Source organism: Caulobacter sp. DWP3-1-3b2 (genome assembly GCF_049896325.1).
Taxonomy (GTDB): Bacteria; Pseudomonadota; Alphaproteobacteria; order Caulobacterales; family Caulobacteraceae; genus Caulobacter.
Genome location: NZ_JAFCUB010000003.1, coordinates 1 through 112,383, shown reverse-complemented (window position 1 = coordinate 112,383; position 112,383 = coordinate 1). Strand labels below are relative to the sequence as shown.

The window sequence follows — 112,383 nt, the reverse complement described above, 5'->3', positions numbered from 1 at the left end:
GATCGCCCTCTCCCGAGGTCGGCAGTGAGCCGATCTGGCGTAGATCCTTGGGCGCCAGGCGCGGGGCGGCCAGGGCCTGAGCAGTGAAGTCGTTAATCAGCCTGGCCGAGCGGAAGCCGCCGGCGCGGCGCAGGCTGTCTTCCGACAGCTTCCAGTCGCTGTTGGTGAAGCGCACCGTGCCGTGCTCGATCGGACCGGCCACGGCCACCACCGCCTGGTCGGCGTGCTTGACGCCCATCTTGGCCAGATAGTGCTCGATGGCGTCCTCGGCCGTGCCGTAGTCCTCGCCCTTGTACGAGGTGGGCTCGATCAGCTGGGGATCAGCGCCGTCGAAATCGACCAGGGCGAACCGCGCGTTGGTGCCGCCAATGTCGCCAACAAGGCCCAGTCCGATGGAGTTCAAGCCGCTCATATCCGTCTCTTCCTAAGCAAACAGCACGGAGGCGCCGTGGTCGGACGCGCCGACCCCCGATCGCAACAGGCCGAAGAGTTCCCGCCCATAGCCCGGCTTGGACGCCGGGACGCTCGCCGGCGTACGGGCGCGCAAGGTCGCCTCGTCCACCAGGATTTTAAGGTCGCCCGTGTGGGCGTTGAGAGAAATGACGTCGCCGTCCTGGACATAGGCCAGAGGTCCGCCCTTGGCCGCTTCCGGCGTCAGGTGGATGGCCGCCGGGGTCTTGCCCGAGGCGCCCGACATCCGGCCGTCGGTGACCAGGGCCACCTTGAAGCCGCGGTCCAGCAGCACAGAGATCGACGGCGACAGGTTGTGCAGTTCGGGCATGCCATTGGCCGACGGGCCCTGGAATCGCACCACCACCACCACGTCGCGGTCCAGCTCGCCGCGCTTGAAGGCGGCGATGAAGTCTTCCTGTTCCTGGAACACGGCGGCCGGAGCGGTAATCACCTGGTGCTCGGGCTTGACGGCCGAGATCTTGATCACCCCGCGCCCGAGGTTACCCTGCAGCAAACGCAGGCCGCCTTCGGGGCTGAATGGCTCGGAGGCCGGACGCAGGATGTTGAGGTCCAGCGACTCGTCAGCGCCCTCACGCCAGGTCAGCACGCCATCGACCAGGATCGGCTCCTGGGTGTAGCGCGAGAGGCCCGGGCCAGCGACGGTCAGCACGTCCTCGTGGGCCAAGCCCGCCTTCAGCAGTTCCTTGACCACGAAGTGGATGCCGCCCGCAGCGTGGAACTGGTTCACGTCGGCCGAGCCGTTGGGATAGACCTTGGCCAGCAGCGGCGTGGCCTTGGAGATGTCGTCCATGTCCTCGAGGGTCAGGATGATCCCTGCGGCATGGGCCATGGCGACCAGGTGCAGGGCCAGGTTGGTCGAACCGCCGGTGGCCATCAGGCCGACCACGCCATTGACCACGGCCTTTTCGTCGATCACCCGGCCGATCGGTATCCAGTCATTACCCTTGTGGGTGATGGCTGCGACGCGCTTGGCGGCCTCTTTCACCAGGGCGGTGCGCAGCGGCGTATGCGGATGCACGAAGGCCGAGCCCGGCAGGTGCAGGCCCATCAGCTCCATCAGCATCTGGTTGGTGTTGGCGGTGCCGTAGAAGGTGCAGGTGCCGGGGCCGTGGTAGCTGGCGCTCTCGGCTGCCAGCAGTTCCTCGCGCCCGACCTTGCCCTCGGCATAGAGGGCGCGGATACGGGCCTTTTCCGAATTGGGGAGACCCGAGGTCATCGGTCCGGCCGGCACGAACATCGCTGGCAGGTGGCTGAAGGTCAGGGCGCCGATCATCAGGCCCGGCACGATCTTGTCGCAAACGCCGAGGTACAGCGCCCCGTCGAAGGCGTCGTGGGTCAGGGCGATGCCGGTGGCCATGGCGATCACGTCGCGCGAGAACAGCGAAAGCTCCATGCCCGGCCGGCCCTGGGTGACCCCGTCGCACATGGCCGGCACGCCGCCGGCGAACTGGGCGGTGGCCCCGACCTCGCGCGCGGCCTCCTTGATCAGGGCCGGATATTCCTCCAGCGGTTGGTGGGCCGACAGCATGTCATTATAGGCCGAGACGATGCCGAGGTTGGGGGCGTTCGGGTCGAGGGCGCGGACCTTGTCGACGCCCGGCGAGGCCGCGAAGGCATGGGCCCAGTTGGCGCAGGATAGCTTGGCGCGACCCGGCTGGGCGGCGGCCGCAGCGTCGAGATTGGCCAGATAGGTGGCGCGGCTGCTCCGGCTGCGTGCGATGATCCGGGCGGTGACTTCCGCGATGACGGGGTTCATGGACATGGTACTACTCCGCCCACAGGATACGGACCGGGGCGTGGTCCTGGTTCAAGATGGCGGCGATCGGCAGGCTGGGATCGACCGGCCCTTCAAGCAACATCCGCTTGGCCTCGCCAGTGACCAGCAAGACGATCAACGACGACTGGATCAACGCCTGGAAAGTCAGGCTGATCCGAGGCAGGTCCGGCGCGGGCGCGCCGGGCGGCACGGCGATCACCGTCCGCTCGGACGTGGGATCCAGGCCGGCCTCCAGCACCAGATTGCCCGGGAACAGCGAGGCGAAGTGGCCATCTGGGCCGACGCCTAGCAAAACGGCCCCGAACGGCAAGGCCTGGGCCACGCCCGCCTCGGCCTTTTCAGCCGCCTCATCCTGGGCCAGGTCCGCGAAATATAGCGGCGCGAACGCCGCCTTGGCCGCCTTGTCCACAAGCAGGTGACGACGGACCAGGCCCTCATTGCTGCTGGCGTCCGACGGTGGCACGCAGCGCTCGTCGGTCAGGGTGACGGTGACCTTGTCCCAAGGCGCGGTCAGCTTGGCCAGGCGGTCATAGACTGGGGCCGGCGTCGAGCCGCCGGTGGCGGCGAAGCCCGCCGCGCCGTGCAGGGCGACGGCGTCGGTCAGGGCCGAGACCAGCACCGAGGCGGCGGCGTCATACAGCGCCTCGCGCGACGGGAAGGTTTCGATCTCGGGGAGGGTCACGGCCACCCTACTCGTTCCAGGCCCGGCCTTGCGGCGCGATCAGCGCCGAGGCGCCGTGCGGACCCCAGGTGCCCGCCGCATAGGGCGCCGCCTCGGTGCCGGCCTCAGCCCAGGCAGCCGAGACGCCGTCGACGAACTTCCAGGCCTGCTCGACTTCGTCACGCCGAACGAACAGGGTGCGATCGCCCCGGAACACGTCTAGCAGCAGCTTCTCATAGGCGATCCGGCGGCGGCTGCCGGCCGAACTCATCGCGAGGGACAACGGGAGCGACTGCAGGCGCATGCCCTCTTCCGACAGCCCCGGGCGCTTGGTCATCACGGTCAGCGAGATGTCCTCGTCCGGCTGCAGATCGATGACCAGGCGATTGGCTCGTGTCTCGCCCTGGGCGGCGTTGCTGAAGATGTTGTGCGGCACGGGCTTGAACTGCACGACGATCTGGGTGCGGCGGTCGGGTAGGTTCTTGCCTGTGCGCAGGAAGAACGGCACGCCGGACCAGCGCCAGTTGTCGATATCGACCTTCAGGGCGACAAAGGTCTCCGTCTTCGAGGCTTTGCCGACCTCTTCCAGATAGCCTTTGCGCGCCGTGCCATCGACGACGCCCGCCACATATTGGCCGCGCACGGTGTCATGAGCGACATTGGCCTTGGTAAAGGGGCGAAGGGACCGGAGCACCTTGACCTTCTCGTCGCGCACGGCGTCAGGGTCGAAGCCCGAGGGCGCTTCCATGGCGACAAGGCACAGCAGTTGCAGCAGGTGGTTCTGCACCATATCGCGCAGGGCGCCGTACTCGTCGTAATAGGGCCACCGCTCGCCGACCTTCTCGGTCTCGGCGATGGTGATCTGCACGTGGTCGATGTGCTTGTTGTCCCACAGGGGCTCGAACAGCACGTTGGCGAAGCGCAGGGCGGTCAGGTTCTGGACCGTCTCCTTGCCCAGATAGTGGTCGATGCGGAAAATCTGGCTTTCATCAACGACCACGCCCACCGCGCCGTTGATGGCGCGCGAGCTCTCGAGGTCGCGGCCGATCGGCTTTTCCAGCACCAGGCGGGTTTGCGGACCCGTGAGCTCAGCGGCTTGCAAAGCCTGACAGACCGAGCCGTACAGGCTCGGCGACAGGGCGAAGTAGATCACCAGTTCGCCGTGTTTGCCGATCTTGTCAGCCAGCGCCTTGGCGCCCTCTTCCTTGGTGATGTCGACCGAGATGTAATCCAGGCGCGCGGCGAGACGGCTCCACGCCCCCTCCTCCACGTCGGCGCGCTTGCCGAGTTGCTCGCGCACCAGCGCGCGGTAACCGTCGGCGTCATGATCATGACGCGCCAAACCGATGATTCGCAGATCTTGCGGCAGCAGGCGATCGACTTCGAGGAAATAGAGCGACGGCAACAGCATCCGCAGGGCCAGGTCGCCCGCGCCACCTAGCAGGACCAGCACTTCTCGACCCGCTTCAGCGGTGTTCGTCTCTTCTGCCAATGTTTCCACCCTATGACAACGTTGTCATTACACGCCCCTCGGCGCAATGCAAGAGGCCGCCTGTCAAGCTCCCGACAGGACGGCGCGTGCGGCGCTTAACTAAGGGGTTTGCGCGATCGCCGCCATAAGACCAATCGCTTTTCCACGGCGATGGGGTCTGGGCGGGCGAGGCAGAGGCGAACGCCGCGAAACCAATGGGCAGGCAGGCAATTGGAAATCGCAAATTGCGACGATGAGGGCAGCCAGCCTACCCGGCCGCCTGCGCCCGGAAGCGGTCCTTCATCTTCGCCACCCAGCCGTTGAAGGCCTCGTTGTCGGCGGTGACCCGGCTGAAGTCGTCGCCGGACAGCGCCGCCGGATCAGCGCCCGCCAGGGCGACCCGCAGGCCGTCCGGATTGCGCGCACCGTCGATGAAGCCGCTGTAGTGCTGGCGCAGGCGCCCCAGACCCGCGTCGTCGTCGGCCAGACTAAAGGCCACACCGGCGCGGAGAAGCTTGGCTTCCTCGTTGGTGGTCAGGGTTCCCGGCGTTTTCCAGCGATCGCCCAAGGCGCGTTCGTACATCGCGCCGGCCAAGGGCCAGGTGTGCTGCTTCCAGGCGATCTCGGCGCGGATATCCTCGGCATCGCCGACCTTGTCGCTTTCGATGACTTCCAGCGCCGCGTCGTAGCGGCCCAGACCCATCAAGGCGCGGGCGGTGGCCAGGCGGCGCTCGGCGTTGAGGGCCGGCGGCAAGACCGTGGAGCGCGTGCTGTTGATGGTGTTCAACGCGCTCTCAGGTTTGCGGTCCATCAGGTAAATCCAGGCCAGATCAGTGGCCACCTGGGCTTTGGGCACGCCGTTCAGGCGATTGTCTACCTGGTACTTGAGCAGCTTGGCGGCTTCGTCGAGCAGGTCGACATCGACCAGGCGGCGGACCAAATTGCGGACCATCTGGTCGCCGTCGGCGCCGATCGGGGTCAGGTCCTGGAAGTCGTAGAACAGGCCCACCGCCTGGATCGGCTGCATGCCGTCGGCAAGGCCGTCAAGAAACAGGGCGCGGAAAGCCTGGTTGAGGTCGTTGCGCAACGCTACCGCCTGCGGCAGGTCGGGCAGATTGTTGCCTGCCGAGTGCAGCACCTCCAGGGCTTCGCGATAGCGGCCTTGCCTGATCTGCAATTGGCCCAAGGCCCGGATGGTGTCGAGCTCGGCGCCGTCGCCGCGCCAGCGGAAGCGCAGTTGATCCAGACCCTTCGCCGCGACGTCGGCGCTGATCTGGTTCTTGGCCAGGCGAAGTTGGATGGCGCGCAGGGTGGCGGGCGCGGCCAGACGGTCGATCCCGCACCGGGCGATGGCCTGGAACACCGGCAAGGCGCGGCTGTCGCCCTTGGCCTCGAAGGCCTTGGCCAGGGTTAAACGGAGCTCAAGCTGGTCCTCGACCGGGATGTTGGGCAGCTTCAGGGCCTGGTTGATCAGGCGGATAGCGGTCTCAGGCGCGCCGCCGCCGACGGCCGCCTCGGCCTGGGCGCCGAGGAACCGGGCCTGCCACAGGGCTGGAAACATGTTCAAGGCGCGAGCGCCGTCGACGAACTTGGCGTTGGCGTCAACCCATTGGCCGGACTTGCTGGCGACATAGCCACGCCACAGGGCCGCGGAGGGATCATCGGCCAGGACGGGCGAGGCGAAGTCGGCCTCTGCCTCGGTGTAGCGGCGGGCCATCACCTTGGCCACACCACGCAGGCCGCGGAATTCGGCGTCGCCCATCAGGGTCTGGTGAGCGCGACCAGCGGCATTGAGCACGCCGATCGCTTCGTACGACAGGTTCGAGCCGATGAGGAACCGAGCCAGGGCCATGCGGGGCGCGGTGTCGTCACCCTTGCCCGAACCGTCGCTGGCCGCCGGAATGGCGCTGAGCAGGGCGTCGTAGCGGGCCATGAAGCCGCCCGAGCCGGTCTTGGCCCAGTGTTCGGGGTCGATCAGGGCGGGCATGGCCATGGCCTGGGGCGCTCCGACCATGTTGTCGGACTGTTGACCGCTGGCGGCTGACGACAGGAGCAGACCCTTTGGGCGGCCGATGCGGACGATGTCGCCTTCGGCGCTCATCTGCAGGTCACCGGAATAGCTTTCGACAGCCAAGCCGGTAGCCGATTGCAGCAAGGCCATCTCGACATAGTCGCGGCGCGACGGCAGGCCCTTGGACGGCGCCAGGGCGGTGGCGACGGCGATGTTATCGCCAACGGCCGGGTCGGCCACCCATAGGGTCTTGGTCGTGCCCGCGACATTGGCGGTAAGGGTCGCGGGGGCGGCGTTGTCGTCGCGAGCCACGCGGACCAGGTCGGGCGCATCCTGGACGCCCGCGCCCAAGGCGATCGTCCATCCGCCGCCCACGCCGTCGGCGTAGAACGGCGTCCCTTGCGGGGTGCTGATGCGCAGGGCGGTGTAGTCGGGTCCCTTGAACGCCTGGATGCTGCGGTACTGCGGCGTGCCGGAAGGCAGCTTGCCGATGTCGAGCCGGGCCGGCGTGTCGAACACCACCCACACCGCCTCGCCCCTGCGGAAGACGGCGGCGCCGGCGGGATTGGCCCATTCGAAACTCAGCTGGATCTGACCGCCGGCCTTGGAGAACTTGACCGGCACAACGCCGCCCGCAGGCATCGGGCTGGGGCGGCGCGCGGCGGCCGCGGCGGTCTCGGCCGCCGGCGCCGGCGCATTGGCGGCCTGCTGGCGAGCGAACAGATTGACGAAGTCGTCGCCGTCCGCGTTTCCGGCCCGGAAGTCGGCGTCGTCGCTGAGGGTGATAGCGATCTCGACCACGCCGCCGACGTGGCGGGCCTCGGCCGAGCGCACCCAGCGCGGCGGCGAAACTTTCAGGACGGTGAGGTTGGGATTGGCGTCTCGCCGGAAGCGCAGCACCAAGGTCGCACCTTCGCGATGGGCCTGCATGCCGCGCGAGCCGGGGAACTCCAGTCGCGTGAAGTCGGGCGCTTGGGCGACGCGAACCTCAAGACCCCGCGAAGACGTCGAGGCGGACGCCTCGAGCGGCGGGGGGTTGGGGGCACGACGCGGCGCGGCGGAGATCGACACCGACGGGGTCACGACCCCGAAAATGCAGATCGCCGCAACGCTCGATCTTAGCAATGCCCCCAGCCTCATTCCTGGCCTTAGCCGGTTTTCTTTGGCGCGGCCGGAGCGGCGCCGGCCAGCGGCGCGGCGGCCGCCTGGGAAGCTGGGGCGGCGGCGGCGGGCGGCGCATTGACGGCGGCCAGGGCGGCGCGACCCTTGGCGATGGCGTCGGCCGACATCCGGTTGGCGAGGCGCTCAGTCAGGATTTTGGCTTCATTCGGCGACATGTTGGCCAGGATCATGCTGAGCGTCCGCTCCTTCATCTTGGCGGCGATCGGCAGGCGCACGGAGTCGTCCAGCAGGGCCATCCGCGCGCCGGCATCCTTGGGCTTCATGGCCGAATAGACCAGCACCAGGCGGCCGGCCTCGGCCTCCTTCTGGGCGTCGGCCTGGCCGAGCAGGCCCTGGATCTCGCCCTTCATGCCGTTCAGGGCCTTCATCTTGGTGTCGAGCTTGGCCTCTGCGGCGGCCAGCAATTGCAGTTGGACGTCGATATCCTGTTCGCGCTGATCTAGTTGGCCACGACGGGTCCCCAGGCTTTGCAGCACACGCAGCTCGGCGGGCGACAGGCCCGCTTCCTTGGCCAGGTCGTTAGCCGAGGGCGCGCAGACGCGGGGCGGCAAGGCTTGGGCGGCCGCGTCCTTCCCCACGTCGGCGGCCGATGGGGCCTTGTCGCTCTCCGGCTTGACCACGCCCTCGGCGAAGGCCTTGGCTCCGCTCAGCATGTTAGGCAGCGACTTGGCCCCGGCCAGGGCGTTGACGGCCAGCACGCCGACCACGGCGATCCCGACGATGGGCAGGATGCGCGGAACGTTTTTCATCGGCGGCCTCTAAAACTCGAACCCGGTCGCGGAGACTCTTCCGGACCATCGAACAGATCATCATCGATCCGCGCGCGTGAACGCGGGGTTTCCTTTGGCCCAGATGAGCGGGCGGCGGCAGGTGGCGGAGCGTCGCGGGGGATGCGGGCCTCGCGGTCCAGCAGCTTTTCGAAGTCCTCGGCCTTCAGCCGGCGGGCGGCTTCGGGCGAGGTCGCGGGCTCCGGCGCCCGCACCGGACGCGGGGGCGCGGCGGGACGCGGGGTGGAACGCTCGGACATCGCGCCGGGCGGCGGCGTGACCATCGGACGGTTCAGGCGCTCATCCAGCTGGGCGGCCAGGGCCTTGGCCTGGGTAATGCGGTCGCCCAGGGTATCGGCTGCCTCGTCGGTGGCGGCGCGCAGGTCGGCCAAGCCCTGTTCAGCCCGCATCGCGGCGCGGTCAAGATCGGCCACGGCCTTGGCGAAGCCTTCGTGGCTGTCGCGCAGATTCTTGAGGCGACGCTCCAGGCGCACGCCGAATATCAGCGCGAGCAGCAGCAGCACAGCCAGGAGACCGTTGAGGGCGATGGCCGTCATGCTCATTTCAGTTTCTGCACCGCTTTCCGGGCCGACGAGGTCAGGGGGGCCTCGGCCCGCACGGCGATCGAGTGGTTGCGGCGACCCATGCGGCCGCGGGTCAATGGGATCGAACCGGCGCGCAGCTCTATCAAGCTATCGGTCGTGGCGTTGAGCATCAGGGTGTCACCGACCTTCAGGTCCAGAACCCTGCTCAGGGGCAGTTGCTGTTCGTCTAGCACGGCGCGCACCTCCATCTGGGTGGTCCAGAGTTCGGTGGCCAAGTGGCCTTCCCAGATGTTGTCGCGGCCGAACTTCTCGCCCATGAACTGCTGGAGCAGCATCTTGCGGATGGGTTCGAGGGTCGCATAGGGCAGCAGAAGCTCGATTCGACCGCCCCGGTCTTCCATGTCGATGCGAAGCTTGACCAGAATCGCGGCGTTGGCCGGGCGGGCGATGGCGGCGAAGCGTGGATTGGTCTCCAGGCGGTCAAGCGTAAAGCTGACGGGATGCAGCGGTTCGAACGCCGCCTTGGCGTCGTGCAGCACCACCTCGACCATCCGCTGCACCAGCACCCGTTCGATGGTGGTGTAGGGACGCCCCTCGATGCGCATGGCCGCAGTGCCGCGACGGCCGCCCAGCAACACATCGACGATCGAGTAGATCAGGTTGGAATCGACCGTCAGCAGGCCATAATTGTCCAGCTCCTCGGCCCGGAACACGGCCAGGATGGCCGGCAGCGGGATGGAGTTTAGATAGTCGCCGAAGCGGATCGAGCTGATGTTGTCGAGGCTGACCTCGACATTGTCGGAGGTGAAGTTGCGCAAGCTGGTCGTCATCAACCGCACCAGGCGGTCGAAGACGATTTCAAGCATCGGCAGGCGCTCGTACGACACCAGCGCCGAGTTGATGATGGCGCGAATGCCGGTGCGGTCGTCATTGCCGTCGCCGGACATATCGAAGCCCAGCAGGCTGTCGATCTCGTCCTGGTTCAGGATACGCTCGGCGCCCATGGCGTCGCCGCCGCCGTCGTCCCAGCCGCCCATGCCGCCGCTGAAGTCGCCAAACTGGTTGCCGCCGCCGCCGCCGGCGCCGCCGGGCGGGTTCTCCTCGGCCCACTGGGCCATCGCGGCCTGATCGTCGATTTCGTCAGCCATATGGTTCGCCCCAACCAGCCCGCAGGCTAGTTGATCAGCATCTCCTCGATCAGGACTGCATTCACCTTGGAGGGTGCGGCGACTAGGTTCACGCGACGCAGCAGCTCGGCCCGCAGCTGGTAGCTGCCCTGGCTGCCGTTGAGATCTTCGGGGCGCAGTTCGCGCAGGAAGGTCTGGAACATGTCCTGCAGGCGCGGGAGGTTCGGCGTCAGGTTCTCGGCCGTCTCCTCGTCGGGCAGCTCGAAGGTCAGCTTCAGCTTCAGGAAGGTCGAGCGGCCGTCGGCCGCCTGCATGTTCACCACGATGTCGGGCAGGGTGTAGAACACCACGCCGTCGGGCCCCTCTTTGATCACCGGCGCGCCCGCAGCCGGAGCTGCGGCTTCGCCGCCGCCATGGCCACCCTTCTTCTCTTCCTTCTTTTCTTTCTTCTTCGGCTTTTCGTGGCCCTTCTCGGCGTGCGCCTCGGGCTTGGGCTTCAGCAGCAGGAACGTCGTGACGCCACCGCCGATCAGCACGACGGCCGCTGCGGCCGCGATGATGATCATCATCGGCGGCTTCTTCTTGGCAGGAGCTTCGCCCTCGACGGCGCCCTCTTCGCCTTCGGGGGCGGGAGCTTCCTGGGGAGGTTTCTTGGCCACGCGCGCGGTTCCTTGGAATCTATGGATCTAGTCATGCGTGGAGCATGGTTAACGATCCCTTTTGAACGCCATTTCGCCGCAGGCTGAATCTGCCCGGCAGACTCTGGCCGCAGCCCGTCGTTAACCTTCTTTTTTGTTGAAATCGTTGATTTTTCTGAGTTGGCACAAGGGTTGCTTGTGAGGACGCAGCGCATTTGTCGCGCTAGCCGTCTCGGTAACCGGTCATGGACAACGCACTGTATGTGGGACTTTCGCGGCAGATGACTCTGCGCCGCGAGCTCGACGTCGTCGCCAACAACATCGCCAACGCCAATACGACCGGTTTCAAGGTCGAGCAGCTGATGGTGCGCACCGAACCCGCCAGGCCGGCCCGCACCGCCGGCGGTTCATACCCAGTGAAATTCGTGCTCGACGACGGCGTGGCCCGCGATTTCGGCCAGGGCGCGCTGAGCAAGACCGACGGCGACTTCGACCTAGCCATCGAGGGCAACGGGTTTTTCAAGGTTTCGACCGGCAGCGGCGAGCGCTACACGCGCGACGGCCGCTTCACCATGGGCGCCGACGGCAAGCTGCTAGCCCAGAACGGCAATGCCGTTCTGGACGACGGCGGCGGCGAGATCCTGCTGGATCCGCTCAAGGGCCCCGTCACCATCGCCAAGGACGGCACGGTCAGCCAGGGCGCCGAGCGCGCCGGCAAGATCGCCGTTGTGCGGATGGCCGACCTCGCCTCGCTGCGCAAGGACGGCGACAACCTCTATCGCAACATTTCCAACGACACGCCCCAGGCGGCCACGGATGCCGTGATCCACCAGGGCATGCTGGAAGCCTCCAACGTCCAGTCGCTCAAGCAGATCGTCAAGCTCATCGAAGTGAACCGCGCCTACGAGAGCGTGGCCAAGATGATGGACCAAACCGCCGAGCTTTCCCGATCCGCCGTCGAGCGGATGGGCAAGGTCCAGTAAGGGATAACTGAAGATGCAAGCGCTCCGCACCGCCGCTACGGGCATGGCCGCCCAGCAGCTGAACGTCGAGGTCATCTCGAACAACATCGCCAACATGAACACCATCGGCTTCAAGCGTGGCCGGGCCGAGTTCCAGGATCTGATCTATCAGACCATCGAGCGGGCCGGCGCGCAGTCGTCCAGCAGTGGCAACGTGGTGCCCACCGGGGTCCAGGTCGGCGGCGGCGTCAAGGCCGGCTCGGTCTATCGGATCCACGAGCAGGGCACCCCGACCATGACCAACAACGAGTTCGACGTGGCCATCCAGGGCAAGGGCTTTCTGCAGATCCTGCTGCCCTCGGGCGAAACCGCCTACACCCGGGCCGGCAATTTCGCGACCAATGACCAAGGCCAGATCGTCACCGAGGACGGCTACACCGTCCAGCCCGGCATCACGATCCCTCAGAACGCCGTGGCCACGACCATCAGCAAGACCGGCCTTGTGCAGGTGACGATGCAAGGCAATCCCGTTCCGCAGACCGTGGGTCAGCTGGAACTGGCCAACTTCATGAACGAAGGCGGCCTCGAGGCGGTCGGCGACAACATGTACATGGAGACCGCCGCCTCGGGCGCGGCCAATATCGCCGCCCCCGGCCAGCCGGGCTTTGGCACCCTGCTGCAGAACTACACCGAGGCGTCGAACGTCGACTCGGTCAGCGAAATCACCTCGCTGATCGTCGCCCAGCGCGCCTACGAGATGAACTCCAAGGTCATCACCACCGCAGACCAGATGCTGCAGACCACCTCGAACCTGAGGTCCTAAGCTGATGAAAGCGCTCGTCCTTTCCCTCGCGGCTTTCTTGGCCGCCACGCCCGCCCTGGCCGGGAACGCCGTCTCGTTGCGATCGGACACCACCGACGCCGACGGTCGGGTCACGCTGGGCGAACTGTTCGACGGCGCGGGCGCTGCTTCGGGCATGGTCGTGGCCACCCGCGTGGGCCCGACCGCCGTGCTCGACGCCTCTCAAGTGCAGATGGCCGCCCGACGGGCGGGACTCGACTGGTCCAATCCCGCAGGCATCCGCCGGATCATCGTCCGCGGGGGCGCCGAGGGCGGGTCCAGCGGCGGCCCGACCGGCGCCCCGCGGGGCAATGTGGAAGTTCTTGCCTATGCTCGCAGCCTGGCGACCGGCGAAATCGTCCAGCCGGAAGACCTGGTCTGGGTCAAGGTCGCCGCCGCGCCCAACGACGCGCCGCGCGACGCCGACGACGTGATCGGCATGAGCGCCAAGCGACCTTTGCGCGAAGGCGCCGCCGCCAGCCTCCGAGATGTTTCCACCCCAACGGTGATCAAGGCGGGCGATATTGTCGCGGTGACCTACGAGGACGCCGGCGTGGCGTTAACCTTGCAAGGCAAGGCCATGGCGGCTGGGGCCGTGGGCGACAGCCTGATGGTCCAGAACACCGCCAGCAAGAAGATCATCGAGACCGTGGTCACCGGCCCGGGCTCCACCGCCGTCGGTCCCCAGGCCCAGCGCTTGAGGGCCTCTCGCAACACCCTGCGCTACGCCGCTCGCTAGAGCATTTCCCGACCTGACTGCGTCAGGCCGTGAGCTCTAATCTTTTGTTTTGACGCATTTTTCTTCACGCGAACCGGAACCACTTCGCTCGAAAAATGCTCTAGAAGGTCCTGCTCATGCGCCCCGCCCTCGTCGTTCTCGCCCTCGCCCTGTTGCCGCTCGCCGCCTGCTCCACCGTCACCGAGGCGGTGAAGGGTCCTGAACTGGCCCCCGTGGGTTACCCCGCGCAACTGGCGCCAATGACCCAGCAGATCATGAACCCGCCTCCGGCCGCCTCGTCCAACTCGCTATGGCGCACCGGCGCCCGCGCCTTCTTCAACGACCAGCGCGCCAGCAAGGTCGGCGACATCCTGACCGTCAATATCGACATCGATGACAGCGCCACGACCAAGAACCAGACCTCGTCGTCGCGCACCTCCAACAGTTCGCTGGGCGTGCCTAACTTCCTGGGCCTGGAGTCAAGCCTCGGGAAGATCCTGCCGGGCGGCTTCGATCCCGCCAACATGGTCAACACCAAGTCGGGCAATTCCAACGCCGGGGCCGGGGCGGTGAACCGTTCGGAAAAGATCAGCCTGACCATCGCCGCCGTTGTCTCGGGCGTGCTGCCCAACGGCAACCTGGTGATCCAGGGCACGCAAGAGGTGCGCACCAATACCGAATTGCGCCAACTGACCGTGGCCGGCATCGTGCGGCCTGAAGACATCTCCTCGGCCAACACCATCAAGCACACCCAGATCGCAGAAGCCCGCATCAGCTACGGCGGCCGCGGCGACATCAGCCGCGTGCAGAAGACCCCGGCCGGCCAGTCGCTGGTCGAGAAATTCTCGCCCTTCTAAAGGTTTGGTCCTGCACACTTGATCGGGCGGATGCGCGGGACCACCTTGCCTGGTGTCACAGCGTTCGCCCGAACTCGCCGGGCTCTGACTTCGGAGCCGGTCCTCATGCGCACCCCCCTCACTGCCTTGGTCGGCGCCGCCCTGCTGGCGACCGCCCTGCCCCTCGCCGCCCAGGCCCAGCCCTTCAACGGCCCGATGGGCGTGGCCGGACGTTGGGCAATCGACCTGCCCCGTTCCAATTTCAACACCGCCCTGACCGGCCCCGCGCCCTTGAGCGGCGAACTGGATGTCACCATCGACGACGGCAAGACCCTCGCCTGGACCCTGGTCGAGGAAGACGAGGCGGGCGTCGCCGCCCTGCAGTTCGCCGACGCCCGCCTGGACGGCACGCCGACCAAGGCCGTGGTCAATCTCACCCGTGTGACCATCAGCGTCGATCGCGTCGGCCAGAGCGCGGTGACCGTGACCACCCACGGCGATGGCGGCGCACGTCATCAGTCGATGAAGGTGACCCGGACCAATCCCGATACGCTGCTCGTCGAACAGGACATCGACGGCAAGCCGGGCCCGCCGGACCAGACGCTGACCCTCAAGCGGGTGAAGTAGAATCTACCTTCTCCCGCATGGGAGAAGGAATTATCGGTAGCTCAAGCTCCAGCTGACCGTTAGCGGCGCCGAAACCGTGGCCGCTCCGCTTGAGCATTCGGTCAGGCTGGCGAACGCCCCGGTCGGGGTGCGGTAGGCCTTCTCATTCTTCAGAGGGCGGGACTTGCAGGTCAAACCCCTCACCTTGAAGCCTCGCACATCGCCCTTTCCGAACGTCGTCGCCCCGCCCTTGCTGGCTGGCGCCGACGAAAACGACCCGAACGCCAGGTCCACGGCGCTCACCGCCCGCGACCCCTTGGGCGTAAACACGTCCGTGCGGCTGATTTTGCCGGGCTCCAGCACGTATGTGGTCCTGACGCTGAACCGGTCATCGGCGATCGGCACGTCGGTTCCCAACTTGTCGAGTTGGGACTGATCGTAGGTGACGATGGTCTTGGCACCCTTCTCCACGACCTCAACGTGGCTCGCGTAGGCCAGCGGGGTCAGGCGCGCGCCATCCGCCAGGGTGATGCGCGGCAGAAGTTGCGGGAACTCTCCATCCGCGACCCCGGCCAGCAGGCCGGGCGAAAACGGGATGGGATAATAGGGAGAGTTCTCGTGCTGGCTCTTGCCGCCATTGATGATCGGCAGGGCGATGACCCGCTTGCCGTCGCGCAGGGTGACGACCAGCCGATCGTGCTCGCCCCTGGCGAACCAGGTGAGGGTGCGCTTGGGCAAGGTGTCGAGCCAGGCCGCGTAGCCCGCGTCGGGCGCCTGCTCCTTGAAGCCCAACTCGTTCCAGATGGCGTTTGTGTAGATGTGCTGCCGCGCCAGGCTGAGGTTCTCGCCCAGGATCCGATGCTTGCCGCGATAGTCGTCGGTGCGCCGACCATGCTCCCACAGGTTCACGGAACCCATCTTCGGATCGAACCAAAAGTCCATATAGCGGGCCGTGACGCGCGAGGAAAAGGCGTAGGCCATGGTCTTTTCCTCCGGGGTCAGCACGTCCAGCTTGGCCGCCGCAGTCAGCACCTCCAGGAATGCGGTTTCGCCGTAGGTCCCGATACTGCGGCCATACTCGAAACCCTCGCCGCGTTCGTTGAGGCGGGGCAGCATCAGATCGACCGACTTGCGCAGCCAAGCCTTGACCTCCGGCGTGGCGGGCATGCCCGCCTCGATCAGGCGGTGGCTGATCTCGCCGATCAGCAGCACGCTGTAGCGGTCGAACCGCCCTTCCCCGTCGGTCTCGTCGGCGAAGCCGTATTCGCCGGAATATTTGCGATAGTGGTCGAGCGTCCGGCCCAGCAGCGCCTCGCTGGCCGAGGCGTCTTCCCAACCCAACTGGTAGCGCAGCCGCGCCACGCTGAAGGCCACGCCATAATAGTTGTTGGGCAGGTCGATGAGGGCCAGGTCGTCAGCGCCAACGAACCGCCGCCAGTCCAGCTTGACCTTCAGCTTGGCCAGAGTCTGCGGCGACACCGCCTGCTCCAGCAGGCCGGCCTCTTGCAGCATGTGCAGGGCCTGGCAGTAGTAGTAGACACCCCAGGTGTTGTTGCTGTCGTCCACCGTCATCTCGGCGATCTGGCGATAACCCTTGAGGTAGAGCTTGAATTTCGGATCATCGCGCGGTGTGTCAATCAACAGATAGGCCAGGCCGATCGCCACCTTGCCTGGCAGGAATTTGTCATCGGCGTCGAACACTTTGACGCCGTCCAGCGTCATTTCGCGTTTTTCGACCATCAGCTTGTCGAGAAGAACCGCCATCTGCGGAAGTAAGCGGGTCTCGACCGTGCGGTTCATCGGCGGCGCGGTGACGTAGACTTGGCCACGCGCGTCGGCAGGCGCCCCGGTCGCGGCCAAGACAGGAGACGCGATGACAGCCATGACGGCCGCCGTCAAAGTCAGACGTTTCGCGTTAGGTATGAGCAAGCGCAACGGCAGGATGGAGCCGACCATAGGCGGTGGCGCCGATACACGCGGCGCGAACTTGATTGGCATGGTTTCCCCACGCCGCCTTGGTCGGGGCGCTTCCTATTATTGGCTCGACCATTTGCAGCGATAAAGGTGGTTATTGTCAAGCCAATTTCAGAATTCAGGCACCTCGGGTCAGGCCAGTGAAGCCTGATTCCCTTGGCTACCAGTTGAACATGGTCCCGTCCTCCAGCCGATTTACTGGCAGGTAGGCGCGCTTGTAGGGATATTTTTCCGCCAAGGTCTCGTCGATATCCACGCCGAGGCCGGGTCGCTCGCCGGGGTGCAACATGCCGTCCTTGAAGCTGTAGGCATGGGGGAAGACCGCGTCGGTTTCTGGCGTATGGCGCATATATTCTTGCAGGCCGAAATTGCTGACCGACAGGTCGAAATGCAAGGCGGCGGCCATGGTGATCGGCGACAGGTCCGTGGCGCCGTGGCAGCCCGTGCGCACATGGTGCAGGTCGGCGAAGGCGGCGATCTTGCGCAGATTGGTAATACCGCCTGCATGCAACACCGTGGCGCGCAGATAGTCTATCAGTTGCTCCTCGATCAGCGTCTTGCAGTCCCAGACATGACTGAAGATCTCGCCCACCGCGAGTGGCGTGGTGGTGTGCTGGCGGATCAAACGGAACCCGGCCTGGTTCTCGGCGGGCACCGCGTCTTCCAGCCAGAACAGACGGTACGGCTCCAGGTCCTTGCCAAGACGGCCAGCTTCGATCGGCGTCAGGCGATGGTGGACGTCATGCAGCAGATGGATGTCGTCGCCCAGCGCCTCGCGCGCCGCCTCGAACAGCTTGGGGGCGTGCTTGATATACCGGGCCGTTGACCAGAGGTTCTCGGTGGGCAAGGCGCCGTCGGCCGGCTCGTAGTACATCTTGTCGCCCGACACGCCATAGGTGCTGGCGAGACCCGGTACGCCCGTCTGCAGGCGAATGGCCTTGTAGCCCAAGGCCTTGTATTTTTGGGCTTCGGCGATTGTGTCCTCGATCGTCTCGCCATTGGCGTGGCCATAGACCGTGACGCCCTCGCGGCAGGCGCCGCCGAGAAGTTGGTACAGCGGCAAGCCGGCGACCTTGGCCTTGATGTCCCATAGCGCCATGTCCACCGCCGCCAGGGCGGTCATCGCCACCGGGCCACCGCGCCAATAGGAACCGCGATAGAAGAACTGCCAGATATCCTCGATCCGGTGTGCGTCCCTGCCGATCAGGCAGGGAATCATGTGATCGCGCAAAAAGCTGACCACGGCCATTTCACGGCCGTTGAGGGTCGCGTCGCCCACGCCATAGACGCCTTCGGACGTGGTGATCTTCAAGGTGATGAAGTTACGCCCTGGGCAGGTGACGATAACCTTGGCGTCTAGAATCTTGAGCATGGAACCGCTATGTCTGCGCTGTCGAAGTGGTCTGACCAATCCATAGCGACGATAATACAATTGCGCCAGTGCGAAGCGGCGTGGCGTCTCGTGCGACCTTGCTCTACCTTGGCGCTGGCCCCGCGATGCGCGCTGGGCGGGAAAGTCGCATGACCACGTCGACCGCAGAAACCCGTAAGCTCTACCAGCAGGTCGCCAACGCGATCGCCGCCTCGATCCGCGACGGGGCCTTCCAGCCCGGTCACCGGCTACCGTCGGAGCGTGATCTGGCGGAAGACTACAAGGTCAGCCGCCCCACCGTGCGCGAAGCGATGATCGCCCTGGAGATCCGAGGCCTGGTCGAGGCCCGCCACGGGTCGGGCGTGTATGTCACCGAGGCCGCGCCGGTCGAAGCCCCCGCCCCCGAGCTCGACATCGGCGCGTTCGAACTGACCGAAGCCCGCCGGCTGATCGAGGGCGAGTCCTGCGCCCTGGCGGCCACCACCATCACAGACCAGGAACTGATCGACCTGGAAAAGATCGTCGACGACATGGTCGAGGAGAACGAGCACGACGTGCGCGGCGATCTCGCCGACCGTCGTTTTCACGTCACCATTGCCCGGGCCACCCGCAACAGCGCCCTCGTCACCGTGGTCGAGAACCTCTGGGACCTGCGCTACAAGTCACCGCTGTGCCGGGCCATGCTGGAACGCGCTCGCCAGGTGGGCGTCCGCCCGCTGATCGATGACCACCAGGAAATCCTCACCGCCCTGCAGGGGCGCGACCCCAAGGCGGCGCGCAATGCGATGCGCGAGCACCTGGGCCGCGTCATCGACAACCTGCTGACCGCCACCGAAATCGACGCCATGCAGCAGGCCCGTAACGAGGTTGCCGCCCGTCGCAACGAGCTGGCGCGTCGCTCGCTGATCTAGCCGCTTTCGGAAGATAGGATGGGCGACTGGGGGGAAGGACCCAGCCGCCCGTCGCCGGCCGACCCCGGGAGGAGGTGCGGTGAAGGACAAGTCCACCGCGCGGGCCGACGAGGTTCTGTGGATCAGCATATCCATGTTCCCTTGTCGTGCAAGATAATTGGCCTGACCGTATTTGGTGGGCTCGCGGATTGGCCAGGGCGCCTTGCTAGGCGGCGTATGGCTGTCTTCCCCTTGACCGGCCATCAAACAGACCTAGCACTAGTGACAGACGTGGCCGCATAAGCCATGCGACCCTGGGGAAATCGACACATGCGCGCGAGCCTGACCATCGCCCTTGCCGCCTTGGCCCTCATCGCCGGCGGCGCGGCCCAAGCCAAGCCGGCCTCGCCCGTCCCAGCAACGGATCGGGTCACGGCGCACCAGGCGCTGGCCTTGGGCCGCCAGGTCGCCGACTGGCAGCTGTCGCACATGGACAGCTTTGACTACACACGCGCCCACCTGGCCAAGACAGTCGATCCGAAAGGCTGGATCCAAGGTGCGCTGTTCGTGGGCCTGTCCGCCTTCGCCGAGCGTACCGGCGACTCGCGCTACGCCCAGGCCGTGCGCGCCCACGGGGTTTCGCAGAACTGGGGACTAGGCCGCCGCCCCTTGCACGCCGACGACCATGTAATCGGCCAGTCCTGGCTATGGGTCTATTCCAAGGACCACGACCCCGCCCAGATCGCGGCCCTGCGCGCTCGCTTCGACGCAATTCTGGCCGCACCGCCACAGCAGGCCGACTTGACCTTCATCGAAGGCACGGAAGACCAACCTTGCCAGCTTCGCTGGTGCTGGAGCGACGCGCTGTTCATGGGACCCGCTGGCTGGACCGGCCTGTCCCAGGCTACCGGCGACCCGCGCTATGCGGCCTATGGCGACACGGAGTTCTGGGCCGCCACCGACTGGCTGTTCGACGAGAAGGAGCATCTCTACTACCGCGATAGCCGCTACTTCGATCGCCGAGACGACAAGGGCCGCAAGATCTTCTGGAGCCGGGGGAATGGCTGGGTCTATGCCGGCGTCGTCGACATCCTCAAGACCCTCCCCGCCGACTATCCCTCGCGCCCACGCTACGAGGCGCTGTTTCGGAAAATGTCGGCGCGGCTCATCACCCTGCAGAAAGCGGACGGCTATTGGGCCCCGTCCCTACTGGCCCCTGAGCACGCCCCGCCAGAGACCAGCGGCACCGGCTTCTTCGTCTATGGCCTGGCCTATGGCGTGAACCATGGCCTGTTGAAGGGTCCTGAATACAAGGCGGCCGTGGCCAAGGGCTGGACGGCTCTGGTCGGGGCCGTCCAGTCCGACGGCAAGCTGGGTTGGGTGCAGCAGGTCGGTTACGCGCCGGACGAGGTCCGCGCCGACGACACCCAGCTCTACGGCGTCGGGGCCTTCCTGCTGGCCGCCTCTGAGGTCGGAGCGCGCTAGAGCATTTTTCGAGCGAACTGGTTCCGGTTCGCGCGAAGAAAAATGCGTAAAAACAGAAGATTAGAGCTCACGGCCTGACGCAGTCAGGTCGGGAAATGCTCTAGAACCGGCCCCCGCGTCTTCCCATCTGAAGGGGGCCGAACGCGCTCAAGGATCGCCATGATCAAGACCGTCAACATCGTCTGCCCGCATTGCGACGCCACCAATCGCCTGCCTGCGGCGCGCGACGCCAAGGCCGCGAAATGCGGCCGCTGCACCAAGCCGTTGTTCGAGGGGCAGCCGGTCAATCTGACCACCGCGCGCTTCCGCAAGCACTTGTCAGCCAGCCAGATCCCCATCGTCGCCGATTTCTGGGCCGCCTGGTGCGGGCCCTGCAAGGCTGTCGCCCCGATCTTCGCCAAGGCCGCCGTTGATCTGGAGCCCCGCGCCCGGTTCGTGAAGATCGATGTCGATGCGGAGCCCGCCCTCTCCGAGGCCCACGGCGTGCGCGGCATTCCATCGCTGTTCCTGTTCAAGGACGGTAAGGTCGCCGCGCACCAGGCGGGCCTGCCCGATCCCGGTGTCTTCCGCCGCTGGCTCGACGAGCACGCCCCCGCCTGACGGACCGGACCTAGTGGCTCGGCTTCGCGTTTAGTTTCCAGACAACATAGAGGGAGAAAGACCGCCATGACCAAGGCCCTGTCCAAGACTTATCGCGCCGCGCTGATCGGCGCCCCGGCGGTGCTTCTGCTGTCGGCATGCGGCGGCGGGCCGGCCTTGCCGACCGACCAGGGTTACGGCGCCAATCCCACATTGCCCGCAGCCAAGAAGCAGGCGTTTCCGGTCATGAAGATCGCCCCCGCTGTCGGCTGGGCCAATGGCCAGACGCCCGACGCAGCCCCCGGCTTCGTGGTCACCGCCCTGGTCCGCGACCTCGACCACCCGAGGTGGCTGTACGTCCTTCCCAATGGCGATGTGCTGATCGCCGAGACCAACGCCCCGCCCAAGCCCGAGGACGGCAAGGGCATCCGGGGTTTCGTCCAGAAGATCGTCATGGGCCGAGCTGGCGCCACCGTGCCCTCGGCCAATCGCATCACCCTGGTGCGCGACGCCAATAATGACGGCACGCCCGAGGTTCGCACGGTCTTCCTGGCCAATCTCAGCTCGCCGTTCGGCATGGCCCTGGTCGGCGACACCTTCTATGTCGCCGACAGCGACGCCTTGCTGGCCTTCCCCTACCAGGCCGGCCAGACCCAGATCACCACCGCCCCGCGCAAGGTCGTCGACCTGCCCGCCGGCCCGATCAACCACCACTGGACCAAGAACGTCATCGCCAGCCCGGACGGGTCCAAGCTGTATGTGACCGTCGGCTCCAACAGCAATGTCGGCGAGAACGGCATGGCCGCCGAGGAGCGGCGGGCGGGCATCCTGGAGATCGACCCGGCCACGGGCGCCAGCCGGGTATTCGCCTCGGGCCTCCGCAATCCCAACGGCATGGCCTGGCAACCGCAAAGCGGCAAGCTATGGACTAGCGTCAATGAGCGCGACGAGATCGGCAACGACCTCGTTCCCGACTACATGACCTCGGTCCAGGACGGCGGCTTCTATGGCTGGCCCTACAGCTATTACGGTCAGACGGTGGACGCCCGCGTCAAGCCGCGCCGTCCTGACCTGGTGGCCAGGGCGATCAAGCCCGACTACGCGCTGGGGGCCCATACCGCCTCGTTGGGACTGACCTTCTACGACGCCAGCGCCTTCCCGGCGCGCTATAAGGGTGGTGCGTTCATCGGCCAGCACGGCTCGTGGAACCGCAAGCCGGTCAATGGGTACAAGGTGACCTTCGTGCCCTTCGCCAATGGCATGCCGTCGGGAAAGCCGGAAGACTTCTTGACCGGCTTCCTCAACGCCCAGGGTGAAGCCCTCGGCCGTCCTGTGGGCGTGGCTATCGAAAAGAGCGGAGCCCTGTTGGTAGCCGATGATGTCGGCAATGTGATCTGGCGGGTCACCGCGACGAAGAACACGCCCGGCGCCAAGCCCGCGCCCTGATCGTCTTGGCCGAACCGGTAGGCGCCCCGGCGTCGGCGTGTCACATGGCGGCCATGCCGCCATGGCGCTAGGAAGGGACAGTCGCAGCTTTCAGCTTTCCGGGGACCCTATGAGCCTGACCTTTCTGATCGGCGCCTGTATCGGCTCAGGCGTTTTCATCGTGCTTGGGCGCGGTCCAGCCCAGAAGCTGGTTGAGGCCTTGCAGACCGTGATCGGCAAGCCGCGCTAGCTTTCGGCCAAAAGCATCACACCGTCGCCAAGGTTTTCGTGCCGACAAACACGCAAGCGTTCCGGAACGAAGTCTAGGCGTAGGCCTTTATTTTGCATCGGCGCGCGGTTCGCACGCCCAACGATGCCAAGGAGGCGTTCATGTCTATTCTAGCGTGGGTCGTGCTGGGTCTCGTGGCCGGTTTCATCGCCAGCAAGCTTGTCAGCCGCAGTGGCGGCAGCTTGGTCGTGGATCTGGTGCTGGGGATCATCGGCGCCGTCGTCGGCGGCTTTCTGTTCAATCAGTTCGGCGCCGCTGGCGTCTCGGGACTGAACCTCTACAGCCTGCTGGTCGCGGTGATCGGCGCGGTTGTTGTCCTAGCGATCTATCACGCCTTCACCGGTCGCCGAGCGGTCTAACGTCGCTCATTGACACCGATACGGAACAGCGCCTTCGGCCACTGCCGGAGGCGCTTTTTCATGCGCGTCGCACTGTCGCCGGGCGACCCGAATGGCAAGAAATAGCCCGGACGCTGTGGACGCCCGGGCTAGGCCTTGCTTGGCTGGATAGACCTAGTGGCCGCCGGCGACAACGTCCTCCTGGATGGCGTGGATCGGAGCCGACTTGGCCACGAACGAGAACCACAGAACATACAGGTAGCAGGCGAGCGGTGCGATGAAGGCCAGCGACTTCGAACCAGTCATTTCCTCGATCTTGGCGAAAATCAGAGGCAGGAACGCCCCACCCACAATGGCCATGCACAACAGGCCCGATGTGGCCGAGGTCGGCGCCGAGGACCGTTGCAAGGTTAGGGTAAAGATCGTCGGGAACATGATCGAGTTGAAGAGACCAATCAGCAGGGCGGCGAAAGCCGGGATCAGACCGCTGGTCAGCGGCACGCTGGCCAACAGCAGGTTCAGCGTTCCCGTGTGCGCCGTCGGTGTCATGTCCTTAGTAAGGATCACGACCACGCACAGCGCAATGGCGCCCACGGCGACGAGCGTCAGCAGCACATAGTCCTTTACCGCCTTCAGCAGGGCCGAGCCGGCGAAACGCCCGATCATGGCGAAGACCATGTAGAAGGTCGTCAGCTTGCCGGCCTGTTCGGCGGGGATGTTTAGAACGTGGCTCTGCTCAATGAACAGCAGCAGATTTAGCGAGATCGCCACCTCTGCCCCGACATAGAGAAAGATGCCGATCGCGCCGAGATTGGCCCACTTCGACCCCAAGGCGGAAAATGGGCTGACCAGATGGCCGGTCTTGGGCGCGGCTTCGGTGATCTTGTGCCGGACCAGATAGATGGCCACGATGAAGAGGGCCAGACCTACGCCGATCGCCAGATAGACGTTGGAGACGAAACCCAGCGCCTGTTCGCGCAGGGCGTCGGTGATCACCGCGTCCTTGGCGAAGATGTCACCCTTGAGCAGGAAGTTGGCGCCGAACCACAGGCCGCAAGCCGCGCCCAGTGAGTTGAAGGCTTGCGAAAGGTTAAGGCGGAAGGACGAGTCTTCCGGCTTGCCCATCGAGGCGATCAGCGGATTGGCGGCCACCTGCAGCAGGGTGACGCCGGACGCCATGACGAACAGGCCGATGAGGAATATGCCGAAGGTGTGCAGCTTGGCCGCGAGGATGGCGATGAAGCAGCCAGCGACAATGCCGCCTAGGCCGATCATCACCGACTTGGCATAGCCGATCTTGGACAGGAACGCCGCCGAGGGCAGCGACATCACGCCATAGGCGATGAAAAAGGCGAAACCGGTGAGGCTCGCCTCGACCGGGGTCAGGGTGAAAACCGTCTTCATGGTCTTCAGCAGGGGGTCGAGCAGGTTGGTGACCAGCGCCCAGATAAAGAACAGGGCTGTGACGTAGACGATCGCCAGGACCAAACCGCCCCCTGACTTGCCCCCTGTATTCGCGGCGCCGCTCACTGGCGCGCCTGCACCCATACCTGCCATTTGATTTCACTCCCTGTCCGACGTTGCGGGACGGGACATCCACTCCAACGGTGACAACGTTGTCAAGCAGAGAGGGCAAAAACGCGCCGACCAGATGTCCCGGATGGAACCGGTCGCACGATTCGGCGACTGATCAGAAAACGCCAAACGTCCGGGGAAGGTCGTGCCTGTCAATCTCCACCTCGGGGTTCGAGCCTGTTGACTGGTCACGTTTATCGGCGTCGTTGACGCCATCAATCCCCTGCACCGCGGCGTGGCGCACTCACTGAACCAGCGGGACGCGCGCGCCGGGTGTCCTAGGCGGCCTTTTGGGTCAGCGCCGGAACCGTTGGCCCTCCCCACGCATCATGGCACGGCTCGCCGGCCAGGATGTTGTCGGCGATGAGCAGGCCGCTGAGCGTCGCCAGGTCTCGCCCGCCGGCCTTGTGCAGACCGTTGCGGCCCGCCAGATACAGACCCGGGAAATGCATCTTCAGGTCCAGCCGGATCATTTTCAGATGCTCGGCGCAGTCCTCGTCCTCGATTGGCAGGGCCTTTCGCCGGCGGATGACTTGGGCGCCGCGCAGAGCTTCGGGGTCCATCAGACCCATGGCGGCGGCCTCTTGCCGGGCCAAGGCGACAAGAGCCTCATCGCTGGCGGTCCACAGATCGTCGCCCTCGAAGCAGTAATATTCGAGGCCAAGGCAGCTGGCGTCACCCTCGGGCGCCATGGCCGGCGACCAGGCGCTGTAGTTCTGAACGCGACCGACCTTGAGCCCGGCGTCGTGGACCTCGATCGCGGTCTCGCGCAGCGGCGTGCGGGTTGGGCCCACCAAGGCAACGGTGATCTGGTCGCGGTACATCAGCTCGCCAGCATGGAACAGGCTGATCGGCGTCGAACGCAAAGTATTCATCAGGTCGCGCAATGGCGCGGTCGAGACGACATGGTCGGCGGTGTGGATCTCGTGGGCGCCATCGGCGCGTCGGACCGTCGCCGTCCATAGCTTGCTGTCTGTGTCGAAGCGAAGGTCCTCGACCTTCCGCCCCAGGCGAACCTTGCCCCCCGAGGCCGCGATCTGGCTCGCGGCGGCCTCCCAGACAGCGCCGGCGCCGTCACGGGGGTAGCGAAAACTGGCCAACGGCCGGGTCCCGCCTGTCCAGCCGAGCGGCATCTGGTCGCAGGCCAGGCCCGACACCTTCTCGGCGTACGGTTTGAACAGCGTCGAGGATAGTTTTTCGCCAAAGCGGTTTCGAACCTCGTCGCGGAACGTCTTGGGCGCTTTGATTGGGCGGATCCTGGCCAGGCCCAGTGAGGCCAGGCACGCCGCGCCACGGCGGAGCCCCAGGTGGGCCAGGGCCTCCAGCGTCTTCAGCGGATAGGCGTAGAAGCGGTCGCGATGATAGAGTCGCGAAGTCCGAGGCTGTTCGACGAAGCCGCCCGGCAGGATGCTGGACCACAGGTCAGTCACTCGCGGCGAGGCGGAGTCGAAGGCCTCCCCGCTCAGATCAATGCGAAAACCATCGTGGACGATCGTGCGGCTTGCGCCGCCGACCTGATCATCCATCTCCAGGACGGTGACCTCGCGGCCCGCCTTGGCCAGGACGTAGGCGGCGGTCAGGCCGGCCGGACCGGCCCCGATCACCAAGGTTTCGACGTGACACCCCATCGACTTCGCTCCCCATTCGCGAAGCATCGTCGCGAAATAGGGTTAAAATCGCGCGGTCGGACGTGGTGAACCCGGCCTAAACTTCACCATTGAGGCGTTGTGTCGCGGCGAGGCCGATCAGGCTCGCTCGCCACCGCCCTAGGCCTTGACTTGATCACGGTCCGCACGACCCCCTCTACTCAATCGACTATCGTCTGGGTGCGGTTCTCCAGACGGTTTTGTCTGCGGGGAGATTCTTCGTAGACTGGCGCATTGTTCCCACCGTGGGCAGCAGGATCGCCCACCTGACGCCGATGCAGGATTTTCTGCGCGGAGACCGGTGGAGCGATTACTTTGTTCTTGGTGACCCATATTTGACGTTCCGGTCTCGACGACTCAGACGATCAGGGGCGCTATTGTCGATCTCGGCGCCTCGCGCTGGGTTTCGACCGTCCGTTGGGCGCGGCCAAGAGCATCGTGATCACCTGGATCGTCACTTTGCCCGCGGCCGGCTTGGTCGCGGCGGCGTTGTCTTACCTAGGGTTCTGGATGAAGTGACCAATCAGGCGGAGAGCAAGCAAGGCGGGGGCAAGTCCGGACAGCGACGCCGCCAGGTGGCCGCCCTGCCCTGGCGCGCCTCGGCCGCCGGACTTGAGATCCTGCTGGTGTCATCCCGCGAGACCCGCCGCTGGGTGATCCCCAAGGGCTGGCCGATGAAGGGCAAGCTCGATCACCAGGCGGCCGCCCAGGAGGCCTATGAGGAAGCCGGCCTAGACGGTTGCATCGTCGAGCAATCCGTCGGCGACTATCCCTATCTCAAGCGCCTGAAGAGCGGTGTGGCCCGCGCGGTGACGGTCGATGTCTTTCCGCTCGAGGTCACCGGCGAGCACGCGACCTGGCCGGAAAAAGGCCAACGCACCCTGAAATGGATGAGCCCCGTCGAGGCCGCCCTGGCGGTGCAGGAGCCGGAACTGCGCGACCTGATCGCCCGCTTCGCCGGCGTGGAGCTTCCGGCCGAGGAACGCCCCGAGCTCGCTCCGGCCCCCACGCCGGTGCAGGTGGCCATTCAACGCCTGCGCCGCCGAGTCACGGCGCTGTGGGGCCGCCCTCGGCGTTGAGCCTGGGGATAACTCGACAAACCCGCCAAGAGACACTAGGTTCTTGTTCTGTTCCGAACGAGAATCAGCATGCAGCTTTCCCTCGACCTCGCGACCTCGCCGCTCGAAACCCTGCGCGACGGTTTGCTGAAAACCTTCGGCCCCCAGCGGCCGACGAAACGGCTCGATCCGGTGTCGCAACTGGTGCGGTCGATGATTGGCGGGCGCAGCCCCGATGCCGCGTCCTGGGCCGCCTATCACCGTCTGAGGGACCGCTTCGCGACCTGGGAAGACTTGGTCGAGGCGCCCGAAGGCGTCGTGCTTGAGCTGATCAAGGACGTCACCTACCCCGAGGAAAAGGCGCGTCATCTGCCACACGCCCTGCGCCTGATCCAGGTGCGCAGCGGCTGGAAGCTGTCGCTCGATCATCTCAGCGAACTGGAGCTCGACAGCGCCCGCTGGTGGCTGCAGGGCCTGCCGGGGGTGGGCGTCAAGGTCGCCGCCTCGGTTTTGAACTTCAGCCCGCTCAACATGCGGGCCCTGGTGATCGACACCCACGTGCACCGCGTGGCTAGCCGCTATGGGCTGATCCCCGCCAGTTATGACACCGCCCACGCCTATCGCGCGCTGATGGATCTCGTGCCAGATCGCTGGACCCCCGAGGACCTGTACGAGCTGCACTGGCTGATGAAGGGGCTGGGACAGCTGCTATGCGCCCAGCACGCGCCGCGCTGTGGAGCTTGCGCGCTGAACGGAGGCTGCGCGCGGGCGGGCGTGGCGCGCAGCGCGGACATCCTGGCCTGGAAGCCGCGCCGCTAGAGCATTTCCCGACCTGACTGCGTCAGGCCGTGAGCTCTAATCTGTTGTTTTGACGCATTTTTCTTCACGCGAACCGGAACCACTTCGCTCGAAAAATGCTCTAGGCGGCCTCGACGCCCGCGAACTTTCGGTTCGCCGTGAAGGCTCCGAAAACGATCACCCATGAGCGGCGCTTGGTCGATGTGGCGGAGCCGCTGGCCACGTTCCTTGGGGAATGCGGCGCGCTGGGTGACCGGCTCGGACCGCTGCTGATCCAATTGCCGCCGAGTCTCAAGTTCGACCCCGAGCCCGTCGAGCGCTTTCTAAGCGTATGGCGAGAGGCGACGACGGCGGCGAGTGTCCTGGAACCGCGTCACGACAGCTGGTTTTTGCCCCAAGCTGACGCCCTGCTGGACGCCTTCCGGGTGGCCCGGGTCGCCGCCGATCCCGCCGTGATTCCAGACGCAGCCTCGCCAGGGGGTTGGCCTGGTTTGACCTATCGCCGCCTGCGCGGCTCGCAAACGATCTACAAGACCTCTTACGATGACGGGCGGTTGGAAGCGCTGGCCAGCCAGATGGCCGAAGAGCAGTCGCCCGAGGCTTGGGTGATCTTTGACAATACCCAACGGAGCGCGGCGACCACGGACGCCCTGAAGCTGATGGCGTCTAATTCGCCTGCGCCAGCGCGCTGAAGGTCTTCGTCCCGATGCCGTAACTGCGCCATTCCCTGAAGTCGAAATGCCACCATTCCTCGGGATAGACCTCGAAGCCCTGATCAACCATCGCCTCGCGGAGGGTGGCGCGCAGGGCCCGCTGTTTCGTGGCGCCGCCAATGAAGTCGGCATAGGAGCGGCCCGACATCTCGTCATAGCGGCTGGGCATCTCGACCGGCTTGCCGGTCTTCAGGTCGTAGAGCGTCAGGTCCACGGCGCAGCCCCGGTTGTGGCGCGAACCCTTGGCGGGATCGGCCACGAACATGTGGTCTTCGGGCGGCGTGGCTTCCCAGAACATCCAGGTGACGAACCAGGGGCGATAGGCGTCGTGGATCAGCAGGCCGTAACCCCGGGCTTCCAGCGCCTTGGCGGCGCGGGCCAAGGCCTCGGCCGCCGGACGCTGCAGGTAAGCCGCCGGGCGTTCGTACAGGGGCAGCCCCATGAAATTGTCATGGCCGGCATAGCGAATGTCGAAACGGATCGCGGGGTCGAGGGTCGCCAGATCGACCAGGTCGGCAGGCCGATGTTCGGCCATCTCGACCGGCGGCGTCGCGGCCAAGGCCCTGGCCCGCAGAGCCTCCGGATCGGCCCGCACGGCCTTGCGGATCCCGGCCTCGACCTCGGCGCCAAAATCGTGGCGAGCCAGGCGCGCGCCGTCCAGCCGCACGGCGACAGGTTCCAGCATCAGTTCGCCGCCGTCCTCGACGCCGTAGCGACCTCGCCCGAGCGGCGTCAGTTTCGCGTCGGCATGGCCTTGACCATCGATGCGCAGAACGCCGTCGCGCTCGAACACCGTCAGCGGCGCACCGGGTTCGCCATACTGGCCGACCGCCACCATCTCGGCGGCGTCCAGCGACTGGGCAAAGGCGGTGCTGGTCAGGATCAGCCCCATGAGGCCGGCGGCGATGACATTGAAGACTCGAACCATTCCACGCATCGCCCGTGCCCCCTTGACCTACTTCATCGTCGGAATGACGAAGGCCGAGTCCTCGATCTCGCCCTCAGGCCAACGCGCGGTGATGGTCTTGACCTTGGTGTAGAACTTCACGCCTTCAACGCCGTGCTGGTTGGTGTCGCCAAATGCGCTGCGCTTCCAGCCGCCGAACGTGTGATAGGCCACAGGCACCGGGATCGGCACATTGATGCCGACCATACCCACATTGACCCGGGATGCGAACTCGCGCGCAGCGCGGCCGTTGCGCGTGAAGATCGCCACCCCATTCCCATACTGGTGCTCAGAGGGCAGGGCCAAGGCTTCCTCGAAGGTCTCGGCGCGGACGATCTGCAGCACGGGGCCGAAGATCTCTTCCTGATAGGTCTTCATGCCCTTCTTGACACCGTCGAACAGCGACGGCCCGATGAAGAAACCTTTTTCAAAGCCCTGCAGCGCGAAGTCGCGGCCATCGACCACCAGTTCCGCGCCCTCATCGACGCCGATCTGGATGTAGTCGACAATCTTGGCGCGGTGCTGGGCGCTGACCACGGGGCCGTAGTGGGCGTCCAGATCGTTGGAGACGCCGACCTTCAGGGTCTGGATCTCGGCGACCATTCGCTCGCGCAGCTCGTCAGCCGTCGCCTTGCCCACCGGCACCACCACCGGCAGGGCCATGCAACGCTCGCCGGCCGAGCCGAAGGCCGCGCCCGACAGGTCCTTGACGACCTGATCCATGTCGGCGTCGGGAAGCACGACGCCGTGGTTCTTGGCGCCGCCCATCGCCTGGACGCGTTTTCCATGCGCCGTGCCCGTCTGGTAGACATAGTGGGCGATGTCGGAACTGCCGACGAAGCTGATGGCGCGGATCAGCGGGTGGGTCAGGATGGCGTCAACGCAGGTCTTGTCGCCGTGGACCACATTCAGGACGCCGGCGGGCGCGCCGGCCTCCATCATCAGCTCGGCCAGCTTGACCGGCACGGTCGGGTCCTTCTCCGACGGCTTGAGGATGAAGGTGTTGCCCACGGCGATCGAGATGCCGAACATCCACATCGGGATCATGGCCGGGAAGTTGAACGGGGTGATCCCCGCGCAGACACCCAGAGGCTGGCGCATCGAATAGACGTCGATGCCGGGACCCGCGCCCTCGGTATAGTCGCCCTTCAGAATGTGAGGTATGCCGCAGGCGAACTCGATGACTTCAAGGCCGCGCTGGATGTCGCCCTTGCTGTCGGCGATGACCTTGCCGTGCTCGGACGACAGGATCTCGGCCAGGCTGTTCATGTCGCGCTCGATCAAGCGCTTGAACTCGAACATCACCCGGGCGCGGCGTTGCGGATTGGTGGCAGCCCAGCCGATCTGGGCGGCGGCCGCGGCCTGCACGGCGGCGTCGAGTTCCGCGTCGGTGGCCAGCGGCACACGGGCCTGGACCTCGCCGGTGTTGGGATTGAAGACGTCGCCGAACCGGCCCGAGGCGCCCGCGAGGGCCTGTCCGTTCACGAAATGGGCGATGCTACGCATGAAGCGCTCCCTAGATCTTGTTTTGCGCGTCAATAGCATCCGGAATTCCCGCCGTATCGCGCGAAATCTGCCCGCTACGCGGCGTCGACGTGCACCCGGCGGAACCGGCCCTGCAGATAGACCAGTGGCTCGTGGTCGGGATCGTAGCGCAGCTTCACGACCCGCCCGACATAGACACGGTGGTCGCCAGCGTCGAAGACGTGGTGGGTGACGCATTCGAAATTGGCCATGCAGCCCGGCAGGATCGGGGCCCCGGTGATCCAGGTTTCGGTGTCGATGCCGGCGAAGCGGTCGCCGTCCTTCTGCACGAACTGCCGGGCGATGGCCTGCTGGTCGGCGTGCAGGACATTGACGGTGAACAGGCCCGCGGCGTCGAGCGCCGACAGGCTGCGCGAGTTCAGGTCGACGCAGACCAAGGCCAGGGGCGGGTCGAGCGACACCGAGGTGAAGCTATTGGCCGTCAAGCCGACGCGGCGGCCGCCCTCCCCTGTGGTGGTGATCACCGTCACACCGGTGGTGAAGCAGCCAAAGGCGCTTCTTAACGCCCGCGCGTCATGTGCCGCGCCCTCGCCTAGTTCAATCGTGACCGCCTGACTCATCCACGCACAAGTGGCGCAAAGTCTGCGTCGGGGCAAGGGTTTGAACAGTCCTCCCCCCGTGGGGGAGGTGTCGGCAAAGCCGACGGAGGTGGAGTGATCGGCAGGCGGCCGGGTCCCTCATCAACGACCAGTTAACTCCCCCACCGATCGCTGCGCGATCGCTTGCCCCACAGGGGGTGGACTTGTTAAACCCGCTCCACCAAAAACCCCGGTCGCGCTGCATCCAGCCCGAACGTCACCGGCAGGTGGCGCACGTGCGGGGTCTGCAGGTTCAGCGCCTTGGCGCCGCGCGCCACGGCCAGCTTGCCCAGGGCCATCGGACCAAAACCGTTCTGGATTCGGGGCCGCGCCCCTAGCCGCCGACGCAGCACGCCGTTGGCGTAGATGACATTGGCGCGCATCAGGGCCGGCGGAGTCATGAATTCGATCGAGATCGAGACGTTGAGCATCGGCCCGTTCTCGATCCGATGCGGCGCGTTCTGCTTCCAGGTGACAATCGTCCCAGGGACCATGTCGACGCACTGGGCGCCGGCGTCCCAGGCGGGTTCGAAGGCGAACTGCTCGGCGGTTTCCTTGAGCACGATCTTCTCCAGCGCCAGCTCGCCGACATAGGGGTCGGCCACCGGATAGACCCAGACCTTCTTCTGTCCCCGGATCTGCCACAGCGACACCAGCGGCACGTCGAGATGGTAGAACACCTGGGCGTTGGCGCTGCTGATCAGCATGCCCAGATCCCGCTTGAAAGTGCGCAGGCCCGGCACGCGGGCCTCCTTCTCGGCGAAGATCTCGTCGCAGAGGGCTGCGTATTCCGCCACAAAGTCGTTGGTGTGGCGCAGGTTCAGCCAGATGCGGCCGGTCTTGGCCGCCTCCAGAAGTTGGTCGCCGCTCAGATTGCCCGCCGCGCCCTTGCGCCAGGTGGTCCAGGCCTTGGGGTCCTCGCCCATGGTGAAGACGCCCAGTTGGTCGCGCGGATACTGGTCCAGCAGCCGCGCCAAACCCTCGTCGTCGAACATCGGCCGCTCGTGCAGGTCGTGCTGGAAGACCAGGTTCTCCCGGCCGAAGGCCGTCGCCTTGGCTTCGGTCCAGTCGCTTATGATGCTCATGACGCGGTCCTTCCGTAGAACTGGATCTTGAAGGGTCCCCACCACAGGGTCTTGCCTAGGCCGCGCGCGGCGCGGTCGAGCCATTCGGCGCGGTCGTGGGCCTGGGTCGGCCATTTCAAGCCCGCCATCGCGCCAAACAGCACGGCCTGGACGACGCCTACCGCCATCCAGCGGGCAACGCCGAGCCAATCGGGCGGGCTCGCGGCGGCGCAGTGCGAGGTCGGACCCTGGCCATAGGCGAAGGCGCGGGCGATCGTGTAGCCTAGGGTCAGGCGGCCGGGCACGGGGTCTTCCCAGACCCAGGCGGCCGGCTCCCAGGCGAAGATCGCGCCGCGGGCCTGCATTTGGCCAAACAGCATGTCGTCCTCGCCGCCGATGTGGTTGCGTTCGATCGCGAAGGGCGCGACGGGGTCGGGTAAGGCGGCGCGGCGCAGGAGGCTGTCGCCGCAGCCGTAATAGTGGTCGATGACGCCGGCCTCGGCCTGTCCCTCGCGCGAGAAGAACCGCTCCAGATAGTCGCGATGCGACACCACGCTGAGCGGCGCGCGAGCCCGGACCGGGCCGAAGACGACATCGGCCTCATAGCGGAGCTGGGCCGCCAGCAGGGCCGACAGCCAGCCGGCTGGCGCCTCTTCGTCGTCGTCGAGGAAGGCGATCAGATCGCCGCTCGCCTTGGCCATGCCGGCGTTGCGGGCGTAGGCCACGCCGGGGCGTGCCTCATGGACATAATGAATCGGGAACGGCGCCTCGATCGCCAGCTTGACGGCCGTGGCCTGGGCCGATGGCGCCTGGTCGTTGTCGACGATCACCAGCTCCAGATCGCCGCTCAAGACGCCGGCCTGGGCGAACACCGAGCGCGCCGCGACGGCGAGGCCGCCGAGGCGCCGCTGAGTAGGGATCATGACCGTAACGCGCATGCGGGCTCCAGACTTTCCCGCAGTGTTACCCGGCTTGCCTTTGCGCTTGGTTAGCGAAGGCGTGGGCCAGGCCCCGCACCCGCCCGCCAAGGGTCAGCTCGACGCTGGCGATGGCGTCCATGCGCCGACGCAGCTTGCCGACAGGGCCGGGACCCTTCCCGCCTGCCAGGTCCCAGACACTGTCCAGCGAGCTGGCGACGCGGCCAGCCATGCTGGAGGCGGTGGCCGTGCCTTCGCCGATCTGGATCTGATTGAGCGCATAGGCGCCCTTGTAGTGGTCATGCCCAGGACCCAGGTCGTAGCGGGTCAGGCCCAGGCCCGGCATGGCGGCGATCGCTCGCATGAAGAAGATCTGGCCCGGCGACCATTCCGCATAGGCCGGATTGGTCGAGGCGATCCACGGATGATAAACGCCGCCGGCCCGCACGCCGAAATGACCGCTGACCAACTCACCGCCAGCGTACAGGTTGATCATCAGCCCCTGCAGCGGACCGTCTTGCTTGGCGAACAGGTCCAGCATCAGGTTTCGCGTCCAGTCTGGACGCAAGAAATCGTGAACGCCGGTGCGTTCGAGCTGCTCGCGCTTCCAGGCGATCAACTGGTCGAAGGCGACGGGCGATCGATCGGCGCCGATCAGCGTGATCGTCCCCATCTCGCGCTCGAGCTTGTTGTCGAGACGGCGCCAATTCTTGATCTTCTTCGGGCTGGCCGCGCGCACGGCCTCCAGATAGGTTTCGGCGTCGGTATCGGCCAAGGCGATGACGTGCGCCGTCTTCTGCTGGGCCTTGCCGAACACGCCGTAGGGGTCGATCAGGCCGGTGTAGCGAAGCGAGGTCAGATCGGCGGCGCGCAGCACCTCGGGTCCGGTCAGGCCGGCGTCCCGTCGCGAGACGAGGCCGTGATAGTCCGATAAAGGCGAGCCGATCGGGCGAGCCACCGCGCCGGGACGGCGATGATAGGCCAGGTAACCCAAGGTCTCGCCGCGACCACGAAGCACCGCCACCCGGGCGTCGTCGCGAACGGCGCCCACGGCCAGGGCGAAGTCGGGCCCCATCAACGGGCTGCTGAACGCCGGCTCGGCCGCCGCCATGTCACGCCACATCTGCAGATCAGCCGAAGCCAACGCGCGAGGGTGAAGAGTTTCAACGTCCAGCATCGCCATATGTCCTAATCCGATCCGGTTAGGGAAAGATGCAGGTTGGATTGCAACCCCTGGGCCAGCACCCTCGGCTGGGCCACGTCTAGGCGAAGGTCGCCTTGAGAATAGCCTCGATGCCCCGCTGATCGACAAGGTCAAAAGCAGCGGGCTTATCGGAGTCGACGTCGAACACCGCCAGCAGGGTTCCATTCGCATTGAACACCGGCACGACGATCTCGCTTTCCGAGCGGCTGTCGCAGGCGATGTGACCGGGGAAGGCATGGACATTCTCGACCAACTGGGTCTGGCCGGTTTCCGCCGCCGCGCCGCAGACGCCGCGGCCATAGGCGATGCGCAGGCAGCCCAACGTGCCCTGATAGGGGCCTACCACCAACTCGCGATCCTTCAGCGGATCAACCACGTAGAAACCGGTCCAGAAATAGTGGTCGAAGCTGCCGGCCAGCATCGAGGCCACCGTGGCCATGCGCGCGGTGAGGTTGGTCTCGCCGTCCAGCACCGAGGCGATCTCGTCGGCTACCTCGGCGTAGCGGGCCGACTTGTCGCCGGCTAGGATCTTGTCATTGAAAGCTTCGGCCATGGCGGGGATATAGCGCGTTCCCCGCCCCGCGCCAAAGGCGGGCTATTTGAACGGGTGCTCGCCCCAGGCCGGCCAGATGTCGGGGAGGTCGGCGGAGATCTTGTCCGGATAAGCCGGCTGGCGCTTTTCGAGGAACGAGCTGACGCCTTCCTTGGCGTCGCCGGCCGCGCCGCGCGACTGGATGGCCCGGCTATCGGCCTTGTGGGCTTCCATCGGATGATCGGCGCCGGCCATGCGCCAGAGCAGTTGCCGCGACAGGGCGACGGAGACCGGAGCGGTGTTATCAGCGATCTCGCGGGCCAAGGCGCGGGCGGCCGAAAGCAGGTCCTCCGGTGCGTGCAGCGAGCGGACCAAACCGCGATCAAGGGCCTCTTGGGCGCTGAACACCCGACCGGTGAAGCACCATTCCAGCGCCGTCTGCATGCCGACCAGACGCGGCAAGAACCAAGATGAGCAGGCCTCCGGTGTGATGCCCCGCCGCGCGAAGACGAAGCCGAACTTGGCGTCGGTCGAGGCCAGGCGGATATCCATCGGCAGTTGCATCGTCACCCCCACGCCCACGGCGGCGCCGTTGACGGCGGCGATGATCGGCTTGAGGCTTTCGTACATCCGCAGCACCACCCGGCCGCCGCCGTCGCGATAGATGTCGCCGACCTTGCCCTCCTCGCGCTCCAGGGCCTGGGGCGAGGTGCGGTCGAAGGTGGCGCCACCGCCCGACAGGTCGGCGCCCGCGCAGAACGCCCGGCCGGCCCCGGTGACGATCACCACCCGCACCGCGTCGTCGCCGTCGGTCAGGTCGAAGACGTCGATCAGTTCTTTCATCATCCGGGCGGTGAAGGCGTTGAGCTTCTCAGGGCGGTTCAGGGTGATGGTCGCGATCCCGTCCTCGACGGCATAGAGCAGGGTCTCGAAGCTGGGGGCGGCCATGGGTGTTTTTCCTCCTGATTTCAGCGCTACTCAAACACGCGTATGAACCAGCGGCAACTACCGCATACCTGCTTCCGTGACGACACCCTTGGACTTCCCGTCAGACCTGCGCATTGTCTGGTGAACGCCGATCACGCAGAAACACGCGGGACGGATCAAGGGAAGAAACAGGGAGGATCCGATGACATCGATCATCGAGGCCGACTACATCGTGGTGGGCGCCGGCTCAGCCGGTTGCGTGGTGGCGGCGCGGCTGTCGGAGGACGGCCGGCACAAGGTGCTGTTGCTGGAAGCTGGCGGCGACGACCGGCCGACCAAGAACCTTTCGCAGTTCATGTCCAACCTGATGATCCACATCCCGGTCGGCTATGCGACGACCCTGAAGGATCCCAAGGTCAACTGGCTATATGAGACCGAGCCGGACCCCGGCACCGGCGGTCGCTCGCACGTCTGGCCGCGCGGCAAGGTGCTGGGCGGCTCGTCCTCGATCAACGCCATGCTCTATGTGCGCGGCCAGCGGGCCGACTATGACGGCTGGCGGCAGATGGGCGCGGCGGGCTGGGGGTGGGACGACGTCCTGCCCTATTTCCGCAAGTCCCAGCACCAGGAACGCGGCGACTCTGACCTGCACGCCACTGGCGGTCCGCTGAACGTCGCCGACATGCGCGACAACCACGCGGTTTCGCAACGGCTGATCGACGCCTGTCATCAGGCCGGCATCCCCAGCATCGTCGACCTGAACGGCGAGGAGCAGGAGGGCGCGACCTGGTTCCAGGTCACCCAGAAGAACGGCGCGCGCTGCTCGGCGGCGGTGGCCTATCTGCATCCGGCCATGAGCAGGCGCAACCTACGGGTCGAGACCAACGCCTTGGCCAGCCGGGTGCTGTTCGAGGGCAAGCGCGCCGTCGGCGTCCAGTTCCGCCAGAACGGCGTCAATGTCACCGCCAAGGCGCGCGCCGAAGTGATCCTGGCGGGCGGGGCGGTCAATTCCCCCCAACTTCTTCAACTCTCCGGGATCGGCCCGGGCGCCTTGCTGGCCGAGCATGGGATCGCGGTGATCCGCGACCTGCCCGGCGTTGGCGAGAACCTGCAGGACCACTATGTCACCGGCGCGCGCTTTCGCCTGAAGGCCGGGACGATCTCGGTCAATGAGCAGAGCAAGGGCGCGCGGCTGGCTGGGGAAGCGCTGAAATACCTGTTCACCCGCAAGGGCCTGCTAACCCTTTCGGCGGCCCATGTGGCGGCCTTCTGCAAGTCTCGGCCGGACTTGGCCGGCCCCGACATCCAGTTCCACATCCTGCCGGCCACCATGGATCTGGAAAAGCTGTTCAACGAGCAGAAGATGGAGCTGGAGAGCGCGCCAGGCCTGACCATCGCGCCCTGTCAGCTACGCCCCGAGAGCCGGGGCCACATCCGCATCAAGTCAGCCGACCCGGCGGCCCATCCGGCGATCTTCGCCAACTACCTGTCCGACCCGCTGGATCAGGAGGTGACGGTGGCCGGCCTGCGCTGGGCCCGCAAGATCGCGGCCCAGCCGGCCATAGCTCCGCTGATTGATCATGAGATGAACCCTGGACCCGAGTTCGAGAGCGACGAGATGCTGCTGGCCTATGCGCGCGCCTCGGGTTCGACGATCTATCACCCGGTCGGCAGCTGCCAGATGGGGTCCGGACCGATGGCGGTGGTCGATGAGCGGCTGCGCGTGCGCGGCGTCACCGGCCTTCGGGTCATAGACGCCTCGATCATGCCACGCCTGGTCTCGGGCAACACCAACGCACCGACCATCATGATCGGCGAGAAGGGCGCGGCGATGATCCTGCAGGACGCCACCGCGATGGTCGCCGCCTGATGGTCCTAGGCGCGGGCGTCGATCAGATCAGTCCGCGAAAAGTCGTCGCCGACGAAAAGCAGCGGCGCGCCTCGGGTCTTGGCCAGGGCGTAGGTGAAGGTGTCGCCGAAGTTCAGTTGGGCGGGATGGCCGGAGCCCTTGCCATAGGCGATACGGGCGCGGATCGCTTCGCGGCCTTGGGTCTCGTCGACGGGGATCAGGGCGATATCGAGTTGGCCAAGCAGGTCGTCGATGCGGGCGTGGGTTACGCCACGAGGTGTGAGGACCGTCGCGGCTTCGACATAGCTGGCCATCGACAGCTCCCGCGCCGTTGTGCTCATGAGACAGGTCAGCAAAACCGTTGCGATAGGCTCGTCCAGCGCGATGGCGACAATCACCGACGTATCGACGACGATCACGTTCGCGCCGCTCGCTCAGCCGCCAGCATGGTCAGATCCAGGTCGTCTCCACCCGCCTCAATCCACTCTTCCTCAGTGACTGGGCTTCGATCAACGTCGCTCCAACTGGACACGAGGTTCCTGATCCGCGCGACGAACGCTTCCGGCGTCTCGGTTCGTGCCGACGTCTCGCGCTCAAGCCGCTCCTTCAACGCAACCGTCACGGCCTGCGTCATGGTCTCGCCGGTGAGCTTGGCTAGGTCTCGCGCCAGTTGGTCGGCCTCTCGCGTCTTGATGCTGAGCGCCATGTTCGGCTCCGTTTCTAGAAAGCCAATCTAGACCTATTTTCCGTCAAAGTCACCGAGACGCCAAGATGCACCCTTCGATCCACGCCCAGACCCAGCCCGACAAGCCTGCCTACGTGATGGCCAGCTCTGGCGAAACGGTGACCTACGGCCAGCTAGACGCCCGATCGAACCAGGGGGCGCAGTTGTTCCGGTCGCTGGGCCTGAACCCGGGCGACGTCATCGCCCTGCTGATGGACAATACTCCGCGCTTCTTCGAAATCGCCTGGGCGGCGCAGCGCGCGGGGCTCTACTACACCTGTGTCTCCACCAAGCTGACGCCCAGCGAGGTCGAGTACATCGTCAAGGATTGCGGGGCCCGGGTGCTGATCATCAGCCCTGGCCTCGACGCCATCGCCGAAGCGGTCGCGCCATTGATCGTCGGCGTGCGGCTGTTTCGGGTCGGCGGCGCGCGCGACGCCTTCGAGGATTTCGAGGGGGCGCAGGACGCCATGCCCTCGACGCCGATCCCCGACGAAACGGCGGGGTCGGACATGCTCTACTCGTCAGGCACCACTGGACGGCCCAAGGGTGTCAAGCCGGCCTTGAGCGGCGGGCCGATCGACGCGCCCAACGCCCTGCAGATGATGGCCCAGGGCCTGTTCGGCTTCACCGCCGACAGCGTCTATCTGTCCCCCGCCCCACTCTACCACGCCGCTCCGCTACGCTGGTGCATGACCGTGCACAAGCTGGGCGGCACGGTGGTGGTGATGGAAAGGTTCGACCCCGAGGACGCGCTGGCCCTGATCGAGCGGCACCAGGTCAGTTGCGGCCAGTTCGTGCCGACCCACTTCGTGCGAATGCTGAAATTGCCCGAGGCGGTGCGGACACGGTACGATGTCTCGTCGATGCGCTCGGCGATCCACGCCGCCGCCCCCTGCCCCGTGCCGGTCAAGGAACAGATGATCGCCTGGTGGGGGCCGGTGATCTTCGAATATTACGCAGGCACCGAGGGCAACGGGTTCTGCTGGATCAATTCGCAGAACTGGCTAGCTCACAAGGGTTCGGTCGGTCAGGCTGTGCTGGGCGAACTGCGGATCTGCGACGAAGACGGCGAGGCGCTGCCGCCGCGTGTCGAGGGCGCGGTCTATTTCGCCAACGGCCCTGCGGTGAACTACCACAACGCCCCGGAGAAGACGGCCGAGAGCTACAACCAGCATGGCTGGACGACGCTGGGCGACGTGGGCTGGGTCGACGAGGAGGGCTATCTCTACCTGACCGACCGCAAGAGCTTCATGATCATCTCTGGCGGGGTGAACGTTTATCCGCAAGAGATCGAGAACCTGCTGATCACCCATCCCAAGGTCGCCGACGCCGCCGTGGTCGGCGCCCCGCACGAGGAAATGGGCGAACAGGTGGTGGCGGTGATCCAGCCGTTGGACTGGAACGTCGACCAAGCGCTTCTGGCGGAGGAGCTGATGGCCTTCGCGCGCGCCAATCTGAGCCACGTCAAGTCGCCGAGGCGGATCGACTTCATGGCCGAACTCCCCCGGCACGCCACAGGCAAGCTCTACAAGCGACTGATCCGTGACGCCTACTGGGCCAAGGAGCACGGCCGCGTCGTTTGACACGCGGCCCTCGGGCCCCTGGCTGGCGTGTGAATTGCTAACCCTTGGCCTATGCTCAAGTTTAATACACGACACTGATGCTTTTCAGAGATGATCACCTCGCGGCCCGGCAAGAGGCTTTTCGCCGCGCCGAACCGCGGCACCAGGTGGTTTGGCCCTGAGTTCGATCACGCGTTCGAGGTCTGGGACGCCAAACGCCGCCTCTGCAAGCGCCTGATTTCACTGCTGTTGGTCGTCGCGACGGTGACAATCGGCGGCGTGTTTTTCCTGCGGTTCTCACCGCTCACCGCGCACGACACCTGCTTGGATGCGGGAGAACAGTGGACCCAAGGACAGTGCGACAGCGCCGACTGACGCCTTCGCGTCCCCAGGTCCGGCTTCGCCGGCCAATCAGGCTGACGCTTGCCTGTCGCCGCGCCCCATGCGAGCAATCAAACAAACGTTTAGAGCGCTTGGGAGAAACGCCATGAAGGAAGTCGCTTACGCCGACATCGCCAGCCTGATCGGGCAAGAGATCGGGGTTTCCGACTGGGTCGAGATCAGCCAGGAGCGGGTCAACCAGTTTGCCCAGGCCACCGGCGACCACCAGTGGATCCACGTTGATGTCGAACGGGCCACCAAGGAAATCGGCGGTCCCATCGCCCACGGCTTCCTGACCCTGTCTCTGATCCCGATGCTGGGCGCCGGGATCCTCCGGGTCACCGGCGTGACGCGGGGCATCAACTATGGCTGCGACAAGGTGCGGTTCACCGGCATGGTCCGCGTGGGCAAGAAGGTGCGCATGCGCCAGAAGCTGCTCAGCGTCGAGCCAAAGGCTGGCGGCCTTCAGATGAAGAACGAATGCACCATCGAAATCGAGGGCGAGGAGCGCCCCGCCTGCTTGGCCGAGACAATTTCGATCATCTACGGGTAGATGCAGGCCAAACAAAACGGCCGCGGATCGCTCCGCGGCCGGTAGCTTGTCTAGACGTTGATCAAGCTACTTCTTGATCGCGTCGCCGATCTTGTCCTGGGCCTGACCGACCTTGTTCTGGACGTCGCCCTTGATCTTCTGGGCCACGCCTTCGGCTTCCAGGCGTTCATTGCCGGTGGCCTTGCCGGTGGCTTCCTTCACGGCGCCCACGCCCTTGTCGATAGCGCCTTCAACACGATTGGTGCTCATGACTTGCTCCTGTTGGAATTGAACTCCCCGTAGAAACGGAGGCCTATGAGCAAGGTTCCTTTGTCGGACAGCCTAGGTTTGGAGCCTAGCGACCGACCGCCATCTCCGTGGCGGAGACGGCGGCGGCGGCCTGGGTAGCGGCGCGCGTGGCGGCCTGGCTAGGCGCGCCGGAGGGTTTGGCGGGCTTGGCCTGGATGAGCGGCGGAGCGACCAACTTGTCGATCAAGGCCACGGTCTCGCGGATATATTTGGCATGGGTGACGATGCCGATCTCCAGACGCTCACCCGACAACTCGACCTGCTGGGTCAGCATGCCGGCCACGAACTGCACTTCCTGGCTCTCGGCCGAACCAGGCCTGCGACGCGCGCCCTGGGCCATGAACACCGGCCCACCGGAATTGCCGGGGAACACCGAAAAGTCCATCAGGAAGGTCGGGAACACGCTCGCCGGGGCCAGGGGATAGGACGCCACGCGCCCCGAGCGCAGGATCGGGAAGCCGGCCGCATTGGCAGAGAGGCCGCGCGGGAAACCCAGCGCCATCATCTCGTCGCCAGGACCCAGGTTGTACTTGTTGAAGGTGTCATCCTGGGCCAGCCAGGCCAGGGGGATCGCGGCCTTCGCGAAGTCGGGCGGCGCTTCGACGACGATGGCGGCGATGTCGCGCATGGGATGCTTGGTCCACAGCGGGTGGTCGCCTTCTCGGATCTTCAGGGTGTGGGGATCGTAGCGCCAGACGCCGTCGGCGCTCTGGATGCGATAGCCGATCTTGGCCGACACGCCAGGCATCTTGTCGAACACGTGGGCGGCGGTGACCAGGATGGTGCGTGGACGACCGTCAGGTGTGGGGTCCTCGATCAGGAACCCCGTGCCGACCGTGCGCGACCCGTCACCGAGCGACTGTTCAAGCTGCACGGTCGCCTGGATCAGATCGACCGACAGGTCCCAAGCCATCTACGCCCTCATGCCCCCGATTCACTGTACGCGAGCGCCAGTTTGACCAGCGTCGTTAACCCGCACAAGTTGGCGTTCTGACGCATCCGTGAGGGAAATCTGCCCGTGAACCGGCGCAAAATGATGACGAGCGCGGCAGCGGTGCTTACGTCAGCATCGGCGATCCATCCTGGGGCCGCCCAAGCCGAGAGTCCCATGCCTGAGTCGAAGCCTCCGATCGCCCCCGTCGCCACCAAGATTCCGCTGCGCACCACGCAGCTGGGCCGGGTGCGCGTCGATGACTATGCCTGGATGAAGGATGACAACTGGCAGAAGGTCCTCCGCGACCCGACCCTGATCAAGCCCGAGGTCAAGGCGCACTTGACGGCCGAGAACGCCTATGTCAAGGCGATGCTCGCGCCCACCGAACCGCTTCAGAAGGCGATGTTCGAGGAGATGAAGGGCCGCATCAAGGAAGACGACGCCTCGGTGCCCGCCCCCGACGGGCCGTTCGAATATTATTCGCGCTTCGCCATCGGCGGCCAGCATCCGATCTTCGCGCGCCGGCCGATCAGCATCGAAGAACGTTTGGCCGACGCTGTTCCCGGTGCGCCCATGATCGGGCTGAAGGTCGCAGGCACGGAGGAAATCCTGCTCGACTGCGACGCCTTGGCCAAGGGCAAGGCCTATAGCCAGGTCAGCGCCGCCGACCACAGCCCCGACCACAAGCTGCTGGCCTATGCCGAGGACGCGCAGGGGTCCGAGGTCCACCACATCTATGTGAAGGACCTGGCGACCGGCGAGATCCTAAAAGAGCCCGTCGAAAGCAGCACCGGCGACTTCGCCTGGTCGCCAGACTCGCAATGGCTCTTCTGGACCCACCGCGACGACAACGGCCGCTCCGACAAGATCTACCGCCGACCGGCGCGTGGCGGCTTGAAGGACGACGTGCTGATCTATGAAGAGCCCGACGACGGCTTCTTCGTCAGCGTCGGCACCACAAGCTCCGAGGCCTTCATCCTCATCAGCGCCGGCGACCACGAAACCTCCGAGACCCTGATCATCCCGGCCGGCGATCCCACCGCCACTCCCACCGTAGTCGAGCCGCGCACCGTGGGCTTGCGTTACTCGGTGGAGCACTGGGACGGCCGCTTCGTCATCCTGACCAACGCCGACGACGCCATTGACTTCAAGCTGGTCGAGGCCCCCGTCGAAACGCCCGGCCGCGCCCATTGGAAAGACTTCGTGGCCCACAGGCCGGGCCATTTCATCACCGGCCTGTCGGCCTACAAGGGCCATCTGGTTCGCGTGGAACGGGTGAGCGCCAACACCCGGATCATCATCACCGAGCGAGCCGGCAGGACCGAGCGTCCGATCGTCATCGACGAAGAGGCCTATGTCCTCAGCCTCGAGGGCGGCTACGAGTTCGACACCCCCGTGATGCGCTATGTCTACCAGTCACCGACCACGCCCCGTCAGTGGTTTGACTACGACATGACCACGGGCGAGAGGACGCTGCGCAAGACCCAGGAAATCCCGTCGGGCCATGATCCCGCCGCCTATGTCACCAGGCGGCTCTTCGCCAAGGCCGCTGACGGCGCCGAGGTGCCGGTCACCGTGCTGATGAAGAAGGGCGTGTCGCTGGACGGCTCGGCGCCGCTGCTGCTGTACGGCTATGGCAGCTATGGCATGTCGATGGATCCGTCGTTCTCGATCCGCAATCTCAGCCTGGTCGACCGCGGCTGGATCTGGGCCACCGCCCACGTGCGGGGCGGTTCGGAAAAGGGCTATGGCTGGTTCCTGGACGGTCGCAAGTTCACCAAGAAGAAGACGTTCACCGACTTCATCGCCTGCGCCGAGCACCTGCACGGCGAGGGCTACGGTGCGGCGGGCCGCACGGTGGCCTATGGCGGCTCGGCCGGCGGCATGCTGATGGGGGCGGTCACCAACCTGCGCCCCGACCTGTGGGCCGGGATCATCGGGGCGGTGCCGTTCGTCGATGTGCTCAACACCATGAGCGACACCTCCCTGCCTTTGACGCCGCCGGAATGGCCCGAATGGGGCAACCCGCTGGAAGACAAGGAAGCCTACGACTACATTGCCAGCTATTCGCCCTACGACAACGTCTCGGCCAAGCCCTATCCGGCCGTACTCGCCACCGGGGGATTGTCGGACCCGCGCGTCACCTATTGGGAGCCCGAGAAGTGGACCGCCAAGCTGCGAGAATATTCGACCAGCGGTGACCCCATCCTGCTGAAGATCAACATGGAGGCCGGCCACGGCGGCGCGTCGGGGCGGTTCGACTTCCTCAAGGAAATCGCCCTGGACTACGCGTTCGCGGTCTGGGCGGTGGACAAGGGATGGAAGGCTTGATGGACGGGACGCGCACGAAGGTCCTCCCCCTGTGGGGCAGGCGGCGCGCAGCGCCGGTGGGGGGATACGTCGGCCGCTGGATCACTCCCCCCACCGTCGGCTTCGCCGACACCTCCCCCATAGGGGGAGGACTTACATGACCGTCACGATCCGCCCCTCCACCGACGCCGACCTGCCAGCCATTACCGCCATCTACGGCTGGAACGTGCTCAACGGCTTGGGCACCTTCGAGGAGATCCCGCCGGACCTGACCGAGATGACTCGGCGACGCGGGGGCTTCCTCGACAAGGGCATGCCCTATCTGGTGGCCGAGCAGGACGGCGTGGTGCTGGGCTATGCCTATGCCGGCCCGTTCCGTCTGCGTGCCGCCTATCGCTACACCGTCGAGGACAGCGTCTATGTCGGACCCGATGCAGTCGGCAGGGGTGTAGGCAAGGGCTTGCTCTCTGCCCTGATCAACGCCTGCGAGGCCCAGGGCCTGCGCCAGATGTGCGCGGTGATCGGCGACAGCGGCAACGCGGCATCCATAGGTCTCCACGCCGCCCTCGGCTTCGAGCAGAAAGGCGTCTTCCCCGCCATGGGCTACAAGTTCGACCGCTGGGTGGACCTGGTCTGGATGCAGCGCGCCCTGAACGGCGGCGGCTCGCGCGAGCCGGACGCGCCCGGTATGGCGCTGAGCGGGGTGTGATGCCTTCCGCGGGGCGGCCCTGATGCTACTGGCCGCTGGCGAGCCGGGGGATAGCGTAAACCCCTTGATCGATCGCCAGATCCGCACGATCTCTTCATGGAGCTGTCGGCCAGCTACAGCCATCCGCTGGGCGGCGGTTTCGACGGATCTCTGTATGCTGGTCTGCCCGGCGAGCCGGCGTTCGGACCGCCGGCCTTCATGCACCGCCAAGCGGCGATGGACAGTCCCGAGGCCCCGATCAGCCATCACTGGTTCGACTCGACCCACATCACCTTCGGTGTTGTAACGGCCGGTGTATCGCGCGACCGCTGGAAGCTGGAAACCAGCGCCTTCCGCGGCCGCGAGCCTAATCAGAAACGCTACGATATCGAGACCGGCCGATTGGACAGCGTCTCGGCCCGCGCCTCGTGGAACCCGCCCCCCAACTGGGCGCTGCAGGCCAGCTGGGCGCGGATCAACAGTCCCGAGGCCCTTGAGCCTGACGACAACGAGGCCCGCACCTCGCTCAGCGCACTCTACGTCCGCCCCCTCGGCGACGAGGGTTCCCTGAGCGCCACCCTGGCCTGGGCTCGCAAGGACCGCATCCCCGGCGACGCTCTGCAGGCCTGGCTGGCCGAGGGCGCGATCCGGCCCAATCCGCACTGGACGATTTTCCCCCGCGCCGAGCAGGTGGAACAGGACGAGCTGGCCGGCCATCACGGCGGGGCCTCAACCGTGCGCAAGCTGTCGGTGGGAGCGATCTACGAGATACCGTTGTCAGCTACCGTCAAGCTCGGCTTTGGCGGCCTGGTCAGCGCCTTCGACGCCCCGGCGTCGCTCGGCTACGACGAGCCGACCAGTACGATGGCGTTCGTGCGACTCAAGATCGGCTGAGGCCAAGAAAAACCCCCGCTGTGGCCAGCGGGGGTTTTGATTTTACGACCCGTGAAGAGGTCGATTTAGCCCTTGCGACCGCGCGGAGCCTTGGCCTTGCGGCCGCCTTGACCCAGGCCGAGCGCCTTGGCCATGGCCGAGCGGGCTTCACTATAGGCCGGGGCGGTGGTCGGATAGTCGTTGGGCAGGCCCCACTTGGCCTTGTACTCCGCGACGGTCATGCCGTGCGTGGTCAGGTGACGCTTCAGGGTCTTGTACGGCTTGCCGTCTTCGAAGCTGATCAGCGCGTCCGGCGTAATGCTGCGGCGGATTTGAGCTGCGGTAGCCTTCGTAACCGTCTCGACGGGAGCGGCTTCAGGAGAACCAATACCGGCAAGTGCATCATGAGTCGCGCGAATCAGCGCCGGCAGGTCGGAAATCGACGTGCTGTTATTGGCGACGTAATTGGCGACGATCTCGGCGGTCAGCTCGATCAGGGTTGCCTTGTCTTCCACGAGTGTCTCTCCGATGTGTCTTTGACTTGCAATTACACCCACCTCGCCGAAATACAAGTACTCAATCTCGGTAATCGCCTTGGCCAATATCGCCAGCCAAGCGAATCTTGAGAACAGCAACCAGACAGCCCGCTGCGAACTAAACCAGAGGCGGCGTGCGAAGCGTGGCTTTTCCCATCGGGGTAACCGATCTTGGGCCGGTGTTGTTCGAACGAAAGTTACACCGCTGCAATGATTCGCCGCCGGATCAGATCAGGCAAAGATCAACGTTCGGCGCGGGCGACCGTCATGGTCAATCGCGCTTGGCCTTGAATCATAAAGACTTGTCGATGTGTTGTGGTTTTCGATCAGCTTGATCATGGTCGCTTGAGCGCCTGTTCGCGACCCTTGGCTTGAGGGTTCTGACCTCAGGACGCCTTTACCGCGCGATGAATTCGGCGCTCCCGGCCAAGGCCTCCCGCCCGTTCATCGGGGACGAGCCGCGGGGATGCGAGACGCTCAAGCAAAAGCTGTGGAAAATTCCAGGACGCCGCGGGAACGACCTCCTGCGGGAGGCCGCCAAAGGCGGAAGCTTATCTTGGAGGAAAGAGAAGTGGCTGGGGAACTAGGACTCGAACCTAGAACGACGGTACCAAAAACCGCTGTGTTACCATTACACCATTCCCCAGCAGGAACGGCGAAACCCCGTAGGGCCCGGCGAGGCGGTGGAGATAGCGCAGGAGTCGGATGGATGCAACGTTGCTTTGAACTTCTTTTTCCGGGGCGTTTTTTGTCGCTTGCGAGAGCGTCGGGCCGCCTCTATAAGCCGCGCTCCAAGTCGGAGTGTGGCTCAGTCTGGTAGAGCACTGCGTTCGGGACGCAGGGGTCGCAGGTTCAAATCCTGCCACTCCGACCATCATTTTCCCGAAAATTCGCCAAAACTGCATCCTTATCCCCTCCGGAGCGAACGTCTTTGGGCGCGCCGGGGCCAGGTTGCGCGCTGTTCATTTGACCGCGCCGCAACTGTCGCTACTAGCTTGCGCGACAATAGGCAGCAGGACGTCCGATGAAGCAGTTTCTCATGACCGTGGCCGGCGTCTTCGTCGGCCTGGTGTTGTTTCTGGTCGGCGTCCCCTTCCTCCTGATTGTCATGGCCGCCTCGGCGACCCGCCCCGCCCCGGTTCCCGCCCACACGGTGCTGCAGCTCGACCTGCGCGGGGGCCTTTCGGACCAGGACTCCCAGAGCCCCTTCGCGGCTTTCAGCGGCGGCGGCGGGCGGTCGGTGATGTCGATCATCGAGACCCTGCGCCGCGCTGAAACCGACGACAAGGTCAAGGGCGTGCTGGTGCGCCTGCCCGAGGGCGGTATCGCCCCGGCCTCGGCCGACGAGCTGCGCCGGGCCTTCAAGCACTTCGAGACGGTCGGCAAGAAGCCGGTCTTCGCCCACAGCCAAGGGATCTATCCTTCGGGCCTGGTCACCTCGACCTACATGCTGGGCGCGGCGGCCAACGAGTTCTGGATGCAGCCTGACAGCTCTCTGCAGGCGGTCGGCGCGGCCAGCGAGGAAATGTTCTTCAAGCGCTTTTTCGACAAGTACGGCGTCAAGGCCGACTACGAGCAGCGCTACGAATACAAGAACGCGGTCAATCCTTATCTCTACAGCGACTATACGCCCGCCCACCAGGAATCGACGCTGTCGTGGATGGGGTCGGTCTATAACACCGCCCTGATCACCGCCGCCCAGGATCGCAAGATGGACCCCGCAATGCTGATCAAGACCATCGAGGCGGGCCCTTACAGCGCCCAGGAGGCCCAGGCCAAGGGCCTGATCGACAAGGTCGGCCAGGTGAAGGACATCCAGGACGCCATGCTGGCCAAGGCCGGCAAGGGCGCCAAGCTGATGGACTTCGACGACTATGTCTCGCGCGGCAAGCGACCGCCGGCCAAGACCGGTCCGACCATCGCGGTGGTCGGCGCCGAAGGCGCGATCATGACCGGCACGGGCTCGGGCGGCTCGCCGTTCGGCGGGGAGAGCACCATCTATTCCGACGACGTGGCCAAGGACCTCTACGACGCGATCGAGGACAAGGACGTCAAGGCGATCGTCTTCCGCGTTTCCTCGCCCGGCGGATCGGATACGGCGTCGGAGCAGATCCTGGCCGCCGTCAAGGCCGCCAGGAAGGCGGGCAAACCCGTGGTGGTCAGCATGGGCACCTATGCGGCCTCCGGCGGCTACTGGATCAGTTCGGGCGCCTCGGCGATCGTCGCCGAGCCGACCACCCTGACTGGCTCGATCGGCGTGTTCGGCGGCAAGTTCGCCCTGGGCGAGGCCCTGTCGCGGTTTGGCGTCGATACCCGCGAGGTCCATGTCGGCGGCGACTATGCCGGGGCGTTCGGCACGGGCCAGGGCTTCACGCCCGACCAGCGCGCCAAGTTCGCCGGCTGGATGGACCGGATCTATGCGGGCTTCGTGGCCCGGGTCGCCGAGGGCCGCAAGCTGCCGCCGGAACGGGTGCGCGAGATCGCCAAGGGCCGGGTGTGGACGGGCGCCCAGGCCCAGCAGCTGGGCCTGGTCGATGAGCTTGGCGGCTTCTATGAGGCGGTCGACAAGGCCAAGAGCCTGGCCAATATCAAGGGCGACGTGAAGCTGAAGAAGATCGGCGGCTCGGACTCGCCGTTCGAGGCCATCGAGAAGGTGCTGGGCGTCAGTTCGACCTCGATGCGCACCGTGGCCGCCTCCGCCTGGCTGCTGGGCGACCCCCGCTCGCAGTCGATCCTGGACGAAATGGCCAAGGCCCGGCTGCGCGCCTCGCCCAGCGGGGCCTCGGTGCTGGCCGATACGCCGGTGCGCTAACCGAGGTCTTCCCCCCGTGGGGGAGGTGGTCGCCTAGCGACCGGTGGGGGGAGGTTTGGGATTGTTGGTCGCAGGTCTGGCCGGTCATCCGATCACTCCCCCCACCGTCGGCTGCGCCGACACATCCCCCATGGGAACCCCATGGGGGGAGGACTTCACGCGGGGGGCCGCTGAAGCGTTTGGGGAGGGTGCGAAGCGCCCGGGCTCCGCCCGGAGGTTTTGCAGTAGTTGTACCGTTTCGACGAAGACGAGCGCTTCGCGTGGCCTTCAGACGAGAGCCATCGGAGCGCGGGGTCTTAACCCGCTTCCGAAGTGGGCCCCCGGCGGGCGGAAGGGCGGCTAACCCTTCCGGACCGTGCGGGCGATTTCAGCCCGCACCTGTCGGCCTGCCCGCCTACCCCGGGCGCCAGAGTTTTGTCACCAAGGGTGAACCTGCTCCGAACCGACCTGGGGCGCTCCTTGTGAGAGCACGGCGGCCAAGCCTTCCCGCTCGTCCACCCCTGAAAGCCGCCTCGGTCGCCGTACGTGCGCCCTCCCCGTGCTCTCAGGTGCAAGGAGTATGAGGCCATTGGGAAGCCCAAGGATCGGAAACCTGCGTTTTCCCGCAAACTATCGAAATCATTGAGCTTCTTTTCGGCGGCAGTGGGGATGGACGGCCCCTCCGTATGCTGGAGGCCGCCCAAAGAAAAACGGCGGGCTCCGAGGAGCCCGCCGCCATTCCGTCAAAGGTCCGTCGCGACGATCAGAATTCCCAATCGAAGCCCAGCCGAACGGCGCGAGCCGGCACGTACTGGATCGGGTTTCTGTAGTGCGAGTCAGTGTTGCCCGAGTCGTCTTCACCCAGTTCCCAGGCCTCGGTGATGGTCCGAGTGTTCAGGAGGTTGGTGATGTCGGCCCGGAGGGTCAGACCGCCCGGGACGAACTTGGTGGTCGGGACAAGGTAGCGCACCGACATGTCCAGACGCGCCGACCAAGGCGTTTCGAAGGACGAGCCCCGCGGAACGATCTTGCCGCCGCAGGCGAACGACGAAGCGCCGTAGCCCGAGTTGACGATGTCGTCGGTCGGGTGCAGGCCAATACAGCCGTAGTGCTTAGGCGACAACACCAGAGCGTTGGCGCCGATCAGCAGGCTGTCGGTGATCGCGTAGGAACCGAAGGCCTTGAAGACGTGGCCGTGGTGGTTCGGCAACAGGCCGTAAGCGCCGTCGGTCAGGCTGACCTGGTCGAAGTCCTGGGTGATGCCTGAGTCGGTTTGTCCGTTGCCGGCGTCAGACTTCACGAAGCCTTCGTAATTGCCCTTCGATTCGGACAGGACGTACGAACCTTGGAAGCCCCACTTGCCGTCGAAGGCGCGTTCGACCTGCAGTTCCAGGCCGAGATATTCACGCTTCACGGCCGGATAGCCCAGATCAGCCCTGGAGAAGCTGATGGTGCGAGCCGTGGATTCACCAGGCAGCGGTTGGCGCAGGGTGATGGTCGAGGCTTCGCCCGGGTTGATGATGGTGTACTGACGGAAACCGCTGAAGCCGCGGCACCGCGTCTGGCCAGCGCGAGGGCCCGCCGTGAAGGTGGTGCAACCCGGGGTCGGAACGGCGACATTGTAGGTCGCGCCGCAGCCAACGATGCCGTTCTTGGTGCAGTAGTTACGCACGGAGGAGTCGATCGCCACGTCTTCCGAAACCCGGTTCAGGTTGCGGTAGGTCAGGGTGGCACTCGCCTTCCACAGGGAGTCGAACTGGTGTTCGTACCCGATGATATATTCGTCTTCCTGAGTCGACTTCAGGTTGTGGCTGGTGTTGGCCGCGAACGGCTGCAGCGAACCGTCGCCACGAACGGCGCAGCCGACCGCGTCCGTGATACCGGGAGGCGTCACGCCATTGACCGGCGCCGGGCAGGCGGCGGCCGAGGTGAAGCCCGGATTGGTCGTGACGGTGATCTGGGTGCCCCGGATCGGCGTACCGTCAGCGCCCAACTTCGCGCCTTGAGGCGCGGTGAAGAAGGTGTCGATGTCGTAGCTGGCGGTCGCCTGGCGAAAGGCCGTGTTCGACGCAACCGGCAAATAGTAGCGGCCGAAGTTGCCAAACACCTTGTCGTTGCCGGTGCTGAACGGATCGTAGGTGAACCCGATACGCGGACCGATCTCGTTTTTGAACTCGATGAAGGTTTCGCTGCCCTTTGAGGTCCGAGCGCCGCTGTTTTGGAACTTGTCCTTACGGACGCCCAGGTTGAGGGTCAGGTTCGAGGTCACGTCCCACGAATCCTGGATGTAATAGGCTTCGTTCTGGCCCTCGAAAACGCCGCCGGTGTTGAACGTCCGGCCCTTGACGTAGATCTGCCCTGCGGGAACGCCACGCGAGTCAGTCGCGCCGCCCGCGAGGAAGTCCCAGTCCGTGCCCAGGCCGGGATACTTGTTCACGTGATCCAGCGTCAGGTCTTCGTGGTCCATGCCTACGCGAATGTGGTGCTTGCCGAACAGGCTGAAATAGAAGTCAGCGTCTACGCGGTAAAATTCGCGCTTGGTACCGTAGCTTGAGTCGTAAGAGCTGGTCTTTTGACGGCTGATGACCGTGGTTTCACCGGGGTGAGCCGGATCAGCGGTGTTCGTCACATAGTTGCCCGACAGGTTTTGCGGGGTGATGCGATAGTCATCCTTGGTCACGCCATAGGCGGCCGACAGGGTGAACCAATCGGTGAAGGTGCCCGTGTACTTGCCGACATAGTTGGCGCCGCCTAGCGAGAACAGCGTGCCGTCGAGGCGATCACCGATGGTGTCGGTGGTGCCGTCGAAGTTGTAGTCGCGGGTCTTGCGCTTGAGCGAGCCCTTGGTGTCGAAATAGGTGAATTCAAGGTGCTGACGGTCGGTGATGTAGCCGTCCAGCTTGACGCCGTAGAAGGGGTCGCGCTGGGTGTCAACGTTGTACGACCCGCCGGTGATGTTGCCGAAGCGGTTTTCTTGGTCGCGCAGCTGAGCCAGGGCGAAGAAGAACAGCCGGTCCTTGATGATCGGACCGCCAGCTTCCAGGGTCAGCGACTTGTTGTCGGTCTTGGCTAGCTTGCCGCGACGCAGAAAGGTGTCTTTTTGGTCTTCCTGAAGGCCGTCGGGCTCATATTGGCCACGAATGGCGAACTTGAATTCGTTCGTGCCGGCCTTGGTGACGGCGCTGATGATGCCGCCGGTGGAGCGACCGAATTCGGCTGGATAGCCGCCGGTCTTCACGTCAACCGACTTGTAGAAGTCGAACGGAACCGTCGAACCACCGAGATAGTTGTCGAAGTTGGTGATGTTCAGGCCGTTAACGTAAAATGCGTTTTCAGCGACCGACGAACCGCCGATGGCCGGCTGGCCGCGGAAGTTGGCGTTGCTGCCCTGAACCGCGCCCGGCGCCAGCAGAACGACGCTGGTGATGTTGCGGGTGATCGGGACCTGCTTAGTCAGGGTTTCCAGATCGACCGATAGGCCGGTGGTGGTGCCGGCGAAGTCGAGCTGCGGGTTGGCGGTGGCGGTCACCACCACTTCCGAAACCGAAGCGTCAGCCGAGGTCAGCGTGAAGCTGTAGGCGCTGTCGCCACCCGGACGCACCGAGACCGAGCCGTCGCTCGTCGGCTGGAAGCCGTCTTTCGCGATCGCGACCGAGTAGCCACCTTGCGGCACCAACGGGACGCGGAACTGGCCGCTGTCGTCGGTGGTCAGGGCGCGGGTGAAGCCTTGACCGAGTGACTTGACGGTGACGGCGGCGCCGGCAACTGGCGCGCCGCTTGCATCGCGGACGGTGCCGCTCAGCGTACCGCTCGTGTAGTCCTGCGCCGAGGCCAGGGTCGGGACGGCCGTGGCGATCGCCGTGACGGCGAGCGGCGCGGCGATCGTGGCCAGGCCGGCCAGCAGCGTCGACGCCAAGAGACGCGCGCGAGCGCTGCCTTGGGTGGAAATCATCTTCATATTATCCCCTCTAGCGCGGCGGAGCATCCTGCCGCCCGCACGAACCCCCGAAAGGGGACGTTACGTTCGGTCAATCTGGATTTTCGCCCCAACTCCACCACGAGAACTTAGGTGTCCCGGAAAACATTTCCCCGGTTGGTCTGACGTTAGGAGCCGCGCCGCCGATGGGTCAATTGCCATTACTATTCCGTAATAACATCGCCTCAGGCTGTCGCATTATCGCAACACGAACGCCGCATTTCTGACGAACACCGCTCAGATTTTCCGCAAAGCGATCCAAAACATGGCCCCTACCCCCCATAGACCCTTGGTTGGACAGGCAAATTCGACCCACACGCCGTCGCGCGAACCTCCGCCGCGAGGTCGAGCGTTCAATCGGGTAAAACACCCCGCGATTGATTGACTTTCGCGAAAATCATCCAACATTCGTTGGTAACGTTAGTTTATAATTGTCGTATGTCAGTGTGAATCAGAATTTTTTCTCGCAGATCGTCTAAAGTTCGGACAGGTTTTGCCGCCAACGGTCGTTGCGCAGGGGCCCGCGAGCCGGGATGATGCGCCCTTCAAAGACGCCTCGGCGCAGTTGCAAAGTGACACCTATGACCAGCTTTCGACGCGTAACCGACTCGCTTTCGGTCAGCCCGCAGATCGGCCTGGAGGATTTAAGCCGCGTGGCGGACGAGGGATTCGTTCTGGTGATCAATAATCGGCCCGACGGCGAGGAGCCGGGCCAGCCGTCCAGCGCCGAAGTCGAGGCGGCCGCCCAGGCCGTTGGCTTGGCCTATGTCCACATTCCCGTGCACGGCGGACCCACGCCGGACCAGGTCGAGGCGGTGCGGCGGGCGGTGGCCTCGGTCGAGGGGCCGGTGCTGGCCTTCTGCCGCTCGGGCACGCGCTCGATCGTCACCTGGTCGATCGGCCAGGCCACATCCGGCGCTGCGGATCGCGACGTGCTGGTGCGGCAAGGCGCTGAAGCCGGGTACGACCTGTCGGGCGTGCTCGGCCGCTAGGCTCAGTTGTGGTGGGTCAGGGCCACCCGGGCGGCCATCGCCGAAGGCTCGGGTTCGCAACTGGCCAGCACAAACTGGGCCGTGATGAGACACAGGATGGCGAAGGCCGCGCGCTGGAGCCGTTTTGAGACAAAAATCGCTGTGTCGGCGGCCATGATCCGTGCTCCGTTTGGTTTACGTCTCGTTAATCGCAAGACCGGCGCCGTGACAGGCCCAGAGGTGCAGATGATCCCCTTCGTTCGCGAGATCGAGTTCGAATACGGCCGCTGCGACCAGGTTTCGCCGCTGATTCGGCGGGTGGTCGCCGACAATCCGGGGCCGTTCACCTATACCGGCACGGGCACCTATGTTGTCGGGCGCGGGACCGTGGCGGTGATCGATCCCGGGCCGGACCAGGACGGGCATTTGCAGGCTCTGCTGGCGGCGCTGGATGGCGAGATCGTCAGCCACATCCTGGTCACCCACCATCACAGCGACCACTCTCCCCTCGCCCGCCCGCTGGCCAAGGTCACCGGTGCGACCATCCACGGCCGCCGCGCGCCGCATCTGGCCGAGGTCTCGCCGGACGTGATGGTCGAGGCTGGCGACGACGAGGGCTTCCGGCCCGATATCGAGATCGCCGACGGCGCCGTGTTCGAGGGTCCGGGCTGGACGCTGCGGGCCGTGACCACCCCGGGTCACACCTCCAACCATGTCTGTTTTGCCCTGGCGGAGGAGAACGCTCTGTTCAGCGGCGACCACGTGATGGGCTGGTCGACCACGGTGATCACCCCGCCCGACGGCGACATGGGCGACTATTTCGCCAGCCTGGAGAAGGTGAAGGCGATGGGGTTCGACACTCTGTGGCCGACCCACGGCTCACCGGTTCGCGAGGTCGAGCCCTTCATCCGGGCCTATGCCGACCATCGGCGCGCGCGCGAGGCCCAGGTGCTGGCGGCCCTGTCGCAGGGGCCGATCACGATCAAGGCCATGGTCCCCACTCTCTACGCCGCCGTGGATCCGCGCCTGCACGCGGCGGCGGCCATGTCGGTGCTGGCCCACATGCTGCTGCTGGTGAAGCAGGGGCGCGTAGCCTGCGCGGGCGTGGCGGGGCTGGACAGCGTGTATCGGCTGGCCTGAGGCCTTTCCCCTACCCCTTCACCGCCGCCAGCAACCCGCCCAGCCGGCGGCAGTTGCGGCCCATGTCGCCGCCGGCCGTGCGGCCGATCGAGCGCATGTCCACGCGGGCGCCGGCCGCGTCGGGGCGCACCCGCACCACCAGGTCGTCCTTCAGCCCGTACCAAAAGCTCTGGCCCGTGGCCTCCAGTCGGCCGTCCATCGGATCGTCGGTGACGATGGACAGGCCGGCGGACTGCACGGCGGCCTTGGCCGCCTCGTAGGCGTCGGCGGGCGAGCGTTCCAGGATCAAGGGCTTGGCCGCGGCGCAGGTCTCGGCGTTGACGTCGGCCACGCGGCGGCCAGCGAAGGCCAGCGAACCGACCGGCAGGCTGGGGTCCGCCTCAATCGTCTGGGCGTCGCCGCCTCGCGCGGCCAAGCCGGCGTCGGACGGCATCAACGGGGTCTTCCAGTCGGTGGAGACGTCGTGGACGGGAGGGGCGCGGCCGCCGATGGCGTTGGCGGCGACCATCACGCCCAGGGTGGCGATGGTGATCGCCAGGGCCAGCAGCGCCTTCTTCCACAGCTTCGAGAAGCCGCCGAACAGGGCCACGATCAGACCCAGGACGCCGGTGGCGACGCCCAGCATCGCGACCTTCGACGCCCAGTCGCGGGTCATCAGGTCGTAGCCGATCGCCTGGTCGAACAGGCCAAGCTTCACACCCACCGCGCCAGCGGCGACCAGCAGGGCCGGCGCCAGGGCGACGAGCACCGCCAGGTCGAGCAGCACGCCGCCTCCGCCGCCGCCGGATTTGGCCTTGGCATTGACCTTGGCCGCCGCCTTCTTGCGCGCCTTCTTGGTCGGCGGGATCAGCGGCATGGCGAGAGGCGGCTCATCGGTCACGAAGGTCGGCTCGGCGTGGAACGCCGCCTCGGGCACCATGGCCAACACGGGCTCGGCGACCGGCGGCAAGGGGCCGACCGGGAAGGGCTCGGTCTCGCCCCGGGCCTCGAAGGCCGGCGCCACCACAGGGTCGACCACCATCGGCGCGACAGCGGCCTTAGCGACCGGGGTCGGCGCGATGATCTCGGGTTCGACGACGACTTCCGCGACGGGGGATTCGACCGTCGCGGGCGTGTCGAGCACGGTTGGCTGGACCTCGGCGAGGTGGACGGCGACGAAGATGGGTTGGAGCGGCGCCACCGATTCGGCCGGCGCTTGAGCTAGCGCCTCGGTGACCAGGGGCTCAAGCAGGGGCGGCGGTTCCGAGATCGGATCTTCGGGTTCCGGGGCGTAGATCCGCGCAGCCAGGGCGCCGTCGGCGGCGGCCAGGGTGGGGGCGCCGGCCGGCGGGCCGGCCTGCGGCCCAGGCGCGACCTCCGCCACGGTCTCGGCGACCAGGCTCGGCAGGACATAGTCCTTCATCCGCTGGCGGATCAGCTTCTTGTCGATCTTGCCCGTCGCGCCCAGCGGGATGTCATCGACGAAGACCACGTCGTCGGGCGTCCACCACTTGGCGATCTTGCCCTGCAGGAAGTCGAGGAACTCCTGCTTGGTGGCGGTCTCGCCCTCCTTCAGCTTGACCAGCAGGATCGGCCGCTCGTCCCACTTGGGATGGGCCACGCCGATCACCGCCGTCATCGCCGCCTTGGGATGGCCCAGGGCGATGTTCTCGATGTCGATGGTGCTGATCCACTCGCCGCCCGACTTGACCACGTCCTTGGCCCGGTCGGTGATCTGCATAAAGCCGTGGTCATCGATCGTCGCCACGTCGCCGGTGTCGAAGAAGCCTTCCTCGTCGAGGATCTTGCCGCCGGCCCCCCGGAAATATTCGGCGGCGATGATCGGGCCGCGGATCTTGAGATTGCCGAAGCTCTTGCCGTCGTGCGGCAGGCGGTTCCCCGCGTCGTCCGTCAGCTTCAGCTCGACGCCCAGCGGCGGCCGGCCCTGCTTCAGGCGGTAGGGCATCTGCTGGTCGTAGGGCAGCTTTTCCAGGTCCTCGGTCATCACCGACAGGGTGCCGAGCGGCGAGGTCTCGGTCATGCCCCAGGCATGGACCACCTCGACGTCGTAGTCCTCGTGGAAAGCGCGGATGATGTGCTCCGGACAGGCCGCCCCGCCGACTACTACCTTCTTTAGAACCGGCAGCTTCAGCCCGGTCTCGCGCAGGTGCTGCAGCAGCATCTGCCAGACGGTGGGCACGGCGGCCGAGAAGGTGACGCCCTCGCTGTCGAGCAGTTCGTAGATCGAGGCCCCGTCCATCTTGGCGCCGGGCATGACCATCTTGGCCCCAGTCCCGGGCGCCGAGAAGGCCACGCCCCAGGCGTTGGCGTGGAACATCGGCACCACCGGCAGGATCACGTCCTTCTGCGACAGGCCCATCACGTCCGGTTGAAGGGTGATCAGGGTGTGCAGGACGTTGGAGCGGTGCGAATACATCACCCCCTTGGGGTCGCCCGTCGTGCCGGAAGTGTAGCAAAGACCAGCAGCCGTGCCCTCGTCGAAGCCGCCCCAGGCGCAGTCGGCATGGTGCTCGGCGACCAAGTCTTCGAAGCAGAGAAGGCCCTTGAAGTGTGGGGCGTCGCCGGCGACCTGGAAGTTGGCCGGCATGTGCCCGCGATCGGTGAACACCACCACATGCTCGACACTGGGCAGGTGCTGGACGATGCCGGCGATGATCGGCAGGAAGGTCAGGTCGGTGAAGATCACCCTGTCGCCGCCGTGATTGGCGATCCACGCGATCTGCTCGGGAAACAGGCGCGGGTTCAGCGTGTGGCACACAGCCCCGATGCCCATGATGCCGTACCAGGCCTCCATATGGCGGGCGGTGTTCCAGGCCAGGGTGCCGACCCGATCGCCTGGCTTGATCCCCATGCCGAGCAGAGCGTTGGAGACGCGCTTGGCGCGGTTGTGAATGGCCGCGTAGGTCGTGCGGACGATGGGACCTTCGACGGAGCGGGTGACGACCTCGCGCGCGCCGTGCCACTGGGCGGCGTGGTCGATGATCTTGTCGACCGTCAAGGCCCCGTGTTGCATCAAGCCTTGCATCGGCCCCGCACTCCCGCTTCGTTAACGTTGTTCAGCCAAGGCTAGCGGCCTCGCGACGCCCACGCAACGCGGCGCGCGCTTTGAGCGAACCTTAAGTCTAAAAGCCAACCGCGCTGATCCGTCGCAGATTGCGTTCAGCCGCTGGTAGTCGCGATCCGCTAGGTTTGTCCGCACAGACGCTGATCGACGGGCAAGGCGAATTTACGTGCGATGGTTCCAAGCGCCATGGGCCGATAACCGGCTGGACGAGGTAGCGCTGGACACCCACCGCCTGCTGCCCTCTCGCCTGATCCCGGCCATCGCGGCGACGGCGATCACGTCAATGGTGCTGGGCGCCATGACGGCCTTGACCTGGCTGGCGGGCTTCATCCTGAGCGAGGGCTTGGCGCGACTGGCGACCCGTCGGTTCAAGTTGGGCGTCGACGCCTCTCCGGCCGAGCGCGCGGCCTTCGTGCTGATGACGCTGCCAATCAACCTGACCTGGGCCTGGCTAGCGGCGATGATTTGGCTCTCGCCAATCCCGGAACTCAAGCTGGCGGCCGTTTCCATCTGGGTCGGGCAGATCGTCTACACCCAGAACTTCCGCCATCAACCGGCCGCCCTGCTGATCGTCAGCGCCTTCGCGCCGATGCTCAGCCTCGTGGTCTTTCCCCTGTTCTTCTTCCAGGCCCACGGCGTCGGCCCCAATATCGCCCGCTGGGGCCTGTTGATGGTCGTGCTGACCACGGTCAACGTCATGCGCGGCAACCGCGCCGCCGCCCGACGCATGGACGACCTGACCCGCAGCCTGCGCGAGGAACGCGAGCGGGCCCTGGAGGCCAACCGCGCCAAGTCCACCTTCGTGGCCGTCACCAGCCATGAGCTGCGCACCCCAATGAACGGCCTGCTGGGCATGGCCTACGCCCTGGACCGCAGCAACCTCAACGAAAGCCAGCGCCGTCACGTGCGCTTGATGATCAAGTCGGGCGACAGCCTGATGCAGGTGCTAAACGACGTGCTCGACCTATCGAAGATCGAAGCTGGCAAGGTCGACCTCGACCACACCGCCACCAACCTGCACGAACTGGTGTTGGCGGCGGGCGACGCTTGGCGCGACGCCGCCACCGAAAAGGGCCTGTGGCTCAAGACCGAGATCGATCCGTCCGCGCCGGTCTGGGTCCTGGCCGACCCCCAGCGCATTCGCCAGGTGGTGATGAACCTGATTTCCAACGGGCTGAAGTTCACCCAGCAAGGCGGCGTCACCCTCCAGCTCGCCGCCGCTACACCCCGCCCCGACGGCGCGCTGCTGGTGCGGATACGCGTGATCGACAGCGGCATCGGCGTGGCCAAGCATTTCCAAGAACGCATCTTCGACAGCTTCACCCAGGCCGACGACGCCGTCTCCCGAAGCCACGGCGGCACGGGCCTGGGCCTGACGATCGCGCGCGCCCTGGCGCGTCAGATGGACGGCGACCTGGCGCTGGAAAGCGGCCTGGACGGCGCGACCTTCGCCTTCACCCTGGTGGCCACGCCGATCGCGTCGCCCTCTTCGCCGTGCGAGACCGAGCGCGACGACGACATGCCGAACCTGGACTCGTTGCGGATACTGATGGCCGAGGACAACGCGATCAACCAGGTGGTGGTGCGCACGATGCTTGAGGCGACCGGCGTGGCCCTGACCATCGTCGATGATGGCCAGGCGGCGCTGGCCGCGCTGCAGGTCGGGACCTTCGACGCCGTGCTGATGGACATCAACATGCCGGTCATGGACGGCATCACCGCCCTGGCCGCCATCCGGGCCGGCGCGACCGGCGACCCGGCCATCCCGGTCATCGCCCTTACCGCCTCGGCGATGTCAGGCGATCGCGAGCGCTTCCTGGCGATGGGCTTCGACGATCATCTGGGCAAGCCCGTCCGCCCGATTCAACTGCTGACGGCGATCCTCGCGGCGGTGCGCCCCAGGGCCAGACCGGCCGAAGCGGCGCGTTCCTAACTCACCCCATCGTCTCCGCCAGGGCGCGGGCCTCATCCTCGAAGGCGCTGACCGTATCGACCCGGCGCCATCTGATTTCTCCTGTGTCGCGGGCCAGTTGGCTCTCCAGCACGGCGACGTCGGCGTCCGAGGCGTCGTTGACGCGGGCGGCGACGCGACCGCGCAGCACCTCGGGCGGGGCATCGAGCCACACACCCTGGAAGGCGACGTCGGCTGACTTGGCCAAGGCCTCGGCGCGCGCGCGCTGCTCGGGCTTGAGGAACACCGCATCGACCACCACCGAGCGGCCGGCCGCCAGGGTCAGGCCCGCGTCACGGAACAGCTCGTCATAGACCCGCTCGCTCATCTGCGGCGTGTAGGCCTCCTTGGGCAGGCGCTGCAGAGACGGCACGCCCAGCAGGCGCTTGCGGATCTCGTCGGTGCGCAGCACCACCGCGCCGGGCGCGCTGCCCAGGCCAGGCGCGCAGACCCGCGCGAAGGTCGACTTGCCCGAGCCCGATAGCCCGCCCGTCGCCACCAGGCTGACAGGCCGCGGGGCCAGGTGCTCCAGCGCCGTGGCCAGATAGGCCCGCGCGGCCTCGTCGTCATTGCTGTAGGCCCAGACGTGGGTGCGAACGGCGGCGCGGACGCTGAGCATTAGCGGCAAGGCGGCCAGCCCGGTCCACAGGCCGGTGTCGAAGGTGCGAGCGGCCTCGTCCAGATAGGCGTTCAGCACTCGGCCGGCCGCGTCGCGGCGACGGCGGAAATCCAGGTCCATCAGCAGGAAGGCCAAGTCGTACTGGATATCGATGTCCGACAGGGCGTCGTTGAACTCGATGCAGTCGAACAGGATCGGCTTGCTGTCCTCGATCAGGATGTTGCCGAGATGCAGGTCGCCGTGACAGTGGCGCGCGAAGCCTTGCCCCGCCCGACCGTTGAGCAACGGACCCAGCCTTTCCAGCGCCAGGTCGGTCTCGGCGATCAAGCGCTCGACGGCCAGCGAGCCAAGGCGCAGGGCCAGGCCGCGCAGCAGCTTGGCGTTGGACGCGATGGTGTAACCCAGGGCCCCCACCCCGCCGCCTTGCGGACGCAGCGGCGCCACGGCGTGGAACTGGGCGATGGTTCGGCCCAGGGCCTCTTCAAGCGCGTCGTCGATCGCCCAGGGCTGCGAAGCCAGCACGCCCTCCTCGTCGAAGCGGCGCATCTCCAGCGCATACTCGATCGTCTCGCCCGCGCCGTCGATCTCGACCCCGCCGGCTTCGGTGCGGGTCAAGCGACGCACGGCCCGGTAGATGTCCGGCGCGGCCGAACGGTTGAAGCTGAGCTCGCGCTCCAGCGACCAGCGGCGCAGTTCCAGCGTCGAATAATCCAGAAAGCCGAAATTGACCGGCCGCTTGACCTTGAAGGCCGCTTCGCCGACCAGGAAGACCCGGGCGCAGGAGGTCTCGATCACCCGATCGGCCCGCTCGCCCATCCAGGCGGCCACTTCCTGCTCGCGAACCGTTTCCGCGTCCTTGATCACGCCGTACCCCGTCTCTCGCGCCACGACGCCGGCGCCGGCGTCCCATAGCGGAAACTTCCGCCGACGTCGCCGCCCGACGCTTGCTTGCGCGTGAGTTGAGCGTCTAAGGTGAAGTTAACCCTGGATCGAGTGCAACGCATGCTGATGGGCGCTGGACTAAATAGGCCGGAACGCCGGAAAACGGAAATCCTGGCGGCGGCGCGTGGCGTCTTCCTGCGCCAGGGTTATCCTGACACCGGCATGGAGGTCGTCGCGCGGATGGCGGGCGTCTCGACCGCCACGCTCTATACCTACTTCCCCAGCAAGGCGAAGCTGTTCGAGGTCGTGATCCACGAGACCGTGCGGGACATGGCTGGCCCCGTCAGGGCGAGCACGCGGGTCAAGGGCGACGCCCGCGCGCGGCTCATGGCCCTGACCTGCGCCTATGCCACCTTCTTTTCTCGCCCCATGACCCGGGCGACGTTCCGCTTGATCACGTCGGAGCGGCGGCGCTTCCAGGTCCTGGCCGACTTCTTCCTCCGGAACGCCCGCGAGGAACTGGGCCGCGCCGCGATCCGCGTCATCGACGATCTTGTCGAAACAGGCGAGCTCAAGGTCGAAAAGCCCTCCTGGGCCGCCGGCCAACTTCTGGGCATGATCGACCACCCGACCCTGTTGCTTGGCCTGTCGGCCGGCGACAACGTTCAACCGAACAGGCCGCTCGAGGAGCTGTCACGCGACGCGGTCGAGACGTTCCTGGCGCGCTACGGAAACAACCGCGTGGTGCCCCAGCCTTCGCCCGCCCGCTCGTAGACCAGCCGCTCGTGCAGGCGGAACGGTCGGTCGCGCCAGAACTCGATGACCTGCGGCACGACGCGGTAGCCTGACCAGTGCGGGGGGCGCGCCACCTGGCCGAGGCCAAATTTCAGGGCCATCTCGGCCACCCGGCGTTCCAGGGCCAGGCGGTCGGGCAGCGGCCGCGACTGGTCGCTGGCCCAGGCGCCCAGCTGACTGTGCCGGGCCCGGCTGGCGAAATAGGCGTCGGCCTCGGCCTCGCTCACGGGCTCGGCAACGCCGCGCACCCGCACCTGGCGGCGCAACGACTTCCAATGAAACAGCAGCGCCGCCTTGGGCTGGGCGTCCAGCTCCACGCCCTTGGCGCTCTGGGTGTTGGTGTAGAAGACAAAGCCCCGCGCATCGACGCTCTTGAGCAGCACCATGCGCGAGTCCGGTAGGCCGTCGGCGTCGACCGTCGACACCGCCACGGCGTTGGGATCGTTCGGCTCGCCCTTCCCGGCCTCGGCCAGCCATTCCTCGAACAGCCGGATGGGATCGCCTTCCGGCAGCAGCGGGGGAGGCGTAGCGTCGGTCACCTGGCGGACATAGTCGTCCTCGGAGGGCGAGGCGGGGATCAGGGGCGCGTTGGTCATGGCAGTCCTATAGGACAGGCGGCGGCGGCGGGCCACGCTTGACGTGCACGACCCGTCGCGCGCATCTGCCGCCAAACCGCGCGCGGACGGCGCCGCGACCTAGGACACGACACCTCATGAAGCTCGGCACGCGCGCGCGACTAGCCTGGATCCCGCTGGCGCTCTGGAGCGCGGCCGCGCTGTGGATCGGCACGATCGAGGCGGTGAAGTGGAAGGGCGACGACGTTCAGGACTGGATCGTGCTGGCCTTGGGCGGGGTCTTCCTGTTCGCGGCGGGGGCCTGGAACCTAGTGAAGGTGCGCAATCGCGCCGCCGAACGGGCCCGGGTCGAGGGTCCCGATGTCGATGAGCCCGTGACCTGGTATCGCAAGAGCGGCTCGTGGGCGGTGATCCTCTTCGCTGCGGGGGTGTTTGGCACCTTCGGCCTGGTCTGGCTGATCAGCGGCCAGATCCGCTAGCGCTCGAAAGTCTTAACTTAACCCGCCGTTGACCAAGTGGCGGCAGGGTCGGCGGCATGACCGCCCGCCCCTCCACAGTCCCCAGTCTCCAGGCCGCGCGCGCCATCCTCGGCGTCGCCGCTCGGGCCGACGAGCGCGAGCTGCGCGCCGCCTATCGCGAGGCCGCCAAGCGCGCCCACCCCGATCGCCCCGGCGGCGACGCGGCCCTGTTCCGCGACGTGCTGGCCGCCTACCGCCTGCTGCAGGACAACCCGGTCCAGCCGATCCATTTCCCGCCCGCCGTCACCGAGCCCGCGCGTGTCGAGCAGGCGACCCTGACCCTCGAAACGGCCATGGCCTTCGCCGGCGGCGCGCTCGACCTGATGGTCGACGCTCGCAAGCTGCGCCTGACCCTGCCCGCCGGCCTGCGCGACGGCGACAAGGTGCGGGTCGAGGACGTGGTCTTCCGCGTCGCTCTGAAGCCTGATCCCGAGGCCTTGGTGCGCGGCGACGACCTGTGGCTGACCGCGCGGCTGGACTCCCGGGTGCTGGCCGAGGGCGGCCGCCTTGAGGTGGCCACCGCTATCGGTCCGCGCCTGGTGTGGATCTCGACCAAGGCCGCCGCCCGCGGCTTGGTTCGCCTGCCCGGCCAGGGCCTGCCAGCTCGTGGGCCGCATCGCCAAGGCGATCTCTTCCTGCGGCTCGAACCCGTCAACGGCGGAGCCGAAAGCGCCGCGCGATCGCAACTGAAGCGTTTCGCGGCGGCGTGGGCGGCCTAAGGCCAAGGGCGCCCCGAGCCTTAGTCGTCCTCGTCTGGATCCGCGCCGAAGCTGTGCGGTTCGGTCGGCGGCAGGCAGGTCACCAGGATGCGGGCCATCAACTCGGAATCAGCGACGACGGACGGTTGTTCGCCAAACACCGCCTCCCAGAGGCTCGCCAGTTCCTGATAGGCCAAATCGGTCACGTAACGCTCTCTCGAACCACACACTCGGGAAAGACAATGCCGTTCGACACCAAGGGGTTGCTGATTAACAACGCGCGCCGCGAGACGCGCGCCGCGAGACGCGCGCCCGAGTCCCTTGACTAACGCGCTGCGATCGCCAGTTCGAACGGCGTGGCCGGCAGGCCGGTCAGGCCGTAGAGATTGACGATCGGGCTGTCGGCCCAGCCGTAGCGAACCTTCACGGGCGCGAGGCCTGCAGGGATCGGCAGGCTGACCTGGTCGCCGCTCAAGGTCGCGTCGACGAACCGGCAGGCGCTAGCATCGCACAATTCAAAGCCGTTGGGATGCGCGCCGGCCTGGACCACCGCGCGCTGGTCCAGCCGCACCGTCACGGCGCCGCCCTGGATCAACACCGACAGCGGGGCCGGGCCGGCGGCGACCACGCTCGTGTCCCCATAGGCTAGCCTGCGGGCTTGAAGCGCCAATCGACGGCCGACCTCCTGCTTATTGGCCGGATGGATGTCGTGGATGTCGCCGATATCGACGGCCGAGGCGAGGCCGACCTGGGGATCGGCGGCGGCCACCCGGCGCTGTACGTCCCGCACCCCAGCCCAGCCAGACTCGCGCGGCTGGGCGTAGCGCGGGCCGAAATCGGCCAGTTGAACGATCAGGAACGGAAGGTCCGGTCCGCCGAACGCTCGGCGCCAGTCGGCGATCAGGGCCGGCAGGGTGCGGGCATATTCGGCCGGTTCGGAGACATTGGCCTCGCCTTGATACCAGACGAAGCCCTTCAGGCCATACGGCGCCAGCGGCGCGATCATGCCGTTGCGCAGGGTGGACAGGCCGCTGGCCCCCAACCAGGGCGCGTGCGGCGGCGGGCCGCTTTGGGCCATGGAGGTCGAGATCTTGTAGCGCCAGGTCCCGCCGAGCGGCGCGAACGACCCGTCGTCGAACTTCAGACCCTTCTGCGCCGCCGGGCCCCAGGCCCCGCCGCCGCCGCTGGTGTCGATGGCCCGCACCGCGATCAGGTTGGCGCCCGCCTTCAGCATGCCCCGCGCGATGTGATATTCGCGCGGGGTGTTCCAGCCTTCCTGAGAGCCGATTTGGCGGCCATTGATGAAGGTGGTGTCGATGTCATCGACCGGGCCGAGCGCCAAGGTCGCGCCCCCCTTGGCGGCTTGGGCCGCCTGCTTGGCCGTCAGGGTGAGGGTGGCGCGCAGCCAGATCGTGCCGTCGAAGGTTTCCAGGCCAGGATTGACCTCCCAGAAGTTCTCGGCCGGCATCGTGGCCCAGGCGCTGTCGTCGAGGTTCGGGCTGGCCCAACCCGCCGCCTGCGGCTCGACCTTGGCGGCCCAGCGATCCAGCATCGCGCCCCAACGGGCCATGCCGGCCTCCTTGGATCGCGCGTAGTCAGCCAACACGGCCAGGCCCTCGTCATAGTTGCCCAGGGCGTGGAGGCCCTCGCCGCTAATCCAGTCCTGGATGATCGACCCGCCCCAACTGGCGTCGATCAGGCCGATCGGCGCGTCGGTCGTCTTCCTCAACTCGCGGCCCATGAAGAAACACGCCGCGCTGAAGTTCGCGGCGGCTTCAGGGCTGGCCACGCGCCACACCGCTTCCTTGGGCAGGGTCGTGGTCGGAGCCGGCAGGCTGGTGCGGCCGGTTTGGAGCAGGCGGATGTCGGGATCGGTTGCGTGCGACAGCTCGGTGTCGCTGTCGAGCGACCGGCGCAGTGGATATTCCATGTTCGACTGGCCCGAGCACAGCCAGACATCGCCGACCAGCAGGTCGGAGATCGTCTGGCTGTCGCTAACGGTTTTGGTGGTCAGGGACAGGGCGGCGGCCGGCTGGCGGGCCGGGAAGGTCGCTGACCAGCGGCCTTGGGCGTCGGTGGTGGCCGTGGTTTCGGCCTCGCCCAGCATGACAGACACCGACGCCCCGGGCGTGGCGCCGCCCCAGACCCGGATCGGTTGGCCGCGCTGGAGGACCGCGTGATCGGTGAAGACCGGGGCGAGGATGGGCGCGGCCGAAGCAAGGCTTGGCAAGAACAGCGCGGAGGCTAACAGGCCAAGGACTTTCGAACGCATCGGCATACCCCAAAATCCGCTCATCCCGGCGAATGCCGGACCCAGATTCACCCAGAGCCTCAGCGGGATTCACCTGGTCCCCTGAGTTCACAAACGAAGTGCAACACTCTCTGACCGAGGTGTTGCGATGGGACAAGCCTATGATCACTTACGCTGAGGCGCGGTGTGAGCTTGCCCGCCGTCGTGAAGCGGGTGAGACGATCCGACCAATCGCTGCGGCTCTGGGTCGCTCGCCATCGAGCATCTGCCGTGAGCTGAAGCCTAATGGCGGGCCCAAGGCCGCCTAAAAACCCGTGCTGGCCGGCGATCTCAGCAGGGCCAGGCGCTGGCGAGGCAGCCGCCTGGAACGCGACGAGGTCCTCCAGTGCCAAGTGCTCGAGCAGGTGGCCGGACGGCTGAAGCGCGAGCGCGGCCAGGCGGTGATCAGCCACGAGAGCATCTACCGGTTCATCTACGCCCAGATGCGCCGGACCAACGATGGAAGCTGGCGCAAGTATCTGCCGCGCAAGACCAACCTCGACACCCTCGACCTGGACGACATTCTTTGGCTCAACAGGCTCCACAACCACAGGCCTCGAAAGTGCCTGGTCTTCCAGACACCCGCCGAGGTCTACACCCTGTTGCATTTCAAGTGTGAATCCACATCCCGACTTTCGTCGGGGAGACGGTGTTGAGGGCGTGCCACACGAACTGCTGACCGCGCCCGACTAAGCCTTCTGCTCCAGACGCGCCCGCCACAGCCGCCAAAGCACGCCCGGCGCGGCCAGCACCGGGTGTCGCTCGCGCCAGGGCGTCAGCGGCACCGACAGGCCCGTATGGCGCTCGATCTTCCAGACCGCATAGCGCGCCGCGCCCTCGAACGTGAAGGCGGCCTTGATCAGCCGCGCCAGGTTCAACGGCTTGCCCAGGCTGCGCCGCACCCGCCAGGCGGCGTTGAGCCGCTTGTGATCCTCCGCCGACAGATTGGGCTGCACCGCGCCGCGCGAAACGATGTCGAGCATCCCCTCCTCCCGCCAACAGGCAATCAACAGGCAATCGTAGCGCTCGGGCTCGAAGGCCAGGATCGAGCGCTCGCGCCCACCCTTCTCGACCCGGAATTCGGCGGCGTAGGTCTGCTGGAACAGGGCCGACCAATAGGCGTCCGGCGGGCCCTCGTGCGGTCCAAGCGCGGCGGCGAAGCGGGTGGCGGTTCGGGCGGCCTCCGCGACGGCCTCGATCACGGCGTCGCCGATCGCCGGATCGACCGTCCAGACCAGGGCCGAGGGCTGGACGAAGCGCGTCCAGATCGTGGTGTCGATCCCCTGCCCCAGCACGGCGTTCTGGAACTGGGCCAAGGTCATGGCGGCGACCTTGGCGCGCAGGGTCCGGCCTTGGTGCTCGACCTCGTGATAGCTGACGTCCGGCCACAGCACCCGCCCGGCCAGACCGCGCCAGCCGCTCCGGGGGCCGGCGGTGAGGACGTAGAAGTCCATCACCCCCTCCAGGTCGCCCGTTCGCAGGATCGAGCCGTAGAACAGCACCGCCACCGGAGCCTCGAAGGCCTCCACCAGGCGCTGGGCGAACATCACGGCGTGGGGCGGGGCCGGGGCGCGGAGCTCCTCGCTGACCAGGCTGACCACCGAAGCGGTCATGCCGCCAGGAACCGCAGCGCCGGCGCCAGGACCACGGTCACGCCGCCGGCCCCGTCATAGACCTCGCCGTCCACCACCAGCGGCTGGTCGGTGGTGATCCGGATGGTCTGGGCGTCGCCGCGCCGATAGCCCAGACCGGGCAGCCAGGCGGCGTCGCGGCCGCTCAGCAGGGCGGGCAAGGCGCCGGGCAGGTGCTTGGGCGGGGCGTCGACGTCGAGGAACTTCAGCCCCTCGCGCGGCGGTCCGAACGGCTTGAGACCCAGGGGCAGGCGCTTGAGGGTGGTGGCCATGACCACGAAACGGTCGGCGGTGCGGGTTTCCTCGCCGTCGATGGCCATGCACAGCGGCACGCCGGCCCGCCAGCGGTCGCGCGCGCCGCCCATCAGGGTGCCAATCACGCCGCCGGCAAGGGTCAGGGCTACCGACAGGCTGTGGAAGGCGCCCAGGGCGTTGACCTTCTTGGACATGCTGGTCACCCGCACGAAGGCGCCCAGGCCGAACACGAAGCCATGCAACGACGGCCGACCGTCGTCCCAACGCACCACCAGGGGCGCGCGGGTCTTGATCACCGGGTGGCCGGAGCGGGCGGCGGCGATGGCCTGGTCCAGGGTCCACCCGTGCGGCACGCCTAGGTCGATGGCCAGGACGTTGGTCTTCCCGGACGGCAGCAGGGCCAACAGCGGCGGCGTGTCGCCGAAGGTGTCGGGCAGCAGGCTGATGACGTCGCGGATGGTGCCGTCGCCGCCGTCTATGACCAGCAGTTCGACCCCGCACTGGGCGAAGGCCTTCAGGTCCTGCACCAGGGCCTCGCGGGTGGCGGGCTCGACCAGCAGCACCGCGTCGGGCGTCGAGGCGCTCTCGGTCCGCCCGATATTGGCGTGGCTGCGCGGATTGCGGATGACCCCGATGCGCATCAGCGCGACAGCCAGGAGACGACGCCGCCCTTGGGCGTCGCCAGGCCCTGCAAGATCTGGACGGCGTGGACCAAGAGGCAGATCGCGGTCCACACCGCCACGGCCATGAATCCGATGTCAGGCCGGCCGACGAGCCAGGCCAGAGTCAGCATGATGAGGTTGGGGTTGCGACGCGCGGTGATCAGCCGAAAGAAGCTGTCGAACGGTCGCCAGGCGTGCATCTCGACCCTGAACAGGGCCAGGAAGATGCCCTCCTCCACCCGCTGCAGCACATAGCCCGCGACGATCACCGCCAGGGCCAGGACGCCGTGCGGCGTGGCGAAGGCCATTGCGCCCAGACCCACATACCAGGCCCACCACCAGAACGGCGGGTGCACCAGGTCAATGCCGTGGTCAAAGACATTGCCCCACTTCGATGAGGTCAGGGTCACGCGGGCCAGCTTGCCGTCGACGGTGTCGAGGAAGGTCATGATCCAGGCGCAGACCAGGCCCCAGCCGAACTGGCCCGTCCAGAACAGCCAGAAGGCCGCCAGGGTCAGGATGAAACCGATCAGGGTCACCTGGTTGGGCGTCATCTTGGCCAGAGCGCACCAGCGGGTGACGACCCGGGCCGGCGTGGGCCAGACATATTTCGTCACCAGGTCGGTGACGCCCTTGTAGGAGCCCTGGAACAATCGCTTCTCGACCGCGACGCGGGTCTCCGGCGTCAGGCGCTCCAGCACCGGCGGCTCGCGCTTGCGCAGGGCGCTGTTATAGGCCGAGCCAAGCTCCAGGGCGGTCAGGCGGGTGTCGGCCAGGGCGGTGACGTCCTCGCCAGTGTCGAGGCGGGCTATGGAGTCACGCGCGCGCAGGGCCGAGACGTTGACGGCGACCACGCGACCGGCCTCGTCCACCAGGGCCACGCCTGGACGCTCGGCCAGAGCCTTGATCAGCGACTCGTCGAACACCCAGCCGGCATCCACCACGATGACGTTCCCGCTGACGAAGACGGTCCCCGGCGTCGCCTCGACCAGGCCAAGGCGGCGGTAGATTCGCGACAGCCGTTCAGACGACGTCATCCCCCAGAGGCGCGTTTTCGTCAAGCCCACCGTGACGGCGGACAGACCAGCGGCCTCTTTCGGATCAATTTCGACCTTCACGATACGACAGCCCCTTGAAACTCGCGGCGATTGATAAGCAGCTTCGACCCCTTCCGCCAGAAAGCGTGACCGAAGTCTTGTCGATATTCCGCCTCGCCCACCTGTCCGACCCCCACCTGCCGCCGCCCAAGGGCGCGTTCGGCTGGCGCGACCTGCTGTCCAAGCGGCTGCTGAGCCGCATCGCCTGGCGCCGCAAGCGCAACGAGCATCGCCCGGAGATTCTGGCGACGCTGGTCGCCGATCTCAAGGCCTACGCCCCCGATCATGTGGCGATCACCGGTGACCTGACCAACTTCGCCTCGCCCGTCGAGCTGGAGGCCGCCCGGCTCTGGCTGGAAGCCCTGGGCCCAGCCCGCGACATCACTGTCAGCCCCGGCAACCACGACGCCTTGGTCGATGCCGGCGGCCCGCCGTTCGTCCCATGGACGCCGTGGCTCGGGGATCACGGCGAGGCCAGCTTCCCCCAGGTCCGGATCCGCGACGGCGTAGCGATCTTCAATCTTTGCTCCGCCACCCCCACCGCCCTGCATCTGGCCACCGGCCGCCTGGGCGCCGACCAGCTGTCGCGGCTGGACGCCCGGCTGGCCGATCCGGCTTGGTGCGACCTTTTCCGCGTCGTGCTGATCCACCATCCGCCGGTCGCCGGCGCGGTGTCGGCGCGCAAGGCCCTGGAGGACCAGGACGACCTGCGGGCGGTGCTCGCCCGGCGCGGCGCCGATCTGGTGCTGCACGGCCATGCGCATGAGGCGCTGGTGGCCACCGCGCCCGGACCCGACGGCCGGATGATCCCGGTGCTGGGCGTGCCTTCGGCCTCGGCCCAGGGCCATGGCCGCCACCCCGCCGCGCGCTGGCATGGCATCGAGATCGATCGCCGGGCGGATGGCGAGATCGTGGTCAAGGTGGTGGCGCGAGGCCTGGACCCGACGAGCGGCCAGGCGATGGAGCTGGGCCGCTACGTCCTGTCCCAGGCGGGCCGACCGGCTCAGCGCCCGTAGCGCATCTTCAGCGCAGTGTGGTGTCGCCCGGCCCGGCCTGGAAAGTCAGCCGGGTGGCGGGCTGACGGCCCTCGCAGTCGCCAGCATCGCGCGTGGCCCCCTCGCCCGGCGCCGCGCCAGACTCGCCCGCCAGCGACGGACCGGCCAGCAGCGCAAATCCGGCGATGAGCCCAACCAAGAATGCGGATCGGACTTCCATCAAAAAGGCCGCATCCCTATTGTAGGATGGACGGCGGCTAGCGCCCCGAGGCGAGGCCGAGCATGACCAATCCCACCGCTATCAGCTTTGGCTTTCCGCGCACGCGGGTGGCCGAGACCGCCAGCTGGCTGGTTCTCGTCCGTCCCAAGCAGCCGACATTTGGGTCCCTGGTCCTGATATGCAAGGAAGACGCCCAGGCTTTCTCGCAAGTGAGTCCCGCCGCCTTCGCGGATCTCAAGACGGCCACGGACGGTATCGAGCGAATGTTGGCCAAGGTCGTGGCGTACGAGAAGATCAATTACCTGATGCTGATGATGGTCGACAAGGACGTGCATTTCCACGTGATCCCGCGCTACGCCGGCACGCGTGAGCACGAGGGTCAGGTCTTCGCCGACGCCGGCTGGCCAGCCGTTCCGGCCCTCGGCGATGCGGTCGATATGGGCCTGGACCGAGCCGAACGCCTGGCCAGGACCCTGGCCCAGGCCTGGTCGGCCGCGTGACCCGCTCCCGCCGCATCCGCATTCCGGTTCCCCAGGGCACGGCGCGCTTTCGCCTGATCGACGGTTATCTGTTGCGCCTGCTGCTGTGGCCGATCATCGGCTGCCTGGGCGTCACGGTGATCGCCCTGCTGCTGGAGCGCGTGCTGCGGCTGCTGGACGTGCTGTCGCAGAGCAGCGCCCGGTTCGGCTATGTCACCTCGCTGGCCGCCAACCTGGTGCCGCACTATCTGGGCTTGGCCCTGCCCGTGGCCTTCTTCGTGGCGCTGTTCATCGTCATCACCAAGCTGTCCGACGGCTCGGAGATCGACGCCCTGTTGGCCAGCGGCCAGTCCCTGACCCGTATCGCCGCGCCCTTCGTCTTCGTCGGCCTGTTCCTGGCGGTCTTCAGCCTGGGGGTGTTCGGCTACATGCAGCCCTACAGCCGCTACGCCTATCGCGCCGTGATGCACGAGGCGGTCAATGCCGGCTGGAATGGCAAGCTGGATGGCGGAGCGTTCATCGACGAGCCCAAGCTGCTGATGACCGCAGACGACGCCGACGCGGCCGGCCATCGCCTTACACGAGTGTTCATCCGCCGCCTCGACGCCAACGGCCGGGAGGAGGTCATCACCGCCGCCACCGCCGACCTGCGCGCCGACGAGGCCGCCAAGACCGTCACCATGCTGTTGCGGAAGGGCCAGCGGGTGGGCGTCGACGCTCAGGGCCAGTACCGGACCCTGGTGTTTGACCAGTTCACCACCAACATCCCCTTGGCCGGCGCGGCCGCCCTGCTGCGAACCCGCGGCGGCGACGAGCGCGAGCTGACCCTGGGCGAGCTCGACCGCCAGTCGAAGCTGCCCAACCCGATCGTGCCCAAGCGCACCCTGTTGGCCGAGCTGTACGGCCGGCTGGCCCGCGCCGCCTTCCTGCCGTTCCTGCCGCTGCTGGCCTTCCCGCTGGGCCTGGCCGCCAAGCGCGGCAACCGCACGCCTGGCCTGATCATCGCCGGCGTGCTGCTGCTGGCGTTCCAGCATAGCCTGCAGCTGGGGCAGGGCCTGGCGGAGTCCGGCAAGGCCATGCCCCTGGCGGCGATCGGCATGCCATTCGCGATCTTCACCGGCCTGAGCCTCTGGCTGTTCATCGGCAGCCGCAAGCGTCCGGGCCAAACCCCGGTCACCGAGATGATCCGGCGGATGGGCGTCGGCATCGCCCGTTTCCGCCGGATGGTCCAGTCCAAGACCGACCGGGCCGCCGCATGAAGATCCAGCTCTATATTTTGCGAATGGTCGGCACGCGCGTGCTCGGTGCGGCTCTGATCCTGTTCTCGATCCTGCAAATCCTCGACTTGCTGGAAGTCACCACCGACATCCTCGGCCGGGGCCTGGGTACGGCCGGGGTGCTGTATTACGCCGCCCTGCGCTCGCCGCGCCTGATCGAGCAAGTGGCGCCGATCGCCACCCTGGCCGGCGGACTTTTCGCCTTCTCGCAGTTGGCCCGCGAGAGCGCGATCATCGCCATGCGCGCCACCGGCATCTCGGCCTATCGCATCGTCGCCATGGCGGCGCCGATCGCCTTTCTCGTCATGGCGCTGGATTTCAGCTGCGCCCAAGTCATCGCCCCGCGCACCGACCCGGTGCTGGCCGCCTGGTGGCAGGCCACGACCCCCGTCGCCGATCGCAAGGTTCCCGGCCCGCGCAGCTTCCGCTCCAGCGACGACCTGGTGATCGCCGACGGCGCCTCGGCCGACGGCCGTCAGCTGAACGCGGTGAAGGTCTATCGCCGCGACACTTCCAGCCGCTTGATCGAGCGCGTCGAGGCGCCGACCGCCACCTATGTCCATGGCGGCGGCTGGACCCTCAACAGGCCGGTCATCGCCCGCTTCAGCGGCGAGCGCGTCGATGTCGTGCCCGCCGGCAAGCTGGCCTGGCCCTCGCCCCTGCACCCCCAGGACATCCAGGCCCTGTTCGCTGACAGCCCCGTGCCGACCGCCGCCACGGCCCGCCGGGCCCTTTTGAGCGGTGGCGGCGACCGGCCCGCCAGCTACTACGAGACCCGCCTGCTGGCCGCCTTCGCCGGTCCGTTCGCGGCCCTGGTCATGCTGCTGATCAGCGCGCCCGTCGCCCTGGCCAATTTCCGCAGCGGACAAGGGGCTATGCTGCTGACCGGCGGCCTGGCTGCGGGCCTGCTGTTCCTGGTCATCAACGGCCTGCTCTCGGCCCTGGGCGAAGGCGGGTCGCTGTCGCCCCTCCTGGCCGTCTGGGGCGGTCCGGTAATCTTCGCCTCCCTCGCGCTTTACGCGCTCGTTGCTCTGGAGGGCTGAATGCCGTTCGACACCGCCCCGTCCGACCTGACGATCGTTCCGGTCTCCACCAAGGCCGAGCTGAAGCGCTTCATCGACCTGGCCAACCGCCTGAACGCCAAGGACCGAAGTTGGGTGGTCCCCTTGATGTACGAGCGGATGGCGGCCCTGACGCCGAAGACCAATCCGTTCTTCGAGCATGCCGAGGTCCAGATGTGGCTGATGCTGCGCGGCGGCCGCGACGTCGGCCGGATCAGCGCCCAGATCGACGCCCTGGCGGTCCAGGAAGCCGGCCAGAAGACCGGCAATTTCGGGATGATCGCCGCCGAGGACGACCCCGCTATCTTCGAGCTGCTGTTTCGCACGGCCGAGGACTGGCTGCGCGAACGCGGCTGCACCAACGCCCTGGGCCCGTTCAACCTGTCGATCAACGAAGAGGTCGGCCTGCTGGTCGACGGCTTCGACACCAAGCCGATGGTGATGATGGGCCACGATCCGGCCTATACGGCCCGACGAGTCGAGGCCCAGGGCTACACCAAGGCCAAGGACGTCTATGCCTATGTCTGCGACCCCACCGCCGCCCTGCCGGCCGTGGTGGTGCGCAGGGTCAAGCGCGGCCTGCCGCAGGGCGTGACCCTGCGCGAACTGGACATGAGCCGCTATGACGAGGAGGTGCGGTCGCTGACCAGCATCCTCAACGACGCCTGGGCCGGCAATTGGGGCTTCGTGCCGACCACCGAGGCCGAGACCGCCCAACTGGGCAAGGCCCTGAAGGACGTCATTGACAAGCGCCTGACCCTGTTCGCCGAGATCGACGGCGAGCCGGCCGGCTTCATCGTGCTGCTGCCCAATGTCAACGAGGCCATCGAGGGCCTGAACGGCAAGCTGCTGCCGTTCGGCTGGGCCAAGCTGTTGTGGCGGCTGAAGGTCAAGCGGGTGAAATCTATCCGCATTCCGCTGATGGGCTTGAAGCGAAAGTTCGCCGACACCCTGCGCGGCCAGGTCGTGCCCTTCCACCTGATGAACGCCGGGCGCGATGCGGGCTTGGCCCTGGGCTACGACAAGTTCGAGTTCTCGTGGGTGCTGGAGACCAATGCGCCGATGCGACGGATCTCCGAGGCCATGGGCGCCACGATCTACAAGACCTATCGGATCTACGAGAAGGCGCTTTGACCACCATGGGCTTCCAGGCCCTGGTTCTGGCCGGCTCGCGCGGCGGGGTCGATCCGGTGGCCGACTATGCCGGCGTCAGCCAGAAGGGCCTGATCGTCCTAGGCGGTCAGACCCTGCTGACCCGAGTGCTCGGCGCGCTTGACGCGGCGGGCGCCACGCGGATCGCGGTCTCGACCAACGACAAGGCGCTGGAAGCGGCCCTGGCGACGCAGGCGATTCGGGCGACGCTCACCGCCCTGCCCTCCGCCGCCGGACCCAGCCAGAGCGTCCACCAGGCCGCCGAGGTCCTGGGCACGCCGCTGCTGGTCACCACGGTCGATCACGCCCTGCTGCGGCCCGAATGGGTGACCGATTTCATGGCCGACACGCCCGAAAACGCCGACATCGCCATCCTGCTGGGTGAGGAAGCCCTGGTCCAGGCCGCCGCCCCGACCACCAAGCGTACCTATCTGGCGTTTCGCGACGGGCGCTATTCGGGCTGCAACCTGTTCTACCTGAAGACCCCCGCGTCGCTGCGGGCGATCGACCTGTGGCGCAAGGTCGAGCAGCACCGCAAGCAGCCCTGGAAGATCGCCGCCATGCTCGGCCCGATGATTCTGGTGCGCTACCTGCTGGGCCTGATGACCCTGGACGAGACCGTCGGCCGCATCGGCGCCTTGGCCGGTGTCAAGGCGGTGGCGGTGCGGGCGCGGGACGGCTTGGCGGCGGTGGATGTCGACAAGCCGGGGGACCTGGACCTGGTGCGGGGGATCGTGGAGGGCGCCTGAAACACCGCCCACCCCGACGAGAACGCCAAATTTCCTTCTCCCGCAAGGGGGAGAAGGTGGCCGGTGGCGCGGACATGACACCCCTACCGCGCCTCCAGCACCAGCCGCAACTTCGCCGCCAGCGCCTCCAGCGCCTCCAGCGTGAACGGCTTGCCGATCAGCTCGACGCCCGGATCCAGCACGCCGTCATGGACCACGGCGTTTCGCGTGTAGCCCGTCGTGAACAGGATCTTGATGTCCGGACGCCGGCGGCGGACCTCCTCGGCCAGCTTGGCGCCGTTGACGTCGAGCATGACTACATCGGTGAACAGCAACACAATCTCGGGATGGGCGTCGATCAAGCGCAGGGCCGCGGCCGCGCCGTCGGCTTCCAGCACCAGATAGCCCAGTTCGCCCAGCGCATCGACGCTGAACTGGCGGACGGACGGCTCGTCCTCGACGACCAGAACCACTTCGCGGCTGTCACCCACAGCCAACGGCGCGGGCGCCGTTTCGGCCTCGCTCGCGGCCAAGGCGCCGATCAGGCGCGGCAGATAGATCTTGATGGTCGTGCCCACCGACGGCTCGGAATAGATCTTCACATGGCCGCCCGACTGCTTGACGAAGCCATAGACCTGGCTGAGCCCCAGGCCCGTGCCCTTGCCCACTTCCTTGGTTGTGAAGAACGGATCGAAGGCCTTTTCGATGACCTCGGGGGGCATTCCGCTTCCGGTATCGGTCACCGCGATCAGCACATATTGGCCTGGCGTAAGGCCCAGTTGGGGGCAGCGTAGCGCTCGTCCAGATGAGCGTTCTGCCCCAGTTGTTGGGGTTGCGGGCGGCGGTGGTGAGGAAACAAGCCCGCTGGAAGAAGTCGGTAGTGTCGCGCGAGTCGAAGTACATGCCGCCGACCCGCCACTTCAGGCGGTCGTCGCCATTGCTGGCCAGGTGGATTTCTTGGGTCAGCTGATCCAGATCGCGGATTTGCCCCTGGAATTGGCCAAAGCCGCTTAATAAGAGCCCGCTTACTTGCGTGCGAGCCTGCGGCCTTTAGGCAAATTGCATGACGGCCCCGTGGCAGGCGGGTTGGCCGCAGGTGGTCAGATTGTCGACAGCCGGCGCCCGTCCTTCTCCCCTCGCGAAGGCAGGCGATCCGCACGACCCGTCGCACAGATAGCCTTGTCCGGGATAACAATCGTTTTTGACGACCTGAAAGAGTGCCCTCCCAAAAAGGGGAGAAGGCAAACTACTCCCCCGCTGCCACCCAGGCCGCCGCCAGGGCCCGGTTGCCGGGCAGGTCTTCGGGGAAGTCCATCTCGGCCCACCGCAGGCCCTCGATCGAGTGGGTGGCGACCACGTCGTGGTCCTGGGCGATCTGGTTGATGACGCTGAGATACCAGCGCTTGAGGCCCTCGGGCGTGCGCAGGGCCTGCTCGACGATACGGGTGAACAGCGTTGCGCCCTCGGGGTCGAAGCGCAGGAAGCCGATCGACTCGGCGTCGTAATGCTCGATGGTCTTGCCGATGGCCCGCAGCTTCAGGCCCTCGGTCAGTACCTTCATGTCGTCGGCGTCATAGCCGGGCTTGCGGTCGATGGTGACGGTGATCGGGGCCGGCGGAGCGGCGATCAGCCGGCGGGCGATGTCGGTCGCGAACATGGTGTCGCCGTTCAGCAGCAGGAAGTCGCCGCGCATCTCCCCGCGCGCCAGCCAGCAGGTGGCCAGATTGTCGGTCAGGGCATAGAACGGGTTGAACAGAGTGCGGACCGTCAGGCCCGGAAGGTCCAGGCCGGCGACCTCCTGCTCGACTGTATCGGCCGCGAATCCGGTGACCACCACCGCCTCGGCGACGCCGGCTTCCGCCAGGTGCTTGAGCTGCCAGTGCAGCACGGTGCGGCCCGACAGTTCGACCATGCATTTGGGACGCGTGTCGGTCAGGGGCGACAGGCGTTTGCCCTGGCCGGCGCTGAGGATGATCGCTTTGGCCGGTGTCGCCACAGGGTGGTCTCGTCTGTCGGAAAATGGAGGTCGCCAGATAGCGACGATGGGCGCGCCGAACAAGCCGCTCGTCGTGGAGCGCGAGGTAACAAGCGGCGGGGTCCCTAGGCAAGCCATAGCGACGCCCGGGGGCCATTCCGCCACCAGGCGGGCCGCGCCTGGCGCGCGTTTCCGACATTGCAGAGCGGACTTTCCAACCTAGCCGAGGAAGCTTTGGGCTATGGCTTCCGGCGCTTTCGTTGATTTCTGAATTGGAGCGGGCGATGGGAATCGAACCCACGACATTCTGCTTGGGAAGCAGACGCTCTACCTCTGAGCTACGCCCGCAGAACCGAACACTCTCAATCGCTTAGGTGTGGCCGATGCGAACGCGAAGGCAACGTTTTACAAAGCGTTTTACAGATACCGTTCTGTGCCCGTTCCCATAGCCGGTCCGTGAGACGTTCTCAAGCTGCATTGCTACCCGTCCGCGCCATCTGGTCAGCGACACCTCTCGCGACCACCGCCGCATCAACGTAGCGCTTTCGGATGCTGGACACGTTCGCAACCTCCCAGCCGACGATGTCAGCGATTTTTTCATTTGAGATGTCCGCAATCGCGAACCGGGTGATCGCCGTCCCTCGCAAATCATTGAACGTCCGCCCTTCAACTCCCGCGACGGCGGCGGCACGCACGAACGCTTGGGTAAGTGAATCCGGCTTCCACGGGGTTCCGCGTTGGGTGAGAAGGAGGAATGCCGATGGAACCTTGCCCTTTGCGATTGCCGCTTCACGTTCGGCTCTCACTTCGTCAACGATTGCCTCCGCATCGCCCATCAAGGGCACTGAGACGGTCTTCCGCAGGCGGCTTTTCCCGGTTGCGAATTCCAAACGGTTGCCATCAACGGAAGCCCACCTCAGCTTGCAGAGGTCTTCCCGTCGAATGCCGGTAGCGGCTGCAAATCTGACGGCCCGACTCGCTTCCCGTGTGAGGTTCTGAACGATCAACGCCAATTCCTCGGGTTTAAGGATCAGCTCTGCCCGGTAGTTTGGTTGGTAGATGCCCTTGATGCCCTCGGCGGGATTGGCGTCCAACTCGCCGTTCTGGACGCCCCACGAAAAGACGCGTTTCAAGACGGTCATGTGGGCGTCGGCCTGGCGAGGCGTTGATTTGAAGCCGTTGCGCCATTCAACCAGCGCCCTCTTCATCCGTTTGTCCGCTAAGGATTTGAGGGGCAAGGTTCCAAAATGGTCGGTGATGGCGTCGAGCGATCGTCTCCAATCCACCTTCGTCTTGGGGGCCAGCCGCTCGAAACCGTCCGGAGCGGATTTGTAGCGAATGACGAGCGATTGGACCGTCGCCCCGGTCGCCTCTGCCCTCGACCTTGGTTTTGCATATGCCGCCGCGAGCGCGGTGGCCCCTGCCACCTCGGCAGCAAGCGCCTGGGCGCGGTCATCACCCTCGAACCTCATCATCAGCTCGCCGCCCCGGTGGCGATACCAGTAAATTGCGACCCGACCGCCGGCGAGCTTTGAAGTCACTCGGTGGCTCGAAGGCAGCTTAATGGCGGACTGCATGAGAACGCTCCCACTTTTCGAAGTCCGATTCCGCCTCGTCTTCGACATCCGTCAGCTCTTTTCGTCCATCGATATTGGACAAAGAGTCCAAATGCAGATCAAGCGCAAGTCGGTCGAACCTCGGGGCGCTTCCGCGACCACCTTCCGCTAGCCTTATCGGCGTAATACCAATATTTTTTAAGAAATCGGCGCTCTTGTAACCGAGATAAGCCGCCGCCTGTTTGCCGTTCATTAGTCTGGGAAAACAAACAACGTAATCATGGGCTGGCCTGTCGCGCATGGTTACTGGAGGCGCGGTGCGCGTCTGGGGGAGATTGGAGAAGTTAGGCACGGATCGATCCGTTGGCAGTTCAAATAGCAGTTCGCCCGCGCGGCTAGCTGCTTTACCGACCTGATCTCAACGACGCGTCATCGGCCCCTCTTACGAGAGTTTTCGCCGGAGGTTGCCTGATGGGCCTTCGAACGGAGAATGGATATGGGAAGCGTGACCTTAGCCGTCAAGGAGCAGGGAAAGAATAACCACCCCGACCACCGCCTCCAAAAGACGCTAGGGAGCCGCCACCAAGCGGGCCGCCCAAGATGACTCAGGAGCGCCCTGGATGCTGGGCGGCCCAGCACCATCCACGGACTCCATTTCGGCCCTCCACGGTGCCTCCCCGAGTGTCCTTGGGCATCCAGGCTGCCCAGGGCGCAGCGCGATCGCCAATTCGTAGACGTGATAAAATTAAAGAGCCGTCTGCATGAAATATATTCAGTTATCTATCAGATCAGATATCCACAGTTTGTTATCAGAAACAAATAAGGTGCAGCTTGCAGAATTGATTTATTTAACTGGTGATTGCCTACTCAGTGAGCCTAAGTATCTTCGTCGATATGCACAGAAATCGAATCATCATCTTCGCTATATCCGGCTTGTCTCGCACCCGCTGGGGTTACCGCCTTTCGGCATTCGCTGATGGGGCGGCGACATACGCGCTGATCCGCCGCCGTTCCGACCACGACAGTGAAATAACCAAGCCGCCATTGCTTGAGGAACTTGTCTATGTCGGCAGTGGATGGGCGCGCCCGCGTGTGGGCAGCCTTCTGAAAGCTGTTCGCCGAAGCTTTGACCGAGAGGGATTGGAAGCTCCACGCCCCGGCGAGCGGCATGGTGTGGATGATTGGGCGGCGGGGATCGGCACGTCCCTCGACATCAGCGAGCTTTTCTTAATTGTCGTGTTCAACGGCATCCCCGACGACGTCGAGCGGGAGTTACTGCGCATTTACAGAGAGGAATTTGGCCAACTCCCGCCAGCGAACCGGCACGACCGGATTGGGAGATTGACTGTGAAGGGCAGGACCAAGTGCCCAACCTGCGTTCTCTCCGGGATCGTGGCGATGTTCATTCGCCGCAGGAAGCCGTGAGAAGCACGAACGCGCACAACCACTCACCACCGTGGCACGAGCACATCCAGGCGACGATCAAGCTTCACTGGGCGCAAAGGGGGCTTTGTGCTGGCTGCGGTCGGTCAGTTCCGCGCGTTGGCCGGTTTTCGCCTGATGATCCGATGGCTCCGACCTTTGATCATGTCATCCCCGCTAGCCGGGGTGGCCGGAAGGACCTCGGGAACGGCTTGATGAAGCATCAAAGCTGCAACGTGAAACGCGGCGATGCTCCTCCGACGGGGTGTGATCTGATTTGGCAAGCGCTTGTCGCGGCCAGGCTGGCGCTTGAAGGTCACGCTAAGGCGTAGGTGCCGTTGCGGGAGCTTCTGGTGCCGCCGCTGGCGTCATCGACGCCGCGACCCTGGCTTGGCTGGGGAGGGTAAGCGCCTTTATCGGCGGGCGCGTCTCAGCCAACACGCTGAGTGTCTGTGGCACCCCACCGCGAAGGACCACAACAGTGTAGGTCGAACCGATCTGGACCTTATCCAGCAGCTTGAAGAATGCGGCGTCATCTTTGAAGGTTTTGTCGTTGATCGACACGATCTCATCGCCAAGGGTGCCGCCAGCATTCTGCACCGGCGAGTGGTCTCCGAAGTCTTTCGCGCTGTAGGCCATCACGCTTTTGCCCTTGAACGTTCGAGGGGTCATTTCGCCTTGCACGCCCAGGAAGGCGCGGTTTGGAAATGTCGTGCCGACCGGGAGTTGTGCGCCCGCCTTGGCGAGGAAGCGCGCAGCGTCAGCCGAGGCGGGCAATTAGCTGCGCCAGCGGATCGCGCGCCTGATCGTCTCTGGCCCGCACCATCAGATACAGGTTGCCCGTCGCCCGCGCCCAGACCTCGCCGATAGCCCGGTCTTCAGCGGCGTCGGCCCAGTGGTCCGCGCCCTTGTACTCGACCACAAAGATGCGACCGTCGGTCAGCTCGGCGACGAAGTCTGGATAGGTCCGCTGAGTCGAGGTCTGGAGCCAAAACGATGCAGGGTGACGGGCGACGTTGCGAACCCAGTGCTTCACCTGCGTGAGGCTGTCGAGCATCTGGGCGCAGCGCGGTTCCTCGCCGTCCGCCTTGCCGTCGAAGGCCGGCACGCGGTCCAGGAGGTGCTTGGTAAAGCCAATCGGCCCGCGATAGGTTGGCTGGTCGTCATAGACGCCGTATCGGAAGGAGAAGCCTTCGTTTGACAATGCTTGCACCGGTGCGCCGGGGTCGAGCAGGTATCGTTGAGCCGTCGTCGCCCGCTGTTGGCGACGGACTTGTCCGATATGGGCAATAAGCTTTCGCGCCAACGCCTGACGCATGCGCATCAGTTGCGCCAGGGACAGACCGTCGACCTCGATCAGTCGAGCGACGACTCTCGTCAGCCAGCCGACCTTATCGGCCTGGGTGAAGGATGGGTCATTCACCAGGGGGTCTAGTAGTGCGACCAGACGCGCCGGGCTCCAGCCTTCGACGTGATCCACGCCTTCTAACAGATCGCCCGTCAGGAAAGTGTTTGTGACCTGGCGTCCGTCAACATCGATCAGATAGCGACGCACCGTTTCACCAAGACTGTCAGCCAGCGCTGGGATCACGGGCGACTGGTCCGACAGCCGCCATTCGACGTGTTCCATCAACAGATCGAGATCAGCCAGCATCAATTGGCCGTCGATCATCGTTCCCAGGGCGGGCACGCGCAGTTCGGCACCACGTGCCGCAGGAGCCACGTGCAAAGCCTCCACTGCCCGCTGCAGTTCCGTAGCGCCGGACGGGGCGGCGTGCATAATCTGTTCGATTAGTCCTGGGCGGGCGATTTCTGGCGCTGCCAGAGTCAATACGCCAGGGCGGCTCTCCACCGGAGTAATCCCGTGCGCGACCAGAACGGCACATGTTTCCGGCGTATTGATCAGGTCCAATGTCACCGGCGGTCTAGGCGGCTGGGCGAACAGGCCTTCGCTCAGGTCCAATTGGGGATGTTCGATGGCCTGTTCGGCCTCGCCATCCTCGAAGCCCATGTCGACAAGCGCGTCCTTCAAGGCTGTGGCGGCGGCGTAGAAGGTCGGCTCTGAGACGTGGGCATAGGCGCGGTTCAAATCGGCGGAGCTCCGGCGACTTGCATAGGGCATCCGCAGCACCCGGCCCAGAAGCTGCTCCACCGAAGTTGAACTCTTGATGCTGGCCACCGAGCAGAAGACGTAGGCGTACGGGCAGTCCCACCCTTCCTTCAGCGCTTCGACGGTGATGATGTGCTCTATCGGGCAACCTGGAGCGGCCAAGTCGACGCCGTCCAGGCCGCGCTGATCGCCGGTGGCGATGACGATCCGATCCTCAGCAATCTTCAGGTCATCGATCAGATGGCGACGCAGGACCTCGACCGTGACCTCACGATCCTTGGGCTCGGCCTGATACAGGGTGATAGGCCGCAGGGGCTCACGTTCTGTCTCAGCGAGCGCGCCCAATCGTGCGCGTTCGGCGACCGCGCCGGCCACGGCCGATTGCCAGTGAGCGTGCTCCTGAAGGACGATCGGCATTTTGATCATCTGCTCGGCCTTCAGCTCGGCGGCCGAGGCGTTGAACAGGATGTTGCTGTGGCCGCGCGGCGTGGCCGTGAACTCCACCACTGCCCATGGATTGATCCGGGCGCGCATCTGATCGCTGAGGGCGGTGACGACGTTGTGGGCTTCGTCTACGACCATCATAGGCCGTGCCATGTGCAGCAGGTTGGCGAACGAATAACGCACGCCGCCGGCCTCGGTCTTCTCCAGATCGGGGAAGGACGCCAAGGTCGCCGCATCCAGCCGGCTGAAAAAGGGCTCCAGCGCCTCGTGGTGCTGATAGACCTTGCGTCCTTCGGTGTTTTCGACGCGCAGGGTCTGGACGGTACCCACCACGACACAGGCGTGAGATGCCAGATCATGCGGCGTGATGTTCGCGAAGTCGCCGATATCGAAAACCCGCACCGCACCGCTAAAAGCGGCATCCAGCGCCGCGCGATAGGCATGGCGCGGATCGGCCAGTGCCTGAACTGTCTGCTGCCGGATGACGTTGGACGTCACCAACCACAGTACCACCGGATAGTCGCGCGACAGCCCGGCGGAGCGGGCCAGCGGCACGGCGTGGGCTGCCAGGATCGTCTTGCCGCCCCCAGTCGGCAGGCGGATGCAACAATAGGGGGTGTCGCCCAGACCCTTTGGCGCTCGATACGGCGCCCCAAACCGGCCCAGACGTTGGCGCAACGGCGGCTGATCTTCCAGCGGAGGCTGATCCAGCGCCCAATCGAAGGCCTGGGCCGGATCGACCTCCTGCGCCCTGCCGAGGAAGTCGCCCAGCACCTTAAGCGCGGACTGCTGATAGGGCTTCAACTGCATCAGCGGCGGACCTTCACGTCATAGGGCGTCTGGCAGAACACGATCCGTTCGCGGACCAGAGAAGGCGGCGTTAGGGCGCAGCGCTCGCCATAGACAATCAGTTCACCGTTGAAGTCGGCGGTCAGGTGGTCGCGGATGATCGCTAGGGTCTGGCGAGTCAGCACATTGCCTCCCTGCGGTCGCCGGTCTCCGAGCACGCCGTTATAGAGCAGAGCCACGGCTTGATCCGCATCGACACCAAGAACCGGGCCGTCGGCAGGCGATGTCGGTGCTTGACCGGTCTCGGCAAACCAAATGTGCGCCGCCAGCGTCGCGAAGGTGATCCCAGGCGACAATGCGCCATCTTCGCTAAAGACCGGCTCGCCCAGACGATAAAAGCGGAACCCTCCGCCGCCGGTCCAGTTGGCCGCGTTGGATACACCACCTTGTTCACCGTCGATAACCTTGGTCAGACGCGGCGCGCAGAGGGTATCCGCGTGATCTCCAACCTCGATGCCGATGTAGCGGCGGCCCATTTTGTGTGCGACGGCGACAGTAGTGCCGGAGCCGAGGAAGGAGTCCAAGACTATATCGCCGGGCTTAGTGGCGATATGAAGAACGCGTTCAATTAAGCGTTCGGGCTTGGGGGTACCGAACGAGGCATCCCCCGGGAATAAGGCCCGCATTTCATTCTTTGAGGTTCGATTACTTCCGACGTCGTCCTTTGACCAAAAGGTCCGAGGCACCAAATTCCCTACCTCTGAGAGATATCTTTTGATGCTTGGTCTGGCCTCGCCTTTAGGCCCCCACCAGACCCGGCCTTCCTTGTCCAGTTCGCGCAGCCTTTCTTCTGAGACCCGCCAGTAACGGCCGGGCGGTGGTGAAAACACGCGTCCGCTCGGGCCAACCATTTCGTACAAGCCCTTCGAATATGGCTTGTTGGCGTACGGGTCGCCGGGGAGCCAAGGGCCACGGTCATCATCATCAGGATTTGTATATATGGAGTCAGCTTCGGCAGTGCGTTCAAGCTTGATCGGTTTCCAGTTTTCGCTGCGCGCGTAAACGTAGATGTAGTCATGATCGCTTGAAAACTGCCGAGCCGAATTTCTCGGGGAGTCAGCCTTTTGCCAAATTACGGTGTCGACGAAGTTCGACCGCCCGAACACCTCGTCCATGATGACTTTGAGGTAGTGGCCTTCGTTGTCGTCAATCGACACCCAGATCGAGCCGTCCTCGGCCAGTAGCTCGCGCAGCAGTTCCAGCCGGGGCCACATCATCGCCAGCCAGCGGCTATGCTCCAGATTGTCGTCGTAGTGCTCGAACGCCGACCGCGTGTTGTACGGCGGGTCGATATAGATGCACTTCACCCGCCCCGCGTAGAACGGCAGCAGGGCTTTCAGCGCTTCCAGGTTGTCGCCCTGGATCAGCATATTGCCCGTATCAGCGTCGCCGCCCCCCAAGGCAGGGTCTTCCTGCAACAGGCGATAGGGCGCTCGCCGGGCGGCCCTCAGGTCTTCGTCACGCGTAAGCCAGGTCAGAATGGGCATACGGGTTCATCGCCCAGTTCGCCCCGCCTTGGCAACGGCTCAGCCTCAGTACGTCGCCCCAACCGCAGCTAGGAAAGGAGCGCCTGGCATGCGCCGCCGGACGACCTCGTGCTCCACGGTCCCTGCGAGATTGGCGGCCTCCTTGAACTGAAGCAGGAAGGTGCGGCCTATGCCGCGCATCCGAACGCAACCGGCGTAACCAATGCCGTGATTTTAGTCCGCGCTGGACGAAGGATCAGAGGCAGGCCACACACATTCAGCTATTTACTCTTCCTGAAGTGCATAGACGTCTGTGTAGCGCGAGCCATAGGTCGTGTGCTTTCCCGCCTCCCCGATGCTTTCCAAGCGGAGGTGGGACGGCTTGGTCAAGCGACTGCTGATATTAAAATATGGATACTGACCGGTGATGTCGGGGTGCATGGCCGCCGCGACTTGCACGTCAGACTCAGAAACATACCGGAGCGCCCAATTCTCGATAATGTGCTTGAGGTCCAAGCTGCGGCGCGTGGGACCCCTCGTTTTCTTCTGGGCGTCGAGCCAGGCGTAGGCGATCCGAACGCAGTCGGGGTGCTCATGGTTGGCATCCCTTTTGAATGGCCGTGCCGCGATAGCTTTTTTGATTTCGTCATCGGTTAGCATCGGTAGCTTCCACGTTTCTTGTGATGTTATGGGGGCGTCTTTGCGCGCGAAGCGAAGCAGCCCTACTGGCCTTGGCGTTTGATCGCCTCTCTGATTTCGATAAGTCGGTCCTCGATCACACCGGCGATCATCAGGGTTGCGGCCACGCCAATCAGCGCCGCGCCTATTGGGCTCCAAATTGGAAATCGAAAATCGGCGTCGTATGACGACATTCTCGAAATATCATTAATGCCGCCAATAATAACAAATGCCAAGCCAGCCCAAAACAAATATCCGCCAACTCTCTTCATTCCAGACTCGGGTATAGATGCGTTTCTTTTCATACCATATCCGATCGCGCTGACTGTGACTTCCCTCAACGTTCGATTTCTATTAGGTACTCGTAGGCGAAATCTAAACCGTCTTCTACCCAGAAAGAGGACAAATACGATCGAGCATCCGCTGCTACGTCGTCCACTCCGGCTCACCGTCGCTCAGGGCGGGGGCAGCAAAGGGTTTACGACGCCCGCCCGGTACCTCTCCTCAGACGGCGCAGCTTCAGGGCTCCAGCATGCCTCCGCGAGTCCCTACGGGCCCATGCAAATAGAACCCGCACCCGCCTGATCGCGATAATCGAACTTTTGGTGCGGACTAACGTGGTTTCATGCGCTCCCGTTCACCAATGCGCCGCGAGAGTCCGGAGGGTATTCGTGGCGATCATGGGTCGGGTGAGGAAATGAAGCCCGCGCCTGCGACCGGACCTTGGACGCCGCGCCAGATACCGGACAGGGCGAAGGTCTGTTCAGGCTGGTTTTTGGACAATGCTGGCCACCGGGCCAAAGCAGCAGCACAGTCCCCAAGTATGTTAGGCGGCGAGACGGTCCTTGAGCGTCCGCAGGGTGGCGACAACGCCGTGTTTGGGCCAGTCATAGGTGATCGAGCCGCACAGTTGCGCCGACATTCCCCGGGTGACCAGCTTGCTGCCAAAACCTCCGGGCCCTTCCGGAGTCGTAACGGGCGGGCCTCCGCGCTCGGTCCAGACCACCACGACATCCTGGTCGTGCGCCGTGCAGGAAACATCTAGCGTACCGGACGCGACCGAGAGCGCGCCGTACTTCAGGGAATTAGTCGCAAGTTCATGGATGACCAAGGCCAAGGTGGTCGCGGCGGCCTCGCCCACACCTACCCTAGGAACTGACACGCGAATGCGACCACTCAAGGCGCCCAAGTCATTATAGGGCGCGAGAAGGACGGAAATCAGATCGCCCAGCAGCGCCGCTTTACCGTCCTGACCGGGGATCGGCCGAACGAGGTCGTGGGCGCGTCCCAGGGAGGCTAAGCGTTCCGTCAGCTCGACGGCCATCTCAGTGGCGGTCTCGGTCGAGCGCGACGTGATCGCTGTCAGGGCCGAAGCGATCGCCAGAAGATTTTTAACCCGGTGGCTCATTTCGCCAGCCAGCAGTTCATTGGCCTCTTCCGCTTGCTTACGGCCGGTTACATCGAGAAAAATCCCAACCATGACGCGGCCAATGATGCCGGCGTCGTCGCCCTGGCCGCGTGCCGAAATCCACCGGATGTCGTCCTGGACATCGATGCGAAAATCTATCTCGTAGGCCCCAAGGATTCCGCGTGTCGCCGCGAACGCGGCCCTAACCCGGTCGCGATCGGCTGGGTGGATGTGGGCGGAGAGACCTTCGAAACTCACCGCCGCCGTGGTTGGCACGCCCCACAGGCCATAGCCCAGCTCGTCCATAATCAATTGATCGGATTCTACATCCCACGACCACAGAGCGACGCCAGCCGCCTCAATACCCCGTCGGAGCTCCTTAGTATCCCAGACCGTAGGGGTAAACGCCGACGCGGACATGGGAAGGGGTTCTCCGGATTTAGGAGGAACGGATCAGTATCACGATGTTGCGGCGGCTGGGAAATATCGCCCGAGAGTCCGACATGGATCGGGAGGAGAAATCAGGCCCCTGTCCGAAACCGGACGTTCGACCTCTGGCCCGTAAGTGGACTTCGCCAAAGTCAGAGAAGGGTGGTTGTCAGAAGCTCGCCCCCAATGGACCGGCCTAAAAACCCGACGATGCTTAGTGGTCGACAGCTTTCGGTCCGGGGTTTAGCCAAAGGCCCTGACTCAATTCGTGCCAGTTCCACGAGATCGACACGGTTCCACCCTCTGTAGGTAAGATCAAGCATCGTTTCTGGAACGCGCATGAGCGCTACGGAGCTGTCGATGCCGGCTCTGACATGCTGGTCCATGACACCTTTCGATCGGCACCTGGGTCTGCTGTCCTGGTCACCACGGTCGTGCCTTGGCTGGCTTCTGGAACGACATTCGAAGCCTGAGGCGGCGAAATGGGCGAGCTTGTATTTATGTTCAGATCGCCGCACGGCAGCTTGTTGACCGTTTGGACGACGCCGTAAGGGCGGCAGAGGGCCTGGAGGCTACACATCGCAGGGATGTAGGTGCCAATACTTCTGCTCTGTTTGAGCTGGATACTCTCGTTCGGACCGTCGAAGTCCCTGATATCGGATGCTGGCGTAAGCGCGCTAACCAATAGGTGGCGCATCCGGTCGATCGTTGACGTCCCCTTCGTCTTGTCGCGTTCAGCCAAGATGTAGAACCGCAGGTAGCGGCCGTTGGTTTCGGCCGGCTCAGAAAGCTTGCTGTCAGACAACGCAACTAAGGAGTTGTAGATCGAACCGCCGGGAAACTGTTCGCGATCGTAATCCTGAACACCGCCTACACGGTCACCTCCCTTGTGGGCGTAACTGACCCTGTCGCGGTTGTCCCACAGGGTCACTTGACGGAAGGCTGCGCAGATTTGATTTTCCGTCGAGCCGACAGAAATCCATTCCGACGTCTTGAAGAGCTCCTCGGGCAAGGGCTTGGTGCCTTTGCATGACGCGGCGACCAAGGAGCCGTCGATAGTTTTTGGGGCGGAGGCCAAATCTTCGGGCAGGCCAAAGGCCGTGTAGGGCAAATTCCAGCCCCGGCTAGTCCCCGTCCACATGCGTTCGGTGCAGTTCTTTTTGCAGACTGCCCATTCTGGTGGTCGTAACGGAAACCGCCGTCCGGCGACTTCTAGTACAACTGGTCCGCCGCCGGGGCCGCTGTTGAAGGGCCAATCTCCCCGGATGCACACGGCTCCGTTGGACGTGTTTTCATACTTAAGCGAAATACCACCATCGTCGGGCCGGTCGATGAATTGGTAGGTTAGCGGTGTCGGCGTCGGCCCTGATGAGGCCAGGGCAAATGCCGCCAGCACCAGCCCGATCATCTTCAGCCGCCGCATGATGCTCTCCCCATTCAAGCGAACCCTCCCTAGCCTGCCACCAGGGCTTCTGTCGCTACCTTTGGCTGTGTGTGCAAAAAGCTTAGCTTTGGCTGTTGGGCGGCAGAGCCACTGTCCGACTTGGGTCGGGTACGGAAATTTGGTCCGCGCCAGCATTCGGACATGCGATGGGGTCGCCACCTACGGACCTTCCCAAATTCGGCAGGGGGCGGAAGACTCTCGGGTCGAAATCGACCTTCACCTGTTTTCGGATATACCGCGTCCAGCATCCTCTCGCCCCTTCGCGGGGTAGTAGTGAAATAACTTCCAATCATCCGGCTCCGAAGTAGTCCTTCCGAAACCACAACAACTATGGATATAATACATCAACAGATGCATGGAATTTATTTTCCCGTTTTTTTTGGATGACCTTCGGCTGGGCAAAGAGAATGGTACCTTCTGTATCTAAGGATGACGGATTGGGGAAACAAACGGTTCTATGCTTCCATTTCCTCGGCGGAACCGTTACAATAGTGTCTCCATATTGGATACGCCGGGCTGGCAAGCCCGGAAGAGCATAAGCGCAAGGGTTAGAGGCCGTCACCCTACGGCGAACCGCGAGCCGGGAATAAGACCGGCAAGTAAGAGCGTAGCGCGCGCGACAGGACATTCGGAGACCCCGTGTGCAGCCTTCCGGTTCAGTCTTCGACTGATCGGTAAATTCAAAGACGGGCCAATGGCCCGGTCTTGGGTCCGTTGATGGAAAGCGGCCCAAGATGCTTCCGCATCAGCGGTTAACCGAACGACGCAAGTCGGGATTCGGAGCGATTGCGATGGAGAATGGGTTCCGCCATCGCGTAGTTGGCCAAACTACATCGCTCCTCACCAAGTCGCATCCAGCGCCAATCCCCCCAGGTCTCCACCGAAACACCCCTCATCGGAGGGGTGGTGTAGGCCTGGGGGGATTTGTCATATCTCAACTCAACTTCTTGATAATCGCTCGCAAAATTCTGTGTGGTTGAAGCCGGCGTAGCGCGTGCAACGCGCGTCAGGCGCCGAGTTCAACCACATGCGCCGCAGGCGCCGACGCTAGTACAACTAACACTGCAACCGTGCCTACGGCACGGGGTTGACCTTCCGGCATCGCTCAAGTCGCCTGCGGCTCCTTGGCTCCGCCTGAAGGTCAACTGATCTCCGGAGTTGAAGGGGATCGACACCGTTGTTCTCGGTGCTTTTGGTGACCCTTACGTCGTTCAAGGTCGCTCTTCGTCGTTCCATTGCCGGCGACGCGCTTTCAGCGCCGTAGCCGACGACATCGCTCAAGTGGCGCTGCGAACGGTAACCTTTTGAGGTGCTGGTGGACGCCCATTGATGGCCCTCGGCGACGCCGGCGACGGCAGCGGGAGCGGGAGCGAAGCTCGCGCTCGAAGACGCTGCCTCAGCCCTTGTCTTTCTTTGACCGCTTCGTTTTCACGTCCATAGCCTTCTCTGCCTCGGGGTCGATTTGCCATGATACGTCCGTTGTCCCATCCTCCCTTCGGGCCAAGACCATCTTGCCGTCGTGAGGTCCGACGCGGACATCAGCCGACGCAAATGACAGGTCGATGCCCTTGCCGGCGCCATCGCCGGTGTAAGTGTGGAAGGCGAACGGGACCTGTTTGACTTCGACCGTGTACGCGGACTCGCCTTGGACCCGCGCCACCGGCAGGATGTCACCGTTGAGCAGACGGACACTGAAATTGTCGGTGAAGTTCACGAGGACCGAATGCGGTCCGACCGCTTCGCTGTCGTCCTTTCGAAATGGCAAGGCTCGGTGCATACCTGACGCCAACACTTCGGCGGTGACGACATCTCCCGCCTCGTCCAGCAGCTCAAACGGACTATCGGGTGTCGGCACGCCCGGCGCCATTTCTACGTGAAAGGTGGAGTCACCGAACGTCCGCCGATGTTCGGTGAGGGCGGTGATCGCGATCCAGTCGAACTTTTCGGCCTCTGCCATCGTTATTATGGTGACGCCGTGCTTCGCCGCGAGCTGTAGAGCCGGCGCGTTGGCGCCCTTGGGCGATACCATGACTTTACAGCTGATGTTGTTGCGACCGCACTTGCTCAGGAAGGCTTCAACCTCCGGGACACCGATGGCGCCGCCTTTGTCCTTTACCTCTATGGCCGTGGTGGCCTGGTGCCCGGCCCCGAACGTCGCAGTGATAAACACGTCGAACTCACGCCGGCTGCCGCTATCCATGTCGGTGATGAACTTGGGGCTTTCGACAATGACGTTGCCGTTCGTGGCATAGGCGTGTTCAATCTGGGCCACGAAGTTCTGGAAAGGAATGCCTTGGCGCTTGTCGGCCATGTCAGGACCCGACCTGGGCGTTGCGGACTGCGGTTTCTTCGCACTCGCGCGGGTTTTTGGTCAGGATGCACCGGCCCGCCGCTTTGGCCTCGATAATTTCTGCTTCAGCGTTGGCCGCGTCTTGCTTCTCTACGTCGGCTATGCAGCGGGCCGGGTTGGCGTCCTGATCGCATAGTCCATGCCGACTTTCGCGCCTCGCCGCGTCGGCGCGCATCATCGCCTCCCGTATCCGGGTCGCCGTCAGCTCGTCGGTCAGCCATTTGATATCGTGGCCGGTGACGTCCTCAAACTGAACTGTTTGGTGACGGGCTTCAGCGAACGCAGCCACGGTCGCCCGACTGACATTGAGGGCTTGGCGGACCGTCTCGGCTTCGTGTTCGGCTTTGGCGGGCGGAACTGGTGTAGACGATGGCACCGCCGGATTATTGGCCGCGTCGCAGCCGACCAAGGTCCACGACACTGTCAATGCGATCCCGATACGTCGCGCGATTTCCACCAGGTTCATCGACATCTTCCCGAACTGCCCTGTCGAACACTACGGCAAATCTGTGCGTTTAAGCCGCTTCCGCTTTCGCGCGATAGACACTCGCCCTGGAAATACCGAGGCGCTTGGCGATGTCGTCAGGACGGACGCCCTCAGCGACCAACTGATGGACCTGAGCGGCCTTGGCCTGGGCGGTTGGTTTGCGCCCTTTGTATTTGCCATCTGCCTTGGCCTTGGCGATGCCCTCGCGCTGGCGCTCCAGCATAATCCCCCTTTCAAACTGCGCGATGGCTCCGACCATTGTCAGCAACAGCTCGCCGGTAGCGGTCGAGGTGTCGATCGCCAGGTCGAGGATTCGGAGGGCGGCACCCTTCGCCTTGAGCTTGGCGGTGATGTCTAGCAAGTGGGAGACGGACCGGGCGAGACGGTCAAGCTTGGTGATAACCAACGTGTCGCCCTCCCGGACGAAATCGAGCGCTTGAGCGAGTTGGTCCCGCGCGATGACGTCCACCGACGAGACTTGTTCGATGAACAGGCGTTCGCAGCCAGCGCTGAGGAGGTCGCGCTCTTGCGCTTCCAGGCCCGCCTTCTGCTCAGTCGTCGATGTGCGCGCGTAGCCAACAATCATAGCTGTCCCCGTCTCAATAGCTTCTAAGACGTTCTCGCCCTTCCGTCTCAAAACGTCAATACAATTCGTGTGAGACGGAAATCGAGGGCCGGTGAGACGATCACTAGGCCGTGGCCTATTGCGACAAGCGGATACCCAAACGCGACCCGGCTGCGGCTTTGCGTGGGAACTTCCTGTCAAGTTGCAGTCGCCGTCGAAACACCTGGATTAAACCCGCTGCGGACCGACCCGCTGGTTGGTCTTCATATTTTCGGAGCGGCGAAACCATGTGGCAGGGGCGACCCGCCGCCCAACCACTCGCCTGCGACTTCCCAACGCCCCCCGACTCCGTGGGGGCCGGACCAACCCTTACCGAGCAATTTAATAAGCTTGTTGCCGTAGCCGCGCATGACGCGGCTATACCCGGACCATAGTTCGTGATGCAGGCTCTCCTCAGCCTGAACGTCGTTTGCACGACGACCACAGGGATAGCGCATCCAGCTTTCGTTGCCCTGCTCAAACGCGACGAGCACCCAACGGTCGCGCTTCCGATACGGGATCAGAGTAGATCGGTCCCCCAGTGAAGCTAGTTTGTGAGAACACATCTCCGCATGGAGATAGCCATCACCGATCCAGTCGGGGTTTTCGTATACAAGTAAGGCCTTGATCGCGTTCTCAAGCGCCAGGGCGCACAATAGGAAGGTGGCCTTATTCGTATTGTCCCAGGCGATGGTCGTTTCATTGCGCCCCCGACGAACGACCTTACCGCCCTGCTTTCGCAATTTATAAAGTCCTACGGCCTGTTCGTGGAGATTGTCAGCGACCAAGAACCACTGATGCGGATTGGCCGCGTCGGCAAACCCCTTGCACTCGGCTTCGGTGAATTGGGGTAGCTTGGCCATTTTCCCAGGGTTGCGAACTTAGTTCAGTAATTCAAGAGGCATCGGCCGCCGTCGCCAAGCGGTCTAACCTCCGGACGAAACGGCGTCGCCAGGATGTCCATCGCCCGCCTAGCCGAAATCTCGCGGCGCGTGGAATGACGATCGACGCGCTTGTCGAGTGGGAAATCTCGCCGCACACCCTTCTCTTACAATGGGGGGTAAGACCTTCGATAAAGACCCGCCGTCCAATAAAACTACCGGGGTCGTTTGTCGGCTTTTCTAGTTTAGACATCGGTCTTCCTGCCAGCGGCCTCGATTTTATCGTTTTTTATAGGTGGTAGCCTTGCGGCAGACCGGAGGTTGGGGGCAATCTCCTTGTTTGGACCGCAGGCAGACCGTAGGCAGACCGCAGGTTGGCCTCAATTTCGGCCAGAGCCGCCGGGTTCCGAATGGCTCCGGCTCGCACCCTATTCGGCAGCCCGACGCGTGGTCTCGACGAGATGGAATGGGAGCGTGATCGAGCAGCTTTTGCCTTTTACGCGCTAGACCTAACCCATTGACCTAAATCGGAATATTTTAAGGCCAATTTACAGATAAATTACTGTTTATATTGGGAAAACGGCTGCTTGGGAAGCAGACGCTCTACCTCTGAGCTACGCCCGCACTGGACGGAATGAACATGCGCCGTCCGAGCGCTGCGGCTCGTCTAGCGGGTCTCGTCCCCCGACTCAAGACAGGCCGCATCCAAGGCATCCGTTGACGGCGTGCAACGCGCGGCGCACGATCGGTAAAACAGATGTTCGGGAGGAGGACGCCCGTGGCCGATGGTCATCAACACCCAGAGGAGCATGAGCGAGCCCAGTTCCACGCCATGACCGACGGCACGCCCCAGGACTGGGCGATCATCGCCAACGCCTCGATGGAATTTGGCCGCGAGCTGCCGACCCGGCTGGTCTCGCACCTGAAGCTGCTGCAGGGCGATTGCGGGGGCTTCGCGATCGACCGGCTGGACCACAGCCTGCAGACCGCCACCCGGGCCTTCCAGGACGGACGCGATGAGGAATATGTGGTCTGCGCCCTGCTGCACGACATCGGCGACATCCTGGGCCCGCGCAATCACGCCGACATCGCCGCGGCGATCATTCAGCCCTTCGTGTCGGAGGCAAACCACTGGATGGTGGCCCACCACGCGATCTTCCAAGGCTATTATTTCTTCCAGCACCTGGGCCTGGACCGCGACATGCGCGACCAGTTTCGCGGCCATCCCAGCTTCGAACACACCGCCCAGTTCTGCCACATCTACGACCAGGAGGCCTTCGACCCGGCCTATAGCTCGATGCCGCTCGAGGCGTTCGAGCCGATGCTGCACCGGGTTATGTCGACGCCGAAGCGGTCGATCTACCTGCGGGCGAAGGACGAGGCGGCGGCTTGATTTAAGTCTTCCCCCTGTGGGGGAGGCGATAGCGCAGCGATCGGTGGGGGGAGTTTTAGGGACTTCGATCTTGGGTCACGCCGCCGGCCGATCACTCCCCCCACCGTCGGCTTCGCCGACACCTCCCCCACGGGGGAGGACTTTATTCCACGACTTCGGCCAAGATCCCCAGCGCCCCAAGCTGGGCCTGCAGACTGTCGGGGCCCACCAGGTGCCCCGCTCCCACCGCCACGAAGCTGACGCCCGAGCCGGCCATCTTGGCCTTCAACTGCCGCGCCCAGTCCTTGTTGCGGTTGACCAGCAGCAGGGCGTAGACGCCTGGATAGTCGGCCCGCATCTCGTCGATCATCTCGTGTTTCAGGGCGACCTGGTCGCCGCGGGCCCAGGCGTCGACCAGCAGGTCGATCTTGGCCGGGCCCTCGTCGATGTCCGCCAGGGTGGACTCCAGCAGGCCGCGCTCCTGGTCGGGGGTCATGTCGGCGAAGAAGCGAATCTGCTGTTCCAGGGTCTCGAAGGCGTGGACCGGCTTGCCGGCCGCCTTGGCATGGGCGGTCAGCACCTTTTCTACGCCGCTTTCCGGGTCATAGCCGGCCCGGAGGATCGGGGTCAGAGACACCGTCAGGGCCGCCAGCCAGGGCCGCATCGGGTCCAGGCTGCCCGGCGCCATGCCCATGCCCTGGGCCGCGGCCTGCAGCTTGGCGTAGGTTTCGGGGCTGAGCTTGGCCGACAACGGCGTGGCGCGATCGACGCCGTATTTCAGCATCAGGGGCTGCACGGCCATCGGGTTGTCGGGCTGCTCGACTTCCATCACCACGTCGTCAGCCGCCTCGAAGGCCTGCGTGATCCTGGCCGAGCGCCAGACGGTCTGTGGCTTCAGCACATGGACAGTGCCGAACAGGTAGATCGTCGAGTCGTGGTCCCTGATCACCCAAAGCGCCGGATCGGCGAAGGCGGGGCTGGCCCCCATCGCCAGCAGGGCGATGAGGGCCAAGGCGCAGCGGCGGACGAGATTGGTCAGAATCATCATGGTCCCAATCTCCGGGCGCCGCGGCGCGTAGGCAAGGCGCGTCTCAGCGCAGGAAGGCCTCGACCTCGGCGGCGAAGGCGGCCGGTTGATCCAGCATGATGAAGTGCAGCGAACCGTCGATGCGCTTGACCCTGGCCGAGGTCATGGGGGCGTAGGCCGAGGTGTAGAGCGCGTCATAGGCCGCCTGGGGCGCCCCGGTGGCCTCGTCCCAGGGGTAGAGCATCACGGTCGGGGTCTTGATGAACGCGATATCGCCGCGCAGGTCGGTGGTCAGGTCGTCATAAAGGGCGCGACCTGTCACCGAGGGGTCGGAGGCGATGGCGGCGGCGGTGGCGGCCTTCAGGCCCTCGGGCGACTTGACCAGGCGGGTCATGGTGCGGGTCTCGCCGGCGGCCCAGGCCTCGGGCGTCGATTTGGCGGCCATGTCGCGCATCGCGGCGGCCTGCGGCCTGACCGTCTCGACGGTGGCCGTCGGGGCGAAGACCACGGGATAGAAGGGCAGGCTATCGACGACCATCAGCTTGCCGAGGTCCTCCGGGTGCTGGCGGGCCAGCATCAGGCCGGCCAGTCCGCCCATCGAGTGGCCGATCACGGATGGAGACTTCAGGTGGGCCGACTTGATGTAGCCGTCGAGCGCTTCGACGGTGGGCTGCAAGACGGGGCCCTCGGCATTGGCCCCGACCGGCGCGCCGGCGAAGCCCGCCACCTGGACGATGTGCAGGCGATAACGGCCTTCAAGCTGCTTGACCGTGGCGTCCCAAACCAAGGCCGAGGAAGCCAGACCGGGGATCAGGATCACGTCCCGACCCTCGCCCCGGACCTCGACGGTGAGGCGCGGCGCGACGGCCGAGGGGACGGCGATGGGGGTGGCCGCGTCGGCGGGGTGGAAGACGCCAAGGGCGGCGGCGAGGGCGGCGACGCAGGCGAAGGCGGCGCGCGTCGAGAGATGACGGACGGACATGGGCGATCTCCAGGTTGGGGGTTATGGGCTCTGTGGCGGACGCCTGACCGGAGGTCAGGCTTCGTCTTGAAAAATAGTTTCGATCGGCAGCGCGAACAGGCGGGCCAGCTTGAAGGCCAGCGGAAGGCTGGGGTCGTACTTGCCGGTCTCGAGCGCATTGATGGTCTGGCGCGACACTTCGAGCCGGTCGGCCAGGTCGGCCTGGCTCCAGTCGCGCTCGGCCCGCAGGACTTTGAGGCGGTTCTTCACCGGTACCTCAGGCTCACCAGCGGCCGGGCCAAGCCCATGGCCGCGCAAAAAATCGGGAACACCATGTAGAGCGGCAGGTGCGCCACCAACTCGACATTCTCAAGAAAGCCCCAGGCCGTGCAGCCCGCCAGGGTGATCCCGATGCCCCAGAGCATGGATTGGACCAGGATGGAGCGTTGGAACTCATCGGTCTCCTCGACCACATAGAGCCCCATGATGGCGATCACCGCGATGATCGGCAGGGCCGGGGCGATGGCCAGCAGCCACAACAACGGGCCGTGCGGATCTTGGTGCCTGATCCACCAGATCGAGGCGAACAGCACTCCGACATAGGCGGCCATGGCCGGTGCGAACCGAGCGATGTAGCGTTTCGCCGCCGGGCTGGCCTTCTTCATATCGCAGATCATCGTCTTGCTCCCTCGATGGCCGTTCAGACCCGACCGTTCAGCCAGCGGCCGATCGGGGGCGCCACGCGGTGGGCGGCCTTCATGACGCCGGCGACCAGCAGGGCGCTTAACACCACGCCTTGCGACGACGGCGGGAAGGCCAGGCTGACGGTCGATGTCTGGGCGTTGAGGATCACGCCGCCGGTCGCCAGGAAGGCGGCGATCGCGAGCGCGCCGGCGATGATAGCTCCGGCCAAGGCGGCCTTGGCGATCCGGTCTTCAATTTCATTTTGCATGACAAGCCTCCTCGTCTTTATGACAAGTACGCTTGTCTTATATCACTGCGACTATGTCAAGCTCGCTTGTCATACTATCAAGGAGAGGCGACACCGGCGGCTAGAGCATTTCCCGACCTGACTGCGTCAGGCCGTGAGCTCTAATCTTTTTTGTTTTGACGCATTTTTCTTGATGCGAACCGGAACCACTTCGCTCGAAAAATGCTCTAGGCGGCTCGACGCGAGGGTGTGGCGTGCAGTTCATCAGCCGAATTCAGATGCACCGGCTTGGACAGCGAGCGGCCCAGCACCTGGGCCAGACGGCCCTCGCCCCGCTCGCGGGCGATCGTCCAGCCATAGCGCGAGAAGGCGTCCCGATAGTCATCCCAGCGGATCACCCTGCCATGGTCGTCGCAGCGCCAGATGGCCTTGTCGCAACCGGGGATGGGCGCGGCCCTGGTCCAGATCGCGACCCGCCGGGCGTGGGTGGGATAGGTCCCGCCGAAGAGTGCGTTCATGGTTGCAAGCTCCACTGGATCGGCGCTCGCAGTGAGTCGCGTCGTCGACAAGGGCAAACTAGCACTGGTGGCATCGGGTTGGAGGGCCACTACATCTAGTGCGACGCCGTGACGCGCGACCGAATGACCAATTAGATGTTCGACGAACGGCGCTGCGAATCCAGACGAATGACGACATCGGCGCGGGCCGGCATTTCGCGGCTGATGTGACGGGTCAGGCGCTCGTAGTGCTGCACGAAGACCGCGACCTGCGCGTCGTCCATGGTCCGCGCCGCGCCCGCCTCAGCTGCGGCCAGCCGGCCGCGCAGCTTGCGCTCCTGCTCCTGGCGCCAGGCCAGGACAGCCTCGAAATCGGGCGCGATGAACTGGATCAACAGGTCGATTCGGGCGAACAGCGCGCGATAGGGCCCGGCCAGTGCGGCGTTGACCTGGGCGCGCCAGGCGCCGTCCGGATCTTTCTCGCGTTCCAGCGCGTTGACCGCGACCTTCAGGGCGTGGGGAAGTTCGGGCCTCGCCCCGACGCACCAGCCTTCGAACAGCACGATATCGACCGGACCCCTGACCGTGGACCAGGTCGCGGCGGGCGCGCGGGTGTCGGTCGCCTTGTCGAAGCGTGGGAGAGCCGTCGTCCCCGCCCCGGACAAACCGTCGAGCACCGCCAGGCCCAGGCCCACGTCGTGCGTGCCTGGAACGCCGCGCGTGCGCAGCAACGGATGAATGTCGCGGGCCAGAACCTCACGGTCCGCCAGGGACAGGTAGAGATCGTCCAGCGACAGGATCGCCACCGTTAGGCCCCGCTCTGCCAGCAGCCGGCCAAGCACCAGAGCGGCGGTCGATTTGCCCGATCCCTGTGACCCGCAGATCCCCACCACGAAGGCCGGCCCCATCGCCACCGCCGCGATCCGCGCCGCCAGAGGCGCGTGCAGGCGCTCGATCTCGGCGCCGAAGGTCTCGGGAAGGTCTTCGTCGCGCAGAAGGGCGGCCAGCCAGTCAGGATCGATCATGAAAGCGCTCCTTCCTTGTTCCCCTGCGGGAAAAGGTGTCGGCGCGGCCGACGGATGAAGCGTTCCACGGCGCGGCCACTCCGGCCCTTCAACCTATCGCCAGGCCTTGAAATGCTTGGACAGCTTCAGCCCTTGGCGCTGGTAGTGCGAGCCACCCTCGCCATACAGCCGCTCGGGTCGGGCGGTCAGGGGTTCATAGACCAGCCGGGCGACGATCTGGCCGTCCTCCAGCAGGAACGGCGTCTCGTGGCTGCGCACTTCGAGCACGCCCTTGGAGCCGACGGCCAACGCCTCCTCGGTGCCGAAGCCAGGGTCGAAGAAGCCGGCATAGTGGACGCGAAACTCGCCGACCGACGGATCGATGGGGGTCATTTCGGCCGCCTCCATCACCGGGATCTGGATGTCGTCCTTGGAGGCCAGGATGTAGAACTCGCCCGGGTCGAGCAACAGTTCGCCATGGCGGGTTTCCAGCGCTTCCCAGAAGTCGCGCGGATCGTGGCCGTCCTCGTGGTCCAGGTCGACGACCCCGGCGTGGCGGCGGCCTCGGAAACCGACTATGCCGGTGGTCAGGTCGACGCCGACGCTGCGGGTCGCCAGCTTGACCGGCTCGCCGCGCTTGAGACGCAGCTGGTTTAGCCGGGTGCCGGCCCGCACCAGCACCGAGAAGGTATGCGGCGCGATCTCGATGTAGAGCGGGCCTTCATAACCGGCCTCGACATCGTCGAAGGCCTTGCTGTGATCGGTCAGCAGGCGAACAAAGACGTCGACCCGGCCGGTCGAGCTCTTGGGATTGCCCCGCGCCGCGATATTGCCCGGCAGGGCCAGGCTCTCCTGGATCTCGGCGATATAGACGCAGCCCTTCTCCAGGACCGCGCCCTTGGTCAGGTCCAGCTCGTGCATCGCCACGTCCTTCAGACGCTCGGGCACGCGGCGGGCCACGCCCGGCAGGAACGAGGCGCGCACCCGCCAGCACCGCGCGCCCAGGCGCAGGTCCAGGCTGGCCGGTTGCACCTGGTCGGCGTCGAACGGAGTCTGGGAGGTGATCGCCTCTTGAGCAATCAGGTCCTCGATGGATTGGCAGGGCAGAATCCCCGCTGCGTGGGCGTCGGTCATTGGGGCGACACTCGCTAAACCGCGCCGAGAAGGCAAGGCTCGCGGTGATCCGCGCGCGCCTTACTCGCCTGTGACAATTCTAATGTTGAAATCAGACTTGTCCGCCTTGACCCTTGGGCCGGCAAAACCCCTTATGCCGGCCGTTTCTAGAGCGTGGCAGCCGAAAGTGGCCACCGGTTTCGGCTGCCACGCTCAAGTGTTTGAAGAGGAGCCTGCCTAGCAGGCTCCTGAGACGAGAAAAAAAGGAACCGCCATGGCCGAGGACCCGAAGGATTGGGATATCGCCACCAAGCTGATCCGCGGCGGTCTGGCGCGCTCGCAATTTATGGAAACCGCCGAAGCCCTCTATCTCACCCAGGGCTTTACCTATGACAGCGCCGAGGGCGCCGACCGCCGGTTCTCGGGCGAGGACCCCGGCTTCGTCTATTCGCGGTTCAGCAATCCGACCGTGAAGATGTTCGAGGACCGTCTGGCGCTGCTGGAAGGCGCCGAGGTATGCCGCGCCCAGGCCACGGGCATGGCCTCGATCCACATGGCGCTGATGGGCCTGGTTCGCGCCGGCGACCACGTGGTGGCCGGTCGCGCGCTGTTCGGCTCCTGCCGCTGGCTGATCGCCGAGTGGCTGCCGCGCTTCGGCGTGGAGACGACCTTCGTCGACGCCACCGATCCCAAGGCCTGGGAAGCGGCGATGCGCCCCAACACCAAGGCGGTGCTGATCGAGACGCCGTCGAACCCGGTGCTGGAGATCACCGACATCCGCGCGGTGTCGGAACTGGCCCACGCCGTCGGCGCCAAGGTCATCGTCGACAACGTCTTCGCCACCCCGATCTTCCAACAGCCCCTGACGCTCGGGGCCGATATCGTGGTCTATTCGGCCACCAAGCACATCGACGGCCAAGGCAGGGTGCTGGGCGGGGCGATCCTGACGACCGAGGCGATCAACGAGGAATTCTACCGCGACGCCCTGCGCCACACCGGCCCGTCGCTGTCGCCGTTCAACGCCTGGGTGCTGGTCAAGGGCCTGGAGACCCTCGATCTGCGCGTGCGCCGCCAGACCGACAGCTGCGCGGCCCTGGCCGACACGGTCGCCGACCACAAGGCGGTCAAGCAGGTGCTCTATCCCTTCCGCCACGACCACCCGGGCCACAATGTCGCCAAGTCGCAGATGAGCGGCGGCGGCACGGTGCTGGCCCTGGACCTCGGTTCGCGAGAGGCGGCGTTCAAGTTCCTCAACGCGCTGGAGATCGTCGACATCTCCAACAATCTCGGCGACGCCAAGTCGATGGCCACCCACCCGCCGACCACCACCCATCGCTCGGTGCCCGAAGAGATGCGGCCGTCGCTGGGCGTGGTCGAGGGCGGCGTGCGCCTGTCGGTCGGGCTGGAAAGCCTGGCGGACCTGAAGCGGGACGTGATCCGTGCGCTCGATCAGGCGTGAATCCTCCCCGCCCCTGAAGCGGATCCGACGCCGTCGCGGCGCGGATACCGGCATCTATGAAGCGCGCACGCGCGACATCGTAGTGCGGGTCTCACCGGTCTATCAACCCGAGGGGTCCTCGCCCGAGGAGGGCCTGTGGATGTGGCTCTACACCGTGGAGATCGAGAACCACGGCGTCGAGACCGTGCAGTTGATCTCCCGCGCCTGGACGATCACCGACGGCCTCAACCGGGTCAGTGAGGTCGAGGGCTCCGGCGTGGTCGGCGAACAGCCGGAACTGCAGCCGCGCGAGGCGTTCCGATACGTGTCCAACTGCCCTTTACCGACGTCATCCGGCGCCATGGTCGGCCGCTACCAAATGATGACCGAGGCCGGCGAGGTGTTCGACGCCAACATCCCGGAGTTCTCGCTGCACCTGCCGGGCGCGGCGAGACGGGTGAACTGACGGCAAGGGCGTGCGTCCTTCGAGGTTCGGCTACGCCTCGCACCTCAGGATGAGGAAGATTGTGCTGAATTCCTGATCCTGAGGCGCCCGCACAGCGGGCCTAGAAGGAAGCACAGCGCCTCAGCCGACCGCAGCCGGCTCCACCTGATAGACCCGTGAGCAGTATTCGCATGTCACGTGGATCTTGCCGTCGGGCTCGATCATGTCGGCGACTTCGTCGGCCGTGAACGAGCCCAGCATGCCGCTGATGCGCTCATCGGAACAACGGCAGAAGGCGCGCAGCGGCTTTTCCTCAATCAGCCGCACGCCGTCCTCGTTGAACAACCGCCAGAGCAAGAGCGTCGTCGGCACGGTGGGGTCGATCAGTTCGTCCTCGCCGGTGGTCTCAAACAGCGCCTGGACGTGGTTCCACGCCTCGGCGGTCTCGCCGCGGGTCTCGTCGCCAGCGATGGCCTGGATCAGGATCCCGCCGGCCCGCCACTTCGGGCCCTCGCCGGTGTCGGCCTGGCCGACCGCCAGGCGCACGCGGGTCGGGGTCTGTTCCGACTGGGCGAAATACTGCTCGGCGCATAGGGCCAGAGTCTCGCCCTCGATGGGCGTGATGCCCTGATAGCGGTCCATGTCAGGACCCTGGTCGACGGTCATCATGAAGGTTCCGCCCCCCAGCAGGGTCTTGGCGCCTGGGCGCACGAAGCCTTCCGAGACCTTGGCCACCTCGTCCGCATCGAAGCGGCAATAGCCGCGCAGGGCGCCGCTGGTATCGTAGTCGACGACGACGTAGCGCACCGGACCGTCCCCCTGGGCCTGGACGATCAGCCGGCCCTCGAACTTCAGGCTGGAGCCGACCAAGGCGGCCAGGGCGCAGGTCTCGCCCAGCAGGTTGGCGACAGGCTCGGGATAATCGTGGCGGGTCAGCACCTCATCGACCGTGGCGCCCAGGCGCACGACGCGGCCGCGCACGGGCAGGCCTTCGATCTGAAAGGCGGAAACGATGTCGTCTGGCGCGCCTGGGGCGGCGATGGCGGCGGTGATGTCAGTCATGCGGCGGTTAAATAGGAGGTTCGGGGGAAAATGCGAGGGGCGAGTTCCTCCCCCTGTGGGGGAGGTGTCGGCGGAGCCGACGGAGGGGGGAGGAATCGGCGGTCGGCCACAGCTTGGATCGACGACCCTAAAAATCCCCCCACCGATCGCTTCGCGATCGCCTCCCCCACGGGGGGAGCACCTAGTCCGCGAACGGTTTCTCGATCTCGTAGACGGCGTCGTCCAGCTTGTCGCGAAACAGCTGCTGGGCGTCCTGGACGCCTTGGTTGTAGTAATAAGGCCCCATCTGCTCGGAGATGAAGTCCAGCAGGAACCCCACCTGCAGCGGGCTGGCCTCGCAGTCGAGTTCGCGGTCGAGATAGCGCGTCAGCCTATCGAGCAAGGCGTCGCGCTTCTGCTTGTTGAACTCGATCTTGGCCATCTAGCCGCCCCCTTGGCCAATCGCCCCGAAGCACCAGGCCAGCACCGACTTCTGAGCGTGGATGCGGTTTTCCGCCTCGTCCCAGGCCAGGGAGCGGGGGCCGTCGAGCACCGCGTCGGTGACCTCCTCGCCCCGGTGAGCCGGCAGGCAGTGGAGGAACACGCCGTTGTGGGACAGGTCCATCAGGGCGTCGTCGACCTGATAGGGCTCCAGCGCGGCCAGGCGCTCGTCGTGATCGGTGTCGCCCATCGAGACCCAGGTGTCGGCCGCCACCACGTCGGCCCCGCGCACGGCCGCCTTGGGATCGTCGGTCAGGGTGATCTGGCCCTGCAGCTCCTGGGCGCGGGCCAGGTCGATGAGGTCGGGATGGTAGATCGCCGGACAGGCGATGTTCAGCTTGAAGCCCAGCAGCGGCGCGGCGTGGATGAAGCTGGAGCACATGTTGTTGCCGTCGCCGACCCAGGCGATGGTCTTGCCGCCGATGTCGCCGCGATGCTCCTCGATGGTCAGCAGGTCGGCCATGACCTGGCACGGGTGGCTCTTGTCGGTCAGGCCGTTGATCACCGGCACGGTCGAGACCTGGGCGAAGCGCTCGACGTCGGCATGGCTGTTGGCGCGGATCATCACCGCGTCGACCATCCGCGACAGCACCCTGGCGGTGTCCTCGATGGTCTCGCCGCGCCCCAGCTGCATGTCGTTGGCGGTCGAGATGATCCCCGACCCGCCCAACTGGCGGATCGCCGCGTCGAACGAGAAGCGGGTGCGGGTAGAGTTCTTCTGGAAGATCATCGCCAGCACGCGGCCGTCGGCCGGGGCGTCGGCGTCGACCTTGCCCTTGCCCCAGCCGGCGCGGGCGGCTTTGCGGGCCTTGGCGTCTTCGAGGATGACCCGCAGCGTGGGGCCGTCGAGCTTCCACAGGTCGATGAAGTGTCTGGGCTGGGTCATCTGGTCCCCCTACCCCGCTCACCCCGGCGAATGCCGGGGCCCAGATTCATCTGGGAAGCAGCGGGCTTGATCTGGGTCCCGGCATTCGCCGGGATGAGCGGATTAGCGAATCTCAGGCCACCACGTTCTGCGCGGCCCGAGCGGCCTCGCAGGCCTGTTCGAGCTTGGCGATGGCCTCGGAGGCTTCCTCGACGGTCAGGTTCAGCGGCGGCAGCAGGCGCACGCAGTTATCGCCGCCCCCGGCCACCAGCAGCTTCTCGTCGCGGGCCAAAACCATGAACTCGCGATTGTTCGGGATCAGCTTGATGCCGATCAGCAGGCCCTTGCCGCGGATATCGACGATGATGTCCGGGAAGCGGTCCTTCAGGCCGTTCAGCTGCTGGACGAAATAGCCGGCCACGCGCGTCACGTTGTCGAGGATCTCGTCGGTGTTGATCGTGTCGAACGCCGCCTTGCCCACGGCCATGGCCAGGGGGTTGCCGCCGAAGGTCGAGCCATGGACGCCCACGGTCATGCCCTTGGCCGCCTCGGTGGTGGCCAGGCAGGCGCCGACCGGGAAGCCGCCGCCCAGGGCCTTGGCCACGGCCATGATGTGAGGCTCGCCGCCCACTCCACCGTCTTGGGCCGCCCACTCATAGGCGAACAGCTTGCCGGTCCGGCCCATGCCGCACTGAACCTCGTCATAGATCAGCAGCACGCCGTGCTCGTCGCACAGCGCGCGCAGGCTGACCAGACAGTGCTCGGGAATGGAGCGCGCCCCGCCCTCGCCCTGCACGGGCTCGACGATGATCGCGGCCGTGGTGGGGTTGGCGATCGCGGCCTTCAGAGCGTCATGGTCGCCGAAGGTCAGCTGGCTATAGCCCGGCAGGCGGGGGCCGAAGCCCTCGACATAGCTGGGATTGCCCGAGGCGTTGACCGCCGCGTAGGAGCGGCCATGGAACGAGCCGTCGAAACCGAAGATCTCTATCCGCTCCGGCTGGCCATTGGCGGTGTGATATTTGCGGGCGGTCTTCAGCGCGCACTCGATCGCCTCGGTTCCCGAATTGGTGAAGAACACCACGTCGGCGAAGCTGTGGGCGCACAACCTATCCGCCAATTCCTCCTGCTCGGGGATCCGGTAGATGTTGGAGACATGCCAGAGCTTCTCGCCCTGGGTCTTCAGCGCCTCGACCAGCACGGGATGGGCGTGGCCCAGACCGTCGGTGGCGATGCCCGCCACGCAGTCCAGATATTCATCGCCGTCGGTCGAGAACAGGCGCGCGCCTCGGCCTCGCTCGAACGCCAGCGGGGCGCGGTTATAGACGCCCATGATGTGGTGTTGCGCGGCGGTAGACGACGTCGACGTGCTCAAGACAGCCTCCCAAAAAGGAAACAAGCCCCCGCACTGAAAGCGCGGGGACCGGAAGGCTGAGCGTTGTCGGCGCGTAACCGTGCTCTGTCAACAAACCGGGCGTGAATTTTGGGTGTCAGGGCACGCAAGCCACACTGTTTGCGGCCTCATCCAGCCCGCTCTCTCCCTCCGTCTTCGCGGCGAAGGCCGGGACCCAGATTCATCCAGAGCGGCTCGTGGTTTTCACCTGGGCTCCGGCCTTCGCCGGGGAGACGGATAAAGGTGGCCGTAGCTCAGGACGGTCGCCTAAGCCAATCGTCCATGACAGGGACTAGCTCTTCAGCTTGTAACCGCTGCGAAACAGCGCCCAGCACCACAGGAACAACCCGACCGACAGCACCGCCGTCACCACCGCCCCGATCACCACCGAGCCGTCGGCATGGCCGATGAAGCCGTAGCGGAAGCCGTCGATCAGATAGAAGAACGGGTTGAAGTGGCTGGCCGAGCGGAACGGCTCGGGCAGCTTGTCGACCAGGTAGAAGGTGCCCGACAGGAAGGTCATCGGCATGATCAGGAAGTTGGTCACCGCCGCCAGCTGGTCGAACTTCTCGGCCCACAGGCCGGCCAGCACGCCGGCCAGGCCCAGGATGATCGCCGCCCCGACCGCGAAATAGACGATCGCCCACGGGTGGGAGATTTGCAGGCCCGCGCCCGGTAGCACGCCGATCACCAGGGCTGTCACCGCCCCGACCACGATGCCGCGCGTCGCCGCGCCCAGGCCGAAAGCTGAGACCTGCTCCAGCGGCGACAGCGGCGGGGTCAGGAAGTCCGGCGTCAGGCCCATCATCTTGGCCTGGATCAGCGAGGACGAGGCGTTGGCGAAGGCGTTGTTGAGGATGGCCATCATGATCAGGCCGGGGGCCACGAAATGGCCAAAGCTGATCCCGCCCACCGCCTGGCGGCTGGGGCCGACGGCGACCACGAAGACCAGCATGTAGAGCAAGGTGGTCACTACCGGGGCGGCGACGGTCTGGGTGCCCACCTTCCAGAAGCGGCGGATTTCGCGCTGATAGAGGGTGAAGAACCCGCTCCAGTTCCAGCCGTGATAGTCGCGCGGCTGCGGCGGAATGACGGTGTTTGGGATGTCGCTCATAAGCCTGGGGTCCTGAAACGCCCTCGCATGTGCGCTCGGAGCCCGCCCGGCGCAACCACCGCCCCCCTAGAATCAACATCTAGTTCCTGTGGACGAACCCATGGCGCCTATTGTGTGTTTTAACGTATTCTTTACACTATGTAGTGGGCAGACCGCCGGCGGGGCGGTTCGGATACCAGATGTAGGGTCTAGGCGAGTCTGGGGAGACGCGCCAGGGACCTTTTTCAAGAGGCGGAGATTGGGTCATGAGCTGGACTGACGAACGGGTCACCACCTTGAAGAAGCTCTGGCTGGACGGTCTTTCCGCCAGTCAGATCGCCAAACAGCTGGGCGGCGTCACGCGCAACGCCGTGATCGGCAAGGTGCACCGGCTGGGCCTGTCGGGCCGCGCCGCGCCGTCGCAACCCGCGCGCCCGGCCTTCAAGGCTCCGCGTCCGGCCCGTCCGGCCGCCACCGCCATGCCGTCCGCGCCACGCCGGGTGATCGCCGCCGAGCCGGCGGCCCTGCCCGCCGTGGCCCAGCAACCCTCGGTCCCGGCCTTCCGCGACGAGCAGCCGGGTTCGGCCACCGTGCTGACCCTGGGCGCCCACATGTGCAAGTGGCCGATCGGCGACCCGTCCACCGACGGCTTCACCTTCTGCGGCCGCCGCTCGTCGGACGGCCCCTACTGCAACGAACATGCGCGGGTTGCATACCAGCCCCAGCAGACCAAGAAGAAGTCGGGCCCCACCGAACTGGCCCGCTCGCTGCGCCGCTACATCTAGTCCTCGCCCTGGGGCCGTCCTCGTTCTTCGAAGCGCGGGCTTCGGGGCGCGGATACTGGGTCGGTAGTAGGAATCCTCGCGCGGCCAGTGGCCGGCGCGAGGATTCCGGCCTCACGACGATGAATTGCGCGAGCGCGTCTAGGGTACAGGCATGGCGGTCATGCGAGACATCGGCGTTTCGGCAAGATTCACGACGATCAAGGGTTTGCTTGGCAAGACCCTGCTCTATCTCGCGATCAGCTGGTCTTCGTCGCGATGGGAGCCTTTCTCGCCGGCGACCCTCGCCAAGCGACGATGGCCTGGCTCTGCATCGTGCTCTTCGGGCTGGGCGCCGCGGTGTTCGTGCGCCTGCTCTTTCGCCCTCACATCCTGACCCTCGACGATGAGGGCTTCACCGTGAGCGGCGGCTTGATACGCGCGGCGAAGAAGACGCCTTGGCGCGACGTCGAAGGCTTCTTCGTCTATCGGCTGCCCAAGGCCGGCAAGATGGTCGGCTACAATCTGGCGCCCGGCATTCGAAACGAGACGGCGCTAGCCAAGATCGGCCGAAGCCTCGGCGCCGACCGCGCCCTACCCAGGGGCTGGGCTATGTCGGCGGAAAAGGTGGCCGAGACCCTCAACGCCTATCGCGCGCGAGCCTTGGCGAAATAGACGACTAAGATCGAAGACCCCAAACCTCCCCCCACCGGTCGCTGCGCGACCACCTCCCCCACAGGGGGAGGACTTCAAACCCCGAACCGTCCTATCAATCCCCCATGACCGACACCGCCGTCATCGATTCCAACGCCCAGGCCTATTCCGTCTCGGAACTGGCCTTCGCCCTGAAGCGTACGCTGGAGACCAGCTACGGCTTCGTGCGGCTGCGCGGCGAGCTCAGCAAGGTCACCCACCACGGCAACGGCCACGTCTATCTGACGATCAAGGACGACAAGTCGGCGATCGACGGCGTGGTCTGGAAGGGCAATGTGCGCGGCCTGGGGATCCGGCCCGAGCACGGGCTGGAAGTCATCGTCACCGGCAAGATCACCACCTATCCGGCCGGCTCGCGCTACCAGATCGTCATCGAGACCATGGAGGCGGCCGGCGTCGGCGCCCTGCTCGCCCAGCTCGAGCGCCTGAAGGCCAAGCTGGCCGCCGAGGGCTTGTTCGCGCCGGACCGCAAGCGTCCCCTGCCCTCGATGCCGGCCGTGGTCGGGGTGATCACCAGCCCGACCGGGGCCGTGATCCGCGACATCCTTCACCGCATCCGCGACCGCTGGCCCTGCCAGGTGCTGGTCTGGCCTTGCGTGGTGCAGGGCGACGCCGCCGCCGGCCAGGTCAGCGCCGCAATTCGGGGCTTCAACGCCATCACGCCAAGCCACGAAGGAGGGGGCGGACCCGTACCGCGACCCGACATCCTGATCGTCGCCCGGGGCGGCGGATCGGTCGAGGACCTGTGGGCCTTCAATGACGAGGGTCTGGCCCGCACGGTGGCTGAGGGGACGATCCCGCTGATCTCGGCCGTGGGCCACGAGACCGACACCACCCTGATCGACTTCGTCTCCGACCGTCGCGCCCCCACCCCCACCGCCGCCGCCGAGATGGCGACGCCGGTGTTGGCCGAGCTGCGGGCCCTGGTCAGCGACTATGATCGCCGGCTGAACAACTGCGGCGGCCGGGCGGTCGAGGAGCGGCGGACACGGCTGATCAGCGCCGCGCGGGGCCTGCCTCGCCCAGCCGACCTGCTGGCCCTGGCCCAGCAGCGGCTGGACCTGGCGGTGCGCGGCCTGCCCCGGCTGGACGACCTGACCGCGCCCGCCGACCGCCGCTTCAAGGCGGTCGGCGCCCGGCTAGACGCGGCCCTGCAGCGCAATACCGACATCCACGCCCGCGACCTGTTGAAGGTCACCGCCCGCCTGTCGCCCGACACCCTGCATCGCCAGCGCAACGACGCCGGCCGCCGGGTCGGCGATATCGGCAAGCGCCTGGAGCTGGCCGCCCGCCGCGCGCCGGAGCGGATCGGCCAGCACGCTCGCCTGCCCGCCCTGCAGGACCGGATGAACGCCTGCGCTCATCGCCGGCTGGAGCGGGAGGGCGACCGTCTGGCCAGCCTGGACAAGTTGCGACAGTCGCTCAATCCAACGCGGCCGTTGGAACTGGGCTTTGCACTCGTGCACAAGGCGGACGGCGGGATCGCTCGTTCGGCTTCAGAACTTGCCAGCGGTGAACGGGTGAGACTGCAATTTAAGCAAGGTGAGCGCGAGGCGGTTATCGATGGAGAAAGTTCCGCGGCCGTCTCCCCGCCAACGATACCCGCCATTGCGCGGCCTATCCCCAAGCCAAAGGCGCCCCCTCCGCCTTCAAGTCAGGGAAATCTGTTTTGAGCCCCCCCAAACTCCACTAATCCCGACAAAAGTTGGGACTCAAGCCGCCCGTCAGAATGGGCTCAGGCAGCGGTGAGCCGCAGCGTCATTTCGGAGCATCAGCTTGGGTCCCCTGAGTTCACAAACGAAGTGCAACACTCTCTGACCGAGGTGTTGCGATGGGACAAGCCTATGATCACCTCACGCTTGAGGAGCGGTGTGAGCTTGCCCGGCGTCGTGAAGCGGGTGAGACGATCCGACAAATCGCTGCGGCTCTGGGTCGCTCGCCATCGAGCATCTGCCGTGAGCTGAAGCGTAATGGCGCGCCCAAGGCCGCCTACAAGTCCGTGCTGGCCGGCGATCTCAGCAAGGCCCGGCGCTGGCGAGGCAGCCGCCTGGAACGCGACGAGGTCCTCCAGGGCCAGGTGCTCGAGCACCTGGCCCTGGGCTGGTCGCCCGAGCAGGTGGCCGGACGG

At 65.5% G+C, this 112,383-nt stretch carries 107 protein-coding genes, 3 tRNA genes and 2 pseudogenes (1 of these 112 only partly in view); 45 read left to right on the top strand and 67 right to left on the bottom strand.

Annotated features, from left to right (window positions below; genetic code table 11):
* From glk to fliL, 9 genes are all read right to left on the bottom strand, one after another.
* Positions 1–412, bottom strand: the 5' portion of a protein-coding gene (gene glk / locus ACP7AG_RS03125) for a glucokinase (protein ID WP_426013628.1). 578 nt of this gene lie to the left of the window's left edge; the window shows 412 of its 990 coding nt (coding positions 1–412); its start codon is at positions 410–412; its stop codon lies off the left edge, out of view.
* Positions 413–424: 12 nt separating this feature from the next.
* Entirely contained in the window at positions 425–2,236 is a 1,812-nt protein-coding gene (gene edd, locus ACP7AG_RS03120; protein ID WP_426013629.1) for a phosphogluconate dehydratase, read from the bottom strand.
* 4 nt (positions 2,237–2,240) lie between these two features.
* Positions 2,241–2,933, bottom strand: a complete 693-nt coding sequence (gene pgl, locus ACP7AG_RS03115) for a 6-phosphogluconolactonase (RefSeq protein WP_426013803.1) — start codon at positions 2,931–2,933, stop codon at positions 2,241–2,243.
* Positions 2,934–2,940: 7 nt separating this feature from the next.
* Positions 2,941–4,404 (bottom strand): glucose-6-phosphate dehydrogenase, encoded by a 1,464-nt coding sequence (gene zwf, locus ACP7AG_RS03110; RefSeq protein ID WP_426013631.1) that lies wholly within the window; start codon positions 4,402–4,404, stop codon positions 2,941–2,943.
* 247 nt (positions 4,405–4,651) lie between these two features.
* On the bottom strand, positions 4,652–7,534 hold the full coding sequence (locus ACP7AG_RS03105; protein ID WP_426029754.1) for a tetratricopeptide repeat protein: 2,883 nt from the start codon (positions 7,532–7,534) through the stop codon (positions 4,652–4,654).
* Between the two features lie 8 nt (positions 7,535–7,542).
* Complete coding sequence (locus ACP7AG_RS03100; protein WP_426013635.1) at positions 7,543–8,325, bottom strand: MotE family protein; 783 nt, start codon at positions 8,323–8,325, stop codon at positions 7,543–7,545.
* Positions 8,322–8,906 (bottom strand): DUF6468 domain-containing protein, encoded by a 585-nt coding sequence (locus tag ACP7AG_RS03095; RefSeq protein ID WP_426013637.1) that lies wholly within the window; start codon positions 8,904–8,906, stop codon positions 8,322–8,324. Before ACP7AG_RS03095 ends, ACP7AG_RS03100 begins: the two co-directional genes overlap by 4 nt.
* Complete coding sequence (gene fliM / locus ACP7AG_RS03090; protein WP_426029753.1) at positions 8,903–10,036, bottom strand: flagellar motor switch protein FliM; 1,134 nt, start codon at positions 10,034–10,036, stop codon at positions 8,903–8,905. Before fliM ends, ACP7AG_RS03095 begins: the two co-directional genes overlap by 4 nt.
* A gap of 26 nt (positions 10,037–10,062) precedes the next feature.
* Positions 10,063–10,674 carry a flagellar basal body-associated protein FliL gene (gene fliL / locus ACP7AG_RS03085; protein WP_426013641.1) on the bottom strand — a complete coding sequence of 204 codons (612 nt, stop codon included), beginning with the start codon at positions 10,672–10,674 and terminating at the stop codon, positions 10,063–10,065.
* 224 nt (positions 10,675–10,898) lie between these two features.
* On the opposite strand from fliL, the gene flgF reads away from it, so the two are divergent.
* The 5 genes from flgF to ACP7AG_RS03060 all read left to right on the top strand — a co-directional run bounded on the left by flgF (position 10,899) and on the right by ACP7AG_RS03060 (position 14,637).
* On the top strand, positions 10,899–11,636 hold the full coding sequence (gene flgF, locus ACP7AG_RS03080) for a flagellar basal-body rod protein FlgF (protein ID WP_426013642.1): 738 nt from the start codon (positions 10,899–10,901) through the stop codon (positions 11,634–11,636).
* 13 nt (positions 11,637–11,649) lie between these two features.
* Complete coding sequence (gene flgG / locus ACP7AG_RS03075; RefSeq protein WP_426013644.1) at positions 11,650–12,438, top strand: flagellar basal-body rod protein FlgG; 789 nt, start codon at positions 11,650–11,652, stop codon at positions 12,436–12,438.
* Between the two features lie 4 nt (positions 12,439–12,442).
* Positions 12,443–13,195, top strand: coding sequence for a flagellar basal body P-ring formation chaperone FlgA (flgA, locus tag ACP7AG_RS03070; protein ID WP_426029752.1), 753 nt, complete (start codon positions 12,443–12,445; stop codon positions 13,193–13,195).
* Positions 13,196–13,311: 116 nt separating this feature from the next.
* A complete protein-coding gene (gene flgH / locus ACP7AG_RS03065; RefSeq protein ID WP_426029751.1) occupies positions 13,312–14,031 on the top strand; it encodes a flagellar basal body L-ring protein FlgH in 720 nt (239 codons plus the stop codon).
* 105 nt (positions 14,032–14,136) lie between these two features.
* A complete protein-coding gene (locus tag ACP7AG_RS03060; protein WP_426029750.1) occupies positions 14,137–14,637 on the top strand; it encodes a hypothetical protein in 501 nt (166 codons plus the stop codon).
* A gap of 30 nt (positions 14,638–14,667) precedes the next feature.
* Here ACP7AG_RS03060 and ACP7AG_RS03055 read toward each other — a convergent pair whose 3' ends face one another.
* Positions 14,668–16,500: a hypothetical protein gene (locus ACP7AG_RS03055; RefSeq protein WP_426029749.1), complete on the bottom strand. Its 1,833-nt coding sequence runs from the start codon at positions 16,498–16,500 to the stop codon at positions 14,668–14,670.
* 250 nt (positions 16,501–16,750) lie between these two features.
* Positions 16,751–17,962 carry a D-mannonate dehydratase ManD gene (gene manD / locus ACP7AG_RS03050; protein ID WP_426029748.1) on the bottom strand — a complete coding sequence of 404 codons (1,212 nt, stop codon included), beginning with the start codon at positions 17,960–17,962 and terminating at the stop codon, positions 16,751–16,753.
* A 149-nt stretch (positions 17,963–18,111) separates the two neighbouring features.
* Between manD and ACP7AG_RS03045 the strand changes: the two genes are divergently transcribed.
* The 5 genes from ACP7AG_RS03045 (at position 18,112) to ACP7AG_RS03025 (ending at position 22,989) form a co-directional block, all read left to right on the top strand.
* On the top strand, positions 18,112–18,873 hold the full coding sequence (locus tag ACP7AG_RS03045) for a FadR/GntR family transcriptional regulator (protein ID WP_426029747.1): 762 nt from the start codon (positions 18,112–18,114) through the stop codon (positions 18,871–18,873).
* Positions 18,874–19,182: 309 nt separating this feature from the next.
* Positions 19,183–20,337 (top strand): glycoside hydrolase family 88/105 protein, encoded by a 1,155-nt coding sequence (locus tag ACP7AG_RS03040; protein WP_426029746.1) that lies wholly within the window; start codon positions 19,183–19,185, stop codon positions 20,335–20,337.
* Positions 20,338–20,496: 159 nt separating this feature from the next.
* Positions 20,497–20,937, top strand: coding sequence for a thioredoxin TrxC (gene trxC / locus ACP7AG_RS03035; protein WP_426029745.1), 441 nt, complete (start codon positions 20,497–20,499; stop codon positions 20,935–20,937).
* A 66-nt stretch (positions 20,938–21,003) separates the two neighbouring features.
* Entirely contained in the window at positions 21,004–22,362 is a 1,359-nt protein-coding gene (locus tag ACP7AG_RS03030) for a PQQ-dependent sugar dehydrogenase (RefSeq protein WP_426029744.1), read from the top strand.
* 369 nt (positions 22,363–22,731) lie between these two features.
* The gene (locus ACP7AG_RS03025; protein ID WP_426013659.1) at positions 22,732–22,989 is read left to right on the top strand and encodes a GlsB/YeaQ/YmgE family stress response membrane protein; all 258 of its coding nucleotides are present in this window, start codon (positions 22,732–22,734) and stop codon (positions 22,987–22,989) included.
* Between the two features lie 153 nt (positions 22,990–23,142).
* Here the strand turns inward: ACP7AG_RS03025 and ACP7AG_RS03020 are convergent, their stop codons facing one another.
* Both ACP7AG_RS03020 and ACP7AG_RS03015 read right to left on the bottom strand, forming a co-directional pair.
* On the bottom strand, positions 23,143–24,516 hold the full coding sequence (locus tag ACP7AG_RS03020; RefSeq protein ID WP_426013804.1) for a sugar MFS transporter: 1,374 nt from the start codon (positions 24,514–24,516) through the stop codon (positions 23,143–23,145).
* A 305-nt stretch (positions 24,517–24,821) separates the two neighbouring features.
* Positions 24,822–26,171: an FAD-dependent oxidoreductase gene (locus ACP7AG_RS03015; RefSeq protein WP_426029743.1), complete on the bottom strand. Its 1,350-nt coding sequence runs from the start codon at positions 26,169–26,171 to the stop codon at positions 24,822–24,824.
* A gap of 533 nt (positions 26,172–26,704) precedes the next feature.
* Between ACP7AG_RS03015 and ACP7AG_RS03010 the strand changes: the two genes are divergently transcribed.
* From ACP7AG_RS03010 to ACP7AG_RS03000, 3 genes and pseudogenes are all read left to right on the top strand, one after another.
* Entirely contained in the window at positions 26,705–27,268 is a 564-nt protein-coding gene (locus tag ACP7AG_RS03010) for an NUDIX hydrolase (protein WP_426013663.1), read from the top strand.
* A 69-nt stretch (positions 27,269–27,337) separates the two neighbouring features.
* The gene (locus tag ACP7AG_RS03005; protein ID WP_426013665.1) at positions 27,338–28,066 is read left to right on the top strand and encodes an endonuclease III domain-containing protein; all 729 of its coding nucleotides are present in this window, start codon (positions 27,338–27,340) and stop codon (positions 28,064–28,066) included.
* Positions 28,067–28,182: 116 nt separating this feature from the next.
* Positions 28,183–28,737: pseudogene (locus ACP7AG_RS03000) on the top strand (DUF72 domain-containing protein); the annotation flags it as partial.
* Here the strand turns inward: ACP7AG_RS03000 and ACP7AG_RS02995 are convergent.
* From ACP7AG_RS02995 to ACP7AG_RS02960, 8 genes are all read right to left on the bottom strand, one after another.
* Positions 28,712–29,686 carry a M15 family metallopeptidase gene (locus tag ACP7AG_RS02995; protein WP_426013667.1) on the bottom strand — a complete coding sequence of 325 codons (975 nt, stop codon included), beginning with the start codon at positions 29,684–29,686 and terminating at the stop codon, positions 28,712–28,714. The pseudogene ACP7AG_RS03000 and the gene ACP7AG_RS02995 sit on opposite strands and share 26 nt — an antisense overlap.
* 27 nt (positions 29,687–29,713) lie before the next feature.
* Positions 29,714–31,210 carry a CoA-acylating methylmalonate-semialdehyde dehydrogenase gene (locus ACP7AG_RS02990; RefSeq protein ID WP_426029742.1) on the bottom strand — a complete coding sequence of 499 codons (1,497 nt, stop codon included), beginning with the start codon at positions 31,208–31,210 and terminating at the stop codon, positions 29,714–29,716.
* 74 nt (positions 31,211–31,284) lie between these two features.
* Positions 31,285–31,809, bottom strand: coding sequence for a flavin reductase family protein (locus tag ACP7AG_RS02985; protein ID WP_426013671.1), 525 nt, complete (start codon positions 31,807–31,809; stop codon positions 31,285–31,287).
* A gap of 185 nt (positions 31,810–31,994) precedes the next feature.
* Positions 31,995–33,026: a hypothetical protein gene (locus ACP7AG_RS02980; protein ID WP_426029741.1), complete on the bottom strand. Its 1,032-nt coding sequence runs from the start codon at positions 33,024–33,026 to the stop codon at positions 31,995–31,997.
* Positions 32,909–33,829, bottom strand: a complete 921-nt coding sequence (locus ACP7AG_RS02975; RefSeq protein WP_426029740.1) for a glycosyltransferase family 2 protein — start codon at positions 33,827–33,829, stop codon at positions 32,909–32,911. Before ACP7AG_RS02975 ends, ACP7AG_RS02980 begins: the two co-directional genes overlap by 118 nt.
* A gap of 25 nt (positions 33,830–33,854) precedes the next feature.
* Entirely contained in the window at positions 33,855–34,985 is a 1,131-nt protein-coding gene (locus ACP7AG_RS02970) for a GNAT family N-acetyltransferase (RefSeq protein WP_426029739.1), read from the bottom strand.
* Positions 34,986–35,070: 85 nt separating this feature from the next.
* Entirely contained in the window at positions 35,071–35,565 is a 495-nt protein-coding gene (locus tag ACP7AG_RS02965) for a GAF domain-containing protein (RefSeq protein WP_426029738.1), read from the bottom strand.
* A gap of 42 nt (positions 35,566–35,607) precedes the next feature.
* On the bottom strand, positions 35,608–36,492 hold the full coding sequence (locus ACP7AG_RS02960) for a crotonase/enoyl-CoA hydratase family protein (RefSeq protein WP_426013680.1): 885 nt from the start codon (positions 36,490–36,492) through the stop codon (positions 35,608–35,610).
* Positions 36,493–36,673: 181 nt separating this feature from the next.
* On the opposite strand from ACP7AG_RS02960, the gene ACP7AG_RS02955 reads away from it, so the two are divergent.
* The gene (locus ACP7AG_RS02955) at positions 36,674–38,341 is read left to right on the top strand and encodes a GMC family oxidoreductase (protein ID WP_426013682.1); all 1,668 of its coding nucleotides are present in this window, start codon (positions 36,674–36,676) and stop codon (positions 38,339–38,341) included.
* A gap of 5 nt (positions 38,342–38,346) precedes the next feature.
* Here the strand turns inward: ACP7AG_RS02955 and ACP7AG_RS02950 are convergent, their stop codons facing one another.
* Together ACP7AG_RS02950 and ACP7AG_RS02945 are read right to left on the bottom strand one after the other, a co-directional pair.
* Positions 38,347–38,739: a type II toxin-antitoxin system VapC family toxin gene (locus tag ACP7AG_RS02950; protein ID WP_426013684.1), complete on the bottom strand. Its 393-nt coding sequence runs from the start codon at positions 38,737–38,739 to the stop codon at positions 38,347–38,349.
* Positions 38,736–39,026, bottom strand: a complete 291-nt coding sequence (locus ACP7AG_RS02945; protein WP_426029737.1) for a type II toxin-antitoxin system VapB family antitoxin — start codon at positions 39,024–39,026, stop codon at positions 38,736–38,738. Before ACP7AG_RS02945 ends, ACP7AG_RS02950 begins: the two co-directional genes overlap by 4 nt.
* A gap of 65 nt (positions 39,027–39,091) precedes the next feature.
* Here ACP7AG_RS02945 and ACP7AG_RS02940 point away from each other — a divergent pair, with 65 nt between their 5' ends.
* The 3 genes from ACP7AG_RS02940 to ACP7AG_RS02930 all read left to right on the top strand — a co-directional run bounded on the left by ACP7AG_RS02940 (position 39,092) and on the right by ACP7AG_RS02930 (position 41,543).
* Positions 39,092–40,630, top strand: coding sequence for an acyl-CoA synthetase (locus ACP7AG_RS02940; protein ID WP_426013687.1), 1,539 nt, complete (start codon positions 39,092–39,094; stop codon positions 40,628–40,630).
* 90 nt (positions 40,631–40,720) lie between these two features.
* Positions 40,721–40,984 (top strand): hypothetical protein, encoded by a 264-nt coding sequence (locus ACP7AG_RS02935; protein ID WP_426029736.1) that lies wholly within the window; start codon positions 40,721–40,723, stop codon positions 40,982–40,984.
* A 112-nt stretch (positions 40,985–41,096) separates the two neighbouring features.
* Positions 41,097–41,543: a MaoC family dehydratase gene (locus ACP7AG_RS02930; RefSeq protein WP_426029735.1), complete on the top strand. Its 447-nt coding sequence runs from the start codon at positions 41,097–41,099 to the stop codon at positions 41,541–41,543.
* 61 nt (positions 41,544–41,604) lie between these two features.
* Here the strand turns inward: ACP7AG_RS02930 and ACP7AG_RS02925 are convergent.
* Positions 41,605–41,792, bottom strand: a pseudogene (locus ACP7AG_RS02925) (CsbD family protein).
* Positions 41,793–41,877: 85 nt separating this feature from the next.
* Entirely contained in the window at positions 41,878–42,744 is an 867-nt protein-coding gene (locus tag ACP7AG_RS02920; protein WP_426029734.1) for a trypsin-like serine peptidase, read from the bottom strand.
* Positions 42,745–42,849: 105 nt separating this feature from the next.
* On the opposite strand from ACP7AG_RS02920, the gene ACP7AG_RS02915 reads away from it, so the two are divergent.
* The 3 genes from ACP7AG_RS02915 to ACP7AG_RS02905 all read left to right on the top strand — a co-directional run bounded on the left by ACP7AG_RS02915 (position 42,850) and on the right by ACP7AG_RS02905 (position 46,657).
* On the top strand, positions 42,850–45,096 hold the full coding sequence (locus tag ACP7AG_RS02915) for a S9 family peptidase (RefSeq protein ID WP_426029733.1): 2,247 nt from the start codon (positions 42,850–42,852) through the stop codon (positions 45,094–45,096).
* Positions 45,097–45,232: 136 nt separating this feature from the next.
* Entirely contained in the window at positions 45,233–45,784 is a 552-nt protein-coding gene (locus ACP7AG_RS02910) for a GNAT family N-acetyltransferase (protein WP_426013696.1), read from the top strand.
* A 96-nt stretch (positions 45,785–45,880) separates the two neighbouring features.
* On the top strand, positions 45,881–46,657 hold the full coding sequence (locus ACP7AG_RS02905; RefSeq protein ID WP_426029732.1) for a hypothetical protein: 777 nt from the start codon (positions 45,881–45,883) through the stop codon (positions 46,655–46,657).
* A gap of 65 nt (positions 46,658–46,722) precedes the next feature.
* On the opposite strand, the gene ACP7AG_RS02900 is transcribed toward ACP7AG_RS02905, so the two are convergent.
* Complete coding sequence (locus ACP7AG_RS02900) at positions 46,723–47,151, bottom strand: MucR family transcriptional regulator (RefSeq protein WP_426013699.1); 429 nt, start codon at positions 47,149–47,151, stop codon at positions 46,723–46,725.
* 593 nt (positions 47,152–47,744) lie between these two features.
* Positions 47,745–47,818 (bottom strand) — tRNA-Gln (locus ACP7AG_RS02895).
* A gap of 151 nt (positions 47,819–47,969) precedes the next feature.
* Between ACP7AG_RS02895 and ACP7AG_RS02890 the strand changes: the two genes are divergently transcribed.
* Positions 47,970–48,046, top strand: a tRNA-Pro gene (locus ACP7AG_RS02890).
* Positions 48,047–48,196: 150 nt separating this feature from the next.
* Positions 48,197–49,984, top strand: a complete 1,788-nt coding sequence (gene sppA / locus ACP7AG_RS02885) for a signal peptide peptidase SppA (protein ID WP_426029731.1) — start codon at positions 48,197–48,199, stop codon at positions 49,982–49,984.
* A 742-nt stretch (positions 49,985–50,726) separates the two neighbouring features.
* On the opposite strand, the gene ACP7AG_RS02880 is transcribed toward sppA, so the two are convergent.
* Positions 50,727–53,921 (bottom strand): TonB-dependent receptor, encoded by a 3,195-nt coding sequence (locus ACP7AG_RS02880; protein ID WP_426029730.1) that lies wholly within the window; start codon positions 53,919–53,921, stop codon positions 50,727–50,729.
* Positions 53,922–54,520: 599 nt separating this feature from the next.
* Here ACP7AG_RS02880 and ACP7AG_RS02875 point away from each other — a divergent pair.
* Positions 54,521–54,931: a TIGR01244 family sulfur transferase gene (locus tag ACP7AG_RS02875; protein ID WP_426029729.1), complete on the top strand. Its 411-nt coding sequence runs from the start codon at positions 54,521–54,523 to the stop codon at positions 54,929–54,931.
* A 2-nt stretch (positions 54,932–54,933) separates the two neighbouring features.
* On the opposite strand, the gene ACP7AG_RS02870 is transcribed toward ACP7AG_RS02875, so the two are convergent.
* Complete coding sequence (locus ACP7AG_RS02870; protein WP_426029728.1) at positions 54,934–55,086, bottom strand: hypothetical protein; 153 nt, start codon at positions 55,084–55,086, stop codon at positions 54,934–54,936.
* 70 nt (positions 55,087–55,156) lie between these two features.
* On the opposite strand from ACP7AG_RS02870, the gene ACP7AG_RS02865 reads away from it, so the two are divergent.
* Complete coding sequence (locus ACP7AG_RS02865; protein ID WP_426029727.1) at positions 55,157–56,050, top strand: MBL fold metallo-hydrolase; 894 nt, start codon at positions 55,157–55,159, stop codon at positions 56,048–56,050.
* A 10-nt stretch (positions 56,051–56,060) separates the two neighbouring features.
* Here ACP7AG_RS02865 and ACP7AG_RS02860 read toward each other — a convergent pair whose 3' ends face one another.
* Positions 56,061–59,075 (bottom strand): long-chain-fatty-acid--CoA ligase, encoded by a 3,015-nt coding sequence (locus tag ACP7AG_RS02860; protein WP_426029726.1) that lies wholly within the window; start codon positions 59,073–59,075, stop codon positions 56,061–56,063.
* Between the two features lie 205 nt (positions 59,076–59,280).
* On the opposite strand from ACP7AG_RS02860, the gene ACP7AG_RS02855 reads away from it, so the two are divergent.
* Positions 59,281–61,047: a response regulator gene (locus tag ACP7AG_RS02855; RefSeq protein WP_426013713.1), complete on the top strand. Its 1,767-nt coding sequence runs from the start codon at positions 59,281–59,283 to the stop codon at positions 61,045–61,047.
* Between the two features lies 1 nt (position 61,048).
* On the opposite strand, the gene ACP7AG_RS02850 is transcribed toward ACP7AG_RS02855, so the two are convergent.
* Positions 61,049–62,548, bottom strand: a complete 1,500-nt coding sequence (locus ACP7AG_RS02850; RefSeq protein ID WP_426013715.1) for an AAA family ATPase — start codon at positions 62,546–62,548, stop codon at positions 61,049–61,051.
* A 108-nt stretch (positions 62,549–62,656) separates the two neighbouring features.
* Here ACP7AG_RS02850 and ACP7AG_RS02845 point away from each other — a divergent pair, with 108 nt between their 5' ends.
* Positions 62,657–63,340 carry a TetR/AcrR family transcriptional regulator gene (locus ACP7AG_RS02845; RefSeq protein WP_426013717.1) on the top strand — a complete coding sequence of 228 codons (684 nt, stop codon included), beginning with the start codon at positions 62,657–62,659 and terminating at the stop codon, positions 63,338–63,340.
* Here the strand turns inward: ACP7AG_RS02845 and pdxH are convergent.
* Positions 63,292–63,957 (bottom strand): pyridoxamine 5'-phosphate oxidase, encoded by a 666-nt coding sequence (gene pdxH / locus ACP7AG_RS02840; RefSeq protein WP_426013719.1) that lies wholly within the window; start codon positions 63,955–63,957, stop codon positions 63,292–63,294. The two genes, ACP7AG_RS02845 and pdxH, sit on opposite strands and share 49 nt — an antisense overlap.
* Positions 63,958–64,073: 116 nt before the next feature.
* Between pdxH and ACP7AG_RS02835 the strand changes: the two genes are divergently transcribed.
* Both ACP7AG_RS02835 and ACP7AG_RS02830 read left to right on the top strand, forming a co-directional pair.
* Positions 64,074–64,415, top strand: a complete 342-nt coding sequence (locus tag ACP7AG_RS02835) for a hypothetical protein (protein WP_426013721.1) — start codon at positions 64,074–64,076, stop codon at positions 64,413–64,415.
* A 56-nt stretch (positions 64,416–64,471) separates the two neighbouring features.
* Positions 64,472–65,173, top strand: a complete 702-nt coding sequence (locus ACP7AG_RS02830; RefSeq protein ID WP_426029725.1) for a DnaJ C-terminal domain-containing protein — start codon at positions 64,472–64,474, stop codon at positions 65,171–65,173.
* Positions 65,174–65,193: 20 nt separating this feature from the next.
* Here ACP7AG_RS02830 and ACP7AG_RS02825 read toward each other — a convergent pair whose 3' ends face one another.
* The gene (locus ACP7AG_RS02825) at positions 65,194–65,358 is read right to left on the bottom strand and encodes a hypothetical protein (protein WP_426013725.1); all 165 of its coding nucleotides are present in this window, start codon (positions 65,356–65,358) and stop codon (positions 65,194–65,196) included.
* Positions 65,359–65,477: 119 nt separating this feature from the next.
* Positions 65,478–67,424 (bottom strand): sialate O-acetylesterase, encoded by a 1,947-nt coding sequence (locus ACP7AG_RS02820; protein ID WP_426029724.1) that lies wholly within the window; start codon positions 67,422–67,424, stop codon positions 65,478–65,480.
* Between the two features lie 32 nt (positions 67,425–67,456).
* On the opposite strand from ACP7AG_RS02820, the gene ACP7AG_RS02815 reads away from it, so the two are divergent.
* Together ACP7AG_RS02815 and ACP7AG_RS02810 are read left to right on the top strand one after the other, a co-directional pair.
* A complete protein-coding gene (locus ACP7AG_RS02815) occupies positions 67,457–67,711 on the top strand; it encodes a helix-turn-helix domain-containing protein (protein ID WP_426029723.1) in 255 nt (84 codons plus the stop codon).
* A 6-nt stretch (positions 67,712–67,717) separates the two neighbouring features.
* Positions 67,718–68,098, top strand: coding sequence for a hypothetical protein (locus ACP7AG_RS02810; RefSeq protein ID WP_426029722.1), 381 nt, complete (start codon positions 67,718–67,720; stop codon positions 68,096–68,098).
* A 33-nt stretch (positions 68,099–68,131) separates the two neighbouring features.
* Here the strand turns inward: ACP7AG_RS02810 and ACP7AG_RS02805 are convergent, their stop codons facing one another.
* Genes ACP7AG_RS02805 through ACP7AG_RS02795 form a run of 3 tightly spaced genes read right to left on the bottom strand, consistent with a single transcriptional unit; the run spans position 68,132 to position 71,027 of the window.
* The gene (locus ACP7AG_RS02805) at positions 68,132–69,055 is read right to left on the bottom strand and encodes a hypothetical protein (protein ID WP_426029721.1); all 924 of its coding nucleotides are present in this window, start codon (positions 69,053–69,055) and stop codon (positions 68,132–68,134) included.
* Entirely contained in the window at positions 69,052–69,969 is a 918-nt protein-coding gene (locus tag ACP7AG_RS02800) for a diacylglycerol/lipid kinase family protein (RefSeq protein ID WP_426029720.1), read from the bottom strand. The genes ACP7AG_RS02805 and ACP7AG_RS02800 overlap by 4 nt, the downstream gene beginning before the upstream one ends.
* Positions 69,969–71,027 (bottom strand): CDP-alcohol phosphatidyltransferase family protein, encoded by a 1,059-nt coding sequence (locus ACP7AG_RS02795; protein ID WP_426029719.1) that lies wholly within the window; start codon positions 71,025–71,027, stop codon positions 69,969–69,971. The genes ACP7AG_RS02800 and ACP7AG_RS02795 overlap by 1 nt, the downstream gene beginning before the upstream one ends.
* Positions 71,028–71,185: 158 nt before the next feature.
* Between ACP7AG_RS02795 and ACP7AG_RS02790 the strand changes: the two genes are divergently transcribed.
* Positions 71,186–72,103 carry a metallophosphoesterase family protein gene (locus ACP7AG_RS02790; RefSeq protein ID WP_426013806.1) on the top strand — a complete coding sequence of 306 codons (918 nt, stop codon included), beginning with the start codon at positions 71,186–71,188 and terminating at the stop codon, positions 72,101–72,103.
* Between the two features lie 7 nt (positions 72,104–72,110).
* Here ACP7AG_RS02790 and ACP7AG_RS02785 read toward each other — a convergent pair whose 3' ends face one another.
* Positions 72,111–72,281, bottom strand: coding sequence for a hypothetical protein (locus tag ACP7AG_RS02785; protein WP_426013734.1), 171 nt, complete (start codon positions 72,279–72,281; stop codon positions 72,111–72,113).
* A gap of 83 nt (positions 72,282–72,364) precedes the next feature.
* Here ACP7AG_RS02785 and ACP7AG_RS02780 point away from each other — a divergent pair, with 83 nt between their 5' ends.
* From ACP7AG_RS02780 to ACP7AG_RS02760, 5 genes are read left to right on the top strand one after another with little or no spacing between them, the layout of a single operon-like run.
* Positions 72,365–72,802: an HIT family protein gene (locus ACP7AG_RS02780; protein WP_426013736.1), complete on the top strand. Its 438-nt coding sequence runs from the start codon at positions 72,365–72,367 to the stop codon at positions 72,800–72,802.
* Entirely contained in the window at positions 72,799–74,040 is a 1,242-nt protein-coding gene (locus ACP7AG_RS02775; protein WP_426029718.1) for an LptF/LptG family permease, read from the top strand. The genes ACP7AG_RS02780 and ACP7AG_RS02775 overlap by 4 nt, the downstream gene beginning before the upstream one ends.
* Positions 74,037–75,101 (top strand): LptF/LptG family permease, encoded by a 1,065-nt coding sequence (locus ACP7AG_RS02770; protein ID WP_426029717.1) that lies wholly within the window; start codon positions 74,037–74,039, stop codon positions 75,099–75,101. The genes ACP7AG_RS02775 and ACP7AG_RS02770 overlap by 4 nt, the downstream gene beginning before the upstream one ends.
* Positions 75,102–76,253 (top strand): dATP pyrophosphohydrolase, encoded by a 1,152-nt coding sequence (locus ACP7AG_RS02765; RefSeq protein ID WP_426029716.1) that lies wholly within the window; start codon positions 75,102–75,104, stop codon positions 76,251–76,253. It begins immediately after the preceding gene.
* 5 nt (positions 76,254–76,258) lie between these two features.
* Entirely contained in the window at positions 76,259–77,020 is a 762-nt protein-coding gene (locus tag ACP7AG_RS02760) for a nucleotidyltransferase family protein (RefSeq protein ID WP_426029837.1), read from the top strand.
* Between the two features lie 83 nt (positions 77,021–77,103).
* Here the strand turns inward: ACP7AG_RS02760 and ACP7AG_RS02755 are convergent, their stop codons facing one another.
* From ACP7AG_RS02755 to ACP7AG_RS02735, 5 genes are all read right to left on the bottom strand, one after another.
* Positions 77,104–77,721: a response regulator gene (locus ACP7AG_RS02755; protein ID WP_426029715.1), complete on the bottom strand. Its 618-nt coding sequence runs from the start codon at positions 77,719–77,721 to the stop codon at positions 77,104–77,106.
* Between the two features lie 524 nt (positions 77,722–78,245).
* Positions 78,246–78,995: an NTP transferase domain-containing protein gene (locus tag ACP7AG_RS02750; protein WP_426029714.1), complete on the bottom strand. Its 750-nt coding sequence runs from the start codon at positions 78,993–78,995 to the stop codon at positions 78,246–78,248.
* Between the two features lie 252 nt (positions 78,996–79,247).
* Positions 79,248–79,322, bottom strand: a tRNA-Gly gene (locus ACP7AG_RS02745).
* Positions 79,323–79,441: 119 nt separating this feature from the next.
* Complete coding sequence (locus ACP7AG_RS02740; RefSeq protein WP_426029713.1) at positions 79,442–80,551, bottom strand: tyrosine-type recombinase/integrase; 1,110 nt, start codon at positions 80,549–80,551, stop codon at positions 79,442–79,444.
* On the bottom strand, positions 80,535–80,882 hold the full coding sequence (locus ACP7AG_RS02735) for a hypothetical protein (RefSeq protein ID WP_426029712.1): 348 nt from the start codon (positions 80,880–80,882) through the stop codon (positions 80,535–80,537). The genes ACP7AG_RS02740 and ACP7AG_RS02735 overlap by 17 nt, the downstream gene beginning before the upstream one ends.
* Positions 80,883–81,400: 518 nt before the next feature.
* Between ACP7AG_RS02735 and ACP7AG_RS02730 the strand changes: the two genes are divergently transcribed.
* Both ACP7AG_RS02730 and ACP7AG_RS02725 read left to right on the top strand, forming a co-directional pair.
* The gene (locus ACP7AG_RS02730) at positions 81,401–81,955 is read left to right on the top strand and encodes a hypothetical protein (RefSeq protein WP_426029711.1); all 555 of its coding nucleotides are present in this window, start codon (positions 81,401–81,403) and stop codon (positions 81,953–81,955) included.
* On the top strand, positions 81,895–82,284 hold the full coding sequence (locus tag ACP7AG_RS02725; RefSeq protein ID WP_426029710.1) for an HNH endonuclease: 390 nt from the start codon (positions 81,895–81,897) through the stop codon (positions 82,282–82,284). Before ACP7AG_RS02730 ends, ACP7AG_RS02725 begins: the two co-directional genes overlap by 61 nt.
* Here ACP7AG_RS02725 and ACP7AG_RS02720 read toward each other — a convergent pair.
* The 11 genes from ACP7AG_RS02720 to ACP7AG_RS02670 form a co-directional block, all read right to left on the bottom strand.
* Positions 82,274–82,729, bottom strand: a complete 456-nt coding sequence (locus ACP7AG_RS02720) for a PDZ domain-containing protein (protein WP_426029709.1) — start codon at positions 82,727–82,729, stop codon at positions 82,274–82,276. The genes ACP7AG_RS02725 and ACP7AG_RS02720 overlap by 11 nt on opposite strands.
* On the bottom strand, positions 82,713–85,316 hold the full coding sequence (locus ACP7AG_RS02715; protein ID WP_426029708.1) for a DEAD/DEAH box helicase: 2,604 nt from the start codon (positions 85,314–85,316) through the stop codon (positions 82,713–82,715). Before ACP7AG_RS02715 ends, ACP7AG_RS02720 begins: the two co-directional genes overlap by 17 nt.
* The gene (locus ACP7AG_RS02710; RefSeq protein ID WP_426029707.1) at positions 85,316–86,842 is read right to left on the bottom strand and encodes a site-specific DNA-methyltransferase; all 1,527 of its coding nucleotides are present in this window, start codon (positions 86,840–86,842) and stop codon (positions 85,316–85,318) included. The genes ACP7AG_RS02715 and ACP7AG_RS02710 overlap by 1 nt, the downstream gene beginning before the upstream one ends.
* A gap of 264 nt (positions 86,843–87,106) precedes the next feature.
* The gene (locus tag ACP7AG_RS02705) at positions 87,107–87,481 is read right to left on the bottom strand and encodes a hypothetical protein (protein WP_426029706.1); all 375 of its coding nucleotides are present in this window, start codon (positions 87,479–87,481) and stop codon (positions 87,107–87,109) included.
* Between the two features lie 62 nt (positions 87,482–87,543).
* Complete coding sequence (locus tag ACP7AG_RS02700; RefSeq protein WP_426029705.1) at positions 87,544–87,771, bottom strand: hypothetical protein; 228 nt, start codon at positions 87,769–87,771, stop codon at positions 87,544–87,546.
* 554 nt (positions 87,772–88,325) lie between these two features.
* Positions 88,326–89,213: a sensor histidine kinase gene (locus tag ACP7AG_RS02695; protein WP_426029704.1), complete on the bottom strand. Its 888-nt coding sequence runs from the start codon at positions 89,211–89,213 to the stop codon at positions 88,326–88,328.
* A gap of 469 nt (positions 89,214–89,682) precedes the next feature.
* Positions 89,683–90,759, bottom strand: coding sequence for a hypothetical protein (locus ACP7AG_RS02690; protein ID WP_426029703.1), 1,077 nt, complete (start codon positions 90,757–90,759; stop codon positions 89,683–89,685).
* A gap of 1,417 nt (positions 90,760–92,176) precedes the next feature.
* Positions 92,177–93,091 carry a restriction endonuclease gene (locus ACP7AG_RS02685; protein ID WP_426029702.1) on the bottom strand — a complete coding sequence of 305 codons (915 nt, stop codon included), beginning with the start codon at positions 93,089–93,091 and terminating at the stop codon, positions 92,177–92,179.
* Between the two features lies 1 nt (position 93,092).
* Complete coding sequence (locus ACP7AG_RS02680) at positions 93,093–93,596, bottom strand: hypothetical protein (protein ID WP_426029701.1); 504 nt, start codon at positions 93,594–93,596, stop codon at positions 93,093–93,095.
* Between the two features lie 49 nt (positions 93,597–93,645).
* Positions 93,646–94,203, bottom strand: coding sequence for a recombinase family protein (locus ACP7AG_RS02675; protein ID WP_426029700.1), 558 nt, complete (start codon positions 94,201–94,203; stop codon positions 93,646–93,648).
* Positions 94,204–94,445: 242 nt separating this feature from the next.
* Positions 94,446–95,084: a hypothetical protein gene (locus ACP7AG_RS02670; protein WP_426029699.1), complete on the bottom strand. Its 639-nt coding sequence runs from the start codon at positions 95,082–95,084 to the stop codon at positions 94,446–94,448.
* Positions 95,085–95,880: 796 nt separating this feature from the next.
* Here ACP7AG_RS02670 and ACP7AG_RS02665 point away from each other — a divergent pair.
* The gene (locus tag ACP7AG_RS02665) at positions 95,881–96,495 is read left to right on the top strand and encodes an HD domain-containing protein (RefSeq protein ID WP_426029698.1); all 615 of its coding nucleotides are present in this window, start codon (positions 95,881–95,883) and stop codon (positions 96,493–96,495) included.
* 142 nt (positions 96,496–96,637) lie between these two features.
* Here the strand turns inward: ACP7AG_RS02665 and ACP7AG_RS02660 are convergent, their stop codons facing one another.
* The 8 genes from ACP7AG_RS02660 to ACP7AG_RS02625 all read right to left on the bottom strand — a co-directional run bounded on the left by ACP7AG_RS02660 (position 96,638) and on the right by ACP7AG_RS02625 (position 102,028).
* Positions 96,638–97,522 (bottom strand): TraB/GumN family protein, encoded by an 885-nt coding sequence (locus ACP7AG_RS02660; RefSeq protein ID WP_426029697.1) that lies wholly within the window; start codon positions 97,520–97,522, stop codon positions 96,638–96,640.
* Between the two features lie 43 nt (positions 97,523–97,565).
* A complete protein-coding gene (locus ACP7AG_RS02655) occupies positions 97,566–98,483 on the bottom strand; it encodes an alpha/beta fold hydrolase (RefSeq protein WP_426029696.1) in 918 nt (305 codons plus the stop codon).
* Positions 98,484–98,537: 54 nt separating this feature from the next.
* The gene (locus ACP7AG_RS02650; RefSeq protein WP_426013749.1) at positions 98,538–98,732 is read right to left on the bottom strand and encodes a helix-turn-helix transcriptional regulator; all 195 of its coding nucleotides are present in this window, start codon (positions 98,730–98,732) and stop codon (positions 98,538–98,540) included.
* The gene (locus tag ACP7AG_RS02645; protein ID WP_426013750.1) at positions 98,729–99,139 is read right to left on the bottom strand and encodes a hypothetical protein; all 411 of its coding nucleotides are present in this window, start codon (positions 99,137–99,139) and stop codon (positions 98,729–98,731) included. Before ACP7AG_RS02645 ends, ACP7AG_RS02650 begins: the two co-directional genes overlap by 4 nt.
* A gap of 23 nt (positions 99,140–99,162) precedes the next feature.
* Positions 99,163–99,414, bottom strand: coding sequence for a hypothetical protein (locus ACP7AG_RS02640; protein WP_426013752.1), 252 nt, complete (start codon positions 99,412–99,414; stop codon positions 99,163–99,165).
* A gap of 206 nt (positions 99,415–99,620) precedes the next feature.
* Positions 99,621–99,911 (bottom strand): hypothetical protein, encoded by a 291-nt coding sequence (locus ACP7AG_RS02635; RefSeq protein ID WP_426029695.1) that lies wholly within the window; start codon positions 99,909–99,911, stop codon positions 99,621–99,623.
* A 131-nt stretch (positions 99,912–100,042) separates the two neighbouring features.
* The gene (locus ACP7AG_RS02630) at positions 100,043–100,915 is read right to left on the bottom strand and encodes a kinase (protein WP_426029694.1); all 873 of its coding nucleotides are present in this window, start codon (positions 100,913–100,915) and stop codon (positions 100,043–100,045) included.
* 93 nt (positions 100,916–101,008) lie between these two features.
* The gene (locus ACP7AG_RS02625; protein ID WP_426013757.1) at positions 101,009–102,028 is read right to left on the bottom strand and encodes a 2'-deoxycytidine 5'-triphosphate deaminase; all 1,020 of its coding nucleotides are present in this window, start codon (positions 102,026–102,028) and stop codon (positions 101,009–101,011) included.
* A 253-nt stretch (positions 102,029–102,281) separates the two neighbouring features.
* Here ACP7AG_RS02625 and metZ point away from each other — a divergent pair, with 253 nt between their 5' ends.
* Together metZ and apaG are read left to right on the top strand one after the other, a co-directional pair.
* Positions 102,282–103,466 carry an O-succinylhomoserine sulfhydrylase gene (gene metZ, locus ACP7AG_RS02620; RefSeq protein ID WP_426013758.1) on the top strand — a complete coding sequence of 395 codons (1,185 nt, stop codon included), beginning with the start codon at positions 102,282–102,284 and terminating at the stop codon, positions 103,464–103,466.
* Positions 103,447–103,911, top strand: coding sequence for a Co2+/Mg2+ efflux protein ApaG (gene apaG, locus ACP7AG_RS02615; protein WP_426013760.1), 465 nt, complete (start codon positions 103,447–103,449; stop codon positions 103,909–103,911). The genes metZ and apaG overlap by 20 nt, the downstream gene beginning before the upstream one ends.
* Positions 103,912–104,031: 120 nt before the next feature.
* Here apaG and ACP7AG_RS02610 read toward each other — a convergent pair whose 3' ends face one another.
* From ACP7AG_RS02610 to ACP7AG_RS02590, 5 genes are all read right to left on the bottom strand, one after another.
* Positions 104,032–104,952: an Hsp33 family molecular chaperone gene (locus tag ACP7AG_RS02610; RefSeq protein ID WP_426013762.1), complete on the bottom strand. Its 921-nt coding sequence runs from the start codon at positions 104,950–104,952 to the stop codon at positions 104,032–104,034.
* 181 nt (positions 104,953–105,133) lie between these two features.
* The gene (locus ACP7AG_RS02605; protein WP_426029693.1) at positions 105,134–105,373 is read right to left on the bottom strand and encodes a DUF2164 domain-containing protein; all 240 of its coding nucleotides are present in this window, start codon (positions 105,371–105,373) and stop codon (positions 105,134–105,136) included.
* Entirely contained in the window at positions 105,374–106,318 is a 945-nt protein-coding gene (argF, locus tag ACP7AG_RS02600) for an ornithine carbamoyltransferase (RefSeq protein ID WP_426013766.1), read from the bottom strand.
* A 112-nt stretch (positions 106,319–106,430) separates the two neighbouring features.
* Complete coding sequence (locus ACP7AG_RS02595) at positions 106,431–107,669, bottom strand: aspartate aminotransferase family protein (protein WP_426013768.1); 1,239 nt, start codon at positions 107,667–107,669, stop codon at positions 106,431–106,433.
* 310 nt (positions 107,670–107,979) lie between these two features.
* Positions 107,980–108,801 (bottom strand): ABC transporter permease, encoded by an 822-nt coding sequence (locus ACP7AG_RS02590; RefSeq protein WP_426013770.1) that lies wholly within the window; start codon positions 108,799–108,801, stop codon positions 107,980–107,982.
* 245 nt (positions 108,802–109,046) lie between these two features.
* On the opposite strand from ACP7AG_RS02590, the gene ACP7AG_RS02585 reads away from it, so the two are divergent.
* From ACP7AG_RS02585 to ACP7AG_RS02570, 4 genes are all read left to right on the top strand, one after another.
* Positions 109,047–109,565, top strand: coding sequence for a GcrA family cell cycle regulator (locus ACP7AG_RS02585; protein ID WP_426013772.1), 519 nt, complete (start codon positions 109,047–109,049; stop codon positions 109,563–109,565).
* 294 nt (positions 109,566–109,859) lie between these two features.
* Positions 109,860–110,216 carry a hypothetical protein gene (locus ACP7AG_RS02580; protein ID WP_426029692.1) on the top strand — a complete coding sequence of 119 codons (357 nt, stop codon included), beginning with the start codon at positions 109,860–109,862 and terminating at the stop codon, positions 110,214–110,216.
* A gap of 104 nt (positions 110,217–110,320) precedes the next feature.
* On the top strand, positions 110,321–111,928 hold the full coding sequence (gene xseA, locus ACP7AG_RS02575; protein WP_426029691.1) for an exodeoxyribonuclease VII large subunit: 1,608 nt from the start codon (positions 110,321–110,323) through the stop codon (positions 111,926–111,928).
* A 158-nt stretch (positions 111,929–112,086) separates the two neighbouring features.
* Positions 112,087–112,383, top strand: a 297-nt coding sequence (locus tag ACP7AG_RS02570) for a transposase (protein ID WP_426029690.1), incomplete at its 3' end; no start/stop codon positions are given.

What these genes read in the sequence shown, in the direction of transcription:
- ACP7AG_RS02610 (WP_426013762.1), bottom strand. Translation starts at nt 104,952, where the DNA reads ATGACTGACATCACCGCCGCCATCGCCGCCCCAGGCGCGCCAGACGAC.
- ACP7AG_RS02740 (WP_426029713.1), bottom strand. Translation starts at nt 80,551, where the DNA reads ATGCAGTCCGCCATTAAGCTGCCTTCGAGCCACCGAGTGACTTCAAAG.
- ACP7AG_RS02625 (WP_426013757.1), bottom strand. Translation starts at nt 102,028, where the DNA reads ATGACCGACGCCCACGCAGCGGGGATTCTGCCCTGCCAATCCATCGAG.
- flgG (WP_426013644.1), top strand. Translation starts at nt 11,650, where the DNA reads ATGCAAGCGCTCCGCACCGCCGCTACGGGCATGGCCGCCCAGCAGCTG.
- ACP7AG_RS02970 (WP_426029739.1), bottom strand. Translation starts at nt 34,985, where the DNA reads ATGCTGGACGTTGAAACTCTTCACCCTCGCGCGTTGGCTTCGGCTGAT.
- ACP7AG_RS02870 (WP_426029728.1), bottom strand. Translation starts at nt 55,086, where the DNA reads ATGGCCGCCGACACAGCGATTTTTGTCTCAAAACGGCTCCAGCGCGCG.
- ACP7AG_RS02670 (WP_426029699.1), bottom strand. Translation starts at nt 95,084, where the DNA reads ATGGCCAAGCTACCCCAATTCACCGAAGCCGAGTGCAAGGGGTTTGCC.
- ACP7AG_RS02990 (WP_426029742.1), bottom strand. Translation starts at nt 31,210, where the DNA reads ATGCGTAGCATCGCCCATTTCGTGAACGGACAGGCCCTCGCGGGCGCC.
- ACP7AG_RS02795 (WP_426029719.1), bottom strand. Translation starts at nt 71,027, where the DNA reads ATGACGTCGTCTGAACGGCTGTCGCGAATCTACCGCCGCCTTGGCCTG.
- pdxH (WP_426013719.1), bottom strand. Translation starts at nt 63,957, where the DNA reads ATGACCAACGCGCCCCTGATCCCCGCCTCGCCCTCCGAGGACGACTAT.
- ACP7AG_RS02660 (WP_426029697.1), bottom strand. Translation starts at nt 97,522, where the DNA reads ATGATGATTCTGACCAATCTCGTCCGCCGCTGCGCCTTGGCCCTCATC.
- flgA (WP_426029752.1), top strand. Translation starts at nt 12,443, where the DNA reads ATGAAAGCGCTCGTCCTTTCCCTCGCGGCTTTCTTGGCCGCCACGCCC.
- ACP7AG_RS02860 (WP_426029726.1), bottom strand. Translation starts at nt 59,075, where the DNA reads ATGCAAGGCTTGATGCAACACGGGGCCTTGACGGTCGACAAGATCATC.
- ACP7AG_RS02715 (WP_426029708.1), bottom strand. Translation starts at nt 85,316, where the DNA reads ATGCAGTTGAAGCCCTATCAGCAGTCCGCGCTTAAGGTGCTGGGCGAC.
- ACP7AG_RS02675 (WP_426029700.1), bottom strand. Translation starts at nt 94,203, where the DNA reads ATGATTGTTGGCTACGCGCGCACATCGACGACTGAGCAGAAGGCGGGC.
- ACP7AG_RS02765 (WP_426029716.1), top strand. Translation starts at nt 75,102, where the DNA reads ATGCCGTTCGACACCGCCCCGTCCGACCTGACGATCGTTCCGGTCTCC.
- ACP7AG_RS02690 (WP_426029703.1), bottom strand. Translation starts at nt 90,759, where the DNA reads ATGCGGCGGCTGAAGATGATCGGGCTGGTGCTGGCGGCATTTGCCCTG.
- ACP7AG_RS02800 (WP_426029720.1), bottom strand. Translation starts at nt 69,969, where the DNA reads ATGCGCATCGGGGTCATCCGCAATCCGCGCAGCCACGCCAATATCGGG.
- ACP7AG_RS03060 (WP_426029750.1), top strand. Translation starts at nt 14,137, where the DNA reads ATGCGCACCCCCCTCACTGCCTTGGTCGGCGCCGCCCTGCTGGCGACC.
- ACP7AG_RS03030 (WP_426029744.1), top strand. Translation starts at nt 21,004, where the DNA reads ATGACCAAGGCCCTGTCCAAGACTTATCGCGCCGCGCTGATCGGCGCC.
- ACP7AG_RS02865 (WP_426029727.1), top strand. Translation starts at nt 55,157, where the DNA reads ATGATCCCCTTCGTTCGCGAGATCGAGTTCGAATACGGCCGCTGCGAC.
- ACP7AG_RS02590 (WP_426013770.1), bottom strand. Translation starts at nt 108,801, where the DNA reads ATGAGCGACATCCCAAACACCGTCATTCCGCCGCAGCCGCGCGACTAT.
- ACP7AG_RS02580 (WP_426029692.1), top strand. Translation starts at nt 109,860, where the DNA reads ATGGCCTGGCTCTGCATCGTGCTCTTCGGGCTGGGCGCCGCGGTGTTC.
- ACP7AG_RS02815 (WP_426029723.1), top strand. Translation starts at nt 67,457, where the DNA reads ATGCCGGACCCAGATTCACCCAGAGCCTCAGCGGGATTCACCTGGTCC.
- ACP7AG_RS03040 (WP_426029746.1), top strand. Translation starts at nt 19,183, where the DNA reads ATGCGCGCGAGCCTGACCATCGCCCTTGCCGCCTTGGCCCTCATCGCC.
- xseA (WP_426029691.1), top strand. Translation starts at nt 110,321, where the DNA reads ATGACCGACACCGCCGTCATCGATTCCAACGCCCAGGCCTATTCCGTC.
- ACP7AG_RS03025 (WP_426013659.1), top strand. Translation starts at nt 22,732, where the DNA reads ATGTCTATTCTAGCGTGGGTCGTGCTGGGTCTCGTGGCCGGTTTCATC.
- edd (WP_426013629.1), bottom strand. Translation starts at nt 2,236, where the DNA reads ATGTCCATGAACCCCGTCATCGCGGAAGTCACCGCCCGGATCATCGCA.
- fliM (WP_426029753.1), bottom strand. Translation starts at nt 10,036, where the DNA reads ATGGCTGACGAAATCGACGATCAGGCCGCGATGGCCCAGTGGGCCGAG.
- ACP7AG_RS03095 (WP_426013637.1), bottom strand. Translation starts at nt 8,906, where the DNA reads ATGAGCATGACGGCCATCGCCCTCAACGGTCTCCTGGCTGTGCTGCTG.
- argF (WP_426013766.1), bottom strand. Translation starts at nt 106,318, where the DNA reads ATGACCCAGCCCAGACACTTCATCGACCTGTGGAAGCTCGACGGCCCC.
- ACP7AG_RS02585 (WP_426013772.1), top strand. Translation starts at nt 109,047, where the DNA reads ATGAGCTGGACTGACGAACGGGTCACCACCTTGAAGAAGCTCTGGCTG.
- ACP7AG_RS02640 (WP_426013752.1), bottom strand. Translation starts at nt 99,414, where the DNA reads ATGCAAAATGAAATTGAAGACCGGATCGCCAAGGCCGCCTTGGCCGGA.
- ACP7AG_RS02705 (WP_426029706.1), bottom strand. Translation starts at nt 87,481, where the DNA reads ATGCTAACCGATGACGAAATCAAAAAAGCTATCGCGGCACGGCCATTC.
- ACP7AG_RS02835 (WP_426013721.1), top strand. Translation starts at nt 64,074, where the DNA reads ATGAAGCTCGGCACGCGCGCGCGACTAGCCTGGATCCCGCTGGCGCTC.
- ACP7AG_RS02805 (WP_426029721.1), bottom strand. Translation starts at nt 69,055, where the DNA reads ATGACCGCTTCGGTGGTCAGCCTGGTCAGCGAGGAGCTCCGCGCCCCG.
- ACP7AG_RS02955 (WP_426013682.1), top strand. Translation starts at nt 36,674, where the DNA reads ATGACATCGATCATCGAGGCCGACTACATCGTGGTGGGCGCCGGCTCA.
- ACP7AG_RS02755 (WP_426029715.1), bottom strand. Translation starts at nt 77,721, where the DNA reads ATGCCCCCCGAGGTCATCGAAAAGGCCTTCGATCCGTTCTTCACAACC.
- metZ (WP_426013758.1), top strand. Translation starts at nt 102,282, where the DNA reads ATGGCCGAGGACCCGAAGGATTGGGATATCGCCACCAAGCTGATCCGC.
- ACP7AG_RS02920 (WP_426029734.1), bottom strand. Translation starts at nt 42,744, where the DNA reads ATGGCTTGGGACCTGTCGGTCGATCTGATCCAGGCGACCGTGCAGCTT.
- ACP7AG_RS02820 (WP_426029724.1), bottom strand. Translation starts at nt 67,424, where the DNA reads ATGCGTTCGAAAGTCCTTGGCCTGTTAGCCTCCGCGCTGTTCTTGCCA.
- ACP7AG_RS02935 (WP_426029736.1), top strand. Translation starts at nt 40,721, where the DNA reads ATGATCACCTCGCGGCCCGGCAAGAGGCTTTTCGCCGCGCCGAACCGC.
- ACP7AG_RS02655 (WP_426029696.1), bottom strand. Translation starts at nt 98,483, where the DNA reads ATGTCCGTCCGTCATCTCTCGACGCGCGCCGCCTTCGCCTGCGTCGCC.
- ACP7AG_RS03045 (WP_426029747.1), top strand. Translation starts at nt 18,112, where the DNA reads ATGACCACGTCGACCGCAGAAACCCGTAAGCTCTACCAGCAGGTCGCC.
- ACP7AG_RS03020 (WP_426013804.1), bottom strand. Translation starts at nt 24,516, where the DNA reads ATGGGTGCAGGCGCGCCAGTGAGCGGCGCCGCGAATACAGGGGGCAAG.
- ACP7AG_RS02960 (WP_426013680.1), bottom strand. Translation starts at nt 36,492, where the DNA reads ATGGCCGCCCCCAGCTTCGAGACCCTGCTCTATGCCGTCGAGGACGGG.
- ACP7AG_RS03055 (WP_426029749.1), bottom strand. Translation starts at nt 16,500, where the DNA reads ATGGCTGTCATCGCGTCTCCTGTCTTGGCCGCGACCGGGGCGCCTGCC.
- ACP7AG_RS02630 (WP_426029694.1), bottom strand. Translation starts at nt 100,915, where the DNA reads ATGATCGATCCTGACTGGCTGGCCGCCCTTCTGCGCGACGAAGACCTT.
- ACP7AG_RS03005 (WP_426013665.1), top strand. Translation starts at nt 27,338, where the DNA reads ATGCAGCTTTCCCTCGACCTCGCGACCTCGCCGCTCGAAACCCTGCGC.
- manD (WP_426029748.1), bottom strand. Translation starts at nt 17,962, where the DNA reads ATGCTCAAGATTCTAGACGCCAAGGTTATCGTCACCTGCCCAGGGCGT.
- ACP7AG_RS02965 (WP_426029738.1), bottom strand. Translation starts at nt 35,565, where the DNA reads ATGGCCGAAGCTTTCAATGACAAGATCCTAGCCGGCGACAAGTCGGCC.
- ACP7AG_RS02700 (WP_426029705.1), bottom strand. Translation starts at nt 87,771, where the DNA reads ATGAAGAGAGTTGGCGGATATTTGTTTTGGGCTGGCTTGGCATTTGTT.
- ACP7AG_RS03105 (WP_426029754.1), bottom strand. Translation starts at nt 7,534, where the DNA reads ATGAGGCTGGGGGCATTGCTAAGATCGAGCGTTGCGGCGATCTGCATT.
- flgF (WP_426013642.1), top strand. Translation starts at nt 10,899, where the DNA reads ATGGACAACGCACTGTATGTGGGACTTTCGCGGCAGATGACTCTGCGC.
- ACP7AG_RS02945 (WP_426029737.1), bottom strand. Translation starts at nt 39,026, where the DNA reads ATGGCGCTCAGCATCAAGACGCGAGAGGCCGACCAACTGGCGCGAGAC.
- ACP7AG_RS02995 (WP_426013667.1), bottom strand. Translation starts at nt 29,686, where the DNA reads ATGGTTCGAGTCTTCAATGTCATCGCCGCCGGCCTCATGGGGCTGATC.
- sppA (WP_426029731.1), top strand. Translation starts at nt 48,197, where the DNA reads ATGAAGCAGTTTCTCATGACCGTGGCCGGCGTCTTCGTCGGCCTGGTG.
- trxC (WP_426029745.1), top strand. Translation starts at nt 20,497, where the DNA reads ATGATCAAGACCGTCAACATCGTCTGCCCGCATTGCGACGCCACCAAT.
- ACP7AG_RS02770 (WP_426029717.1), top strand. Translation starts at nt 74,037, where the DNA reads ATGAAGATCCAGCTCTATATTTTGCGAATGGTCGGCACGCGCGTGCTC.
- ACP7AG_RS02680 (WP_426029701.1), bottom strand. Translation starts at nt 93,596, where the DNA reads ATGAACCTGGTGGAAATCGCGCGACGTATCGGGATCGCATTGACAGTG.
- ACP7AG_RS02605 (WP_426029693.1), bottom strand. Translation starts at nt 105,373, where the DNA reads ATGGCCAAGATCGAGTTCAACAAGCAGAAGCGCGACGCCTTGCTCGAT.
- ACP7AG_RS03015 (WP_426029743.1), bottom strand. Translation starts at nt 26,171, where the DNA reads ATGGGGTGTCACGTCGAAACCTTGGTGATCGGGGCCGGTCCGGCCGGC.
- ACP7AG_RS02875 (WP_426029729.1), top strand. Translation starts at nt 54,521, where the DNA reads ATGACCAGCTTTCGACGCGTAACCGACTCGCTTTCGGTCAGCCCGCAG.
- ACP7AG_RS02760 (WP_426029837.1), top strand. Translation starts at nt 76,259, where the DNA reads ATGGGCTTCCAGGCCCTGGTTCTGGCCGGCTCGCGCGGCGGGGTCGAT.
- ACP7AG_RS02940 (WP_426013687.1), top strand. Translation starts at nt 39,092, where the DNA reads ATGCACCCTTCGATCCACGCCCAGACCCAGCCCGACAAGCCTGCCTAC.
- ACP7AG_RS02695 (WP_426029704.1), bottom strand. Translation starts at nt 89,213, where the DNA reads ATGGACGAGCTGGGCTATGGCCTGTGGGGCGTGCCAACCACGGCGGCG.
- ACP7AG_RS02685 (WP_426029702.1), bottom strand. Translation starts at nt 93,091, where the DNA reads ATGGCCGACAAGCGCCAAGGCATTCCTTTCCAGAACTTCGTGGCCCAG.
- flgH (WP_426029751.1), top strand. Translation starts at nt 13,312, where the DNA reads ATGCGCCCCGCCCTCGTCGTTCTCGCCCTCGCCCTGTTGCCGCTCGCC.
- ACP7AG_RS02910 (WP_426013696.1), top strand. Translation starts at nt 45,233, where the DNA reads ATGACCGTCACGATCCGCCCCTCCACCGACGCCGACCTGCCAGCCATT.
- ACP7AG_RS02635 (WP_426029695.1), bottom strand. Translation starts at nt 99,911, where the DNA reads ATGAACGCACTCTTCGGCGGGACCTATCCCACCCACGCCCGGCGGGTC.
- ACP7AG_RS02985 (WP_426013671.1), bottom strand. Translation starts at nt 31,809, where the DNA reads ATGAGTCAGGCGGTCACGATTGAACTAGGCGAGGGCGCGGCACATGAC.
- ACP7AG_RS02905 (WP_426029732.1), top strand. Translation starts at nt 45,881, where the DNA reads ATGGAGCTGTCGGCCAGCTACAGCCATCCGCTGGGCGGCGGTTTCGAC.
- ACP7AG_RS03100 (WP_426013635.1), bottom strand. Translation starts at nt 8,325, where the DNA reads ATGAAAAACGTTCCGCGCATCCTGCCCATCGTCGGGATCGCCGTGGTC.
- ACP7AG_RS02880 (WP_426029730.1), bottom strand. Translation starts at nt 53,921, where the DNA reads ATGAAGATGATTTCCACCCAAGGCAGCGCTCGCGCGCGTCTCTTGGCG.
- ACP7AG_RS02975 (WP_426029740.1), bottom strand. Translation starts at nt 33,829, where the DNA reads ATGCGCGTTACGGTCATGATCCCTACTCAGCGGCGCCTCGGCGGCCTC.
- ACP7AG_RS02830 (WP_426029725.1), top strand. Translation starts at nt 64,472, where the DNA reads ATGACCGCCCGCCCCTCCACAGTCCCCAGTCTCCAGGCCGCGCGCGCC.
- ACP7AG_RS02780 (WP_426013736.1), top strand. Translation starts at nt 72,365, where the DNA reads ATGACCAATCCCACCGCTATCAGCTTTGGCTTTCCGCGCACGCGGGTG.
- ACP7AG_RS02930 (WP_426029735.1), top strand. Translation starts at nt 41,097, where the DNA reads ATGAAGGAAGTCGCTTACGCCGACATCGCCAGCCTGATCGGGCAAGAG.
- ACP7AG_RS02980 (WP_426029741.1), bottom strand. Translation starts at nt 33,026, where the DNA reads ATGGCCGACCCAGGCCCACGACCGCGCCGAATGGCTCGACCGCGCCGC.
- ACP7AG_RS02645 (WP_426013750.1), bottom strand. Translation starts at nt 99,139, where the DNA reads ATGATCTGCGATATGAAGAAGGCCAGCCCGGCGGCGAAACGCTACATC.
- ACP7AG_RS02710 (WP_426029707.1), bottom strand. Translation starts at nt 86,842, where the DNA reads ATGCCCATTCTGACCTGGCTTACGCGTGACGAAGACCTGAGGGCCGCC.